Below are 115,343 nucleotides of genomic sequence, written 5' to 3'. Positions count from 1 at the left end.
ATACCTTCAAAGGAGCATCCGAAGTTACGAGAAAAGTTGCAGAAACATTGCTAACAAAACACGTACCCAAACAACTACACCATAGCAATAAAATTAGGACTCAACTAAGACAAAGCTTCAAGGGCTCGTTCATTCAAACATTCGCTCTGTCAATTGATGATCCAGTTCTCGAAGAAAACTACAAGAAAATAGGCAAAACCGCCTTCATCGAACTTCTAACATACTTTATGAGCGAAGCCTTATACCAAGAGAGTCCCGATTTATCAAAAAAGGCGACAAGTATACTAAAAAAGCTCGGCGATGAACTAACCGAGAAATTGGTCGAAGAGCTTCGAGTATCTGCATTAGGACATTTACATACTGTTTCTAATAACTTCAATCAAAAAGTACAACTTAGATACTATAAAAACAAAAGTAAAAAAGAAATGGTCGTTTTAGCCAAACTTGACCGTGCAACTGGTGAAGTATTAAAGCCTAAAACAGACAAATCGATCATAACGTTGGAAGCAAGTATTACGCGTCTCAACATCAACACTGGAAACGGCCGACTTCAAATTAAAGGCGAAATAGGGACTACCGCATTCGGTTTTTCCCAACCTGGACATTATCCACAGCGTGATAAGGTTCTTAAGCAAAAGTTATCTGATAACCTTCATGTAAACAACGTAATCGGCCCGGATAAAAAAAAGTGGAAAACCATTAAACTACAAGCGCACTCTCAGAGAGCTAAACATGGCCGAATAATCAAATACATAATCGAAGGGATAGCTGATGCTAAATAGGTATTCGATAGCAGCTGTAGCATTAATGCTAATTGTCATAGCATCATATGTTATTCAATTTTACTTTAATCTAGGATATGGGCTGTCAGAAAGCACAGCTGACTGGGTTAGGTTCAGTGATTTCGTAGGCGGGCTAATTGGTCCAATACTGAGTTTCATCTCTTTGATTCTATTAATACACTCATTAACTTTACAAAATGAAGCGAACATAGAGCTTCGTGCCGAGGTAAAAAGAAATCAACACAGTGAAAAGCTAAGATCCTTTGAGACATATTTTTTTAGTTTGATTGAAGCTCAGAAGTCATCATTTTCTAATTTCCATCTCAACTTCCCCCCCAATTTAGGAAACTGCTCATTACAAGGCATTAATGCTGTAAACAAGCTGGGAGAATTAATTACCGACGCAAGAAACAGTAATGGAAGCAAATCTGATATTAATGAGCTTATCGTACTAATAGATCAAGAAGAACGCATATATAACGCAGTAAGAATATTTTGCAATACTGTAAAAATGATAACAGAGAGGCTATCTGATTCAAATGGATTTAGTTTAAGCGCTAGAAAAACTCATTATCGAACGTTAGTAACGTTTACCGAATTCTACCAACTTCACCTAATCGTAATTAGCATGCAGTTTTTAGATTGCCCGCAAACTCAAGACCTAAAAAGTAATTGTGAGTTCATGAGTGTATTTGATGAAGTCGGCTTAAAAAGGGACCTGTACTAATTCGTACAACATAAACTGTGTGATTCATAGGTATCTTTTCAACTAGACTAGATCTCTATGACTCACACAGCTTAAAGCAGTATCCTACTCAAACACTACTTGCTTGGAAGCTTTTAGCTTAGAGTATGCGTTAACTTCATTATTGCCCCCGATTCCCGACGTTAGGAGTAGTTGAGCAGCAGATTCAACGTCACCCTGAGAAATTGTCACCGTTCCATCGCTAGAGTACTGAAAGCCATTTTTAACCAGAAAGTTACTAAGTTCTTGGTCACTTTCCTTGTGCTCAATATTAGCCACCTCTGTAGGGTTACTCTCTTCATCCATGATATTTACTTTAATAGAAGAATAGTCATAGTCAATGACGATACAAAAAGTATACTGTTTGAACTTGTTTCTTGTCTCAAAAGTGTATGGCATGCCGGCAAAATGATTTAACTATACATTTTGCTATACATCAAATGCGTGGATGTTATTGAAGATTCAGGACGTCGTTGGATGATAACCAACTGATTTGGATACAAAAAAAGACGTCCAAGGACGTCTTTCTTCAAGAATGTGGCGGTGAGTGAGAGATTCGAACTCTCGATACGTTGCCGTATACACACTTTCCAGGCGTGCTCCTTCAGCCACTCGGACAACTCACCGTATTTTGATTTGGTTAGCGCTGTTGGCTAACGGGGTGGTAATTTAATGATTCCGCCCCGCTTGGTCAACCCTAAAAGGGAAAAAAGGTGCGCTTTTTTAATTGTTTGCTTACTTTGTGATTAATTCGATCAAATGATCGGCAAATCATGCGCTTTGGTAGTAACCAGGTACGCGGAACCAGCGGCGACAAAGGTCTAGGAAGTAGCCGTATAATACGCCCATGCCACAAGACACGACTGCGTTACTCGACACTGCGGTAATGATTTGGTCTGTTGATGCGCCAACCGTAAACAAGATCGCTGCGTAGACGGGTGACTGGAATGCTACGTAAGCCACTAGGTCAGCGAACGCTTTCATAGGGCCAGACGTTGATACTTTCGCACCTTGGCGAAGCGCCCAGTCGCGGAATACTCCGTATGGCCATGCGATGGCGATGTTCACAGGGATAGACAACAAACGTGATGCCAATGACTGTTCGAAGGTCATGCCTGAGACAAGCACTTCAATCAACATACCAGACACAAAACAGAACACGACCATTGCAAAGGTGTCAGCAGCCGCGTTACGAATACAGAAAGGAGCTTTCGGTTTCACTTACAATCTCACAGGACAATAAACTAACATTAAATCGAATATCGACTCATATGACTGGATATATCTAACCATCCAGATTAGGGCGCTATTAGACCACCTTATTAGCAGTTTTACATTCCGTATTTTAAGCCAGGAAGTAAATTAATCACCAGTTTTGGGATTCAAAGTAGTGAAACTCGCTATTTGTTGTAGTTTTATTACAAACATAACCCTAAAACCCTTAAAGTCAGCGGGTTATCGGTTCAAAATTGTAGGTTTGCTACACGTAAATTGAAGTCGTCGGAAGAGAAGCTGGGTGAGAATAGAAGTTAGAGTGTTGATTAGCGCATAGTGCTCGCTTTGTAGCACTATGCTTCGGTGTAAGGGCGTTGATTTAGAGGCGCTAACGTAAGGTTAAAGCGTTAACTGCCAATTGAGGTGACGTTGCTGCGTTTGCCGTCAGTAAACTGGAACAGCTTATTGGCAAACTGGTAGAGGGCATCGTCCAAGATGCGTTCGTCGATAGGTTTACCGACGATGAAATCGGCACCCGCGCCCATCATGCGTTCGCGAGTCTCTTTAAAGACATCTGCGGTACAACCAAAGATGAGGGTGTCTTTTTCTCTGCCAGGCATGTTCCGGATACCGGCGATCGCCTCTACCCCATCCATCACTGGCATATGGTTATCCATGAGGATGAGATCATAGCTTTGCGTAGCTACCGCTTTGAGCGCCTCTTCACCATTAACCACCGAGTATGTGATAAAGCCTTTGCGCTTCATAAAGGTGTCGATGATGATGGTGTTGGTGCGGTTATCTTCAACAATAAGTGCTTTCAGACCTCGATAATCGAGCTTACGCTCAATATGAACATCAAGCTGTTTTGGTTCGCAGCTTTCGAGCTTCACGGTAACTTCGAACTCAGAACCAATGCCTTCTTGGCTGTTGAGTTTGATATCTCCGCCCATTACAGACGCGATCTCTTTAACGATAGCAAGGCCTAGCCCAGTTCCCCCAAAGCGACGTGTGGTGCTCGACTCGGCTTGCTCGAATGGCTTGAAGATACGTGCTTGTGCTTCTGGTGAGATGCCGATACCCGTGTCTCTCACACGGATAGTCAGTATATTAGAGCTATGTCTGACTTCTTCAGACAGGAATACCTCAATGGTGCCTTGCGAGGTAAACTTCACGGCGTTATTAAGAAGGTTAAAGAGAATCTGACGCAGACGCGCCTTATCACCCATATACCAGCGCTCATCGTCCACCTCTGAGTAGACGCTAAACTTAAGGCCTTTCTCGTTACATAGGGTGTGATACACACTGTGCATACTGCCTATGATGGAGTTTAGCGGGAATGGGTGGCTATCGAGCTCGATATGCCCTTGCTCAATCTTCGAGTAGTCGAGGATCTCATTAAGCAGCGACATCATGTGGTCGCCTGAATCGTAAAGGGTTTTTAGATGCTTTCTCTGTTCAACAGACAGATCGGTTTTTAATAAGATCTGAGCGGTACCCAGTACTCCATTCATTGGTGTTCGGATCTCGTGAGAGAGCGTTGCTAAGAACGCAGTTTTGGCCTTGGTTGACGCTTGCGCCTTCATCCGTTCTTGGTCGAGGTAGACGGTTTTCTGGTTGAAACTGTCTATGAGGTAGCGAATCTCATCGGGACTTTTGTAGTTAATATCGATGCTGCCGCTGTGACGCGAGTCATCCACTTCTTTGGCAATGACGGCGATAGGCTTAATCAGGTATTGGTTGATGAGGTAATAGCCAAACATCAAACACAGTATCATCACCGGGACGATGGCATATTCAACGCCCATTACGATATCAAATACCTCATCTGCCACAAGCCTTCTGGCATTAACCACCTCTAGACTCCAGTTGAAGTCACCGAAGTTTAGCTGACTGATATAGATATCGCGTTCGACGCGAAAGTTGTGCTCGGTAATGACTTGGTTGTTGGCATCACGAACAATCACACCAAGATCGTGCTCGCGCGCTTTGCCTTTTACGAAGCTGATCAGGTTCTCTAGGGACAAGTCGACAGTGGCAACACCGGCAAATTTGCTATCGAGATAATAAGGCGCTGAGGCTGTGATCATCTGAACATGGGTATAGGGATCCACATACACTTCTGACCATGTAATGGTATTGGTTGGCTTATCTTTTACCGAGGTATACCAAGGCTCAACGTGATAACCCGCAGCTTCTGGATTGTTCCAGAGATCGATCTTGTCGACCTCTCCATCCGCGGTTCGGTTATAAAACAGGCTCGAGAGCTTCTCGTTGGGATCGATGGAGTACGGCTCTGGCCAAATGCCGCCACTAACGGCAATGCCATCGTTGAGCTTAAATACCTGACGAAGTGCTTGGTCGAGGGCGTTGCGATCTTCGATAGACTCGCCCATAGCGACAATACTTTTTAGAACGCCTAAAGAGCTATGCAGAGGAGAAGAGATTTCAGCGGCGAGGAACTCACTTCGGATATCGAGGTTTTGCTCAAGCTTGGCGCGGACAGGCGATTCCACAACCCAATAGGTAATACTACCAAAGATGGCAATAAACAAGGCCAAGTAAACGGCCAGAGCGATGATGCTTTTCTTTTTCAGCGACTCTTTAATAACCATAGCGTGCGAAGTGTGTCCTTTTCTTCGTGTGGAACAAGACCATGCTAGGTAATTATGGTCTAGCTTGTTACTATACCCAAGTAATTCTCAATTCAGCCCTAACGGTAAAGCATTTTGGAACTAAAAGACATACTTTCCCTTCCTGAGCTAGAAGGAAAACTGCTAAATAACGCGCAGACTCAAGGCTTTGTGACTTCTATGGCATCTGCCCCGCACACTTTGCCACCTGAAGAATGGCTACCGTTTTTATGGGGTGGAGAAGTAGTTGCGCCGTTTACTTCAGGCGAGCAATTAGAGAGCTACGCTCAAGCGGTCATTACTCTTTGGAATGAATACCGTCCAGCTCTTCTTGATGGCGAATGGCAATGGCCTGAAGGCTGTGGTCTGGATGAAGAAGAGATCGTGACTCAAGAGACCAAAGATTTCTGTGAGGGTGTGCTTCAAGGCTGGCAACTTGCTCGTGATGACTGGGAAACTCTAATGCCGGAGAACAGCGAAGATAACGCGCTGCTTGGCGGTGTGCTTCTTTCTTTGAGCATGTTGTTCGATCCAGAAACATCTATCGCGACACTGCAAGCGCAAGGTATCGAAGGTCTAGAGCAGTTTAATGAGATTTTCGCCGCTGTCCCTATGATGCTTTGCGGTATCACTCAAAAAGGCGCGGTATTGGCGGAGCAGCAATAAGCTCATCGTTAGATACAGCCCCAAATAGTAAGGGCCCCTACCATGATTGGCAGGGGCCCTTTTTTCGCCAACGTTGTTGTTATTCTTTTAGAAGCGCTAAATCATTCGCTACTAGCAATAAAGTTAAAAACGATAAAGTTAGAAACGATAACCCATGGACACGATAAGCTGATTCCAGTTTAGGAAGCTATACTCCGCCATGAGGTTCCATTCTTTTTGGTAACCAAAGTCATACACTGCAGCAAGCGACATGTTGGAGGTGTGCTTACTTTTTAAATCTACATCAAACTGTAACTCATTTGCGAGCACACCGAGGTCTGACAAGCTACCCGTAATGTTCTGTTCAATACTCTGATACTGATAACCCACCAACAACGCAAGCTTGCCATATGGCACGTCATAACGTTGACCCACGCGCACCGCGGCAATCTTAGTTAAGATGGTGCTATCGGTTGTCGTTGTCCACGAGTTAGTTACGGCACCTGCAACGGTCAAGATGACTGGGTTAATGCCCTTTGCTACATCAAACTGGGTTGCCAATACTGAGCCCAAACCTAAGTTGTACGCTTCATACTCTAAGTTAAGCGGCAACGTCGCTGGGATAGGAAACGCAGTGTCACCCATTTTCGCGTTCGACAGATCCGCCAAAATCTCTTTACTGCCCTTAGTATAGCCAGCCAATCCATAAACGTTTAAGAAAGGGAACACCCATGCATCTAGGCGCAATTGGATACTTTTATCTTGACCAGTAATACGAACATCTTCTGCCGGAATACTGTATTGCTGACTGCAATCCATACCTGGAGTACGCTTGCACTGGCTTAACGGGCTATGCCCGAGTCCACCTAGCACACCACCCACGGCGTTCACATGAAAATCGTCGGTCGCGACGTATTCCACATCTTGGGTATTCATATAGATCCCAAAACCCACCGGAATAGGCAGCTCATAGCCCATCTCTCTAACTTGCTCCCCCCAAATTGGCAAGCCGCTCCAGTGCGCTTGATTCTTTTGGCGCTCTACTTGCTGGATTAATTCACTGTCCGTGCCGTAATCAGTTCCTGCTGCATAAACCGAACTCCATACCATTTGAAGCGGTAGTAATACCCAAAGACTAATAACCTTTCTCAAACCTAGTTACCTATTTGTTTGTGATGAGTGGTGGATGTGTGTAAGTGGTCTCCTTAGCGAGACCACTTAAAATGATTGGCGCGTTTACAAAGATTAAAACGCTTCAGTGAAGTTGAAATAGAACGCTGCGCCGTGCCTTCCCATACCTAGGTCAAGACGGATGTTCATTCTTGGTTGCAGCTCATACCGATAGCCGACACCATAAGAAAGAATCGCATGACCCGAGAGATCTTCAACCGAGTCACCAATCGAACCAACGCCTGCCCAAGCCGTCATACCATGGTTCGATAGAACACCTGAGTCTCGACGGAAAGTATGTCGGTACTCAGCGGTGACCTCAGCAGCAACCTTGTCTCGATACTGACCTTGGTAGTAGCCACGCATAGAGTTTGCGCCGCCTATCTCTGGCATATCGTAGTAAGGAATATCACCAAACGCTTGTTGGTAGTGCGCTAACACTGCAAGTACTCGACCTTCCACAAAGCTGTGAAATTTACGGTACTCCACATCCAGCTTCTGATATTCAGCCTGACTGCCGAGCGCCTCGCTAAACGCGAGTACTTCTGTACGAAACAGAGAACCACTCCAGGCGTTGACGGCAACATCGCGGCTATCGTATTGAATGCTACCACCAATACCCCACGTAAATGGTTTGTCTTTGAACTTATTGAAGTTCTCGTCTAGTAACGCTGAGTCTGGCTCGCTCGTTGGGCTAAAGTAATTCACCTTAAGCGCAGGTCCCGCAAACCAGTTACCAGCGATTCGATAGATCAAGTTACCCTGGTAATTGTTTACTGTTGCTTCGTACTGGGTGACATCGCCAAACTCAAAATCTTGAGCAGCGTCGTAGCCGATACCCCAATAGTGTTTACCTTGTGAGCCTGCAGTCCAGTTGCCCTTGAATTGGATATCGTTGTTGTTCCAATACAAGTCGTGATTTGCACGCACGCCATAGCCCACTTCGGAATCCACGTAGTTACCAATGACAAACGCAGAGACACTAGAGCGCTGCAACTCGGACTGTGAGCGATCGGTTTTAAAAGAATACAAACCACCAACCGCTACCAGTAAGCCTTGCTCTGGTGTGTATGCAGGTCCGCCCAAAAAGCTGAACATCGGTAGTCCATTGATCTCTTGGTAGTACTTTTTCGCATAGCGAAGATCGTCAATCGCTTTTTGATCACGGGTTTCTTGATCTTTGAGCGTATCAATGGCGACCTCGTATTCTTCGAGGCGAGCATTGGCTTGCTCTAGATCGCTCTCATACTGCATCGCTTCCTTAGTGATAGGAAGAGAAGAGTGTGAGGTTGACACTGATGTATTGGCAGCAAACACCACTGAACTTGAAAAGATCGCAGTGACAATGGAAACCGACAACAGACTAACGCGCATGGCATGATTACCTTAAAAAATGAATGAACGTTCATTCACAATTGCTATAAAACGCGCGCATAATATACAGGATGAGCATCCGTATCAATAAATATTTTTAAGTGTAACGATAATTTTCATTGATGAGGCGAATGATGCTCCAGTACAAAAAGCTCGAGCTCCCTACTTTATGCCTCTTTCCAACGAAACGTATCAATGCGCTCGTCTGCGATATAGAAAAGCTTAGCACCTGGTTTAAGCTCTAAATCAAGTTCTGGGTTGAGCACAATGCCCTCACCCACGTCGACAGCAATCAAGGTCGCTTGGTAATCAGCCTTCATCCACTGGAACAGAGCATTCACTGTTGTGGTTTTAGAACTGGTTGGATAGATAACGGAATACTGAGTCATTCCACGTGTGGAACTGAGTAGCTCTTGATGCAGCGCACTGGAGCCGGGATCGACCGCGGCTTTTGCGAGCATCTCAGCGCCTACCGCTGGAATACACTCAGAGTTAGGACAATGTTGATGCAGTAAATCGCTTAGCGCCTCGTCCTTAAAGTAAACCAGCAAATGGGCGTCTGGATTACGATTCGCGCAGTAGAGTGCTGCCGATAGGGTAATATCGTCTTCGGGGTTATCAATAAGGATGCAGCTAGCGGACTCGATGTTGGTCTTCTCCATCTCGCGACCATCGGTGTAGCTATTGACCTTCACGAACGAAATCTCTCCCGGCAGCGGGTTCTCAATGTCTGAGCGGCTGCAAAGAACGATGGGACGTCTGCCAGTCTCTTCGTGTTGAAGCATACGAATAAGGTGAATGGTTCGTTGTCCATTCCAACCCAACATCAAAATATGGTTTTCCACTCTTACTTTCCTTTTTCCGAGTTGACCGGCGCGCCAAGAATCTAGACCTAATGCGGCTACTCGCCCTAAAAGGGCAGCAAACAACATCAAACCACCAGGTATTACAAAGAGAATCGCGACCCATCGCCCTGCTTCTGTCGAGGGAGAAAGATCGCCGTAGCCGACCGTCGATGCGGTCACCACGATGAAGTAGATGAACTGTGAGATAGGCAAAGTGAGGTCTGCTTCACCACTTAACCAGAGCAGAGCCCAAGAGATCACGGCATAGAGCAGCAACGCTATCATCAGCGTTCGAAACTTGAGCTCAAACAAATGACTGTGAAGCCACTTTCGAAGTTGAATCCAGATAACCACGACTGTCCTTATGCCTGTTGTTTTCTGTATTAATCATATACGAAAAAACCAGCCCTAAGGCTGGTTTTGTGTGTTCTACGCTAGATTATTTATCAATCAATCAGCGATTTACGCGTTACCCTTTACTTTGATTTGCAGTTGCTCTGCAAAATCTAGCATGCGGTTGAGCGGAATCAGTGACTTCACGCGTAGCGCTTCGTCAACGAAGATCTCATGCTCTTCGCCGCCATCTTTCAGCGCTTTCTCAATCGCTTTAAGACCGTTCATTGCCATCCAAGGGCAGTGAGCACAGCTGCGGCACGTTGCGCCGTTACCCGCTGTTGGCGCTTCAATCAGCTCTTTCTCAGGAACCAACTGCTGCATCTTAAAGAAGATACCTTTGTCGGTTGCTACGATAAGCTGTTTGTTTGGTAGCTCTTTTGCTGCCTTGATAAGCTGGCTGGTAGAGCCTACGGCGTCTGCCAGTTCAACCACGCTAGCTGGTGATTCTGGGTGCACCAAAATCGCTGCATCTGGGTAAACAGACTTCATATCGCGCAATGCTTTCGAGGAGAACTCGTCGTGTACGATACACTCGCCTTGCCACAGCAACATGTCTGCGCCGGTTTGGTTAGCGATGTACGAACCTAGGTGACGATCCGGTCCCCAAATGATTGGTTTGTCTTCCGCGTCTAGGTGTTCAACGATCTCAAGGGCGATGCTTGACGTTACGACCCAATCTGCACGCGCTTTTACCGCAGCAGACGTATTAGCGTAAACCACCACAGTGTGATCTGGGTGTGCGTCGCAAAACTCAGAGAACTTGTCTGCTGGACAGCCAAGGTCAAGTGAACACTCAGCTTCTAACGTTGGCATTAGAATGCGCTTTTCAGGCGTTAGAATTTTTGCCGATTCGCCCATGAAGCGAACGCCAGCAATGATCAATGTTGATGCGTCGTGGCGATTACCAAATTTCGCCATCTCTAGCGAGTCACCCACAAATCCGCCCGTCTCTTCAGCAAGAGCTTGGATCTCTGGATCAGTGTAATAGTGCGCAATCAGAACCGCGTCTTTTTCTTCTAATAGCGATTTGATACTTGCAATGTATTGCTGCTTCTCGTCATTCGTTAACGGAACAGGCTTAGGGGGAAACGGATATACCGTATCAATTGAGTCTAAGATGTGGCTCATAGCGGTTGCTCTATGCTACTTCCAAATAGTCCGAGCATTGTACACTCATCTGACATTGAGAACAAAGGCACTGCCAACTTAATCGACCAAAGTTGAATAGAAAGTGGGCTAAAGGGGCGAAGGAGTTGATAGTTTGCCCCGCGGAGCGGAATTTTGGGGTTTTATAGGGTTAGTGTTGGTGCGCGTTGGGGGTAGATTCCTGCCTGCGCAGGAATGACGATCTTCTTGGGAGTTGTATGTGTTGATAGCGTGCTTTAAGCGATCATTGAATCTAAAAAGGATCGTCACCCCACTAGCCGCGCGCCTGCCCACGCAGGGGCTTCTCAAAGCGCGTTGGGAACTTAAGGACTCACCTACTCCCAACGCCACTTCCTTACAAATTAGACTGCGCAACCTTAGCAGAAGAGCTACCAGGATACTCGCTGATCACTTGCTCATAATACTGCTTCGCAACATCCGCTTTATTGCCGCGTTTCGCCAAGTCACCCAGCTTAACTAGCGCATCTGCTCGCTTGTTTGAATCTTTAAATTCTAGCACCGCTTTAAAGCTCTTCTCTGCTTCAGCGTCTTGACGCTTGGCGAAGTAAAGCTGACCTAGCCAGTAGTGGCTGTTCGGTGTGAAGGTAGACTCTGGGAAGTCGACTTGGAACTGTTTAAAGGCTGCGATGGCGCCTTGGTAGTCACGCTTTTTAAGGATAAGGTCAACGGCGTTTTGATACGCAGTTTGCTCATCGACGTTAGTGGTGAACTTACCGTCTGTTTTGCCGCCTTCTTTAGCGACAGGAACTGCAACGGCGGCAGCACCCGATTGAGAGCGAAGTTTATCGATCTCAATAAAGAGTTCGCGTTGACGCTGAAGCATTTGCTCCATGTCATAAGTATTGCGTTCTAGCTGACCACGTAATGTCGCGATTTCTTGCGTCATTTCATCGAGTTGTTGCTGCATTTGCAGTTGCACTCGGTTGCGGTTTTGCAATAGGCGCTCTAGGCGCTGAACGTCAGTTTCATTAGCAGCAGATGCCGCTGTAATGGAGGCAGCGGTTGCCGAAGAAGATGTTGCACTCAAGTCGGTAACCGGAGCTTGTGCAGCAAGTGCAGCACTTGCCGTTCCGGCTAGTAACGTAAGCGTAACAACGCGCTTAATGTTACTTTTCATAAAGGTAGGGTCCTTAACTGCCGAGCCCTAAAACGACAATGTTGCAGCGCGAACGCTGCAACATTTCAATCTTGGGCAGATTGGATTAGTAAACTAGTACTGCGCGACGGTTTTTCGCGTACGCGTCTTCAGATTGACCTAGTACTAGTGGCTTCTCTTCACCGTAGCTTACGATAGAGATTTGGTCTGCTTGTACACCAAGAGCTTGGATGTACTTAGCAACAGCGTTAGCACGACGCTCGCCTAGTGCGATGTTGTACTCAGGCGTACCGCGCTCATCAGCGTGACCTTCGATAGTTACTTTTAGAGACACGTCTTTGCTTAGGTAAGCTGCGTGTGCTGCAAGCATGTCTTCGTAGTCACCAGCGATAGTAGAGTTATCAAATGCAAAGTAAATCGTTTGGTTTTCACGAAGTGCTTTTTCTTTTAGCTCTTGCTCAGATAGCTGTGCATTCTCATCAATTGGTGTAGCAACTGTTGTTTCTTGTTGCGCTTGGTTGTTAGTCTCTGCACCTGTAGATGACGCAGCGTCGTCGCTTGAGCTACATGCCGTCATTGCAAGAACTGGCAGTGCGATTAGCAACCCCTTAAAAACTTTGTTTAATTGCATTGTTATTTCCTTAACCTAAAAAATTTAATTGCTATAAAAACGGTGACCAAGCCGGTGCTCTAACGCGACCGTTTGTTGCCGGTAATCTAGCTTTAAATCGCCCATCGATGGATACCATAGAAAGGACGTTAGTTTTGTTATAAATGGAACTGTATATCACCATGCCACCATTCGGTGCGATGCTTGGTGATTCATCGAGCAGCGTTTTCGTGAGGATCTGTACCGAGCCAGTTTCTAGATCTTGCTTAGCAAGATTAAAACCCGAGTTAGAACGATTAACCATCACTAGGTAGCGACCATCAGGGGTGATCTGCCCACCGAGGTTTTGGCTACCTTGCCACGTGATTCGTTTAGTTTTACCGTCAGACAAATTTACTTCATAAATCTGAGGGTTACCACCCCTATCCGACGTAAAAATAAGGGAATTGCCGTCTGGTTTCCAGTACGGTTCCGTATTATTTGATCGACCACTTGTAATTTGACGCAGTTTTCTGGTTTCCAGATTTAGCGTATATACATGCAGTTGCCCAGTCTTCGACAAAGTGATTGCGAGAGACTTCCCATCAGGAGAGAATCTTGGCGCACCATTGTGACGAGGGAATGACGTTACCTTTTCACGTTTACCTGTGTAGATATTCATGATGAAGATTTCAGCCTGGCCATTTTGGAAGCTTACATAAGCGAGCTTCTTACCATCTGGTGACCATGCTGGTGACATAAGCGGCTGTTTTGAACGAAGTACTAGCTTTTCGTTGTAGCCGTCATAGTCAGCGATACGCATCTGATACGGGAACTCATCGTTGTCTTTTACAACGACATAAGCGATACGCGTCAAGAACGCGCCACGCTCACCCGTTAGTTCTTCATAAACTAAGTCTGAAATACGGTGCGCGTATTCACGCATGCGTGGACCAGGGACGGTTGCTTTCTTCTTAAACAGAACATGGTCGTTCGATAGAACAAGTTGACCATCGTCGCTCAGTGCTTTTGATTTGCCGCCCGTCAACTGACCACGTACCACATCAACCAACTGGTAGCTGATTTCGTAGTTGCCTTCAGCGGTTTTAACGATGCTACCGGTGAGCAGTGAATCCACGCCTATTGATGTCCAAGCTTCGAAGTTAATCGCTGATGCATCATAAGGTGTTTGTGGCATTTTACTGGTCGCTACAGGGCTAAACTTACCGCTGCGCTGTAAGTCTGATGAGATCACTGCCGATACATCGTGTGGCAGTTTGCCCTCACCTTCCCATTTGAAAGGAACGATAGCGATTGGACGAGCCGAATCGATACCATCGGTAATCACAAGTTCTAATGCAGCGTTAGCCGTTTGAGCAAGCATGCTCATCACCAACGCCATTCCTAGGAATATTCGCTTAATCACAGGTGTTTCCTTATAACTGTGGCTTATACGTCAAGTTAATGTTCTTTAGCTGAGCATTAACTTCAGGAAATTCTGAAAGAGGAAATGAACGAACCTGTGATATCGCACTCTTGGTAGCGTTACACAGTCTCGAATCACCCTCGATTACTTTCACTGCCCCTGCAATGGCGCCATCGCCAGCAGGGATCAGCTGTAGATTGACTCGGCACTCTTTACCGCGAAAGCTCGAATCAGTGAGGATGTGCTGCTGAATCAGCTGCTTATATATCTCACCCATTTTCGCAAGCTCAATATCTACCTGGCTCGAACGCGCCGCAGAGTTGTTCTGCGCTTCGCTTTCTAGTCCTGAAAAGATATCGTTAAGTGCCGCCTCTTGTTCTTTACGTTCACGCTCAATACGTTCAAGACGCTCTTGCTCTTGGCGTGCTTTCTCTGCCGCTTCTGCCGCTGCTTTCTCTTTGGCGATGCGCTCTTGTTCTGCACGCTCAGCTGCTTCTCTTTCGCGCTGCGCTTTTTCTTGTGCTTCTTTAATTGCTCGCTCTTTCTCTAAGCGCTCTTGCTCTGCTTTGGCGATAGCCGCTTCCTGAGCAACACGTTTTTGCTCAGCAATACGGATGGCTTCTTCTTTCGCTTTACGCTCCGCTTCTGCCTTCTCTGCACGCTCTTTTTCAACCTTGCGGCGCTGCTCCGCTTCACGTGCGGCTTGAGCATCTTTCGCTTGCTGCTCTTTCAGCTTACGAATACGCTCTTCTTCTGCTTTGCGGTTTTTCTCAAGCTGCTCGCTTTCACGACGAAGCTTGTCGAGACGGTCTTGCTCTTTCTTAGCAGCGGTTTCTCGCTGCTTACGAATTTCCGCCGCTTGCTGACGGACCTTCGCAGGATCAATCACAACGGCTTGCACCATGCCAGTAGGCTCTGATTTCGTCATATTAAAATCAGTGCCCCACAGCAGAGCGACGATCAAGAGTGCGTGAGCAAACAAAGAGATCGCAATCGGCTTTCCGTAGCTGTTTCTGTTGTTCTTATTGCTTTTCATACGGCTGCGACGACTATTCCCTTATGTCCGTTAACAAGCCAACCTTTGGAATACCTGCACGGCTTAACTCATCCAGCAGCAATACCACCTCAGCATAAGGGGTCGCTGCATCACCACCCACCGCGACCGGTGAGTCAGGATTGATAGAAAGCTCAGCACGGACTCGTACGATAATATCTTGCAGACTAAGACCGCGTTGAACGTCTTCGTTATTCACGCTTAGTCCTAAATTTCCGTCACGGTCGACTTCAACGATGATGAAGCTTGCGTCTGTATCGCCGGCTAGCTCAGAGGCTGGCTTGGCGGTAGACGTTTTTGGCAGCTCAACATCGACACCTTGAGTAATAAAAGGCGACGTCACCATGAAGATAATAAGCAGCACAAGCATAACGTCGATGTAAGGTACGACGTTGATCTCACAGGTGAGCTTGCGTTTTTTGGGTTGGTAGCCCGCCATTACTGCTCCCTACCTGCCATCGCTTGTCGGTGCAGGATGCTGTGGAACTCTTCTGAGAAGGTTGCGTAGTTGTGCTCAAGCTTACTGACTTTGTTACTCAGGCGGTTGTAAGCCATTACTGCTGGAATTGCAGCAAATAGACCCATTGCCGTTGCGATCAGTGCTTCTGCGATGCCTGGTGCTACCATGGCAAGCGTTGCCTGTTTCACTTCGCCCAGAGCGATAAACGCATGCATGATACCCCACACGGTACCAAACAGACCGATATATGGACTGATTGAGCCAACGGTTGCCAAAAATGGCAGGTTAGTTTCTAGCTCTTCTACTTCGCGAGAAACCGCAACGCGCATCGAGCGTCCTGTCCCTTCCATGATAAAGGCTGGAGAATCCGCGTTAGATTTTCGAAGGCGTAGGAACTCAGTAAAGCCGCTGTAAAAAATCTCTTCTGTGCCAGACAGATCGTCTTTGCGCTTTTTCACATCTTGGTAGATCTGCGCAAGGTCAGCACCAGACCAGAATTTGTCTTCAAAGGTTTCTGACTCTTTGGTTGCTTCTTTCAGGACTTTGCTGCGTTTAATGATCATCGCCCAGGATACGACTGACATCCCCATTAGAATCAGCATTACTAATTGAACCAGTAGACTCGCCTCTAATATGAGGTCTACAAACGAAATATCAGCCGTCACTGTCTTTTAACTCCACTACGATAGACGAAGGAATGGCCTTCGGCTTCATTTTAACATTATCGATACATGCCACTTTAACCAGTGCTTTCGCAATTGTCACACCCTCTTGGTCAACAATTTCTTGAGCAAAAGTAAGCGATGCTTTTTTAAATTCAGAAATATAGGTTTTTATCGTGAGATGATCATCAAGGCGGGCACCACGGATAAAATCAATATCCATATGGCGAACCACAAAGCCGGTGTGCTCTTCGAGTAACACGCGCTGATTCACACCTTTGCTTCTAAGCAGCTCGGTACGGGCGCGTTCAAAGAAATTGAGATAGTTCGAATGGTAGACGACACCACCTGCATCCGTGTCTTCGTAATAAACGGTCACAGGGAATTCGAAATACGATGATAACTGAGACAAACTGATAACTTCCTAATTAAATCTACGCCCTAATATAACGCAAGTGATTGTGATTGTTATAAGTGCTGACAAGAATTTTTGATTAAAGTGCCAAAATTTACACTTAACTGATGAAGATATTAGCGATTACGGGGATTTCATTGTTTCAAAAAGTAAAAAGCCCGAGCAATGGCTCGGGCTTTTCCTAGAAAACGTACATTAACGTTAAGTAACTCAACACAGTTAGCGATAAATATGGACTAAACACCACCTGCCACAACCAAAACCTTGGTTTGAAGCCAATGCCATAAACCATACTCGAACAGAGCGATAGCACGAACACTAAGCCTAACCATGGGGCAAAGCCGCCAATGGCCGCGTCATAGTCCTCAGGACTCCACATAAATAGACCCGCGTTGGCAAAGCCAAGCACCAGAGATAAGGCGCGTAACAGCACCTTATCCATCGGCTTGTGAATCTGCTCTAACTGTTGGTTAAGCTTACTCACTGTCTTTGTCCATCATCTCACTGTGTTCAAGCCAAAGTGCATTGATGATGCCGAATGCACATGCCAGAAGAACACCTAAAATCCAAGCGAAATACCACATGTTAAATGCTCCTTAGTATAGTGAATTCTTGTTTTCTTCGATGAACTTGTCATCAAGACGACCAAACATTTTGTAGTAAGTCCACGCTGTGTAGCTAAGAATTACTGGAACCATAACAAACGCTACCGCTGTCATTAGGTTCAGAGTCAACTCACTTGACGTCGCATCCCACATGGTCAAGCTGTGGTTTGGATTCATGCTGCTAGGCATTACGAATGGGAACATTGCAAAACCAGCAGTAAAGATGATGCCACCGTTCGCTAGAGAAGACGCAATGAACGACACTGCACATTTCTCAAGACGAGAAGCAAGAACCGCTAGAAGAGGCATTACCACGCCAAGTGCTGGTGCAATCCAAAGCAGTGGGTACTTCTCAAAGTTTGTCATCCAAGCGCCCGCTTCGCGAACCACTTCTTTAACTAGAGGATTTGACGCTGCGTTGCCATCAAGGCTGCTTACCACTAAGTAGCCATCGATGCCTTGGATCCAGAAACCTGCACCAACGAAAGCAACAACAGTTAGTAGACCCATTAGCTGCGCTGTATTACGAGCACGCGTATGGATATCGCCTGTGGTCTTCATTTGTAGCCATGTGGAACCTTGAAGCAGGATCATGAACAAGCTCACTAGACCACACAATAGTGCGAACGGGTTTAGCAGACCGAAGAATGAACCGTGGTAAGTCGGCATCATAAAGTCGCTTAGCTGGAATGGAACACCTTGTAGCAGGTTACCAAACGCCACACCAAAGATAAGCGGTGGAACGAAACCACTGATTGAGATACCGATATCCCAAGCGTTACGCCATTTTTTGTCTTCTAGTTTAGAGCGATAATCTAGGCCGATTGGACGTAGCCAAAGCGCTGCTAGAGTTAGGATCATGGCTAGGTAGAAACCAGAGAACGACGTTGCGTAAACCAGTGGCCAAGCAGCAAATAGCGCACCACCAGCCGTGATTAGCCAAACTTGGTTACCGTCCCAGTGCGGTGCGATAGAGTTAATCATCACACGACGTTGAGTATCCGTTTTACCTAGGATAGGCACTAGTGCACCTACCCCCATGTCAAAACCATCGGTGATAGCGAAACCAGCAAACAATACGCCGATCAGAACCCACCAGATGAATCGTAAGACTTCGTAATCAAACATTCTTTTTCTCCTTGCTTACGCTTCTACTTGACGACTAACTTTGTTCTCTACCGTTTCGACGTTTTGTTCGAAGTGGTAGCGACCTGTCTTCAAGCTACTTGGGCCTTTACGCGCGAATTTCACCATTAGGTAAACTTCTGCAATTAGGAACACCGTGTATAGAGCGATGATTGCGAATAGTGACGTCCAGATCTGACTTGCTGTCAGTGCTGATGCCGCGACGTGTACAGGCAGGATTTCACCTACGGCCCATGGCTGACGACCAAATTCAGCGACGAACCAACCTGCTTCTACTGCAATCCATGGAAGTGGAATGCTGAATAGCGCAGCTTTAAGGATCCATTTTTTCTGTTCAATTTTCTGACGACATGTCTGAATGAATGCCGCACCAAATACGAATAGCATGATGAAGCCACACGCAACCATGATACGGAACGACCAGAATAGTGGCCAAACTGTCGGGATAGAGTCATCCGCAGCCGCTTGGATTTGGTCTTCAGTCGCATCGACTACTTTGTCTGTGTAACGCTTAAGCAGTAGACCGTAACCAAGGTCTTCTTTCACGTCATCAAACGCTGCAAGGTTTGCATCTGTGCGCTCACCTGCACGCAGTTTTTCTAGAAGCTCGTACGCATACATACCGTTACGGATACGATCAACGTGCTCTTCACGTAGGTCACGTAGACCCTGAACTGGAGTATCGATAGAACGTGTTGCGATGATACCCATTACGTATGGGATCTTAAGCGCGAAGTCGGTTTCCATCTTGTCTTGGTTTGGAAGACCAAACACGGTGAACGCTGCTGGAGCTGGCTCTGTGTGCCATTCCGCTTCGATCGCTGCAAGTTTCACTTTCTGTACATCACCAAGCTCGTAACCAGATTCGTCACCAAGAACGATAACAGAAAGGATAGAAGCCATACCGAAAGACGCCGCAATCGCGAAAGAACGACGAGCAAATGCTACATCACGACCTTTCAGTAGGTAGTAAGCACTGATACCCAGTACGAACATCGCACCTGTGGTATAGCCTGATGCTACTGTGTGAACAAACTTAACCTGAGCTACTGGGTTTAGTACCACTTCTGCGAAGCTGACCATTTCCATACGCATGGTTTCGAAGTTGAACTCAGCGCCCACTGGGTGCTGCATCCAACCGTTCGCCACAAGGATCCAAAGTGCAGAGAAGTTAGAACCTAGAGCAACCAACCACGTTACCGCTAAGTGTTGACGTTTTGAAAGCCTATCCCATCCGAAGAAGAAAAGTCCGACAAAGGTGGATTCGAGGAAGAAGGCAACAAGGGCTTCGATCGCCAGAGGCGCGCCGAAGATATCACCAACATAATGGGAATAGTACGACCAGTTTGTACCAAACTGGAATTCCATCGTAAGACCGGTGGCAACACCAAGTGCGAAGTTAATACCAAACAGCTTACCCCAGAACTTGGTCATGTCCTTGTAGATTTGCTTGTTGGTCATTACGTAGAGGGACTCCATGATGGCAAGTAGGAATGCCATACCGAGAGTCAATGGAACGAACAAGAAGTGATACATTGCCGTAATTGCGAACTGCAATCTCGACAGATCAACAACGTCTATCATGGTAACTCCTTTTGTGCCGACAAAACGACACTCTCTACATCAGTGCGCGAAGGAAACAATGTTTAAGCGGGGTTGAGCTTGTTGAGCGTCCGCTAAAATTGTTGAGCTTATTGTCATCCTTGTTGCAAAAATGTACCTCAATGGTTAGTTAATTGTTAAGCATGCGCTAATATAGCTAAGGCTAATATTACTGGTAAATTGATTCGGTTTCAAAAGGTTTATTTGAGGGTTTTGCCTTGATTTATATCAACAAACACGAAATGACGATTGTACAATCTTTAATCACATTGATGCAGATCAAGTTTGGTGGTTTTTTGTAACTAAATTGGGGAGTAAGTTTCGGGCGCTTTGGAGGGCAATACCCCTTTAGGGGCAATGGATTATAACGTTTTTCATCAGCGTTGTGAAAATGAATTCACCACTTGATAATAAATTGAAATAAAACTGGCGGGAATATGACACTGCATAGTTGAAATATTACTTTACAAATATGCAGCTCATTAATCGTTCAAAAATAAGGAGAATTACTGCTTATCGATACCGAAATGAAGATAAGCGCGGTCGGATGCTATACGACCACGAGGTGTACGCTGCAGGTAGCCCTGTTGAATGAGGTAAGGCTCGATGACATCCTCAATGGTGTCTTTCTCTTCACCAATCGCGGCGGCGAGGTTATCAAGTCCTACAGGACCACCAGAAAACTTCTCCATAATCGCCAATAGAAGCTTTCTATCCATGTAGTCGAAGCCTTGGTTATCGACATCGAGCATGTTTAGAGCTTTGTCCGCGATCTCGGCACAGATATGACCGTTGCCTTTCACTTCGGCATAGTCACGAACTCGGCGCAGAAGACGGTTTGCAATACGAGGTGTACCGCGAGCACGTCGAGCGATTTCTAGCGCACCTTCTGGGTCCATAGACAGTCCCAAACAGCGAGCACTACGTTGAACGATGTTTTGAAGGTCGCCAATCTTGTAGTACTCAAGACGCTGGACAATACCAAATCGGTCACGAAGTGGTGAGGTCAGTGAACCTGCACGTGTCGTAGCACCAATCAAGGTGAAAGGAGGCAGATCGATTTTGATCGAGCGAGCGGCGGGACCCTCACCAATCATGATATCCAACTGATAATCTTCCATCGCTGGATACAGCACCTCTTCAACCATTGGGCTTAAGCGATGGATCTCGTCGATAAATAAGACATCGTTCTCTTCGAGATTGGTCAACAGCGCGGCAAGGTCACCCGCTTTTTCGAGTACTGGACCCGACGTGGTACGGATATTTACTTCCATCTCGTTAGCAACGATATTCGCCAACGTGGTTTTACCTAATCCTGGAGGTCCGAATATCAACAGGTGGTCGAGCGCTTCATTACGTAGCTGTGCGGCTTTGATGAAAATTTCCATCTGGTCGCTAACGTGCTCCTGACCTTCATAGTCAGCCAACTTCTTAGGACGAATAGCTCTATCGATGACGTCTTCATCACGGAAAACTGGGTTTTCTGGGGCGATTAAGCGATCGGCTTCAATCATCTAACTGTCTCTCTACACTCACTGTCTATCTAAAAATAGCGCTTGGTCATTAAACCATAGCACGCAGTGCTTCACGGATCAGCGCTTCGCTGGTCATATCTGGTTTCGCGACTTGAGAAACCACTTTCGATGCTTGAGTAGGCTTATAGCCAAGTGCTAATAGTGCACTCACCGCCTCTTCTTCGGCATTGTCTGCTGCCATCGCACCAACACTGTCGACTGGCGCTGCATCGGTTGCAGGAGTGAACAGATCGCCTGCACCCCAGCCTTTAAGGCGGTCTTTCATCTCAACGACAAGACGTTCAGCCGTTTTCTTACCAACGCCTGGTAGTTTGACCAAAGTAGAGATATCTTCGCGCTCAACACAAGAGACAAATTGGCTTGCTGACATGCCCGATAGGATACCTAGACCAAGCTTAGGACCAACGCCGTTGGCTTTAATCACTTCGCGGAACAATGCACGTTCGCGAACAGTATTAAATCCATAAAGTAGTTGGGCATCTTCGCGCACTACAAAGTGGGTATAGATAATGGCTTCTTGACCAATTTCTGGCAGCTCGTAAAAACAGCTCATCGGCATTTGCACTTCATATCCTACTCCACCAACTTCTATCAGTAGTTCAGGGGGTTGCTTTTCGATTAGCGTGCCACGTAGTCGTCCTATCACAGTCTATGTCTCGTTGTTCGTTGCAATAGGGCTTAGGATATAGAATAACTGGATGGGTATCCAGTTATTCTCTGCAAAAATTAGCTCATTGCCGCGCGCAGTCGCTCCGATAGCTCAGTGCCCTCGGAGATCTGTTGATTGAGCTGCTCACTGATGGTTTGAATATCTTCGGCGATGGCTTTACTGCCAGTAACAGAACGCGCTACATCGCTACTTGCTTGGTCAAGTTCGCCGATAGCTTGGTTCTGCTGGGTGACTAGATGGCTAAGATCGGTGATTTCCGTTGAGATGGTTTGCACCTGCTCGATCATTTGGCTGAGCTCTTTTACCGTGGTTTGAATCGTCTGTTGACCAGAGTCGATCTCTTGTTGGCTATTACTAATCAGCGTGCGGATCTCTTCCACGGAATTACTGGTCTTCGAAGAGAGTTCCCTAACTTGCTCAGCCACCACTGCAAAACCACGACCGTGATCACCTGCTCGCGCTGCCTCAATCGCCGCATTCAACGCAAGCAGGTTAGTCTGCTCAGCAACCGATGTGATCAACTCAATCACAGACACCACTTTTTGGTTACTGTTGTCGATATTCGCGATGGCTTCGGTGGAAGCATTCAACATCTCCGAGCTACTCTCGGCTTGCTGTTTGATAGCGTCGGTTTGTCCGATAACCTGCTCCATAAAGTTGACCGACTCTTGTGTGAACGAAGAAAGCTGCTCTAATTGTTGGCTCATCTCTTCGGCGGCACTTGCTTGCGAGGCGCTGTTCATGCCCAGCGATTGAACATTGGAGTTGAGCTGTGACGACTGGGTGTTCACTTGGTGTATCACTTCATCAAGCTCTTGAACGCTCTCATTCACCGCCACCAGCATGCCGTCCATGCGCTTCTCGCCTTGTGACGCTTTTTCGGCTTGCAGCGCACTTTCTTTCATCGCTTTTTCAGCGCGATTAATGGCGCTCTCTTTTTGTTTGGCCGTAAAGCTTTGGGCAAAGCAGATCACGCACAGCGGCAAAAGCATCCCAGACCAAATCTCAATGTTTTGTTTTGATTCAGACAGCGAGATAGTAGGAAACGAATAGCCGCTCGTATGAAGATAAGTCATTACACCTGACACCACTAAAATACCAAGGCTCCAAGTCAGAGCCATAGCTCGAGAGGCAGAGAGATAAAAGGCAACGATGAGCAAAGGCGCCCAAAACGATTGAGTCGAGTCTACGATGCCACCACTTTGGTAAATAATGTTCACTGCGTGGAGCACCATACCGAGAAAGCCAATGTTTAGCGCGAGCGTAATCTGCTTGGTGAAGCGCAGTACAACTAAACCCACTATCTCGATAGCAACCAGTAGTACTGAAGTAAGAAACAGCAGCGCATGTCCATTTGATTGCCATTTAACGGCACTGTATAAGCCTACGATTAACGCAACCACGGTGAAGACAGCTGTAATTTCCGCTTTGCGTAATGTGTTTCGGGAAAGATCTTGAGGGTTATTTATTAAGTTATGCCACATGCCCTTGTTATTCCTTATTATTGGTCCTTTGACGCACTCATCGGACCAATATTAGAAAGTTAACAAATAATTAACAAGACAGAATAGAGAAAAGGCTCTAAAACTGTGGACTGGTTATCGTTAAAACTATCGGTATCTAAGACGGTAAGCACTTGAAACCAAGATCCGCGCGCTTAGCGATAGCGCCCTTTCTTCGCACCCGTCGCCTTACCCGCTAGAGCAACGAGCGTTTTATTAGTGTTTGCGTGACAAATTGCCACACCTAGAGCATCGGCAGCATCGGCTTGTGGTTTGGAGGGAAGCTTAAGCATGGCCATCACCATGTGTTGGACCTGAGCTTTATCCGCGCCACCTGTCCCCACTACCGCTTGCTTGATAAGCCTTGCCGCGTACTCATAGACAGGTAGATCGTTATTCACTGCCGCGACGATTGCGCTTCCTCGAGCCTGCCCAAGTTTAAGCGCAGAGTCGGCGTTTTTCGCCATAAAGACCTGTTCAATGGCAAACACATCTGGTTGAAACTGGGTGATGATTTCGCTCACCCCCGCATAGATCTGTTTTAATCGACCCGGTAACTCGGATTCTGAGGTGCGGATACAACCACTCCCTAGATACTGCAAATGTCGACCTTGCTGTCGAATGACGCCGTAACCTGTGATTCGTGAACCTGGGTCAATTCCTAAAATAATAGACATGGTTTCTCGCTAATTACTCTAACGTCGCTGCAACTTCATCAGAGATATCACCATTGTGATAGACCTCTTGGACGTCATCGAGATCTTCTAATGCATCGATAAGACGCAGTAACTTAGGTGCGGTGGATTCATCTAGATCGGCTTTCGTTGAAGGAACAAGCGTCACTTCAGCGTTTGATGCATCAAAGCCCGCCTCATCGAGTGCGTCTTTTACCGAACCAAACTCTGCAGGCGTGGTGTAAATGTCAATCGCACCGTCATCGCCTGTTTCGATATCGTCTGCGCCGCCTTCTAGAGCCACTTCCATGACTTCGTCCTCATCAAGACCTGGAGCGTAAGAAATGACGCCTTTTTTATCGAATAGGTAATTCACGCTACCGTCAGTGCCAAGGTTACCGCCCGCTTTTGAGAAAGCGTGACGCACACCAGAAACTGTACGATTTCGATTGTCTGTCATGCATTCAACCATCACCGCTGTACCACCCGGTCCGTAGCCTTCGTAGATGACGGTCTCCATGTTGTCATCACCCTCACCACCAGCACCGCGCGAGACTGCTCGATTGACGGTGTCACGAGTCATGTTGTTTGAAAGTGCTTTATCAATAGCCGCGCGAAGTCTTGGATTGTTATCAACCTCACCCCCACCCTCTTTCGCCGCGACGACGATTTCGCGAATCAGTTTGGTGAAGATTTTGCCGCGCTTTGCATCTTGCGCTGCTTTACGATGGCGAATGTTCGCCCATTTACTGTGACCTGCCATGGTTAATCCTTTGAGTTCTATGAAGTTGGACTATTTATAGAGTGGTATAACTATACAGAATTTAGAAACAAAAACTCCCGCGGGTGCGGGAGTTTTTGCTGTGTGTTGTGATTTGCGATGTTACGCAGTAACTAGCCTTAGTTCTCCCCCTTGATAAGGGGGAGTTAGAAGGGGTAAAACGCTTTGCGTTTAAAGAGCTTTCACCCCTCCCAGCCTCCCCTTCGTAAGGGGAGGAGCAGAGCGTTCGCTGCGCATCGCACAACACACTTAGAGAGATTAAGCGTCTTTCTTCTCTTTCGCCGCCGTCACAGCAATCGCTAGCTCTTCAAGTGCAGCTGGGTTTGCTGCACTTGGTGCGTCTGTTAGTAGACACGCTGCTGTGGTTGTTTTCGGGAATGCGATAACGTCACGGATGTTCTCTGTACCACATAGAAGCATCACTAGACGGTCAAGACCAAATGCTAGACCTGCGTGCGGTGGCGTACCGAACTTCAGTGCGTCTAGTAGGAAGCCGAACTTCTCGCGTTGCTCTTCTGCATCGATACCAAGGATCTCGAATACCGCTGCTTGCATTTCTGCGTTGTGGATACGAACAGAGCCGCCACCTACTTCATAGCCGTTTAGAACCATGTCGTATGCGTTAGAGTTTGCTGCCGCTGGGTTCGCTTTTAGCTCTTCCGCAGTCATGCCAAGAGGAGACGTGAATGGGTGGTGCATTGCGTGCAGGTTACCCTCGTCATCTTCTTCAAACATTGGGAAGTCAACAACCCATAGTGGCGCCCACATAGACTCATCAGTAAGCTCAAGATCTTTACCAAGCTTAAGACGTAGCGCGCCCATTGCTTCTGCTACTGTGTTTGCTTTGTCTGCGCCGAATAGGATGATGTCACCAGATTCTGCGTTGGTACGCTCAAGAATACCGTTGATCACGTCTTCATTTAGGAACTTAGCCACTGGAGATTGGATACCTTCCATGCCAGCAGCACGGTCGTTAACCTTCATCCATGCTAGGCCTTTCGCGCCGTAGATACCTACGTACTCAGCATAGCTGTCAATTTGCTTACGAGTCAGTTTAGCGCCGCCTGGTACACGGATAACCGCTACGCGACCTTTCTCGTCGTTTGCAGGACCAGAGAATACTTTGAACTCAACGTCTTTCACTAGATCAGCAACGTCCACTAGCTCTAGTGGGTTACGTAGATCTGGCTTGTCGCTACCGAAACGGCGAATCGCTTCAGAGAATGGCATTACAGGGAACTGACCTAGGTCTACGTTCAGTAGCTCTTGCCACATGTCGCGAACCATTTTTTCAGTCACTTCACGTACTTGATCAGCCGACATGAATGACGTTTCGATATCGATCTGAGTGAATTCTGGTTGACGGTCAGCACGCAAGTCTTCATCACGGAAACACTTAACGATTTGGTAGTAACGGTCGAAACCAGACATCATCAGCAGCTGTTTGAATAGCTGTGGAGACTGAGGAAGCGCGTAGAACGAACCTTTGTGAACACGGCTTGGTACTAGGTAGTCACGAGCACCTTCTGGCGTCGCTTTGGTTAGTACTGGCGTTTCGATGTCTAGGAAGCCGTTGTCATCTAGGAAACGACGAACAAAGCTAGATGCTTTTGCACGCAGTTTAATACGGTCGCTCATCTCTGGACGACGTAGGTCGATGTAACGGTACTTAAGACGTTGCTCTTCAGTATTCGTTTGGTTGAAGTCTAGAGGTAGCACGTCGCTACGGTTGATGATTTCAAGACCTTTTGCAAGGATCTCTACTTCACCTGTCGCCATGTCTTTGTTTACTTGGCTCTCTGGACGTACACGAACTTCACCAGTTAGCTTGATGCAGAATTCGTTACGAAGTTGGTTCGCTACTTCATAAGCATCAGCCATATCTGGATCAACAACAACCTGAACGATACCTTCACGATCTCGCATATCAATAAAGATAAGACCGCCTAAATCACGACGACGGTTTACCCAGCCGCACAGTTCTACAGTTTGTCCTGCAAGGGACTTGTTCAGGTGACCACAGTAATGGCTACGCATAATGAATTTCCCAATTTCCGATTGTTTATATGAAATCTATATTGTGGGTGATGGCATAAAAAGTCGCCAATTCTAAATCCACCCACAAAATCAAAGGTTCATTTATACTCGGAAAATCGTCTAAAATCGACCTAATTTGACAGAATTGTTGTGTTTAATTGCCCGTTGCTACGCTAGAACACTTGAAACGGATAAAATATCAACAAATCCTATTATTTACTGACTTCTGTTTATTGGCTTTAAAGGACTAGAAATGAGTAAACCGAAATTGCGACTTGGGCTAACCATGTGGTCACACAATGATTGGCAACACTCATTCTATGGCAAAGGTACTAAGCCCGCTGAGCGTCTCGAGCGATACGCTTCTGTGTTTAACACGGTTGAAGGTAACACCACGTTTTACGCCACCCCGAGTACCAAAACAGTGAATAGTTGGAATCAAGCCACGTCGGATGATTTTCGTTTCACCTTTAAGCTGCCAAAAGCGATAACCCACGAGCGAATGCTGAACCAGTGCCAAGACGAGTTGATGGCCTTTTTGCAAGTCATGGCGCCACTGCATCACAAGATTGGTATGTGGACGATTCAGTTGCCTAGCAAGTTCTCTCCTGCCGATTTGCCTGCACTGCAAGCGTTTTGTGCCAAATTCCCTTCAGACATGAAGTTGGGCGTTGAGGTTCGTCACCTGGGTTTCTTTAACAAATCCGATGAAGAGCGCGCGTTTAATCAGTGGTTAATAGAAGAGCATATCGACAGAATCATTATGGATTCACGCCCAGTGTTTGCCGCTAAGCCAGATACCGCAGCGGTCATCGATGCCCATGAGAAAAAGCCGAAGGTGCCTGTCCATGCGATTTCTACAGCGGCGCATCCAATGATTCGATTTATTGGGCACCCAGACATGGACGCTAACCTAGCTTTCTTTAAGCCATGGGAAACAAAGCTCGCGCACTGGATAGCAGAAGGTAAACAGCCCTATTTAATGATCCACACCCCCGATAATGTCGAAGCGCCCGAATTGGCTGTAAAGCTCTATAATCAGCTAAAAGCGTCGCAACTGGGGAATTTGGAACTCGCTGAGATACCGACGTTTCCGAGTCTGAGAGATGATCATCAGATCTCTATGTTCTAGGCCCGAAAACAAGGTCATCTTGTATGGTTCAACACGGTAATGACATTTCTCCTCGAATGACGTAAAATGCGCGCCTTTTTTATCGCGTCCGTATGAACGGCAATGGGGAACCTTAACATGCAGAATAAAGACACTATATTCTCTGCTCCTATCGACAAGATTGGTGATTTCACCTTCGATGAGCGAGTAGCTGAAGTCTTCCCAGATATGATTCAGCGCAGTGTGCCTGGATACAGCAACATTATTTCTGCAATCGGCATGCTCGCAGAGCGTTTCGCCAAACCCCACTCAACCATCTATGATCTTGGCTGCTCACTCGGTGCGGCTACTTTATCGATGCGCCGCAATATCACCCAAGAAGGTTGTCAGATTATCGCTGTTGATAACTCTTCTGCCATGGTTGAGCGCTGCAAGCTACACGTGAACGCGTATCGCTCAGACACCCCTGTGAATGTGGTTGAAGCCGATATCCGTGATATCGAGATCAAAGACGCCTCTGTGGTTGTGCTTAACTTTACTCTGCAATTTCTATCGCCAGAGGATCGCCGCACGCTGCTAGAGAAAATCTATGCGGGTCTGCGCCCAGGTGGTATTTTAATTTTGTCTGAGAAGTACGTATTTGAAGATGAAGGCTCAAACGAGTTGCTTATCGACCTTCACCACGACTTCAAGCGTGCCAACGGTTATAGCGAGCTCGAGATCAGCCAAAAGCGCAGCGCGATTGAAAATGTTATGCGCCCAGACTCGATTAACGTGCATAAAGAGCGATTTAAAGAGATTGGATTTACTAGCTATGAAGTCTGGTTCCAATGCTTCAACTTTGGCTCTATGTTCGCCATTAAGTAATATGTCAGTGCTGCTGATAGTTAAGCAGCGCTAGACACCGTATTCCAAGTCGTCGACACCCAATATTAGTAGAGAGTTTCATGTTTAACTTTGCGAATTTCTATCAGCTTATCGCTCAAGATACCAAGCTTCAGCCTTGGCTTAATATCCTGCCACAGCAACTGACCGACTGGCAGAATGCCGAGCACGGTGATTTTGATCGTTGGCTGCGCGCGCTAGCAAAAATTCCGGCAGGTCAGCCAGACAACGTTGAGTTAAAAACTGAAGTTTCTCTAGCAAACAATGACGCATTGGCAACCGGTGAGATGAAGAAGCTTGAGAACTTGCTTCGTACCTTCCACCCTTGGCGCAAAGGCCCTTATCGTGTTCACGATATCCATATCGATACCGAGTGGCGCTCTGACTGGAAATGGGATCGCGTGCTTCCGCACATCTCTCCACTAAAAAACCGCTCTGTATTAGATGTTGGGTGTGGTAATGGCTATCACATGTGGCGCATGCTGGGTGAAGGCGCTCGTTTGTGTGTCGGCATTGACCCATCACATCTGTTCTTAGTGCAGTTTGAAGCGATTCGTAAGTTGATGGGCGGCGACCAGCGTGCTCACCTTCTCCCACTTGGTATCGAGCAGCTACCTGAGCTTCAAGCGTTTGACACAGTTTTCAGCATGGGTGTGCTCTACCACCGTCGTTCTCCTTTGGATCACCTGATTCAACTTAAGAACCAGCTCGTTGCTGGTGGTGAGTTGGTTTTAGAGACATTGGTTATCGAAGGTGACGAGAACGCAGTGCTAGTCCCAGTTGATCGCTACGCGCAAATGCGTAACGTTTACTTCTTCCCTTCAGCGCGTGCACTTAAGGTGTGGCTAGAGAAAGTTGGCTTTGTGAACGTACGTATTGTCGATGAAAATGTGACCTCAACAGACGAGCAGCGTACCACAGGTTGGATGACACATAACTCCCTTCCTGAGTACCTAGATCAGAACGATCCTAGCAAAACTGTCGAAGGTTACCCTGCTCCACGCCGCGCAATCTTAGTAGCTGAAAATCCAAGCAAATAATCCTAACGTCAAAAAAAGTGATGTTTAATGCATCAGCTTTTACATCACTTTTATAAGTCTGACGTAGCTCTGACAATAGGGAGTATCGCACTCCCTATTGGTTACGATAAAATCAACGCTTCCAAGTTCCACTTTATTGTTTTTTAGGGTTTAAGATGTACAAACGTTTGGCACCTCTTGTCGCCATCGGCCTACTTTCAGGTTGTTCTACCGTCAATCACCAAGAACTTCATCAAAACACCATCAGCGCAATTCAGGAATCCGAGCAGCGCCTCGACAATAGACTGACCAATCTAACGCTTCAAATCAGCAACAACGCTGACTATATCGATAGCTTAGAGTCTGAAATTATCGCTCTTACCAAAGAAGTCGAGATGCTACGCAAAGCAGACGGCAGTGAAGAAGAACAAGAAGAAGAGCAAGCGAAGCCACTCCCTGTAATTGCACCGACTACATTCTCCTCTACTCCCGTTGTCCTTGGGTCTGTTGAACGCGTACGTTTAGATGCGCTCGATAAGACGTTTGACGCTCGAGTTGATACCGGCGCAGTCACCTCCTCATTAAATGCGAGCGATATTCAAGCATTCGAAAGAGATGGCAAGCAATGGGTGAAATTTAAACTTGTTGATGAAAAGGCCGAGAAAGAAAGTAACCGTTGGATTGAAGCACCTGTTATTCGATATGTTAAAATTCGTCAATCCACCAGCGACAAAATGGAACGCAGAGCTGTGGTTGAATTATGGATCCGTGTTGGAAAAATCCATGAAAAAGCACAATTTACACTGGCAGATCGCTCACAAATGACCCACCCTATACTACTAGGAAGAGAATTTATCAAAGATATTGCTTTAGTTGATGTAAGTCAGCAATATATACTTTCATCTAACAAGTAATTTTCTTTAAAATAACACCTCCTTCAGGGAAGCAATTACAATAATAAGGTTGTTTATGACTTCACGTATTCCATTTTTCCTATCTGTAGGATTACTTATTGCGGCGGGTATCGCGTTAAGTGTCATAAGGCACGATACCTATGGCGTACCATGGACTCCAGGCGAAACTCGTCAGGTTTGGGACATTGAAGCTAGAGTTGAGTTTAATGCGATTGGCCAGCCAGCCAAGGTGTCATTAGCAGCACCATATACTCAAGAAGGCTTCACTCTCATTGGCGAATCTGCATCATCACCTGGCTACGGTGTTTCTTATGTCGATTCTGACGCAGGTCGCCGCGCAGAGTGGTCTATCCGCCAAGCGCAAGGTCCACAGACCATCTACTACAAAACCCAATTTCTTGTGGATGACCAAGCTCTCGCTAATTCAACACCTCCTTCAGAAGATGTCGTTAAGCCAACCTTTGATGGCCCTGAAGAAGCTGCTGCGATTGCACTAGTGGAACGAGCAGAGTCTCGCTCTTCTGACAACGTTACTTTTACACGAGAGCTAATCAAGGCGCTAAACGATGGTGATAGCCAGAACTCGGCGCTTATCCTAAACAACATGACCAAACTGCAAGCGGCGGCGAAGTTGCTCGCGTTTGCTGAAGTCCCTAGTAAGGTAGTCGGTGTAATCGAACTTGAAGACGGTCGCCGTCGTCAGTCGATTCAACAGATGCTGCAAGTTTGGGATGGTGCCAAATGGAAGATCTTCTCTCCTGAAACGACTGAAGGTCAAAAGAAACAAAACCTAATGGTTTGGGATGAATCCAATGTTTCTTTGCTAGACGTCGTTGGCGGCAAAGACAGTAAAGTGCACTTTACAATGATCGCTCAAGAGGTATCACCTCAAGAAGCGACTAACAGCAAAGTTGATGCAGACGGTCTACTAAACTTCTCTATCCACAGCCTACCGCTGGAAGAGCAAGCCATGTTTAAGACCATTATGCTGATCCCTATCGGCGCTTTGATAGTTGTATTCTTGCGTATCCTCATCGGTCTTAAAACCTCTGGTACCTTCATGCCAGTTCTGATTGCGGTTGCGTTTGTACAGACCCAATTAGTAACGGGTATTGTAGGCTTCCTACTGATTGTCGGTACGGGTCTGGTAATACGTAGTTATCTATCCAAGCTCAACCTGCTGCTGGTGGCACGGATCTCCGCGGTTATCATCACGGTTATTCTGATTATTTCTGTCTTTACCGTAGTGGCGTTCAAGATTGGTCTGACTGAAGGTCTTTCTATTACCTTCTTCCCTATGATCATCCTATCTTGGACTATTGAACGTATGTCTATCCTTTGGGAAGAGGAAGGTGCGAAAGAAGTGGTTTTGCAGGGTGGCGGTTCGCTATTAACAGCGGTGCTGGTTTACCTAGCCATGACCAACCCTTACGTTCAACATCTAACGTTTAACTTTATTGGTCTGCAGCTGGTTATCCTTGGTGGTATCTTGCTTCTTGGTACGTACACAGGTTACCGACTCACTGAACTGCGTCGCTTTAAGCCATTGACGGAGGACTAATCTATGCTTGGAAAGCTAACCAGTCCTTTTAAACTTCGTGAGCGCGGTATTATGGGTATGAACCAACGTAACCATGGTTACATTGGTAAGTACAACGACCGCTCAAAGTATCCACTTGTGGATGACAAACTAAAGACCAAGATCATTGCTGAGAAAGCTGGCGCAACCACGCCAGCCCTTATCGGCGTCGTCAGTAATCAGGCGGAAGCGAAGCGTATCCATAACATGGTCAAAGACTGGCCAGGATTTGTGATTAAGCCTGCTCAAGGCAGTGGCGGTAAAGGCATCCTTGTTGTGGTTAGCCACAAAGATGGCGTGTACACCAAACCATCTGGGGCAACCATCAATAAAGAAGACGTTGAGCGCCACATCAGTAACACGCTGGCAGGTCTGTTTTCTCTTGGTGGTAAGAACGATGTTGCCGTCGTAGAAAACTTGATTAAGTTCGACGACTGTTTTGACGGCTTTAGTTTCGAAGGTGTGCCAGATGTTCGTATTATCGTATTCCAAGGCTACCCTGTCATGGCGATGATGCGTCTATCGACCTCTGCATCTGATGGTAAAGCAAACCTTCACCAAGGTGCAGTCGGTGTCGGGATCGATATTGCAACCGGCAAAGCGGTTCGAGCGGTCCAATTTGACCGTCCGGTCACGCTTCACCCAGATACAGGCAAAGAGCTCGCTACTCTGGCTGTACCGCACTGGAAACGACTACTCACTCTTGCTTCAAGCGCCTATGAAATGACAGGTCTTGGCTACATGGGGACCGACATGGTTCTCGATAGAGAGGAAGGTCCGATGGTACTTGAGTTGAATGCTCGTCCTGGCCTAGCGATTCAAATCGCAAATGGCTGTGGCCTGCTACCAAGGCTTCAACACATCGAATCACTGGGTGAACCAAACCCGTTCGAGTATCCAAGCCCAGAAGAACGCGTAGAGTACGCGGCTAAGATGTTTGGTCACGCCTCTGGCGATAGCGAATAACGTCGATACATAGCTGATAAAAACAACGAACTGAGTGCCTTCAACCGAATGCGCTCAGTTCTTTTTTTGGGCTATCAAACCGTCTCACGCTTTACCTAACCTGCTCAGCAATAAGCGATACTGCTATTACCGAAGTACATAATTACCAAAGAAAAACGCGCTCCAAATTGAAGCGCGTTTTTATATTCAACCTAGGCTTTAACCAGCGTTAGACTTTGAATTGATTCATCAGTGTTTGCTGCGTATTAGATAGCGCATTGATCTCCTGCCCTACTTTCTCTGCGTCACCGGCATTTTCGAGGATCTTCGCACTCAAATCTCGAATATTGCTGACATTTTGATTCACTTCCGAAGACACTGATTGCTGCTCTTCTGCTGCCTTAACAATCTGAGAGTTCATATCATTAATGGCTGAGATGGACTCGAAAATTCGGCTCAGCGCAGCGACGGCTTGTTGAACATGGTCTGCTGTCGAATCCGCTAGGTTAGAGCTTTCTTGCATGGCGGCGACAACATCTGCGGTGCCTTTTTGCACTCGCTCAATTACCTGCTGGATCTCTCCTACAGAATCTTGGGTGCGACTTGCTAGACTTCGAACCTCATCAGCAACCACGGCAAAACCTCGACCTTGCTCACCCGCTCGAGCCGCTTCAATCGCCGCATTAAGAGCGAGTAAGTTAGTTTGCTCGGAGATCCCTTCAATTACCGACAAGATCTCTGTGATGTTTGCGTTGTTCTGTGCCAGTTCTTCAACGACAGGTACCGTCATCTTCATCTGTTCAACCAAGCGAACCATCTCGTGAGCTGACAGCTCCGCAACCTCTTGACCGTGGCTCGCGGATTCGTTCGCAGAAGAGGCAGCCTCTACCGCAACCTCCGCGTTTTGCACAACGAGAGATGCTGTTTGCGTCATCTCTTCAGAGGCTGTTGCGACTAAGTCCACTTCTCTAAACTGTGCTTCGCTGCTTTCGCGAGTCGCCATTGCAGTGCGGCTAGCAGATTCTGCAGTGCCACTAATTTGTTCTGTGGTCTTAGCAACTTGCTGAATGGTGGTCTGCAACTTACTCAAGAAGGCGTTAAACTGCTCAGCAAGCTGTCCGATTTCATCTTTCGACTTCACATCTAGACGCTGGGTAAGGTCACCTTCACCGCTAGCAATATCTTCAAGTCGGGTTACCACTTCTCGAATTGGCTTCACTAGGCGTGATGACATCACACTAATAATGATAAGACCGACCACAACAAAGCCGGAGCCAACGATAATCTCGAATACAATACCGTCGCTTAACTGTTGTGAAATGATTCGATCTAAAGTGATCGCATCACTCAACACGCTTTCGCGCGGCATATCAAAGAACACACCCCAGGTCTGGTTGGCGATCTTAACGGGGTTAAACACGGTTAACCACTGATTGTCCGCACTCCAAAGCGTTGCTGCTTCTTCTCCGAACATGAGATCGGTAATTTGGTCTTGAGAGAGAACTTTGCTTTGGTAACGAGAGCCAGCAAGAACGCTGGTATCGTCACTGGCGATAACGCTCTCATCCAAACTGATGATGTTCACATGACCGTCACCACTGAATAGGCTTGAGTCAGAGTCCATTACCGTTTTGGCAAGTCCAGTAAGCTGTAGGTCAATCCCCAAGAAACCAATAATGATGCTGTCGACTTCGATAGGAATAGAGAGTGAAGACGTGAGATGCTGAACTTCACCGACCTGACTGAGGCGTGGTGTGCTCACACAGGCTGATTCAGTCGCAAGTGGGCAATAGAAACGTTCGCCGTTTTCCATCGCATCTTGCATTGATTTAGATAACACAGTTCTCACTGCGTTCTCGCCTGTTGCAGACATTTGCCAGTAGGTCGCAAACTGCCCTTGCTCATTGGAGCCAACGTAATCAGCGCCTTGGTAGTTACCATCTTCGCCATCAAGCATGTTTGGCTTGAATACCAGATAGGCACCTTGAATCGAAGGAAACTGAATCACCGCTTGGCGCATCATTTCATCCAGCGCTAAACGCAAGTCTTCACTTGGCAGGAAGTTCTCTTCAGCGTTGTATTTCTGAAACTTAGCGTTGGCTATTAGCATCTCGGCACGGTACACCGCTTCATCAAAGTAGGCTTTGACTTCACGAGCGTTAATCTCAGCCTGAGCTTCTAAAAGCGACTGTGATTTTTCGGAAACCGATTGAGAGCTCATCGCTTGTATAGATTGCTGGCTATTGACGGCGTTATAAAGAGAAAAGCCTATTAAAGCGATAGAGGTAAACAGCAAGCAGCAGCCTGCCAGTACCGTGATTTTCCACTGCACGGAGAGAGTTCGCATAGTACATCCTTTTAGCAAACAGAGAGCACATATTGTTTTTGTATCGACCAGAAGTCGTAATTATTGAGCGTTTTATTACATCATTTTTACATCTTTCGCTCAACCCAGATCTGCCCTAACTTGGGGTTATAGATGGATGTAATTGAGACACAGTGCTAGTATTTTGCTTTCGATTTTAAAAATCACAGGATTAGTGAGAAATGAAAGTCATCAGCTTTAATATCAATGGTCTGCGTGCGCGTCTGCATCAACTACAAGCTCTTATCGACAAGCATCAACCGGATGTCATTGGTCTACAAGAAATCAAAGTTCACGATGAAGCCTTCCCGGTCGAAGCCGTCGAAGAGATGGGCTACAAAGTCTACTTCCATGGTCAAAAGGCGCACTACGGTGTAGCCATGCTTTGCAAGAAAGAACCTATCTCAGTTCAAAAAGGTTTTCCCACCGACAATGAAGACCATCAGAAGCGAATGATCATGGCGACGTTTGAAGATGACAACGGCGAAAAGGTGACGGTGCTTAACGGCTACTTCCCTCAAGGTGACAATATCGCCCACGAGACTAAGTACCCTTACAAGCGTGAGTTCTACCAAGACTTGATGACGTACCTTAACGAGCACCATACCAATGATGAGCAAGTCATTGTCATGGGTGACATCAACATCAGCCCTATCGACTTAGACATCGGTATCGGTGAGCCAAACCGTAAACGCTGGCTGAAAACAGGTAAATGTTCATTCCAACCTGAAGAACGCGAGTGGTTAAAAACGCTACTCGATTGGGGCTTCGTTGACACCTTCCGTCAACTTCACCCAGATGTCGACGACAAATTCTCGTGGTTTGATTATCGCTCTCGTGGCTTTGACGATAACCGCGGACTACGTATTGATGTTATTTTGGCGACGCCTAAGCTTGCGGAAAAATGCATTGAATCTGATGTTGATTATGAACTGCGCGGTATTGAAAAGCCTTCTGATCACGCTCCGATTTGGTCAACGTTCAATTAATAGCCAATTTATTCTTTCGAATTAATTGGTTTTCAATAAATAGAAAGAAGGCCGGACAGTGTCGGCCTTCTTATTAAATATGAGATTTAAAGACTTATTGCTGGTTTATTACCAGTATACGCGGAAACCAACCGCACCATTGAAGTCACCATCAACGATTTGTGCTTCAAATTCTTTGTCAGCGCCCTTAGAGTAACCACCTAGCGTTGTACCGTCAGCGTATTGACCTTCAATCCAGATACGAGACCAGCTGTTTAGGTGATATACGATACCAGCGTATAGGTTTTTACTGTTGTCAGATGCGTTCGTTACACCGATTGCAAGAAGCTCATCAAGTGCATCGTGCTTAACGTATTCAAAACCAGCATAAATAGTAGCATTGTCTTGGATATCGTAGTTAGCCGCTACGCTGAACGCGTCTTCTTTGATTTTTAGTACTTGGTTTTTGTACTCAGCGTTGTAGTAAGTTGCTTGAACATAAGATTTCTCAAACGTATAACCTACAGAACCAGTGTATGCTGTTGATTCTAGTTTACCAACGCCAGACTCTTCGTCTTTGTCCGTTGCACCACCTAGAATAAAGTCAAAGTCACCAAAGTTTGCGCTACCAAAAAGCTGGGCTGTGCTTGGCGCTGAGTTATTCTCATCTAGGCCGTAACCTGCGCCGATAGAGAAGTTTTCACCGTCAAACGCGTACTTAATGTAGTTGTCGTGTTTGAACGAAGCACTCGCTAGGTAACGAATACCTGAGCCGCCAAACCAGTAAGAGAAATCTGCACCGTAGAAATCATCCTGAGTGGTGTATTGACGACCTAGAGATACTTTACCCCAGTCACCGCCGAAACCTGCGTAGTGGAGACGACCTGCAACTTCACCGTTGCCTGGTAGACCAAATTCAACTAGACCGTGAACGTATAGATCATCGCTAACGTTGTATTTAGCGTTGATACCACCACGAGAACCAGATGTATTTAGGTTCGTAGTACGTGTGTCAGTTTCTGAATCATTAACACTTGTTAATTCAGTACGAATCTGACCATAGAATTCTGCAGAACCTTCTTCAGATTTGAATATTTCTGCTGCGTTTGCACCTGTAACAAATAGAGTCGGCAATACCACTGCCAATAATGTCTTTTTCATATAATTCACTTTATTAATTATCAATCCATTGTGGTCCAACCCTGGACCGCAATGAAATACTAATTTTTATGTTTTTTTAGGTCAATATGAAACTGGCTAGAACAATAGTCATACAAAACACAGCAAAAGTGAATAATTATACAAGACAGCAGACAATAAAAGCGACAGATGAATAACACTAGCCAAAAGTTAACATTTGGTATGAAAACGACGATTTTTACATCTATTTGGCGATAAATCCCACCAAAATCCCTACAATTGACATATAACATCATAGTAACATACCCGTTCATTATGTTATAAACAGACACATCTACAGAATTTTTTAACATAAGGTCAAATAATCAACAATAAATAAGCATGGTGATTTTTTGGAAATTCATCACTAGTTAAAATAGCGAATAATTATTGGATTAAAAAAATATAAACAATGTGATCTTTCGAACAAAATTTGGGCTGTTTATATTTTTTGATTCGCTTTTATATGGCCATTTTGACTTAATTCCATTGCGTTTTTATTTCCCAGCTTCATTTAATTCAGCTTTAAATGATCGGTTTCGAGCGGGATACTCGTATACAAGGCTGGCTAAAAGTTATGGAAATGGTCAAACTAGACGGCTCGGTTTTCGTGAGCTAGATTTTAAGTAGCCTTTTCGAGGCTTAATTGATTTGAGAGGATGTCGAATGAAAGTGAAATTATTTATAGGCGCGATGAGCCTTGTTTTCGCAATGGGTACTGCAAACGCTAGCAGCGATACCTTTGACAGTACTATCATCACACCACCGACGCTAAACAGTAACGCAGGCGAGCACAATGATAGGCGTAACTGCCAGCTAGCTAAGCGACGTGGCCAAGAGCTTCCAAATTACTGCTCTATTTATATGTGATTACACACTCTCAATGGAGCCATGATTGGCTCGTTTTCATTGCTACAACGAAAAACCCCCTCGCGTTGGAGGGGGTTTGTTTTATCCGTTTAATGGCCTTAGATAAGCAAGGAACCGCTTCTCGGCTTTCTTGAAGCACCACAGTATTATGAATGTCAGTGCCATGTAGAACAGACCTGCCGCTAGGAATGACTCGAAAGGTGCGTAATATCGCGAGTTCACGAGTCGCGCAGCACCGGTCAAATCCATAATGGTGACAATCCCCGCTACAGCAGAGCCATGAAGCATGAAAATTACTTCATTACTGTAAGCTGGTAGTGCTCTTCTAAGCGCAGAAGGAAGTATGATGCGACGATAGGTTTTCCATGTGCTCATGCCAAATGCTTTTGCCGCTTCAACTTCACCTTTTGGTAATCCGTTAATCGCGCCGCGTATGATCTCTGCGGTATACGCTGAGGTATTGAGAACAAACGCCACTAATGCACAGAACCAAGCGTTTTCCCACAATGTATCTTTAACTGGGAAAAACTGATCCATACCGTAGTAAATAAGGTACAGCTGTACCAGCAACGGTGTGCCGCGGAAAAAGTAGATAAAGCCCCACGACGGTAAACTAAACAGGTAATTGGTGCTATTACGAGCAACTGCTAGTGGTATCGCTACACACAGACCAATAATTAGAGCGGTCGCGACTAACCACATCGTCGTCCACAAGCCATCGAAGTAGATGGGTAAGCTATCTATAATTAACGAAAAATCCATAGCTTACCTCACATGAATACTGAATTTGCGTTCAACAAGCTTAAGTAAACCGGTTGAAACACTGGTGAAGATTAAGAAGATAATGGACACCGCCATGTAAAAGGTAAATGGCATCTTAGTCGTACCTGCGGCCAGAGAGCTCACACGTACCATATCTTCCAAGCCAATAATTGACACTAGTGCAGTTGTTTTAAGCAGTACCAACCAGTTGTTACCAAACCCTGGAAGAGCATGACGAATCATTTGCGGAAGCAAGATTCGACGAAACGCTAACGTTGAGCTCATACCATAAGCTTTTGCCGCTTCCATTTCACCCTTATCCACGGCCATGATCGCACCACGGAAAGTCTCTGCCATGTATGCACCGAAGATGAAACCAATTGTCAGTACACCAGCAATAAATGGCGATACATCAATGTAGTCTGGAAGGTAAGAAGTCCATTCGTGATTTGGGTTGCTCGAAGCAAACCACTCATTCAACCACTCGTTTGTCGCGTACAAACTGTTGTTGAGAAGAATCTGTCCGCCGAAAAAGATCAGCATCATGAGCACGAGGTCTGGAATGCCTCGAATGATAGTCGTATAGAGGGTCGCAATCGCGCGAGCCCATTTGTAGGGTGCTAATTTTGCAAGCGCACCTAACATACCAAGCACCATAGCGAGGATCAGTGATAACACCGCCACTTCTATAGTGAGTACGGCCCCTTTGAGAATTGAGGCTTCATATCCTTGTAAATCGAGCATAGTTCCTTCCAACAGCACAGCAAAATTGTTGGTCAGTCTTACCAAAAGACCTGTGACCCGCCTTTTAGTAAAAAGGGCTTGAGACTAGCTCAAGCCCTCGTGTTTTCATTCAGCGATCAGATTATTGACCGTAAACGTCGTAGTTGAAGTACTTAGACGCAATTTCGTCGTACTTGCCACTTGCACGCAGTGAAGTGATTGCAGCGTCAAGTTGCTTCGTTAGGTCTTTGTCTTGCTTGCGTACCGCAATACCCATACCTTCACCGAACCATTTCGCATCAGTTAGAGAAGGACCAACGAACTCGTATGCATCGCCACCGTCTTTGTTGATCACACCCTCTTCTAGAGCTGATGCATCACCAAGTACTGCTGCGATACGACCGTTTGCTAGGTCAAGGTAAGCTTCGTCGAAAGAACCGTAACGTACGATTTCTACTTGATCGCCGTAGTTATCAGTTAGGTATTTGTCGTGAGTAGTCGCACGTTGTACACCGATCTTCGCACCGCTTAGGTTGTCGAAGTCTAGACCTGCGCCTTTCTTAGCGATGAATTTGTTAGGGATTTGAGCGTACTTACCAGTGAAGTCAACTTTCTTCTTACGCTCTTCAGTGATAGACATCGCAGCGATGATTGCATCGTATTTACGCGCTAGAAGAGAAGGAATGATGCCATCCCAGTCTTGAGGAACGATCACACATTTCGCTTTTAGCTCTTCACAAAGAGCGTTCGCCATATCAACGTCGAAACCTTTTAGAGAACCGTCGGCCTCTGTCCAACTAAATGGAGGGTATGCACCTTCAATACCAAAGCGCACTGTCTTCCATTCCTTAGCTTGTGCTACTCCAGTTGCCGCTGTTGCAGCAAGTGCTGCTACCATTAACCACTTTTTCATTTCCATACTCCTGTGATTGAAATTTTTTGTTTTTTTGAATGTTGTGTTTTTAGATTTCTAAGGTCGAAACCCCAGATAGCCACCCACTATATTAGTAGATAGATGAGATAAATTGCTGTAAACGTTCTGATTCTGGGTTAGTGAACAGTTTTGCAGGATCGCCCTGCTCTTCTACTCGGCCTTGGTGCAAGAACATGACGTGGTTAGAAACATCACGAGCAAACGCCATTTCATGGGTTACCACCAGCATCGTTCTGCCCTCTTCGGCCAGATCTTGCATGACGCCGAGAACTTCACCCACCAACTCAGGGTCGAGTGCAGATGTTGGTTCATCGAATAGCATCACTTCAGGCTCAACCGCCAGCGCTCGCGCAATAGCAGCACGTTGCTGCTGACCACCGGACAAGTGTCCTGGGTAGTAATCACGACGCTCGTACAAGCCCACCTTCTTAAGTAGAAGCTCTGCATTTTCGATAGCCTGCGCCTTCGGCACGCCAAGAACGTGGATCGGTGCTTCAATGATGTTCTCTAGAACCGTCATGTGCGACCAAAGATTAAACCCTTGAAAAACCATTGCTAAACGAGAACGGATTCGTTGAACTTGCTTTTCATTGGCAGGAAGTGATTCACCCTGACGGTTTTTCTTCATTTCGATCAATTCACCATTGACCCAAATTTCACCCTCAGTAGGCGTTTCTAGTAGGTTGATACAACGTAGAAAGGTACTTTTACCAGAACCAGATGAGCCAATAATTGAGATGACATCACCTTTGTGTGCAGCGAGGGAAATTCCCTTCAAAACTTCATTTTGACCAAAGGTCTTGTGCAGCTCTTTTATGTCCAGCGCGGGTACATCATTCATGCGCTTGTGCTCCCTGTATATTATTGACTGCTAAGCCTATTTGATAGGCAAAAGGTACTCCGACCTTTTATTTGTTCGATACAAGCTAGCACTAGAATGTATAACTTGCAACAAACTATTAACCTGTTTTTGTTGACTACGCAGGCATTGTATCTGACAAATTATGCAATTTGAAGTTTTTATCGCTGTAAAATGTGAATAAACTTTACTGAATGCTGCACATTTAGTCATTGGTGATTTTTTGTTCTTTAGTGCTCTTTATTGCATCTTTGTTACGAGAGCAGGCTCTATTTTAGTTAGATCTTCTGGTTGAAGATGACTTATCAGTGAATAAGACCAACTTATAGGTCATTAGCAAATATAATGGGCTAGTTGAGTTTTTTGATAGTTAGATCAAAAAAGCCCCTCATGCAGAACATGAGAGGCTTTTCGATAACGATAAAGACTAGTTGTTTTTGTCAGTGACGAACGAATAGCGACTACTCATTAGAGAAATGTCTTCTTTTAAAGCAGCCGTAGGCAAGACAACTCTGCCGTTAAAATCTGAAAAGCTTTCATTTCCTACATTAACATTGTCCTGCATATCCAAAGAGTTTTTCATCAGATAAGCAGCATACTCAGCATCTGTATTTTTCTTAGTAGAAACTTGCATCAGGCCAATCTCAACGACATCTGTTGTATTAAGAGCTGGGCTGACAACTTCACTGGCGCTTTCCAAAATAACTTGGTTGTTGCTAGGCAGGCTATAAATTGATTGATAGAAGTTCTTGTTTTCGTCCGTCTTGGTTCTAATTGCTGTTCTCTGGTAAGAGAAGTCAGTAGCAACATAAGATGAGGAGTTAACACAATACCAACCGCTGCAGTTAGCGATCGAAGTACCTGTAAAGTCAGTGACGTTTGGAGTGGAGATAGTAATGCTTTCGGCGGAAACTGGGTACATACCCACGTAACTCCAATCGGAAGTCGTCTTACCGAAAATCTCAGCAGCCCAGTTGCTCAGGCGAGACTCTGTCGCCACATACGAAAAATCCGTAACTTGATCACTAATTGGTTGCCATGAGTAGATTTCGTTGTCGAGAACTACATTCACTCTACTCTCATCATTCAAAACGACATTGCTGTTAGTTAAAGAATATTTAACAACATCAGTACTTGTCAGTTCCCTGATAGGTTTCGGGCTTGGTGGCATTGTTTTATCGTATACGTCAGAGCTACTTAAAATGCCGTAATGTGTCAAATTGCTTAGCTTACTTCCTGTTGGTGAGTATGCCGTCACAAGCTTGCTCTCCAATGCAGGCAAGCCAGAAACTACCTGTAGATCAATCGCGTTGGTTCCTACGGCAGTTCTATTTGAAGATGCGCTAGTTTGATAGTGCGTTGCTCCTGATCCTGTCGCAGCTACCGCCACAACAGCATCTGTATTTGAGTTATCTTCTAGAGCCCACTCTCCGCGATAGCAACTGTTGCTACTAGGTTGCTCACTTCGAATCGCAACCGTTAAATTTTGCATAAGTGGTTTCTGAACCCCAAAAATGTATGACTCGCGTTCGCCTGACACTAGACCACTTAACTCTTCAAGAGCGACATACCCATTTTCCGTAATACTGTCTTTCTTTATAGATACGATGCCAGTACTTGGGATATCTTCAATCGTTTTCTCTGTCTCAACACGTCCATTCTCATCATGGAATAGAATTCTGAAGTTTCTATCCGCTACGCGGGCTGCAATAACATTGCCATCAATAGTCTCATCGTTTGCAAATATAGCGCAGCCACTTGAAACCTTGGATCTTTCAACGCTGTATAGATCTACAATTTGCCATTTGTAAACAGTAGATGCCGGAGGCGGAGTAGAACTACCGCCACCACCGCCGCCACCACAACCAATCATGGCACCTGAAATTGCTGCTACTAGTGGCAACATTACTGCTTTTTTCATTGTTACATTCCTAATTCATGTCCTGGCGGCAAAGTGTTGCCACTCTCTCTCAATTGATGAAGATGTTGCAAACTCTAAGCCAAGTTTTTTGACTCCCATTCAAAATGTGGATTCAACTTCTGAATGTAATTGGAATGTAGTTTTAATTACTGAAAGTCAGTTACGGCGATTGTTAATAAAGTGCGCTATTTCAAACAACTGTTGTAGTTTTCTTTCACAATTTTTCTTAAAGTGATCAAGATCAATCAAGGTCTTACTGTTGCTTGTTAGACTCGGCTGCATTGATATAGCACGAATTATTCACCCGATTTTTAGAATGTTGTCTATCCTTAGCACGTTAACCACGTGCACCTCCTAGCCGAGGCAATCGGTGACTTCAGTTCGTATATCAAGCCAAACGACTAACTTTTATATATATGAGGAATCTATGTCAGACGCAGTTAACAAAGCGCATTCTGATTCGGATATCGAGACTAAGAGCTATCAAGAGCTTCACCGTCCAGCATCTGAGTTTGCCAGCCGCTCTGAATACCTAGACCACGAACTTCAAATCATGAAACCGCGCCGCTATGGTTTAAACCTACCGGGTCGCGACTTCCGTTTTGAACTAGAAGATTTGGTACCTGCTCTTGCTGGTACTATCGGCATTATCGCAATGTACTCAGCGGTAATGATGTCATGGGCAGACGGTCTAACCGCTGCTTGGGATCACGTAAACCTTGGTAAAGAGTTTGCTATCGAGGTAGCGCGTGTAGAAATGCTTATCCCAGCGCTTCTATTCTGTGTTCTTGCATCTGGTTTCATCAACCCTAGAGCTAACCTTGCCGGTAACCACGGCCCGATGATCCCACTTATCGGTTCTATCGCGCTTGCAGGTGCTCACCCTCTTGCTCTTGCCATCCTTCTTGGTGTATTCGGTCTATTGCTAAGTTACTTTAAAGGTGGCTCTAAGCTGGTAAACCTCACCTCTCAAGGTACCGCGGGCGGTCTCTTAATATTCCTAGGCTTTACTGGCACCATGAGCCAAATTGGCTCGATTCAAGAGTGGGCAGTAGGTCTACAATCTGCAAACGTTGAAGCAGGCAGCATGGGCTACGTTGGTCTAGTTGTACTTGGTATCAACATCGCGGTTTATGCTTACCTAGCGAAGATCAACATGCGTTGGTTGGCTATCCCAGTGTGTGCGGTAACGGGTCTTCTTCTGGCTCTTGGTCTAGGCGCTGGTTTCGACTTAACGTTCGAAACTGAAATGGGTCTTCCAAACCTAAACCCAGTTTACTGGTGGGGCAGCACAGAGCAAGGTTGGATGCTTGGTCTTCCTAATCTTCAACACTTCATTGCTTCTCTACCGTTTGCAATCCTAGCGGTTGCGATGTGGTCTCCAGACTTCCTTGGTCACCGTATCTTCCAAGAGCTGAACTACCCACGTAAGACTGAAAAAGTTCTGATGGACGTAGATGACACTATGACTATGTGTTCTGTACGTCAGATGGTTGGTACTGCAGTTGGTGGTGGTAACATCACATCTTCTTGGGGTACGTACATGATCCCAGCTGCAATCGCTAAGCGTCCTATCCCAGCGGGTGCGATTCTACTTGGTTCTCTATGTATCATCGTTGCTATTCTTGGCTTCCCAATGGATGTTGCGGTATGGCCACCAGTAATGCGCGTTGCTCTTCTGGTAGGTGTATTCCTTCCTCTACTTGAAGCGGGTATGCAGATGGTTAAAGAGACAAAAGATTCACAAGCTGCAGGTATCTGTATCTTTGCATCAGTAGTAGCGAACCCAGTACTTGCTTGGGCTCTGACTATGTTCTTAGACAATAATGGTCTAATTGGTGACAAAGAGCGTGCTTCTCGTCTATCTTTTGTAGATAAGATTGTCATCCCAGTTGGCGTATTCGTAGTCTGCCTAGTAGCGATGCTCGCTGTAGGTATGCTTGAAGGACAGTATGGAATCCCAGCTTTCCTATAATACCTAGTTGATTATTTGGGCAGTGACATTCACTGCCCAAATTTTTATCACACTTTTTTAAGATTTATTGATTTAGTTTAAGTTTTACAATTTATTTTTAGTGTAGGCTTGATTTTAACGTCAGGAATGACAATATCTATAACCATACTAACCATAAGTGGTTATACGATATTTTTATTCAATGGTACTGGCTCTTCCTCCGAGGAGCATGCGTATAAGACGCACAGTACGTGTTTTTTCTACTAAAAAGGTAGGTATGTCATGGCAGAGCAATTTGCTAAAGCTTGGGAAGGTTTTGCTGCAGGTGACTGGCAAAACGAAGTAAACGTACGTGACTTCATTCAGAAGAACTACACTCCTTATGAAGGCGACGAGTCTTTCCTAGTTTCTGAAGGTACTGAAGCGACTAACACGCTTTGGGCTAAAGTAATGGAAGGTATCAAGCAGGAAAACAGCACTCACGCTCCTGTTGATTTCGATACTTCTGTTATCTCTACCATCACTTCACATGATGCGGGCTACATCAACAAAGACCTAGAAACAATCGTTGGTCTACAAACTGAAGCGCCTCTTAAGCGTGCAATCATGCCTAACGGCGGCGTGCGCATGATCGAAGGTTCTTGTAAAGCATACGGCCGTACGCTTGACCCACAAGTTTCTAAAATCTACTCAGAGTACCGTAAAACACACAACCAAGGTGTTTTCGATGTTTACTCTCCAGACATCCTAAAATGTCGTAAGTCTGGTGTTCTGACTGGTCTTCCAGATGCATACGGTCGTGGTCGTATCATCGGTGACTACCGTCGTGTAGCACTGTACGGTGTAGACTTCCTAATGAAGGACAAAGTTGCTCAGTTCCACTCTACTCAAGAGAAACTAGAAGCTGGCGACGATCTACAAATGACTATGCAGCTGCGCGAAGAGCTTCAAGAGCAACACCGCGCGCTAGGTCAACTAAAAGAAATGGCAGCTTCTTACGGCTTCGACATTTCTGGTCCTGCGACTACTGCACAAGAAGCAATCCAGTGGACTTACTTCGGTTACCTAGCTGCTGTTAAATCTCAAAACGGCGCGGCTATGTCTCTAGGTCGTACTTCTACTTTCCTAGACGTGTACGTTGAGCGTGATATCGCTGCTGGCATCATCACTGAAGAACAAGCTCAGGAAATGATCGACCACTTCGTAATGAAGCTACGTATGGTTCGCTTCCTACGTACTCCTGAGTACGATGAGCTATTCTCTGGCGACCCAATCTGGGCAACAGAATCTATGGGTGGTATGGGTGTTGACGGTCGTACGCTTGTTACGCGTACAAACTTCCGTTTCCTAAACACGCTATACACTATGGGTCCTTCTCCAGAGCCAAACATCACTGTACTTTGGTCTGAGCAGCTACCTGACGGCTTCAAGAAGTTCTGTGCGAAGGTATCTATCGATACTTCTTCTATCCAGTACGAGAACGATGACCTAATGCGTCCAGATTTCAACAACGATGACTACGCTATCGCTTGTTGTGTATCTCCAATGGTTATCGGTAAGCACATGCAGTTCTTCGGCGCTCGTGCAAACCTAGCTAAGACTCTACTTTACGTTATCAACGGCGGTGTAGATGAGAAGCTTAAGATCCAAGTTGGTCCTAAGACTGAAGCAATGACTGACGAAGTTCTAGACTTCGACAAAGTTTGGGCTGGTCTAGACAACTTCATGGATTGGCTAGCTAAACAGTACGTGACTGCGCTAAACGCAATCCACTACTCTCACGACAAGTACAGCTACGAAGCAGCGCTTATGGCTCTACATGACCGTGACGTACGTCGTACAATGGCTTGTGGTATCGCTGGTCTATCTGTTGCAGCTGACTCTCTATCTGCAATCAAATACGGTACAGTTAAGCCAATCCGTGACGAAGACGGCATCGCGATCGACTTCGACATCTCTGGCGACTACCCGAAATTTGGTAACAACGACGCTCGCGTTGATGATATGGCTTGTGAACTTGTTACTATCTTCATGAACAAGATCCGTAAGCTTAAGACTTACCGTGATGCAGTACCTACACAGTCTATCCTGACTATCACTTCAAACGTGGTATACGGTAAGAAGACTGGTACTACACCAGACGGTCGTAAAGCAGGTGCTCCATTCGCTCCAGGTGCAAACCCAATGCACGGTCGCGATGAGAAAGGTGCTGTAGCTTCTCTTACTTCTGTAGGTAAACTACCGTTTGCTGACGCTAAAGATGGTATCTCTTACACCTTCTCTATCGTACCAAACGCACTAGGTAAAGAAGAAGATTCACAACGTTCTAACCTTGCTGGCCTAATGGATGGTTACTTCCACCACGAAACTGGCATCGAAGGTGGTCAACACCTAAACGTGAACGTTCTTAACCGCGAAACTCTAGAAGACGCAGTTAAGCACCCTGAGAAATACCCTCAGCTAACAATCCGTGTATCTGGTTACGCTGTTCGCTTTAACTCTCTAACTGCAGAGCAACAAGCTGACGTAATCGCACGTACGTTCACTGAATCTCTATAATCTAGAATTATACTGATTTAGATAAAAACCTCGCTTCGGCGAGGTTTTTTTATGGCTGTACAAAATGCGAGCAGAAGATTCTCATTGGTTAAGGATTATTTACAATTTCCCTACATTGCAGATACTTTATCGCTCATTGATCACTGACTTGCCCTTCTCAAACGTGTCAAACTCGTCTTAACTGAAAACATCTCTACTAGCCGTATTTGAAGAGAGTTGATATAAAATGAAGATCCCATTTGTAATACCTCTGCTTATCGCCAGCAGTTGTGCCTTCGCTTCAGAGCGTTCCACCCTCTCCTTTTCACTGGATAATGACGGTATTTGGGGTACCGACGAAGACTACACGAACGGAATCTTCCTCTCCTACACGAGTGGTGCCATCACGCCTTGGACGATTTTCAGACCACTAAGTCTCTCTTATTGGGGAGCGTCTTCGCTCGACAAGGTTGAATTCCAACTCGGTCATAAGATGTGGACGCCCTCTGATATTGAAGCTGAAGTCCCAATCGCCAACGACCGCCCTTACGCCGGCTATTTTCACGGTGAGCTAAATTACATTAGCTTGCACCCACAGCAAGCACAGCGATTTAATGTGACGTTGGGGAGTACTGGCGAAGGGTCTTTTGCAGATAAAGCGCAGCAGTTGGTTCATTCAATTGTCGGGTCAGCCGACCCCAAAGGCTGGGCGTATCAAATAGAAGATAAAGTTGTTGGCAGTGTCGGTTACCTAACACATCTCAATTTGCAGCGAGAGCCTTTGTTTGGCAACACCGGTTGGGAGGTTTCTAATGTCACTGAGGCAAACTTAGGCAACTTTAGAAGTGATGTCTCTACCGGGATGATGTTTCGATTTGGCTCTGAGTTAGGCGGCAACTTCGGTTCAGCAAACATCGGCACAGAGAACCCGTTTAAAGCCGGTATGATTGGCGCGTCGAATCAAGGCTGGTTTACTTACTTTGGCGTTAAAGCACGCTATCGATTTAATGACATCACTATAGAGGGCGATCGCCCCGGCATACCAGAGCCAAGCGATGCTTATGATGTCACCCTTCAGCCGATTCAGGGTGAAGCGGTCTTAGGCGCGACATGGTACAACGCTTATGTGGGGATCAACCTCTTTGCTGGCACCAAGTCGGCCGAATATAAAGAAGCACCGAGAAACGTGTACGGAAACGGGGGCATTTCATTGTTTGCCTTCTTTTAAAAACGAAACAGGCACTCTAAAGTGCCTGTTTTGTTATCTACCGGTTTGTTCTTCCTAGCTATGCCGTTTTAAACCTTTCACATTCTTGATAAAGCTCAGTCGAACGCTTATCCACGCCATCACTGGTTTGTTTTAAGCTCTGGCTGCTTATCTCTAGCTCTCCCATAGACTCATTAATTTGCGCCATGTTGCTCGCCATTGATTGAGAGGTCGTGGCTAGCTCTTTCACTGAGGCAAAAATCACCTCTGTCTGTGAACTTGCCTCTTGCGCTTTGTTCATGATCTCTTCGAGCGCCGCTTTCGCTTGATTGCCCTGCTCTCGTCCGGATTGCATTGACGAATCAGACTGAGCAATAAACTGTATCACCTGCGTACTCTCTTGCTTCATGGTATCGATAGTGCCAGATATCTCTTCCACGGCCTGAACCGTTCTTACCGCAAGGCTTCGTACTTCATCCGCAACCACGGCAAAGCCTCGCCCTTGCTCTCCAGCTCGTGCCGCTTCGATAGCAGCATTTAATGCCAGCAAATTGGTCTGCTCTGCAATGCCATTGATGATTTCCATCACGGAGTCAATCTTTTGCGATGCTTGCTCTAGCTGCTCAATATGGGTTGCAGCATCTTCTAGAATCGCGCCCACTTTCTCAAAAGAGGCAATGGTATCTACGATAATCTCGCCGCCCGCTTGCGCTGAGTCTGCCGAGGTTTTACTAATGCTTGCCACATATTCCAGCGACCCTGAGATTTCTTGTGTCGTGACACTGACCTCTTCGGTGGCTGAGGCGAGCAGTTGAGTTTGCTCTATAACTTGGCTCTGATGCTGACGCAATTGATTGATGCCCGTATCTAACTCACCCGAGTTGTTTGATAATTGCTGGCTGTTCACCTTAACACCATCAACCAAGGTACCGAGGTTTTCGCAGCTGACATTAATCGCCTTCTTCAATTGATTAAATTCGTCGCGGGTATTGTTGCTAACAGGAAGTCGAGTCGATAAGTCACCCTTCTCAACTTGTTTTAGCGCATTCAATGTCTGCTTCAATGAACGAGCCAAAGAGACATTCATCGTCAGGAAAATCGCGGTAGTAAAGAGTGCCAAAAGCGCACAAGCAATACCCACTGAGATTTGGGTCATGCTTGAAACTTGGCTCGCGTCTTGATTTAAGGCCTGTGCTTGTTGATTGAGCGCTAGCGCTGCATTGTCGAATGCTGCAAGCGTTGTGGCTTGCGCCTGGTCCAGCTTGTTCTCAAGACCGACTAATGTCCCAGACAGCTCAACGACTCGCGCGAAACCAAGCTCTAATGCTTTCACTTCTTTCTCATACAGTTCAAGCATGGCATAGGAATTTGACGCATTAACAAACCCTGCCAAAGCTCGCTTAAAACCCTTCTCATTCTGTTCATTCGGGTCGATAAGATACTCTTGTAAGCTGGTCACAACTTTCTGAAAGTCCGACGTCAATGTCACCATACCCGTTTCTTTAATAGCGGCATCGATCTTAACGTTGTTTTCTTGAAGCTGCTCGAGCAGGCCATCGTTAACAGAAAAACCGAGTTCTGATTTTAAGGTTAACCAAGGACTCAAGTTAAAGATAAATGACTCAAGTGCTGCTGAGATTGAATCGCTCTCGATCATTAAACCCGCACTGTGCAGTACCGCCAGATCTTGCTCAGCACTGGTTTCTAGCTCATCCATACTGTTTTCAAACGCGTCCATTCCATCAGCGGAAAGTGTGGTACGACGATTGACCGTATCCATCAATAGAACTTGAGTAGATGCAAGGTGAGCACTGGCCTTGTTCATTCCGCTGCTACTGGTAAATTTCTCGTTCAGGCTAGCAAGTGAATTAAAGATAAACAGCACCAAAATGATGAACCCTGACCACAGAGTGAGCATCGAAAATAAGGTTTTTTGTTTTTGTGATAAAGCAACTTCCATGTTTTCCCCTTATAGCGACAAGCGTGTTGGTCTATCGACCAAACAAACTGCGACAATCACAACCAATAAATTTGGTCTAGACTAAGCAAACTAGCAATCTATGTACCACTTACTAATAATATAATTAACAACGCTATAACATTATTACCTCATGAGCAACAGAAGCCGTTTAGTGATCGATACAGACTATGAATGGGAGTCCACTTTTCCTGTCGTAGGGTGTGGTTTTGTAATAAAATGACGGGTAAAAATAAGTTAGTAGAGAAGAGCATATGTCAACAACAGGTCGCATTCACTCATTCGAATCTTGCGGTACCGTCGATGGACCGGGTATTCGTTTTATTGTCTTTATGCAAGGCTGTCTTATGCGCTGCCAGTATTGCCACAACCGCGATACTTGGGATACGCATGACGGCAAAGAAATCAATGTCGATGAGCTAATCAAAGAGGCGAAATCTTACCGCCACTTCATGAATGCGTCTGGCGGTGGTGTGACTTGCTCTGGTGGTGAAGCAATGCTTCAACCAGAATTTGTTCGTGACTTTTTTAGAGCAGCTCAGGCAGAAGGCATCCACACTTGTCTTGATACTAACGGCTACATTCGCAAGCATACTGACGTAGTAGACGAAGTGCTGGAAGCCACCGATCTGGTGATGCTTGATCTTAAACACATGAAAGATGAAATCCACCAAGACTTCATCGGCGTTTCTAACCGTCGCGTTCTCGACTTTGCACGTTACCTGCATAAAATCGGTCAAAAAACCTGGATTCGCTACGTCGTTGTCCCTGGTTATACTGACGATCCAGAAGCGGCTCACATGTTAGGTGAATTCATCAAAGATATGGATAACATCGAGAAAGTTGAACTGCTTCCGTACCACAAACTTGGTGCTCACAAATGGGAAGCACTAGGCTTTGATTATCCGCTTGAAGGCGTTGAGCCACCGAAGAAAGAAGTGATGGATGAAATCCAGAGCATCTTGCTTCAATACACGGATACGGTGAAATACTAGAGCTTGCAATCTGTAAAGCTTTGACACGAAAAAAACGCGCTAGAAGGCGCGTTTTTTGTCATAAATATGTGTTGAGATCATGTTATAAGTCATACATATACTGTTAATCTGTCGATAATTCGTATTCATACATAAACTTATTAGAAAGTATTTAGTGAGGCTCTCAACATGGAAATGACAAACGCTCAACGTCTAATCCTATCTAACCAGTACTACCTGATGGCGAAATTAACGCCAGAAAACGCGGCGAAATACCAGCGTCTTCAGACCATCGTAGAACGTGGCTACGAGCTACAAATGCGTGAGATGAACAAAGAGTTCGGTTGCCTTGTAGAAGATGAGTGTCGCGAAGTTATCGACATCATGGAAATGTATCACGCGATGCAAGAATCAAACAAAATGCTGTCTGAAGAAGACCGTAAAGACGTCGATCAGCGCCGTCTACAGTTCTTGGGCTTTGATATCGCAACTGAAGCACAGTTAGTGAACTATGTTCGCTTCCTAGTGGACTCAGAAGGTCTGTACCCTCAGTTCGACAAGGGTGACCACCACTTCAATAGCCATGTTCCAATGCTAGACAAATATCGTCGCATGCTGGTTACCTGGAGAAACTGCCCACGTCAATATCACCTATCAAGTGCAGAATTCCGCCAGATTTTTAACGCTTAAGACGTTTTTGAAACGGCTGTAGTCGTATTTTATGAAGAATGCCCGCCAATTTGAGCGGGTATTTTTTTGAGATTTTTTTTCTCATTGCACGGTCATCTCCCATAGTTAGGACTTACGTACTATTAGTGAGACTAGGGTGATTTTTCCTGCTATCACAAAGGGACTTTGTAAATAAATGCATAATTGTTAAGCATTAATCTGAAAACCCTACTAGTCTTTAAATTGACATGGAGTCGCATTGTATATGTGTTGACAGTCAGCTTTGCAGGTTAAGGGGAATCAGCTATGAGTATTTTCGATCATTATCAAACGCGTTATGAAGCCGCAAAAGATGAAGAGTTATCAATCCAGGAATTCTTAGCTCTATGTAAAGACGATAAAAGTGCCTATGCCAACGCCGCCGAGCGTCTTCTACTCGCTATTGGCGAGCCGGAAGTCATCGACACCGCACAGGATCCGCGCTTGAGTCGTATTTTCTCAAACCGTATTATCTCTCGCTACAAAACGTTCGAAGACTTCTACGGCATGGAAGATGCCATCGAACAAATCGTTTCTTACCTAAAACACGCCGCTCAAGGACTAGAAGAACGCAAACAGATCCTGTATCTACTTGGTCCTGTTGGTGGTGGTAAATCTTCTCTCGCTGAAAAGCTCAAAGCTTTGATGCAGAAGATGCCTATTTATGTGCTTTCCGCTAACGGTGAGCGCAGTCCAGTGAGCGATCACCCGTTCTGTCTGTTCGACGTAAACGAAGATGGCGATCTTCTTAAGAGCGAATATGGTATCGAAAAACGCTACCTACGCTCAATCATGTCGCCATGGGCAGCGAAACGCCTTCATGAGTTCGGTGGTGACATTACCAAATTTAAAGTCGTTAAAGTAAGACCATCGATTCTTGACCAAGTCGCTATCGCTAAGACTGAGCCAGGCGATGAAAACAACCAAGACATTTCTGCATTGGTAGGTAAAGTCGATATTCGTCAATTAGAACACTACTCTCAAGACGACCCAGATGCCTACAGCTACTCTGGTGCACTATGTCGAGCTAACCAAGGCTTGATGGAATTCGTTGAGATGTTTAAAGCGCCGATCAAGGTCCTTCACCCACTACTTACTGCGACCCAAGAAGGTAACTATAACGGTACTGAAGGTCTTTCTGCACTGCCGTTTGATGGCATGATCCTCGCGCACTCGAATGAATCAGAGTGGCAGACATTCCGAAACAACAAAAACAACGAAGCCTTCCTAGACCGTGTTTACATTGTGAAGGTGCCATATTGCTTGCGTGTTTCAGAAGAAGTGAAGATCTACCAGAAGCTCCTTGAAAACAGTGAGTTATCTAAAGCACCTTGCTCACCAAGTACGCTGGAATTACTCGGTCAATTTAGTGTTCTATCGCGCTTGAAAGAACCAGAAAACTCATCACTCTTCTCGAAGATGCGCGTTTATGATGGTGAAACACTGAAAGACACCGATCCTAAAGCGAAGAGCTATCAAGAATACCGTGACTACGCAGGTGTCGATGAGGGCATGTCAGGTCTATCTACCCGTTTCGCGTTCAAGATCCTATCTCGCGTGTTTAACTTCGACCAAACTGAAGTGGCAGCGAACCCGGTTCACCTGTTCTACGTCATCGAACAGCAGATTGAACGTGAGCAGTTCCCTCAAGAAGTTGGGGAGAAGTACCTTGAGTTCTTGAAGGGCTACCTAGTTCCTCGCTACGTTGAGTTCATTGGTAAAGAAATCCAGACTGCGTATTTAGAGTCTTACTCTGAGTACGGCCAGAACATCTTTGACCGCTATGTCACGTACGCCGATTTCTGGATCCAAGACCAAGAGTATCGTGATCCAGAGACTGGCCAGCTATTTGACCGTGCATCGCTCAATGAAGAACTGGAAAAAATTGAGAAGACCGCTGGTATCAGCAACCCGAAAGACTTCCGTAATGAGATTGTAAACTTCGTGCTGCGTGCACGCGCTAACAACAATGGCTCAAACCCTGTTTGGACCAGCTACGAGAAGCTTCGCACCGTTATCGAGAAGAAAATGTTCTCGAACACAGAAGAGCTTCTTCCTGTTATCTCGTTCAATGCGAAAACGTCGTCTGAAGACCAACGCAAACACGATGATTTCGTCAATCGCATGATGGAGAAAGGTTACACCGAGAAACAAGTCAGATTGCTGTCTGAGTGGTACTTGAGAGTTCGTAAATCCTCATAGTACACCTGACTGTTTAGTTGCAGCCCCGAGCGCTTGCTCGGGTGCTGTATGGTGAGGGGAATACAGGGAGTAACTCATGGCACAATTTATTGATAGACGCTTAAACGGTAAGAACAAAAGTGCCGTTAATAGGCAGCGTTTTCTGCGCAGACATAAGCAGAAAATCAAAGAGTCGGTGACCGATGCCGTTAACCGTCGCTCGATCACGAACACCGAGACCGGTGAAGACGTCTCGATTCCGAGCAAAGACCTCAATGAGCCTATCTTCCATCAAGGCCAAGGGGGCGTAAAAGAGCGTGTCCATCCTGGTAACGATCAGTTCATAACTGGCGACAAAATCGAGCGCCCACCAAAAGGTGGCGGCGGTGGCGGCGCTGGGCAAGGTGAAGCTAGCCCTGATGGAGAGGGTGAAGACGAATTTGTGTTCCAGATATCCAAAGATGAATACTTGGATATTTTGTTCGAAGATCTCGCACTTCCAAATCTGAAAAAGAACCAAATCAACAAGATAAAAGAGTGGAAAACCCATCGAGCTGGTTACCAGACCGCGGGCATGCCCTCAAACATTGCTATCGTGCGCTCACTTCAACAATCTTTAGCGCGCCGTACCGCCATGACGGCAGGCAAGCGCAAGATGCTTGATGAGCTCAATAAACAGCTTGATGCAATCAAAATCAGTGAGCCAGCACAGCCTCTTGAAGAGAACAGGCTCAAAGAGGAGATCGCTGAGCTTCGAAAGAAAATCGATAGCGTTCCTTTTATTGACACCTTTGATTTACGCTTCAAAAACTACGAAAAACGTCCAGTACCTTCCAGCCAAGCCGTTATGTTCTGCTTGATGGACGTATCTGGCTCCATGGACCAAGCAACCAAAGACATTGCTAAGCGCTTCTACGTCTTGTTGTACTTGTTCCTTACACGAACCTATGAAAACGTCGAAGTGGTGTTTATCAGACACCATACTCAAGCTAAAGAAGTGGATGAGCACGAGTTCTTCTACTCTCAAGAAACGGGCGGAACCATTGTCTCGAGTGCATTAAAACTCATGCAAGAGATAGTGGAAGACCGTTACCCTACCGGAGAGTGGAATATCTACGCTGCGCAGGCTTCTGACGGCGATAACTGGGCCGACGATTCACCGCGATGCCGTGACTTGCTAGTGAATAAACTACTACCAGCATGTCAGTACTACTCATATATCGAGATCACTCGCCGAACTCACCAGACTCTCTGGCATGAGTACGAGAAGCTCGAGAATGATTTTGACAACTTCGCGATGAAAAACATCCGATCGGTAGAAGACATATTCCCTGTGTTTAGGGAGTTGTTTCAAAAAGAGACAGCATAGGGAGACGTGCTATGACCACTGAGACCAAGACAGAATCTAAGGTGTTACCTGATGGTCCTGACTGGACCTTCGACATGCTCGAGCGCTATCACGTCGAAATAAAACGTGTTGCTCAGCATTACAAACTCGACACTTATCCAAACCAAATCGAGGTGATCACCTCAGAACAGATGATGGATGCCTACTCGAGTATCGGTATGCCCATCAACTATAACCACTGGTCGTTTGGTAAGAAGTTTATTCAAACCGAACAAGGCTACAAACATGGACAAATGGGTCTGGCGTACGAGATTGTGATCAACTCTGACCCATGTATCGCCTACCTAATGGAAGAGAACTCCGTCACCATGCAAGCGCTTGTTATGGCGCACGCTTGTTACGGTCATAACTCTTTCTTTAAGGGCAATTACTTGTTCCAAACATGGACGGATGCAAGCTCTATCATCGACTACCTCTTGTTTGCGAAAAACTACATTGCTGACTGCGAGCAGAAATATGGTGTCGAAGAAGTTGAGCAAATCCTAGACTCATGCCACGCACTGATGAACTATGGCGTGGATCGTTATAAGCGACCTGAGAAGATCTCTATCGCTGAAGAGAAAGCACGTCAAGAAGAGCGTGAATCCTACCTGCAATCTCAAGTCAACGAGCTTTGGAAAACCGTACCTAAGAACCGTGCAAAAGAGGAACAGCAAAAGGTACGTTTCCCGACAGAGCCTCAAGAGAACATTCTCTATTTCATTGAGAAAAATGCACCTCTGCTGGAGCCTTGGCAGCGTGAAATCGTGCGCATCGTGCGCAAGGTAAGCCAATACTTCTATCCGCAAAAACAGACTCAGGTGATGAATGAGGGATGGGCAACGTTCTGGCACTACACCATCTTGAATCATCTATATGATGAAGGTTTGGTAAGTGATAAGTTTATTCTCGAGTTCTTGCACAGTCACACTAGTGTAGTCGCTCAACCACCCTACAACAGCCCTTACTTTAGTGGGATAAACCCATATGCACTGGGATTTGCAATGTTCCAAGACATTAAGCGAATTTGCGAAGACCCGACCGATGAAGACAAGGAGTGGTTTCCTGAACTCGCTGGCAGCGATTGGCTCGAGGCGGTTCACTTCGCAATGCATAACTTCAAGGATGAGAGCTTTATCAGCCAGTACCTTTCTCCGCGCTTAATGCGTGAATTTAAGTTCTTCTCTATCCTCGATGATGACCGTAAAAACTTTGTAGAGGTCTCGGCTATTCACGACGAGTTGGGCTATCGCCAGATTCGAGAAAAGTTAGCCGCTCAATATAACCTCAGCAATTTAGAACCAAACATTCAGGTCTACAACGTAGACGTGAGAGGCGATCGTTCGCTTACCCTTCAGCATGTTCCACATAATCGTATACCTCTAGACGGTGGGCATGAAGAGGTCTTGAAGCACCTATATCGACTATGGGGCTTTGATGTCATCTTAGAAGAAGTGAAAGATTCTGGCCGACGAGAAATACTGGGTACATGCCCTAAACGGGAGCCATATAACTCCAGTATTTAACGAATCAGGTAACCCCTTATTCCCCTTAGGACGTCACCTGATCTTAAGCGGATTGCTGTTTAGGCAGTAATCCGCTTAATTTTATTCGCCACTATTATTTAACGACATTGATTGACAGCGCGAATCGAATAAAGGATAAGTGACACCAACGCTTAACTGATCAGCATTCCTATGAAAAAAATACTGCTAGCTCTCGCCACCACCCTACTCGCTATTGTCGCTCTTCTCGCTTGGGTGTTTATACCGACGCATGAACGAATTGGACCACAAACCAACGAAATCGAACTCAACGATGAGTTCTCAATATCCGCTCACCGCATCGTCTCTACCGATCCCGATGCTGGGGGTAAGTTCGCGTATTTTGTTGTTTCTGATGCTGTAAGCATCGAGGACCAAGAGCCGTTTCTAGTTACTTCCGATCAGTTTGCAAAGGTTTCGGTAACTGGAGAACAGACATTACAAGCCGTGGTTAATGGCAGAGTTTACCAGTTTCATAACGACCTTTGGGTTGAGCGAGAGAATGGTCAACTGTGGCGTTGGTATGTCAGTCTTGAAGCTAATTATGTTCGATAATTGAAACCAACGAGATACAACCATCATGTTGCTGACCGACTCATTAGGTAGCTAGGAATCTACTTAAGGATTGGTGCGCGTGTTGGGTAAACTCCTGTCTAGCTCAGGAGTGACGACGATTTGAATGTGAAGAACGATCAACTCTCGTCATTCCTGTGCAGACAGGAATCTTGTTAAGGCTTGGTGCGCGCGTTGAGTAGATCTCTGCCTGCGCAGAGATGACGGCTACTTTGAGTATAGTGGCTAACAACTCCCGTCATTCCTGTGCAAACAGGAATCTACTTGAGGCTAGGTGCGCACGTTTCAGAAAAAACTAATAGGCAAATAAAAATCCAGTTCAAACGCTTCTTCATCGTTTAAAAAGTGGTTCTGATGGTAATGCACATACGCTGGCGTCGAACGCAGTTTAAAGCCTGAAGCCGGCAGCCATTTTTCCAAAACGATACTGATTTGTGGCAACAATTCACCATAAACACCCGTCAATCGAAACACCGCATGCAAGCCACCAGGTATGGTCATTTGGTTCACAACACCACGGTATTTAAGTGGCTTATCAATGGCGATGCAGGCTACGTAACGGCACTTATCCAATTCGACCCAAGCGGGGTTCGAGTGATGCAAACCGTATTGGGTTGAGAAGTCACGGTTTTCAGAATTGGCCCAAGCCTTGAGCACCAGCCATGCATTACGGATAGAGCGGTTATAACCTTCATGACGCACGTAAGCAGCAAAGCGTTGTGGCACTTCAACGATTTTAGGCTTAGGTAATGTAAGCTCAGCAACTCGATGGTAACCCTCCGCCACCTCAGGATCTTTTAGGTAGGGCTTTTCCGCAACCTGCAAATCATGCTTACGCCAAGTACCAGGCGACATATCAAATGTGGCTTTAAAGGCGCGACTGAACGATGACACTGAGCTGAAACCACACTTATTGCCAATCTCCAAAACTGACGACTTAGTATCGAACATCAACTGGTTTGCTGCGTACTCCATTCGCGTGCGACGGATGTATTGATGAATCGACTCCCCCACTACATTCTTGAAGATTCGGTGGAAATGCTGCTCAGAATATGCCGCTACATTGGCCAGCTCTTTAGCGGTTAGTTCTCGACTAATATCTTGGTGTATATAGAACAATACGTCATTAATTCTAGAAACCTGTTGTTGGCTCATCATTCAACGTTCTATCGAAATAGCATAAATGGACATGTTTAACAGCATAAATGGACACACTTAGTTTGGCAATTCACATGTAATATCTTTCGAAGAAAACCAGAATTAATAAATAAGAGAAAAACAACAGATGGAAATCGCACAGTCATTGCAACAAGTAAAGTCATCATACATTCGAGAGATCCTCGCTGCGGCCAGCGATAAAAACGTCATCTCACTTGCAGGCGGTTTACCTGACGAAAAGACCTTCCCTATTGACTTAATGAAGCCAACGCTTGAGAACTTGGCGAACATGCCAGAAGTGTTCCAGTACGGTTCAACAGCAGGCTATACACCCCTGTTAGATTTTCTCAATGATTACTTCCAGCTTCCTGAAACACACACCGCAATGATCACTACCGGCTCTCAGCAAGGTTTAGATTTGATTGCGAGGGCTTACGTGAACCCAGGTGACAAGGTGGTGATGGAAGCGCCAAGCTACCTTGGCGCAATGCAGGTATTTGGCTTAGTCCAAGCCAATATCGTTACCGTTTCTCAATCCGAGTTTGGTCCAAACCTTGACGAGCTAGAGCGATGCTTCGAAACGGAAAAGCCGAAAATGTTCTACGCGGTGCCAGATTTCCATAACCCAACAGGGGTGTGCTGGTCGCTCGAAACACGTCAAAAAGTTGCTGAGCTTTGTATTCAATATAACGTGGCTTTCATTGAAGATGCGCCATACCGAGAACTGCGTTTCTCCGGTGAGGCTCTGCCTTTGGTTTCTGATTTCTGTCCACAGAACTCAATCCTACTGCGCTCATTCTCTAAGATCGCCTCACCAGGTCTTCGCATCGGTGTGGTTACAGGTAAAACAAGCTACCTAGAACCGCTAATTAAAATCAAACAAGGTGCAGATCTGCATTCAAGTGTACCGATGCAAGCACTCCTGCACGGTCTGCTTAGACACGACAACTTTGAAACCCACATCAACACCATTTGTGAGCTTTACAAATCTCGCTACGACGTTATGTATGCGGAACTAGAACAACGGCTTCCTACAAGCTGTGTATTGAAACCCGTTAATGGCGGGATGTTTGTATGGGTGGAAATCCCAGAATGCGATACTTTTGAGCTTGCAAAAACACTACTTACCAACGGTGTGGCCGTTGTACCAAGCCCAGTGTTCTACCCTGAAGGCTCTGAGGTAAAGGCCGCTCTGCGTCTTAACTTTACCAACGCGACACCAGACGAATTGAGAGTAGCGGTCAAGCGTTTAGCGGACGTATTACACATGTTGTAATTTGTGTTGAAGTCGAAGAGGCAGAGCGTAAGGTGGTTGCGTCTAGGCATCGATTCTAAGATGACTAGAGTTGTTTAACCTGGTACGTGCCTGCCTCACTTTTCTAAACTAAAACCCTATCGTCACATAAGACCCACCACGCAGATAATATAATAGTTTTCCAACCACGGAAGATTATCTGGAATAAACTAGGTTTCTCCCCCACGATCTCCTTCATTTAAAGCATCAAGTTGAAATGTGTTGAGTTTCAATTTAAACATCAGCAAGATGGGCGTCCTGCGAATATGGAAGAGTTCGTCTAAAGAGCGTTATGTTGACAGGAGGTTTCGTGACACCGTTTGTTTTGTCTCAGGTTTTGGTGGCTATAGCCATTGGTTTTGATTTGATGTCTTTTCAGTTCAAGGACAGACAAAAAATTGTAGCCTGCCTATTCTGCGCCGGAATCTTAATCTCTAGCCACTTTATCCTTCTAGAGCAGTGGACCGCTGCAAGCCTTATGATTATCGCAACCATAAGGTACTTAGTGAGTATCTTCTCTACTTCCAACAAACTGAAATACGTCTTTTGTACCGTTGCAATTATTTCAGCGTTAGTCACCTACTCAGGTTTAGTCAGTATCATTAGTTGTTCCGCATCCATTTTTCAAACGGTCGCTGCGTTTAATCGCGATGATCGCCGATTAAGGGAGTTAATGATAATAGGTACGGCCCTTTGGTTAGTGCATAACTACATCGTCGGCTCTCCGACAGCAGTCATAATGGAAGTGCTTTTTATTTCGAGTAATCTGGTAGGTTATTATCGCTACTATTACAAGAAGTCAGCGGCCGTATAAATCTAGGCTAACAGTAAGGTTTCGTCGTGCGAAAATCCGATAAAAAGATCGAGAATCTAATCCGAAGCGTGTTAACTGACGTTTGTGAAGAGACACTAAAAAGCTACGATGGTTTTCTTTGGGTGACTCATACCGTTAAACACACCTCCTTCCCACAAAGCCTAAAAATTATCTGCGTGTTTGAAACGAATCAGGATAGAGCTCACTTTTTAATGGGAGAGGGTCAGCAGCATGTCTCAACCGCTGTTCAAGTGGCGTTTAGTAAAGTTGGCGTGCAGCTAAAGAACGTAAGTAAGCAAATCAGTTACGAAACCAAATAAAAGCAAGATGTAAAAAAGGGATCTGCATAAATCAGATCCCTCATCGTTTTTCAGCCTAAGACCACAGCGGCACTTATTTTGTCAATTGGCTATATAAACAATCAAACAATTGGTCGTTGACCACGGCTTATCAGCTTCATAAACACATTGTCTGCCGCATCACCTGCTACACCAGAAAGTTTATCAGTGAGTTTTTTCTTCTGAACGTAACGAATCGACAATACTGTTTTGTCTTTGCACGCCTCAATGACGATGTCATCGGACGCTTTGATTTCATCGACCAAGCCCAGTTCTTTCGCTTGAGTACCAAACCAGTGTTCGCCCGTTGCGACTTTATCGAGGTCTAGTTCAGGGCGGTGATCGCGGATAAAGTCTTTGAACAGGCCGTGCGTCTCTTCTAGCTCTTGCTTGAACTTGTCACGAGCCTTGTCTGTGTTTTCACCAAACATGGTTAGGGTACGCTTGTACTCACCAGCGGTTAGCTGTTCAAATTCAATGTCATTTTTCTTTAGAAGCTTATTGAAGTTTGGAAGCTGAGCGATAACGCCGATTGAGCCAACAACCGCAAAGGGTGCTGATACAATCTTATCTGCGATACATGCCATCATATAGCCACCGCTTGCCGCCACTTTGTCGACTGCGATTGTCAAAGGCAGGTTAGCTGCTTTGATTCGATCAAGCTGCGATGACGCCAGGCCGTAGGCGTGAACCATACCACCGCCCGACTCTAGTCGAACTAGGACCTCATCACCCTCTTTCGCGACAGCAAGAATCGCGCTGACTTCTTCACGCAGAGACGCGACTTCTTTTGCGTCAATGCTACCAATAAAGTCCAGTACAAATAGGTGTGATTCACGTTTGCTCTCTAGCTCACCCTCTTTTGCGGCCTTCTTGATTTCTTTTTCGCGCTGCTTTGCTTTCTCTTTTTCAGCTTTCTTTTCAGCTTTGTCGCGCGCTTTGATAAAGGCTTCATCATGCAGATGATGCTCTAGTTGTTCTACTGTGTGTTTACGCTGCTCAGTCAAGTTGGTGATTTCCAACTCACCTTTCGCACCACCAGCACGACCACCTACTGATTTAGCAACAATCAGTAGCGCCACAATCGCAACGACCACTGTCACGATCTTGGCCAAAAATAATCCGTAGTCTAATAAAAATTCCAATGTCTTATCCCCTATACGACGAATTGGTGTATTGTAACTAACTTGTCACGATTACCAATAAGAATTATACCCAAGTGACCTTAAGATTCAGGATTCAGAACACTAGACAAGTCTTATATCAAGGAAAAGAGCCGCAAGAATGGCCGTCCATTGTAAGGATATTTGACGCTGAGATAAGACTTGTCTAGTGTTCCCTTCGGGCGAGTTTGCTAGGCTCGCAGTCTTTGTTGGCGGCTTTCAGTATAGAACCACTATACTTTCAATCCGCCGCCGCGCCTGCAACCCTAGCAAATCTCGCTGAACCTGTATCTTAAGGTTACTTGGGTATATTAATAACTAAGGAAGTGTTACGTGGAATATTCAACCGCTCCTGAAGCTTTGCAAGGTAAAGTTATTTTAGTTACAGGCGCTGGTGCCGGCATTGGTCGCCAAGCTGCGTTGAGTTATGCCGAGCATGGTGCGACGGTGATTTTGCTTGGTCGCAACGTCAACAACCTAGAGTTGGTGTACGACGAGATTGAGAAGCGAGGCTACCCGCAGCCAGCCATCATCCCTCTCGACTTGAAAGGTGCAACCAAACAAAACTACGTTGATATGGCCGAAACCATTGAAAACCAGTTTGGTCAACTCGATGGTGTTTTACACAATGCTGGTGTGCTCGGTACATTAAGTCCATTCGATCAAATCGATGAAGAAACGTTTGATGATGTTATGCAGATCAACGTAAAAGCGGAGTTCTTGATGACACAAGCGCTGCTGCCTATCTTGAAGAAAGCAGAAGCTGGCCGCATTGTCTTCACATCATCGACGGTGGGTCATTCAGGCCGTGCATTCTGGGGCACCTATGCGATTTCCAAGTTTGCGGTTGAAGGCATGATGCAAATTTTAGCCGACGAACTCAGCGACACGGCTATTCGTGTGAATGCGATTAACCCTGGCGCAACGCGCACTCGCATGCGTGAAAAAGCCTACCCGGGTGAAGATGCCAATACATTGAAGACGCCACAAGACATCATCCCGCTCTATCTGCATCTGATGGATCCGAGCGTGACAGAAGTAAATGGTCAATGTATTGATGCTCAACCTAAACGTTGATCCGTTGACTTAGCAGAATAGTCGACGTACTAACCAATAAAGCGGCGCAGATAATCGTATCTGCGCCGCTTTTTCGTTTACCGGACCTGTCGTTACTTACTGTTCAAAAACTCGACGGCTTTATCCGGAAAATCTGTAAACACACCATCGACCTTCACTTGGTGGTAGAAAATGTTCAACATGTCATCAAAGTCCTCGGCATACGCAGGAATACGCCCCTTATCCGCTCTGAACGTGTAAGGGTGTACCGCTAAACCCGCCGCTTTTGCAGACTCCATCAGTGGGGTCACCTTAATATTGCCCTTGGTGGAGGATGAATCCACAAGCATCGGCTTCCAAGGTCCAATTCCGTCGGCATAGCGAGCGACTTGCTCCATACCTTTGGGCTCAAACATCCATTCATAACGATAAGGCTGCTTCTTATCGCCTTGATAGACCATGGTTTCGTTCCAGTCCGTATACGCGATAAGCTGAACTAATTTCAGGTCCATCCCCATATCTGGCAGTAATTGGTCGTTGATACGCTGTAGCTCATTGGCATCGAAGCACTGCAGGTAGATATTGTCGTCTTTTGTGTCATAGCCGTATCGCTTAAGCACCGTGAGTACTGCTTTGGAGATATCTTTCCCTTCATGGCGATGAAACCAGGGTGCCTTGATTTCTGGGTAGATGCCAATGTCATAACCCAGGGTTTGATTTAACCCTTGAATCAGCTCAATCTCTTCTTCCAACGTTGGCACAGTAAAATCTGATTTCCACATTGGGAAGCGTTCTGGATACCCAGCCACCTTGTTACCCTGCTCATCGAGCTTAAAGCCTTCTGTCACGTGCAACGTCTTAATTTCAGCTAAGGTAAAATCAATCGCGTAAAAGCGGCCATCCTCCCTCGCTCTGTCCGGAAAACGGCTCGCGACGTCGGTGACGCGATCAAGATAGTGATCATGCAGCACCACTAGGCGATCGTCTTTCGTCATCACCACATCTTGCTCGATGTAGTCCGGCTTCATTGCATACGCGAGAGCTTTTGCCTCCAGCGTGTGTTCAGGCAAATAACCTGACGCTCCTCGGTGAGCAATCACCAAGGGTTTAGCCATAGCGTTCATCGATGCCGCTAACGCCATAGCTGAAAGAATAAGCGTTGAAGTTTTCATCGTGATTTCCTTATTGAGCTACGAAGATAGCGCTTCTTTATTCTTTAATTGCTCGTCTTGTAATTGTTTTTCCAGTTGCTTCGCCTCATGATGAGCACGCTCACCCAGCAATGCGTAGGTCAAACAAATTATAGAAACAATGCACGAACCCACCAGCAGGATAAAGCCACCATCCCAACCAAAGTGATCAACGGTATAGCCTAGCACTGCGTTTGCCGCTACTGCGCCGCCTAGATAACCAAATAATCCGGTTAACCCCGCAGCTGTTCCCGCTGCTTTTTTCGGTGCTAGTTCAAGCGCGTACAAGCCAATCAGCATTACCGGTCCATAAATTAAGAAGCCAATCGCCACCAGCGCCATCATATCGACTGCCGGGTTACCCGCTGGGTTAAACCAATAGACCATGACGGCTACTGTAACCAATGCCATAAATAGAATACCCGCTGGTGCACGACGTCCCTTAAAGAGCTTATCTGAGATCCAACCACACAATAGTGTCCCTGGGATCCCTGCCCATTCATATAGGAAGTATGCCCACGATGATTTGTCGACCGAGAAGTCTTTCGCCTCTTTCAAGTAAACTGGCGCCCAATCCAATACGCCGTAACGGATTAGATACACAAAGGCATTGGCAATAGCGATAGACCACAGAAGCTTGTTAGAGAATACATACTTAAAGAAGATCTCTTTCGCGGTCATTTCTTTTTCGTGTGAGGTGTCGTAATCGTCTGGGTAGTCTTGTTTGTACTCTTCAATTGGAGGCAAGCCACAAGACTGCGGCGTATCACGCAAAGTCACCCAAACAAAGAGTGCAACGAGAGTGGCAAAAAAGGCAGGAACATAAAAAGCGGTGCGCCAATCATCGTTGAAAGCCCAGAGGCCAAGGATAAACAGTGGACCAATTAAGCCACCACCCACGTTATGGGCCACATTCCATACTGATACGATTTCGCCGCGCTCTTTGCGAGACCACCAATGCACCATGGTACGCCCACAGGCAGGCCACCCCATACCTTGGAACCAGCCGTTAAGGAACAACAAGATAAACATAGCAGTGATGCTTCCGGTTGCCCAAGGCATAAAGCCGAAACAGAACATCACGATTGCCGACATTAGTAGACCGGCACTTAAGAAGTACCTTGGGTTTGAGCGATCCGAGACACTGCCCATAAGAAATTTAGACAAGCCGTAAGCGATAGACACCGCAGCCAATGCCACCCCAAGATCACCGCGGCTATAGCCTTGCTCTATTAAATACGGCATGGCGAGGCTGAAGTTTTTGCGCACTAAGTAGTAGCCCGCATATCCAACAAAAATACCGATAAACAGTTGCCATCTTAGGCGAGAGTAGGTGCGATCAACCTTGTCGAACGCCAAACGTTCGATATGTGCCTTAGGCTTAAATATTCCGAACATAGGAACCTCATTTTGAGCGAAATAGTACAAACATCGAACGATACAAATGCTCGTTCGAAACTAATCGCGAGTGTATGAGAACCTTTTGTAAATATCTGTGACTCATCCCTCAACGGAATAATATCCAACTAAAATCATATACATATAGTTTGTTATTTGGAGGAAGGTTCGGTTTTCACTATATTTAGTTACTATCCGCATGCTGCCACCTGACTGAATATTAAGCGTTTTTTGGGGAGAGCAACAGCGACTAAGGGCAAGCAGCCCTTAATCAAATGAGATGAGTGTGGTTTAAATGGGAAACTATTCCATGCGTTCAGCGATGGTGTTTTGCTAAAAACTCAGCGGCTGTTGCAATGCCGTGCTCATAGTCTTCCAAGATCTGATCTTTTTGGCTCAGCAGTCCCTTAGACGACAGTTCGCGTTCTGGCTGTATGTGCCATAGGTTGACATCATCCGGTGGCGATAGCAGAAACTGCTCCACTTCTGCATGATTAGCATAGTGAGAAACCAGCATATCCAGATGACTTGTGCTGCTTCGACTAAATGGCGTACGTTTGTTTTGAATATCAATCAAGCGAGCCAGTTTGTCTTTATCTTGAATCCATTGCTTTAAGTTGAGCTTATCTGCCGTCATCAGCTTATATTGGTCGCGATACGACTCCAGGCGCGGGCCCGTTAGTCGCTGATAATCGACCTTCATCTCAGCGACTTTCGCGGAAAACTGCTTTTGGAACTCAGCGAGTTTTTCTTTTGTCCCTGAGACTTTGAGATGACGAATGTGCATCTCTAACCCTTCTTCTAACTCTTTTTTCCATTTATCGAGTGACTCACGGACTGAAGTTGGCAACATTAGCGCTTCTTTCGGTTTTGGGATGGTACTTATCACGACCATATTATTGATACCGCGGCGATACGACTCTTCTACAGGAATGGTTGCCGATACCCCGCCATCGACCCACTTTTTCCCATCAAACTCAATATCATGATAGTAAAGCATTGGAATTGCACAGGTTGCTCTTAGCACATCAAACCAATTATCAGCGAAGATCGGATAGTAGTAATCCTTTAACTCTTCCACATCCGTAATACAGGCGAGTGCTACTTTATCATCGCCTAGGTTCTGCTTACCGAGAGATAAATCGAGGGGAAACTCGCCACTGTTGACGAAGTCAAACGCCCAATCGAGATCCATAGGTTGCTGCTTTTGCAGAAACTTATTCATATCGAAAAAACGCTCGCGCGTGGTGTAGTTAAGGATAAAGTCGAGGCCAATGCCACGCTGCTTGGTCACAAAGGAAGAGACATTCAGTGCACCTGCCGAGGTGCCTATGTACAACGAGAAGGGGTCAAAACCGGCATCAATAAACTTGTCCAACACACCCGAGGCAAACGCCCCCTTTTGACCGCCACCTTGTACAATTAGCGAGTATTTATCTTTCTGGTTAAACACGCTGAGCCCCTCAACCATCATGGAATCCTTAACATAGTTCAATGAGATTAAAATATTTACTCTAGTCTTTACACTCTTTTTCGCGGTTTTTTGTTACCACTCTTTCCCCAATCTAGACACTAACTCTTTGTTTCTAGTCCTTTGTCTTTGAACACTCTCTCACCATTCAAGAATTGATCCTGTTTTCAGGGCTTGCGAGCCGACCTTTTTATTATATACTGTATGTATATACAGGTATTTTATTATGCATGAACTCATTCAGAATTTACACAGTAAGCAATTGATATGGAAAGGAAACCGAGTTGAAGTTCCTCGCGAGTTTCATTGTACCGGTTTCTCCGAACTCGACCACAGGCTTGGTGGTGGGTTTCCTACATCTGGCGTGATTGATATCCAGTCTCCTCAAGGTATTGGGGAGCTGAGATTATTGATGCCTTTTGTACAAAAACAGGCCTCTGAAAGATTGTTTGTTTTGATCAATCCTCCCGGTTATCTGTGTGCCGAGTACCTATACGCTCAGGGCATTAGCCCCTCTCAGGTGCTACTGCTCTATCCTGATTCGCCGCAACACGCATTATGGGCTGCCGAGCAGTGCTTAAAAAGTGGCGCATGCTGTGGGGTTTGCCTTTGGCATAGTGGAATTGAAATTCATCAAGCAAAGCGTCTGCAAGTGGCGAGCGAGGTGGGTCATTGTCTCCAGTTCCTTTTTAAGCCAGCACCTGCGAATAACGATACTCAGGTATTTTCACTCCCAGTCTCTTTGAGCTTAACCCTTAGCCCACATGAGATGGGATTGTCTGTAGCAATTACCAAACGCAAAGGTGGTTTTGTTCGCGATCAGTTTGTGATCAACATGCATGACCGCTGGCCTGAGCTCACCACCAGCGAAAAACCAAGCACCTCTACTGTGGTTGCCTTCCCAATGCGTCAGCAAGGATAAGCATGTTACTGTGGTTATATTTGCACTTCCCGACCCTGCAGCTTGATACGCTGTTTGCTGGGCATCGAGAAGAGAACGACACATCGTCAGAACCAACGAGCGAAGAAGAAGCGCTCGCTGTAGCGATTGTTGATGGCCGTAAACATGAAGTGGTTCAAGCCAACGCTTGCGCCCTCGAACAAGGTGTAACCTTGGGTATGGGATTGGGTAGCGCTGCTGCGCTTTGCCAAGATCTTCAGGTGCACCCTTACGACAATGACGTCGAGACTCGGCGATTGCACGATATTGCTCAGTGGCTGTACATGATCACCTCCGACATCTGTCTGTGCCCACCCAATGGTCTTTTGATTAAGGTTACCAATATGCTGTCGTTATACGAGGGTATTGGTAACTATTGGGCTACGCTGCAAGCACATCTCAAACATCTGAACGTGCAAGCCTACTATTCAACGGGTGTGTCTCCATATTCAGCGATGCTAATGGCAAAGCAAGGGCGCAACTGGATTGAATCCGATCGAAAGGCGCTCAATGATGCTGTTGCTCGCTATTCATTAACGTGCTCTGAGCTACCAAACAAACAGGTCGAAAAGCTACAGCGGGTTGGCATTCAAACTATTGCCGACCTTTTAGCACTCCCCTTACCTGATATCGCCAAACGCTTTGATATCGACTTAGTGAACTATGTCGGCAGGCTCACCGGGCAATTCAAACACCCTGTTGATTTCTATCACCCACCTGAGCACTTTTGCCAGTATTTGGAGCTGTTATTTGATGTCGAGAATATCGACTGGTTACAAAAGCCTTTAAGGCGGCTCCTCAACCAGCTCGAGGTGTTTCTTAAGCTACGCGACAAAGTGGCGTTTGAGCTATCACTCATCCTCCACCAGCGTGATCATGGCGATAAGTCGGTAAGCTTCCATTCTGCACAAGGGGATTATCTTGCTGAGAAATGGCAAACCCTCTCTGCGCTCACGCTCGAAAGTATCAAGCTGGATGGTCCCGTGAATGGTTTAACGCTGGAAATCGTGCGCGCCGATGAGGTGCAAGTCAATGAGCATGATCTGTTTAGCGGCGTCAAAGGAAGCCAAACAGCCCTTGAGCTCATCTCAACATTGCAGGCAAAGCTTGGTCAAAACAATGTGACCTCGTTGACGCTCACCGATGACCCAAGACCTGAGTTCGCCACGCAGCCAAGAGTCCCTACCGCGAACGAAAAACCAGAGGTAAATGCCCACTTACCTCATAAACTCCGTCCAAGCTTACTGTACAGCCCCCCCTTTGCGCTCGAGCAAAAGGTAACCGTCGCTCTCGGCCCTGAACGCATCGTCAGCGGTTGGTGGGATGGTAACCCTGTAAAGCGTGACTACTATGTCGCACGTGGTGAACAGGGGCAGTGGTTATGGATTTATCGTACTGAAGACAAGCAGTGGTTTATCCACGGGCAATTTAGTTAACCATTTTTAAGTTAAGCACTATGAAGTACGCCGAGCTTTTTTGTCAGAGTAATTTTTCCTTCTTAACTGGCGCCTCACATGCTGAGGAGCTTATGCTGCAAGCCGACTTTTTGCAGTATTCCGCTTTAGCGATTACCGATGAATGTTCCGTTGCAGGTGTGGTTCGCGCTCATACTGCAATCAAACAACATGGCTTATCCATTAAGCAGATTGTCGGCAGTATGTTTTGGCTCAATAGTGAGTGTCAGTTCTTGTTGTTGTGCCCTAGCCGTGAGGCCTACGCTGAGCTGTGCCGTATCATTACCAACGCCAGACGCCGCTGTGGAAAAGGCGAGTATCAACTCTCAGAATGGGATGTGATGTCACTGCGTCACTGCCTTGTTATTTGGCTGCCTTGCGGTAACGAGCATGATTTGCGATGGGGGCGCTGGCTCGAGCAATACCATGGTCACCGACTCTGGATTGGTTTACAGCGTCACCTCACCTCACAGGAGCACAGATACATTAGTCACTGTGAATCACTCTCTGTCGAGCTTCAACGCCCGATTACCGCCTGTGGTGGGGTATTGATGCACACCGCGACTCGCCTGCCATTACAACACACGCTAACAGCAATAAAGCTCAATACCTCTATTGATAAAGTGTGTGGTCACTTACTGGCAAATACTGAGCGCAGCTTACGCCCAAAGACTAAGCTTGAAAAACTCTATCGTGAGGAGTGGCTGGCCGAAAGCGTCTACATTGCGGATTTGTGCGACTTTAAATTATCGACACTGCAGTATGAGTACCCTAGTGAGTTAATTCCCAACGGAAAAACACCCATGAGTTATTTAAGGGAGTTAGTCGAGTACGGCAAACAGCTACGCTTTCCTGAAGGGGTGCCTTTGCATGTTGAGCAAACCATTGAAAAAGAGCTCACTCTAATCGAAAAGCTACACTACCCATTTTTCTTTTTAACCATTCATGACATCGTCATGTTTGCCAAGCGACAAGGTATTCTTTACCAAGGACGCGGCTCAGCCGCCAACTCTGTTGTATGTTATTGCCTAGAAATTACTTCCGTCGACCCACGGCAGATATCGGTATTGTTTGAACGCTTTATTAGTGAAGAGCGTAATGAGCCGCCCGATATTGACGTCGACTTTGAGCACGAGCGACGTGAAGAGGTGATCCAATATATCTATCAAAAATACGGTCGTGAGCGTGCCGCGCTTGCGGCTACGGTCATTTCTTATCGATTCAAAAGTGCAGTACGCGATGTCGGCAAAGCACTTGGCGTGAGTGAAACGCAGCTTGATTACTTTATCAAGAACATTAACCGCCGCGATCGCTCGCAAGGCTGGCAGGCACAATTGGTTGAATTAGGGCTCAAGCCAGATTCACTCAAAGGGCAACAGTTTATTGAGCTTGTCAACGACATTACTGGCTTCCCAAGACACTTATCACAGCATGTCGGTGGCTTTGTCATTGCCTCAGGTCCTTTATATGAGCTTGTTCCCGTAGAGAATGCCGCGATGGCAGATCGCACCGTGATTCAATGGGACAAAGACGATTTAGAAAGCTTAGGTCTACTTAAAGTCGATGTGCTTGCTTTAGGTATGCTTACCGCGATTCGCAAGTGCTTTCAATTGGTTGAAAAGCATTATGGACGAAAACTCACTATCGCTGATATTACTCGACTTCAAGATGACCCAAACGTCTACGGCATGATTCAGCGTGCTGACACGGTGGGTGTATTCCAGATTGAGTCTCGAGCACAAATGAGTATGCTGCCACGCCTAAAGCCAACTACCTACTATGACCTAGTCATTCAGATTGCAATTGTTCGCCCCGGACCAATCCAGGGCGATATGGTGCATCCGTTTCTTAAACGCCGCAACGGCGAAGAAGCCATCTCCTACCCGTCTGAGGAGGTGAAATCGGTGCTGTCTCGTACTCTTGGCGTTCCTATTTTTCAGGAGCAAGTGATCAAACTTGCCATGGTCGCAGCGGGCTTTACTGGCGGTGAAGCCGATCAGCTCAGGCGAGCAATGGCAGCATGGAAGAAAAACGGCGATCTTGTTAAGTTTCGCTCTAAGCTTATCGATGGCATGCAGAAAAATGGCTACCAAGCGGACTTTGCAGAACGTCTATTTGAGCAAATCTGTGGATTTGGGGAGTATGGATTCCCAGAGAGTCATTCTGCGTCTTTCGCTGTGCTTGCCTATTGCAGCGCCTGGCTCAAACATTATTACCCTGAAGCGTTCTACGCTTCGCTGCTCAATAGCCTTCCTATGGGTTTTTATAGCGCCTCTCAGCTGATCCAAGATGCGAAAAGGCATCAGGTTGCTATTGCTCCGGTGTGCGTCAATCGCTCAACCTATCATCACTACCTAAGACCAAGCGACCAAGGGCTAACCTTGCAGCTTGGCTTTAGGCAGGTCAACGGACTCAGTGAGCAAAGCATACAGAAGCTGCTACAACATAGACCACCCCAAGGCTTTCGTACTCCGACCCAGATAAAGCAGCTAGGACTAAATCGTCGTGAGCTGGAAATACTGGCTTCTGCAAATGCACTAAAAGCCATTTCAGGCGATCGCTATGCGACGCGCTGGGCGATGATGGATAATCTGCAAGACCTGCCACTGTTCCAGAATGACGCAGAGTCTCATTCAATTGAAAACTATCAGTCAATTGAACACCACGCGCTTCCTTACAAGCCTTCAGCGATTGAAGACATGCTTGAGGACTTTTCATCAATGAATGTCTCCCTCGAACAGCACCCTATCACCCTACTCGACCGAGCGGGAAAACTGGGACGATTTACTCGAATGAAAGACCTTGTGACTAAAGAACATAAATCGCTGGTGACTGTGGTGGGTACAGTGACAGGCAAGCAGTCACCTGGCACTGCGGCTGGTGTCACCTTTTTTACTCTAGAGGACGACACGGGGAACATTAATGTGGTGGTGTGGCAAGCAACCGCAAGGGCTCAGAAGAAGGCCTATCTCACCTCAAAGATCCTTAAGGTCAAAGGCATACTAGAGCGTGAGGGAGAGGTCACTCATGTCATTGCCGGACGCCTAATTGACATGACCGAACACCTTGGCGAGCTCAAAGTCCAATCAAGGGAGTTTCATTAGCTCGGACTGTCAGCGATTTAGGGGACTCATAAACACAAAAACGGGAACCTAGGTCCCCGTTTTTTAATCCTATGAATCATAGATCCGCTTCTACTGCCGCTTCCGTACGTCTTTTCTTCCATTCCTTGTAGATGAGTAAACTTAAGGTCATCAATACCTTAGAAGTTAACCAAATCATTCTGATGGAACAACCTTTAGTCGGTAGTAAAATATTTTTATCTTCTATAGGGTCATGCCTATAGATACGCCCAAATTATAGCCTATTTTTTAACGTACGGTGTAATTTATTTAACAGCACAAATTAATTACAAATCACGTCGAATACGCTCTTGAACCACATCGACCAACAAATCTGGCTGGAACTTGGAGATAAAGCGGTCACAGCCCACTTTCTCAACCATAGCATCGTTGAAGCTACCACTTAATGAGGTGTTGAGCGTGATATACAGATCTTTCATGCGAGGGTCGCTGCGGACCTCGTGAGTCAGCTTATAGCCATCCATCTCTGGCATTTCAGCGTCAGTAATCATCATCAAGAGTTCGCTGCAAACATCAATGCCTTCGTCGCACCATTGCTTCAGAAGGTTGTAAGCCATCGCACCATCGAAACATTCAATGATTTCAACCCCTAGCTGAGCGAGCGTTGCTTTCACCTGATGACGAGCGGTAGACGAGTCGTCTACGATGAGGATCTTCTTACCTTGTAGGTGAGGAAGTAATGAACGGTCTAAGGTTTCTTCTGAGATAGCGATATCGTAATCGATGATCTCTGCTAGGACTTTTTCAACATCGATGATTTCAACTAGGCTGACGGCATCATTTTCTTCAACCTTAGTGATTGCCGTGAGATAGTTAGCTCGCCCAACAGTTCGAGGAGGAGGCTGAATTTCTGTCCAAGCAGTATTAACAATGTTCTTTACTTCACCAACCAAGAACCCTTGAACCGAGCGGTTGTATTCCGTAACGATAAGATTTTGATCGCCTTCTTCGTTCAATGTTGGAAATCCAATTGCACGTCGAAGGTCGATGACTGGTAGCGATTCGCCACGTAATGAGGCGACACCGCGAATGCTAGGATGTGAGCCAGGAAGTTGTGTCAAAGGTGGCAGCTTAAGTACCTCTTTGACCTTAAAGACATTAATAGCAAAGGTCTGTCGGCTGTTAAGGGTAAACATTAACAGCTCAAGTCTATTTTCACCCACAAGTTGGGTACGCTGGTCGACAGAACTCAATACGCTCGACATTAGGCTTCCTTGGCATAAACAATAACTGATTTCTTATCTCATGTTATCGGCAGGAAGCACAAGAAGTTTACTGACTTTCACAACAAAAGTATGACCGTCAGCAAAGAGTGTGAAAAGCGTTATCCTTCAATGACTTTCATTAACAGAAGTCCATCATAAAGCGCTTGTTTAACCAAAGCAGCACCGGGCATAGTCGCTTGTTTGTAGAAACGAGACTCGACCAACTGAAGATCTTCCGTGTAGACAGGAAGGCTTTGTTCAGAGATACAGCGCTCTATTGCCGGGTAGAGAATGTCTTTCGCTTGGTTTATCACACCACCAATTAACACCTTTTCTGGGTTAAATAAATTGATGACGATAGCGATCGCGCTACCAAGATGCTCACCTAGCTTTTCAATGACGTTGATAGCAAGCGCATCCCCTTTAACAGCGGCTTCGCAAATTGCTTCAACAGAGATGTCCTCATACTCTGACAGAATTGAGGCTTCTCCGCGAGCCAAGCGCTTTGTGACCTCATCACGAATAGCTTGCGAGCTTGCGACAGTCTCAAGACACCCCTTATTGCCACAGTGGCAATCTTCACCCTGACGGTTTATCTGAATATGACCCAACTCACCGATGTTGCCATGTCGGCCTTGCAAAACACGACCATCAAGAATGATGCCTGCACCTAGACCGTGGTGAATGGAAATAAGTACAGAGTTGTCACAGTCTTGAGAGTGACCGAAAAGGTTTTCTGCCAATGCCCAAGCACGAGTATCGTTGGCCACAAATACCGGTAACCCGGTCACCTTAAAGATTTCTTCAGCAACATTTAGATTCTTCACATTGTAATGCGGCATTTGCAACACAACACCTTGATCAGAATTCACCAACCCTGGCAGGGTTAGTGCGATGCTGGTGACACGGTCAAGCTGCTCGCTATAGCTTTCAAAAAACTCTTCAATCTCATAAAGCAATCGAGCCATCACGTCATCTTGGTCCACTTCGTGGACTTCGATTTTGGTGTCGATAAGAACATCACCACCCAGTTCGTGCAGTGCAATAGCTAGATAGCCTCTTCCGAGACGCATGGAGAGAAATTGCCAACCTTGGTTATTGGTTTGCAAGCCAACGGCAGGTCGACCACGACTAGTCGCCTCTTGAACCGTTGTTTCGTGGATCAAATGTGCTTCGATGAGTTCTCGCGTAATCTTGGTGATACTAGCCGGTGCTAGACTACTGAGTTTAGATAGGTCGATACGCGAAATAGGCCCAAATTGGTCTATCAGTTTATACACGCGACCAGCATTGATCTGCTTAATATGATCAATGTGCCCGGGTTGAGCCATGTACATTTTGAACTCCAAAAAACAACAACCTATTAATTTTTTTACTTTGCGAAGTAATTGTGAAGCAGTTTATAGGATTGCCGTGACAAATATCACGCATATAGATGGATCTTTGGGGGGCACGTCAAGTTACGCCTGTGGCTTACATCACAGACACAGTAAGGTTTTGCTCACAATTCAACCAACATTGTTTAACGCCTTGTTACCGAAATGGCGACTTATTTAGCTATTATTAATAAGTGAGGATGGTGAGGTTAACTCGCTTGATTAGGACGCCAGAGATCGTTATTGGCACAGTTTATCTTCTTATGTTGTTTGGCGAGATTATAGCTTTCAACGAATCGATATCCGGCATCCAGACCCACTTGATAGTCATGCAAAATATCATCGACATCACTCAATAAGGATGAGGTTTTGAGTGGTTCATCTGGTGCAATTTGCCATATAAAGCAGTCGTCAGGCGGGGTCTTGAGAAACTCGCTGGTCAGTGAGTAGGTCTGATAATGCACCATAAGCATGTCCGCCAAACCTGAATCAAAACGGTCTCCAAACAGGTGACTGAGTCGGTAAATGTCCCCGGCTCCAAATAACCAACGTCCACCATTAATGAGTTTAAGGTGATCGGCTTGTTTGATGGCATTTGCTTTGAGTCGCTGACCCTCAAAAAAAGCGCCCCAATCACTGGACCATTGCTCGACTTTTTCCTGCCATTGGAGTTGAAGGCTATTCAAAGACTCTCTAAACCAAGTGGGCGATTCGGTAACGATCGGCGCATCTTCTGCTGATAAAGGGTCTTCTGATACATATTGCTCGGTACGTATCACAATGATACTGCGACACTCCTGTCTCCATGCTTCTTGCACAGGAATGGACGCAGAAACGCCGCCATCAATAAACTCGCGCCCTAGGTGCGACACAGAGCCTTCAAATAAGGTAGGGATCGCACTGGTCGCCATCAAGACTTGATACCAGTCCTCTTGCAACATGGGTAAGTAGTGATCTTTAAGGGTCGCGATGTCGGTCGTAGCAGCAAATGCACGCCTATGGCCGATCACCCGTCTGCCCATATCTACGTCCAACTTATAGGGATAGTCGCAGATTTTATCAAGAGCCCACTTCAAATTGAGATACTGCTTGCGGCGAATAAAGCTGAAGAGGTGAAAAAACTCGGGATCAGTGGTTAAGTCGAGAATGAAAGATTTACCCAGCTCGGCTTGGCGAGATAGAAAAGCACAGATGTTTAGTGCACCTGCAGATGTGCCATAAAATTCATCAAAGGGATCAAAATTGGACATTAAGAAGGCATCCAATACACCGGATGTGAAGATACCTCTTTGTCCTCCACCTTGCGCGACGAGCGCGGTTTTGCCGTCAAGGTATTTACCAAACTGTTCGTAATCGAGCACAGTCTGGCGGTTAGTGACTATACCTGAGTTCGCCATAATATGCCGCGCTAGAGCCGCTCGTTAAGCGCCGATCGCGATAACGCCAAAAGCGATAATAGCGCTAAACGCAATAGTGACAATCGTCAATGCTACTTTTAGGTCGTATTCCATAACTCCTCCAGATGTAACTTTTCATTACCATTGTGACATGTACTGCTACTATACAAATAACCGCTTCAAAATTATGGTGTTAGTGTCACACTATAATTAATGCTAGTACAACTAATGTAATTTTCGAGCTTTGGCTTGGGGGAAATTAGGATGAAACTAACGCCAATCGTGATAGGTTCTTTTGCTGCAATGTTCTGTCTTTCGGCGCAAAGCAACGTCATTGTTACACCGTTTGTCGGTTATACGCTTGGCGGTGCAGCCAAGGACGGAGAAGGAAAAAGCTATGATATTTCTCCATCCGCTAATGCAGCACTTGCTGTCGAATTCCCATTTCGTAATGGTCGGATGGGGGTCTACTACTCCAAGCAAGACTCTTCACTCGATACCTTAAATCTTGATTCAAGTATTCAATACTTACAATTTCAAAGTAGCGCTGAATATGCTTGGACCGACAAAACCTCCGGCTATATTGGAGCAGGACTTGGGGCGTCACATACTTCCGGAGAGTGGACAAGCTCTCATACTGGGTTTGCTGCCAGTATCTTTGGTGGCATGGAGTATCACATAACGAAAAACTTCGCGCTCAACGGCCAAATTAGATGGCAAGGTACAGTGGTAAGCAGTGACTCCATATCGATCTGTAACTTACCCACTGACGATCAAAGCTGTTTTATCGGGTTTAAGACCAAATGGATGAATCAATTTCAAACACAGGTTGGTTTGACGATGAGGTTTTAGCTCACCCTTCAGAATCAAGCACAAAAAAAACGAGCCAATGGCTCGCTTTTTCAATAACATGTAATTACTTGTGGCGCTCTTTCAACTTATTGACCACATCATTCATTGATAGACCTTGATCTTGTAGCAGTACCATCAAGTGATAAATCAGGTCTGCTGATTCACACACTAGCTCCGCCTTGTCACCCGACGTTGCCGCAAGCGCGACTTCAACGCCTTCTTCGCCCACTTTTTGCGATATACGCTTGGTGCCACGGGCATAGAGACTCGCGGTATAAGAAGATTCCGGATCCGCATCTTTTCGAGCGGCAAGCAGTTGCTCAAGCTGATGAAGCCACACCATTTGCGACTCCTCTTGAGAGTCACCATCAAAACAAGTCGTTGTGCCTGTGTGACAAGTAGGACCGATTGGGTCTACCTTCACGAGCAAGGTGTCGTTGTCACAATCTAATGCGATGTTTTTAAGCTGCAGCACATTTCCTGATGTTTCGCCTTTCGTCCAAAGGCGGGATTTAGTGCGCGAGAAAAACGTGACTTGCTCAGTTTCAAGCGTCTTTTCAAGCGCTGCAGGGTTCATATAACCCATCATTAGTACTTGGCTAGATTGGAAGTCCTGAACAATTGCTGGTACCAAACCATCCACTTTATCCCAATCGATTCGTTGGTTTAGATCAACGGCTGTTTGACTCATAGTCTGATCTCCACACCTTCTTGTTTCAAATACTGCTTCAGCTCACCAATATTGATGATCTGTTTGTGGAATACCGATGCCGCGAGCGCGCCATCAACATTTGTCTTCTTGTATGCTTCAGCAAAGTGCTCCATGGCACCCGCTCCACCTGACGCAATCAATGGTACGTTACATACTTCACGAACCATGTTTAGCTGCTCAATATCATAGCCGTTACGCACGCCATCTTGGTTCATCATGTTAAGGACAATCTCGCCCGCTCCACGTTTTTGAACCTCTTGAACCCAGTCACGAGTTTCCCACTTCGTCGCTTTGGTGCGTGCTTCATCACCTGTAAACTGATAAACCTGATATTTGCCTGTTTCTTTATCAAAATACGAATCGATGCCTACTACGATGCACTGAACACCAAACTTGTCGGCAAGATCAGTAATCAGCTCTGGGTTCGCAAGTGCAGGAGAGTTGATCGACACTTTATCTGCGCCAAACTCGAGAATTCGAGCCGCATCCTCGGCCGATTTGATACCACCAGCCACGCAGAAAGGAATGTCAATCACCTCTGCAACACGGGCTACCCAACTTTTGTCAACAACACGACCATCACTCGATGCCGTGATATCGTAGAATACAAGCTCATCCGCACCCTCTTCTGCATAGCGCGCCGCAAGAGGAACGATATCACCGATGATTTCGTGGTTGCGGAACTGAACCCCTTTTACCACCTGTCCATCACGGACGTCTAAACATGGAATTATTCGCTTTGCCAGCATTGGAATGCCTCCTCTGCGGTAAACTTGCCGTCTAGCAATGCTCGACCAACAATAACACCTGACACCCCCGTACCCTTGAGCGCTTCAATATCAGCCAAGCTGCCGATACCACCAGATGACTGGAATTGCACCTGAGGATACTGCTTACACAGGTCCACATACAACTCAACGTTACTGCCTGCCAATGTGCCATCACGTGAGATGTCAGTACACAGCACATGCTTGAGACCCACTGTTAGGTAATCATCAATCAGCGCCTCGATCGTTACGCCTGAATCTTCTTGCCAGCCAGAGATCGCCACTTTGCGAGTCCCGCTTTCATCGATATTAATATCTAGCGCTAGCACAATGCGCTCAGCGCCGTATTTCTCCATCCAGCCTTTCACTAGTTCCGGCTGTTTAACCGCTGTAGAGCCCACAACAACGCGCTGAGCACCTGCTTCAAGTAGGTCAACCACATCTTGCTCGCTGCGCACGCCACCGCCGATCTGAATATTGGCAGGCGTACCAGCAAGCAGTGTAGCAATAAGATCTAACTGGCGTGCTGTGGTATCTTTTGCGCCAGTAAGGTCAACAAGATGCAGCCAGTTCGCGCCTGCTTGGTGGTAAAGGTTAAACTGCTCTACCGGGTCAACTTTGTATTCGGTAACTTGACCATAGTCACCTTGGTATAGACGAACAACTTGTCCTTCAATAAGGTCTAATGCAGGAATAATCACGTTTCAATCCTTTTGCCCCACTACCTTGTGAGGCGATAATCAATTTTTAGCAAAGCGGTGAGTTACACCAGCTCCAAAAAGTTCTGAATCAGCTTAGAGCCCGCTTTAGACGAGCGCTCTGGGTGGAACTGAACACCATAATAATTACCACTTTGAATGGCAGCGCTAAATGGGTTTCCGTAATCACACTCGGCAATGGTGTAGTCACCAACAGGCATCCCGAAGCTGTGCACGAAGTAGAAGTATTCACCCTCTTCAATACCCGCAAATAGCGGATTTCCAGCGACAGCTTTAACGGTATTCCAACCCATGTGCGGTAATGGAAGATCGCCAGTTTCCAATCGTCTTACTTCGCCTTCACACAGACCCAAACACTCAACAAGCTCATCAGCCTTCTGACCTTTCTCTTGAGAAAGTTTGCCTAGCAGTTGCATGCCAAGACAGATACCCAGAACTGGCTTTTCAACCTGCTTGACGAGGTCGATAAGGTTACGCTCTTCAAGATTTTTCATCGCTTCACTTGCGGTGCCAACACCTGGCAAAAATAGCTTGTCCGCAGCCAGTACAACTTCTGGCTCTTTTGAGATAACCACTTGATAGCCAAGGCGCTCAATTGCAAACTTCACCGATGAAACATTGGCACAGCCGGTATCAATAATGACAACATTTTGAGTAGAGGTAGCCATTACAGTACTCCTTTACTGCTCGGAAGCTCATTGCCTTCGACTTTAATTGCTTGGCGAAGCGTACGTCCAAATGCTTTAAATAGGCTCTCAATGATGTGGTGGTCATTATCGCCTGTTGAAGACAGGTGCAACGTACAAGCGAGTGTGTCTGTCAGTGAACGGAAGAAATGCACAACCATCTCAGTTGATAGGTCGCCAACTTGTTCACGAGAGAACTCCGCATCAAACTTAAGGTAAGGGCGGCCAGAGAGGTCAAGACCACACTGTGCAAGACATTCATCCATCGGAAGGCTGAAACCAAAACGACCAATACCGCGCTTATCTCCAAGCGCCTCTTTAAGCGCCTGACCTAACGCCAACGCCGTATCCTCGACCGTGTGGTGATCATCGATGTGAAGATCGCCTTTGACGAGACACTTCATCTGGAAACCGCCGTGAGTCGCGATTTGGTCCAGCATGTGGTCGAAGAAACCCATACCTGTAGAGATCTCGTTGCCGCCTGCTTCATCCAGGTTTACAAATACCTTGATGTCGGTTTCTTTGGTCGTGCGCACCACTTCTGCAGTACGAGCTTTGACTGTTAGATCTTTTAAGATCTGCTTCCAACCCATCGTTTCTGGGTTGTACTGAATACCACGGATAGCCATATTTTCAGCCAATTGGAGATCCGTTTGGCGATCACCGATCACTGCTGAGGTTTTGAAGTCCACCTTGCCGCTTTGTAGGTACTCTTTAACAAGACCCAGCTTAGGCTTACGGCATGAACAGTTGTCTTCATCAAAGTGAGGGCAAATAAGTACATCGTCAAACTTCACACCCTGAGATTCGAAGATCTCCATCATCATAGTGTGTGGGGCATCAAAATCCGCTTGAGGGTAGCTGTCTGTACCTAAACCATCTTGGTTGGTCACCATAACTAGGCGATAGCCTGCATCTTGCAGAGCAAGTAGGCTGGGAATGACATAAGGCTCAAGTTTTAGTTTATCAAGACGGTCAACTTGAAAGTCGACTGGTGGCTCAACGATTAACGTACCATCACGGTCTATGAATAAAATTTTCTGTTGGTTGCTCACTCTATAAATCCTTTTTGATGGTGTACTTAAGCTGCACTTTGTTCTAATAAGTTTCGGATAAATGACAAGGTCTTCTCACACTCATCACGATTACCCACACTAATTCGCACGCAATCTTCAATTGGCGAGTTACGTAAGATAATGCCTGTGTCCCAAGCGGCTTTAAATAGCTCGTCACCGTTTTGGAATTTCACCAAAAGATAGTTACCCCAACCTTCAAACACAGTCACGCCCGGTAGGGTTGATAAACCCGCTTGCAAGTAAGCGCGATTCGCATTCAGATCGAGCACTTGGAACTTCGCTCTTGCCAAACCTTGCTCAGACAACGCCTGTATTGCAATTTCTGCAACAGGGATAGGCACTGGGTAAGGGGCGATAACCTTAAGCAATACGTTGATTAACTCTTCATTTGCCAACGTGAAACCGCAGCGAAGACCTGCCAGTGCAAACGCTTTAGAAAGCGTACGTAAAATCGCAAGATTCGGGTATTGAGCTAAGAGATCGACCGTTGACGCTTCTGGACAGAAGTCAATATACGCTTCATCCATAACCACAATGGCTTTGTCTTTTGTCATTTCTAACAGAGAAACGATGTCATCACGGTTAACTAAGTTGCCTGTAGGGTTATTAGGACTACAAACAAAAACCAGTTTCACACTCTCTAAGTTCGCTTCAATCTCTGGTAGGTTAAGCTGCCAATCGGCTGTCAGCGGCACTGTTTTGCGCTCGACGCCAATTGTTTCGGCGCTAATTGCATACATACCATAGGTTGGTGGACAGTAAAGGATACTGTCTTGGCCTGGCTCGCAGAAAGCGCGAATCAACAGCTCAATACCTTCATCTGCACCGCGTGAAGTCAGTGTTTGCTCAGGCTTTACACCGGCATAATTGGCATAGGCTTCGATAAGCTGTTTTGGCTGACATTCGCTGTATCGGTTTAGACGAGCAAAGTCAGTTTTGTATTCATTGTTGAATGGTGACTCGTTAGCATTAAGCCAGATATCACCGCTGCCGCCAATGCGACGCGCAGACAGATACGGCGTCAATTCTTGAACCTGTTTACGAGCTAATTTTTCCATCAGTCACTCTCCTGTCTACGCCTTTTGAGCGTTGAGTTTCTCAACACGGATGGTTACCGCACGTTTGTGCGCATCAAGACCTTCAGCTTCCGCCATGGTCACTACCGTTGGTGCTAGACCTAGTAGACCGTCCGCACTTAGCTCTTGTACTGTCATACGCTTTGAGAAATCCGCTAAACCAAGGCTTGAATAGGTGCGCGTGTAACCGTAAGTCGGCAATACGTGGTTTGTACCTGACGCATAGTCGCCCGCTGATTCAGGAGACCAATCGCCCAAGAAGATAGAACCAGCATTGTCGAGTAACGGCAATAGTTCACGTGGACTCTTTGTCTGAACAATTAGGTGCTCTGGACCATAGTAGTTAGAGATAGACACGCATTGCGTGAGTGATTCAGCGATGATGATTAAGCTAGAGCCCAGTGCTTTTTCTGCGATATCAGCGCGTGAAAGCTGTTTTAGCTGTCTCTTAACGGCTTCCGTTACTTGGTCAGCAATCACTGGTGAAGGCGTTACGAGAACCACTTGAGAATCAGGACCGTGCTCAGCTTGGCTTAATAGATCAGACGCTACGAAGTCAGGGTCTGCGCTCTCATCAGCGATCACGAGCACTTCTGAAGGACCCGCTGGCATATCAATCGCAGCGCCGCGGAAGTCATTGCTCACTTGGCGCTTAGCTTCTGTGACATACGCATTACCAGGACCAAAGATTTTATCCACTTTCGAAACAGTCTCTGTTCCATACGCCATAGCCGCTACCGCTTGACCACCACCGACGTTGTACACCTCATCGATCTTACACAATTTAGCGACATACAAGATTTCGTCCGCAATTGGTGGAGGCGAGCACAACACGACTTTGCGGCAACCCGCTATTTGGGCTGGAACACCAAGCATTAATACGGTTGATGGCAGCGGAGCGCTGCCACCCGGGATATACAAACCAACTTTATTAATTGGTCGAGTGACCTGTTCACACACCACGCCAGGCTGCGTTTCTACGCGCAATGCTTCTGGGCGTTGCGCTTTGTGAAACTTAGCGATGTTTGAGTACGCTTGCTCGAGCGCTTGCTTCATGTTGTCAGAAAGGCGCGCTGATGCCGCTTCAATCTCATCGGCAGAAACTCGAATCGACTCAGGACGAACGCGATCAAACTTCTCGGTAAGATCCAGAAGGGCTTTATCACCTTCGCTACGAACTTGATTAATAACCTCAGTCACTGCCGCTGTAATATTTGCGCCTTCAGTAATTGCAGGGCGTTCAAGAACAGACTCTTGCTGAGATTGACTTAAGTGTTGCCAAACTACGGTTCTCATTGCTTACCCCATCATCTTCTCAATAGGTAGAACAAGAATCGAGCTTGCGCCAAGTTCTTTCAGTTGTTCCATGGTTTCCCAGAACAGATTCTCAGTACTTACTAAGTGAACAGCAACGCGCTCCGTATCCATAGACAGCGGTAATACTGTTGGGTCTTCTGCACCAGGAAGCAGTGATTTGATTTGCTCAAGCTTCTCAACTGGAGCGTGTAGCATGATGTATTTCGACTCTTTCGCCTGTTGAACACCTTGCATACGCGTTAGCAGTTTGTCGATTAGTGCTAGTTTGTCAGCATCAAACTCACCCATGCGCTGAATCAACGTCGCTTTAGAACGGAAAATGACTTCTGCTTCTTTTAGGCCGTTCGCCTCTAGCGTAGCACCGGTAGAAACCAAGTCAGCAATCGCATCAGCAAGACCAGCACGCGGCGCTACTTCTACCGAACCTGTTAGCATACAAGCGCTAAAATCTACACCTTGCTCGTCCATGTAGGCTTTGAGAAGTTGTGGGTAGGTAGTCGCAATACGCTTACCAGCCAGGTCTTGAGGACCCGTGTAAGTCTCATCTTTATTGATAGCGATAGATAGGCGACAACCACCGAAGTCTAGACGGCGAAGCGTCTTAAACTCGTTTGCCTCTCCCAGCGCTTTACGGTCAAGACGAACTTCTTCTAGTTCGTTTTCACCGATAAAGCCAAGGTCAACCACGCCATCCATAATTAGACCAGGGATGTCATCATCGCGGACGAGCAAAAGATCGATTGGCATATTTAGCGAATGAACAACAAGGCGCTCACCCATTACATTGAACTTAACACCACACTTTTTAAGTAGGTCTTGGCTCTCTTTACTTAAGCGACCCTTTTTTTGAATCGCAATTCTTAGGCGTTGTGTTTGCATTGCTGTATCCCTGTGCAAAATATTGATTTTTAAAATATAAAACGAAAAAACCCTCGGGAGCTTTGGTCTCCCGAGGGTTTAATTCTTGAAATCTTAAATCGAACCTCCGAGAGTTTTACCTATCTCTCGGGTATGCGTTCATCTCCCGAAAGATTAAGCTGGGTGATGGTGATGATGATGAATGTTCATATCAAAATTTAGCATACTTATGTTTAGGTTCCTTTGTGTCTGTACCTTCACACTAACTAAGGTTAAGACGATTTTCAACCACTAATTTCAATTGAAAACAATTTTTTTACTGAACGGTCAATTATCAGAAAGATACGCCCTACTTCTCGACTGAGAAAACCATAGAAAAGAGGGAGGCGCTTGCCCGAAAACCAAAAATTAGTGAAAAAAAAGAGCCCTCAAGGACTCTTTTCTCGATTATACGTTCGCTTCTTGCGACATTCTCGCTTTAGAGAGTGCTGACAGAACAAAACAAACAATTACAAATGTCATTGATGCAGCAGCGAATGAGATAAACACAGATGTTGTCATACCCAAGGTAATGAAGCCAACACAAGACACCAATGCTACAGACAGCGCGTACGGCAACTGAGTCGCAACGTGGTCAATGTGATTACAACGTGCACCCGTCGATGACAAGATCGTTGTATCAGAGATCGGTGAACAGTGGTCACCAAATACTGAACCAGCTAATACAGCGCCTAGCATTGGTAGCATCATCGCGATATCTGTTGCACCTGCCATATCACCAGCAATCGGTAGCATGATGCCAAACGTACCCCAAGAAGTACCTGTAGAGAACGCCATTAGACCAGACAATAGGAACAAAATAACTGGTAGCCAGTGAACGTTAATATTGCCTTGTACGGTTGAAGAGAGGTAAGCACCGGTTTTCATGTCACCAATTACAGAACCAATCGACCATGCGAAGAACAGAATAAGGATAGCGCCAAACATCGACTTAGCACCAATCCACATGGTCGTCGCAATATCAGAGATTGATAGCTTCTGTTTCACCACAGTAAACACTGCTGTTAGAAGACCAGCTGAGCCACCGTAGATAAGTGACGTGCCTACATCTGTGTTTTCAAATGCGCCAAGTACGTTGAATGCAACACCGTCAGCAGCTAATGCTTGGCCGCCAGTGTAAATCATCGCCACAACCATTGCGCCGATAAGCACTAGAATTGGAAGCACTAGATCAGAGACAGAACCAAAGTCGCTTTCTTTGATATCAAGCTCTTCGTTGAGTTCATGCGCTTCTTTCGCGTCATTCTCTTTGTCTTTATCAAAACCTAGACCTTGCTTCGCGTTTAGCTCGTGCTTGCGCATTGGGCCAACATCCAATTGGAACCATGCAACGGCAAACACCATAAGTAGCGCGAACACGGCATAGAAGTTCATTGGAATAAGACGAACGTATGCACCAATCGCAGAGTACTCAGTGATACCGTGGGCAACTAGGATACCGCTGACGATAGTCATGATGTACGCCCCCCAGCTTGACGCAGGCATAAGTACACACATTGGAGCCGCTGTAGAATCTAGAATATAAGCTAGCTTAGCGCGCGATACATAAAAGCGGTCAGTAACAGGACGAGAGATCGCACCTACAGCTAGGCTATTAAAATAGTCATCAACAAAAATGAATACACCTAAGAAAGCGGCTAGGAGCTTAGAGCCACGCTTGCTCTTAACGCGAGCTTGAGCCCACTCAGCAAACGCTTTAGTACCGCCTGACAGTGTTAACAAAGCAGTCATCATGCCAAGTAGCAATAGGAAGCCAACAATACTCATGTTCCAAGTATTAAGACCACCATCTTCAATAACAACACCAGAGACAGTATCAAAGACGTAACCGGCCGCACCTGCGACAGAATAGTCATTAAGAAGGAAAGCGCCCAGTACAATACCTACCCCGAGAGAGAGTAGTACACGACGAGTAATGATCGCCAAGCTCAGAGCTACGATCGGCGGTAGCAGTGAAAGTGGTGATGTAGCAAAATCGATTAAATTCATGATCTTCAAAAACCAGTTTTTTATTATGGTTAGAGATCTACTGCAGACATGCGCAAAAGGACGAGAAGTCCAAACGCAAACGTTGAACTAAGCGAAAGGGAAGCGAACACTTCACCCAACCCTACAGTAGCGCTCCATAGTTTAACAATATAATAGACTATGGCAGTGTTGTTCCTTTCGAAGACAACCCCAGCGAGAAAGATTGATGGTCTATTCTCACTTCGGCGACAGGGCCTTTCATCATCGCTCATTGGTATCACCCCAACGATGGTTACTTTTCGCTATCGCGCCTCTACATCAAGAGCAAAATCATTCACTGGCATTTCGAGCCAAGTTAAAAGAATGTTCTTTCTCTTGCATTAGGTGCGAGCCATTGTACTTATCAGGACGCCAAATGCAACACGAATGATGTTGCAAGTGAGTAAAGAATATGTCGACTTTGTTAGGGTAATTTCTTTCTCTATACCGTATTTGATATCATATATGCCACCAATGACATATCTTGTTGTCAGCATCCATCATTAATTGTTATTAATTTAAAGAACTATTTAGTTGCTTAGAAATTCGAAACAATTCGTGACAAGTAAACTCGATTTAGCCGAGCATTAGTACAATATGCAACAAAATCCACTTTTCATACATCAATAATGGAGAAAAGTTCATTATTGATTCAAAACAGATTTGAATTGGCGGGGCACTACTACTTTGAAGTTACTTTCAAGAGTTGAATTATCAGAGTTTTGTAAGTTTTCTTATTTTTACAGTTTTAATATCACGAAAATATTGTCAATTAGTTGTTTGGTGTTTATTATTAATCCGAAACTAATAAATAATCTCATGGGAATGTCATGTCTGAATTAACCAAAACTCTACTAAATATTCGTAGCCTACGTGCATTTGCTCGTGAACTTACTCTTGAGCAACTAGAAGAAGCACTAGAAAAGTTAACTACTGTTGTCGGTGAAAGACAAGAAGCTGAAGCTGAAGAGCGCGCAGCTAAAGAAGCTCGTGAAGCTAAACTAAGCGAATACGCTCAAATGATCGCACAAGACGGTATCGACGTTGAAGATCTTATTGCAGCATTGTCTGGTGAATCAAAAGGCAAAACTAAGGCTAAGCGCGCCCCACGCCCAGCTAAGTACAAATACGTAGACGCGACTGGCGCTGAAAAAACTTGGACAGGTCAAGGTCGTACACCTTCTGTAATCCAAGCAGCACTAGACGAAGGTAAATCACTAGAAGATTTTGAAATTTAATTTCAGTCTTAATGTGGATTTATAAAAAAAGCGCCAATAATTGGCGCTTTTTTTTTATCTTTCCCAATATGCCTCTTCTAGGCTGTCCTCTCTCTCTGGTAACCCTCGAGATAGGCGTGGGGAGTGTTGTACTAATACTTCGTAACTCGCTCTATTTGAGTACTTACATACTTGAGAAAACGACGAATAACTCAAGAAAGTATGTTGATGCTTGCTCGAGTTAGGCACATTTTCTTTATGGTATTTATTTGCTGCCATGTCATGCAATAGTGCCGACAATGCCGCATCCCCTGCACCATTGGTATTTTTAATCTTTTCTGGACCGCCCATATATGGCGCAATATGTGAATAAACTTTAATAGGGTTTTCACACGCCTCTTTAACAGCCGGGCGACTAAATTCAAAACGGTTAAACTCTGCAATACAACCCGGCAATAATGGCAGCGATGTCTCTCTTTTTGCCTCTTCTTCTGTATATCCCGCCATATATAGTCCAACCGGACCGGCAGTGCACAGTACTAAGTCAACCCATTCTAGTGCTTTATCTGCTGCAGCCAGTGGATCAGTTTCCCCAGTTAAGGCTTCCGCCTCGTCTTCGTTCATGGCTACAACGGATACGTGTTGTTTTAGGAAATCACGCCAATATTGCGGATCATCTTGAATAACAAAGCGTGTACCTAGAGTAAGTACAACAGGAACGTTATGCTTCTTTGCATACTCGATGGCACGCATCGTCGCTTCTGGCATTGGGTCGCCATCTTTACAACGAACTAGATAAGCAGTCAGTACTAAAGCTGATGCCTTTTTGAAAATCTTTTCAGGGATACTATCCGCTTCTAACTGATTCATTTGACCTTCGCTGATCGCGAAAGTACGTTCACCGTCTTCTGTAATTAAAGTAAAGCATCGACCGATCGCGCCATCGACACCTTGAAGATAGTTCAAATCCATACGGCTAGACGTGTTACATAGATATCGGTAACCGTAGCTGCCTATTTTAATGTCTTCACTCATTACACCAAGTAGTACCGATTTATCATCCGCGAGTACAGAGTAATTATGAAGCGTATTACCAATTGTTCCTCCTGCATACTCGTTGGTAATAAGTTCTTTCTCTTTAAGCTCTTTATATAGAGCTTCAGCCGCCACATCATCAATGACCAGAGAGTGACCTTTACTCAGACCAAATTTTTCGATCACACTACTGTCTACTTTTGCTTCGATATCAACCAAGGTTTGGTCAATACCAATAATGTGCGTTCTCGACATCTTTTTGCTGTCTTGAGATTGACTGACAAGCAAATCTCTTTCATGAACTGGGAAGTAATGCTTTGACTTTCTTTGGCCTGGGAATTTCATACGGTTGTCTTCGTAATAGATTAATTAAGGAGGATCAGGGCGGCGATTCTACCTCTGTATAGTTTACCTCGGCAACATAGGCAAACTTAGCAAACGTTTACGTAGCGTTTTTTTTCTTATGACCCTTGATTTTCTCCATTTCGGAACACACTTACCTCCTCTTAGAAAGTGTGATTTAGTTCGCGGAACTGTATTGCTGGTTTCGTTTCTGCTAGAATCTGCGTCCAATTAAATTAGGTGGTATTTATACATGTCTGATAACAGCCAAAAGAAAGTGATTGTCGGTATGTCCGGCGGTGTAGACTCCTCTGTTTCTGCCTATCTTCTGAAACAGCAAGGCTACCAAGTTGAAGGCCTGTTCATGAAGAACTGGGAAGAAGATGATAACGAAGAGTACTGCACAGCAGCAGAGGATCTCGCTGACGCACAAGCGGTGTGTGACAAGCTTGGTATCCACCTGCACACGATCAATTTTGCCGCTGAATATTGGGACAACGTGTTTGAATATTTCTTAGCAGAATACAAAGCGGGTCGTACCCCTAACCCAGACATTCTTTGTAACAAAGAAATCAAGTTTAAAGCCTTCTTAGAATTTGCAGACGAAGTGCTAGACGCGGATTATATTGCGATGGGTCACTACGTGAGCCGCACCTTCCCAGAGAACGGTGAAAAGCCACAAATGCTACGTGGTCTAGATAGCAATAAAGACCAAAGCTATTTCCTATACACTTTGAGTCACGAGCAAATCGCAAGAAGCTTGTTCCCTGTTGGCGAGCTTGAAAAACCCGAGGTTCGTCGCATTGCTGAAGAGCAAGGACTTATCACAGCGAAGAAAAAAGACTCGACTGGTATTTGTTTCATCGGTGAGCGCAAATTTACAGACTTCTTGTCTCGCTATTTACCGGCTCAACCAGGTAAAATTGAAACACCAGAAGGTAAAGAAATTGGCGAACACCAAGGTCTTATGTATCACACGTTAGGTCAACGTAAAGGTCTACACATTGGTGGCCAAAAAGGCGGCGGCGGTAACGAAGACCCATGGTACGTGGCTGAAAAAGATCTTAAGCGTAATGTACTGATTGCAGTACAAGGTGCAGACCACCCACTGCTTAAGTCAAACGGCCTTCGCGCAGCACAATTGCACTGGGTAGATCGTCAACCGATCACTGCGCCACTGCAATGCACAGTAAAAACTCGCTATCGTCAACAGGATATCCCTTGTACTATTATTCCTATCGACGATGACAACATTAAAGTGATCTTTGATGAGCCACAAGTGGCAGTCACCCCAGGCCAGTCTGCTGTATTCTACAGTGACAACGTATGTCTTGGTGGCGGTATTATTGAAGAGCGCATCTAAAAACAATTCGCAGATTATTTTTTAGGAGAACTACGTGGCTAATACACTTTATGACCGTACGATAGCGTTTGCAGGGATTTGCCAAGCCGTTGCCCTTGTACAACGAGTTGCTAAAGACGGTTACTGTGATTCAGACGCGTTTGAAACCTCTATCAAAGCAATCACCAACATGAACCCGTCAAGTACGCTTGACGTGTTCGGTATCGAGTCTGACTTAAAAGTCGGACTTGAGTGTTTGGTGAATGGGATCGATAGCACCCCAACAGGGAGCGAGATCACGCGCTACATCATTAGCCTTATGGCATTAGAGCGTAAGCTAAACAGTCGAAACGACGCAATGGCGCAACTTGGCGATCGCCTGCAAATGGTTGACCGTCAGCTAGAGCACTATGAGCTCCTCGATGAACAAATGATTAGCAACCTTGCAAGCGTCTATCTAGATGTTATCAGTCCTATTGGTCCTCGAATCCAAGTAACAGGCACACCCGCTGTGTTGCAGCAAACATCCACACAGCAAAAAGTGCGTGCGTTGCTTCTATCCGGTATTCGTAGTGCGGTACTTTGGCGTCAAGTTGGCGGCAAACGCAGACACTTGGTGTTCGGTCGTAAGAAGATGGTCGAGCAGGCTCAGATTCTTTTAGCTCGAATGTAACTCGGAAGTACTTTTTTACCGAGCTTTTACCGAGAAATTAGTATCAATTTAGAACTGGTACACGCTTTAAGTAGACCCCTGCCTGCGCAGGGGTGACGACTATTTAGGGTTTGTACAATACAAGACTATTGGCATTCCACTGGCCGTGCGCCTACGCAGGCAGGAATCTTCTCTAGGCTTGGTGCGTGCTTTAAGAATGCTCTATTAGAGGCATCAACGACAAACTCATACAAACTCGCACGGTGTGCGAGTTTACTTTTTGTACCAAAATAAAATTAACGCAAACGTTTGCGCAATCTTCGTGACAAACGGCGCAGTTATTGGTATAAAGCTCACGAAATTTAGAAACTCAATTCAGGAGAACATCATGGAACTGTCAGCATTGACTGCTGTTTCACCAGTAGACGGCCGTTACGGTAGTAAGACAACTGCACTTCGCAGCATCTTTAGTGAGTTTGGCCTACTAAAGTACCGCTCTATCGTTGAAATTCGTTGGTTGCAAAAACTAGCAGCAACGGATGCAATCAAAGAAGTTCCAGCATTCAGTGCAGAAGCTAACCAGTTTCTTGATGAGCTAGCAGCTAACTTCAGTGAAGAAGACGCAGCACGCATTAAAGAGATTGAGCGTACGACTAACCACGATGTTAAAGCGGTTGAGTACTTCCTAAAAGAGAAAGTAGCGGGTGTACCTGAGCTTCACGCGGTAAACGAGTTCATTCACTTCGCATGTACTTCTGAAGACATCAACAACACGTCTCACGCCCTAATGCTTAAAGAAGCTCGTGACACTGTCGTTCTTCCTGAAATTCGCAACATCATCGATGCTATCAGCAAGCTTGCTGAAGAGTACCGTGATATTCCTCTGCTTTCTCGTACACACGGCCAGCCTGCATCTCCTTCTACTATGGGTAAAGAGATGGCAAACGTTGCTTACCGTATGGAGCGTCAATACAAGCAAATCGAAGCTGTAGAGATCCTAGGTAAAATTAATGGTGCGGTTGGTAACTACAACGCTCACCTATCTGCTTACCCAGAGCTAGACTGGCACAAGTTCAGCGAAGAGTTCATCACTGAGTCTCTTGGCGTAACTTGGAACCCATATACAACTCAGATCGAACCGCACGACTACATCGCCGAGCTATTCGATGCGATTGCACGTTTCAACACGATTCTAATCGACTTCGACCGTGACGTTTGGGGCTACATCGCTCTAGGTCACTTCAAGCAAAAAACTATCGCTGGTGAAATCGGTTCTTCAACGATGCCGCACAAAGTTAACCCAATCGACTTTGAAAACTCAGAAGGTAACCTAGGTCTAGCAAATGCTGTATTTGCTCACCTAGCGCAAAAACTACCTATCTCTCGCTGGCAGCGTGACCTGACAGATTCAACGGTTCTTCGTAACCTAGGTGTTGGCTGTGGCTACGCTATCATTGCTTACACTTCAACACTTAAGGGTATCAGCAAACTAGAAGTGAACCGTGAAGCGCTTCTAGCTGAACTTGATCAAAACTGGGAAGTACTCGCAGAGCCTGTACAAACAGTCATGCGTCGTTACGGTATCGAGAAGCCATACGAGAAGCTAAAAGAGTTGACTCGTGGTAAGCGTGTTGACGGCGAAGCAATGCGTAACTTCATCGACGGTCTAGAGCTTCCTGAAGCCGAAAAAGCACGTCTAAAAGAGATGACACCGGCGAACTATATCGGTCAAGCGATTGAGCTAACTGACAAGCTGTAAATCTCGATAGCTCTCCTTGGAGTTTAGCTAGATTGAGTACAAAGTAAAGCGGCGGCGATAGTAATATCGCCGCCGCTTTTGTATCTGTTACATTCGACCCACTTTGGACTAGCTACTGCTTTTGGAAGAAAAGAGTAATCGTTCCGACTTCCATACCAAACTTGCGAATGCTGGTTAGGTTAAAAAGATGCTTGTCGTCCTGACGATACATCCAATCATCAAACGCTACGGTGTAAGTTGAGCCGTCAACTTCCAATTCAAAGTCGTACTGCCAACGAAGCGCATTGCCGACGACCTCTCCTTTGGCCTCTCCAATGATATCGTCCGCTCGACCTTTGTATGTTCCATCGGCTAACCTTTCTATCGTCCAAATACGCTGATCGAGTTCTCCGTCGTCAAACACAAAGTCTTCCACTAACGTAATCTGGTCGCCTTGCACAGTTCCGACAATCACCACCTCAAAGCGACGAGTTTGTTTGTCACTGTAGTCTTGTACCATGCCCCAAGCCTTAGTTTCCCCCTCAAAGTACTCGAACAAGTTAAACTCAGGTGTAGACCCTTGGTAATCCTTTAAATCAGCACTGCAAGCGCTCAGTAATAGGACGAGAGGGAATATCAAGCATCTTGCCAGCCACTGCACACGTTTCATTATTGTTCCTTATTATCGGTTCATACCTATAAGCTGTGCTCGCAGCTTAGGGTACTGAGTATTATTGCCCAACCAAATTGACAGAAACCCATCATTAAGCGACTCATCTTCAATACGCCCAACTTTCTGCATAGGTTTGTCACTGTTTAGATAGTAGAAACTGCCCGATGAACCGTCAGTCACATAAATAAGCTGATGGCCGTCTGCGACGCTCGGAAAAATGTCATACAGTTTGGCTATCCAGCGGCTGCGAGTTTCCTTGTCGATGCCCATTTTCTCCCATTGATCGAGCGTGGCTTCGAGTAGTTGCTCACGGCTAATGTCACGCTGGTATTCAATGCGCAACGCGACTGGATGAGGTGACACGTCGCTACTCAATGCATACGTGCCTTGCGGCGCGAGCAGCTGCGAGCGATATATATCAAAAAAGAGCCAAGAGAGCTGAGCCTCTCCAACGACCTTCCACTGCCCCCAACCTTCATAACTCACGGGTCTATCGCTGGTTGCAGAGGCGCTGCCCACAGCCAACGCTAAACATAATCCAAGTAACCCTTTAGCTTTCATGACTCACCTTCCGCTCTGAGTATGTGCTCAATCGTAGAACAACAAACACGATGGCAACCCATTGCAGAAACAGTAGCGCCATCATTGTAAAAATAGAAAAGTGTGTATCCACAGCGCCGAGCTTAAACCCTGCAAAGTAGCTGAGCGCTCCTGCCACACCACCTATCATTACTACGATAGAAATCGGATAAGAAGTCAGAAAGCTAGCAAGAAAGTACGCATACCAAGCGAAAATAAGCCATAGTGCCACGAGCCAAATAGGTAACAGCGCCGCATCAAATACCAAAACGCCCGTGAGTGCATTCGCACTATCAACAACTAAACCAAGCCCAACAATGGCGCCCCAGATGGGTAGAGACAGATTGAGCTTGTTGAAGGTGGTCGCAACGGTAACCACGGCGAGAGCAAGTGCGAGCCATTGAAATCGCTCTTGACCAAAAACGGACAGCGCCCACATCAACTCGAACCAGGTACTCACTATCAATAACTTCCATCCACGAGTCATGACCGCCCTACTCCACTTAGTTTTCGTTATTGGCCACGCTGAAACGTGATGTGCACTGTACTAATGCTCTTGGCTCTAAACCCGCCCTCGCAGTAGCAGAAATAATAGCGCCACATTCTAATAAAACGCTCATCGTAGCCGAGCTCACGCACTCGAGTGAGAGCGTTCTCAAAACGATGTCTCCAATCGACAAGCGTTTTGGCATAGTCTTGCCCGATATCAAATAGATCTCGAACAATAAGGTCAGTGTGCTTTGTACTATTAGCAGTGAGTGCCGTTATCGATGGTAAAAAGCCGCCAGGGAAGATGTACTTTTGGATGAAATCCACATTATCGGAGTAATAGTCGTAGCGTTGATCTGCGATGGTTATGGCTTGAATCGCCATCAACCCCTTGGGTTTTAGCAGCGACTGGCATTTTTTAAGATACGACACGAGAAATTGCTTACCAACGGCTTCGATCATTTCAATTGAAACAAGTTTGTCGTATTGCCCCTCAAGCAAGCGGTAGTCTTGCTTGAGCAAGGTAATCTTATCTCCGAGCCCCTCTTTCTCAACTTGCTGCTGAGCGTACGCGTATTGCTCTTCCGAGATTGTCGTTGTCGTCACGTGACAGCCGTAATGCTTCGCCATATAAATCGCCATGCCGCCCCAGCCTGTTCCGATTTCCATCACTTGATCGCTCGGCTTGAGTTTTAGCTGCTGGCACAGACGCTCCATTTTGTTGAGCTGTGCTTGTTCTAATGTATCAGTGTCTGCTTGGTAGATGCCTGACGAATATAACATTCTGCTATCCAAGAATGTTTCGTAGAGACTGTTGCCTAAATCGTAGTGGGCCTCGATGTTCTCTTTAGACTTAGTAACGGTATTTCTGTTTACCCAGTGACCAAGTTTGTACATGATTTTAGTGAGCATGCTCGATTTGTCTTCGATGGAATCAAGAGCAGCGAGGTTAAGGGCCATCAGCTCCATCAGGGCGGATAGATCGGGGCTGTCCCACCAGTCATCCATATACGCTTCGCCAGCCGCTATACTCCCACCTTGGAGCAAACGTCGGTAGAAATCAGGGTGTTTGACTTCGATAACCGCAGCAGGTTCATTCGACCGAGGGGCTCCGAAGCGTTCTTCAACTTTTCGACAGCTGTCGCCACTGGTGGAGAAGCTTTCAATGATAGTAAGCGTACCGATTTCTAGTTTTTGTAAACAACCAAACGCGACACCCTTGGCTGTTTTTTGGATGCCGGTTAACGTTTTCGGTACGTCTAGTGACGTTGTTTGTAACATTGGAATTCTCCCTAATTCTTAGAATTCGATTGCTGCGAAAATTCTTTATTTCTATCACCTGGGTGGTCGTATATTGGTACGCCTTTGCGCCATAGCTTAAACGCGTGCCAATAAATGCCTACCACTATTTTTACGGTAAGAATCGGAGTTTTGACCAGTTGCTTCATCAGCGAAGACGAATTAAACGGATGCGCCTTCATCTGCAACGTTGCGTCAAATACCTTGTTACCTTTGTGACAAGCCAAATGAACAAAAAGATTATCTTTCAGTGGCTTGAGCTTCCATTGGTATGTCTGCTCTATTGGGTTAAAAGGAGAAACATGAAAGGCTTTCTCATGCTGCCAGTTCTCACTATTCAGCCCTTGCTCGGCATTAACTGCGTAATAGTGCCTCTCATTCCACGGTGTATTACTCACTTCAGCCAATAAATAGCGCCACTGCCCATGCTCGTCATATAAATAGTAGAAATTAACCGGACTAAAATACAACCCGAGGTACCGAAGGTGGCACACAGCGATAACCTTGCCGTTAATTTTATCCCCTGTGAGTTCATGAACTTTCTCTTGTACCGCTGTTTTTAAGTCGCCTTCACCGAGGTAGTCCTCACGCTTGAACCTAGCCCAATGCCACCAGCGCACACCAAAACCCCACACGTTTTTGCTCAGCATATCCAATTCATCAAGATCGATCGCAGGCATAAACAGCGGATAAGAGAGGCTGTGTTTTGTCGGCACAAAGCGACGATGCCCAACCTCTCCAATCATTAGGCGACTAGCAAGCTCCATTAGGCAGCTCCTCTTGACAGCGCACCTTGTTCATTTTGAAGTGAAGCCTCTTCTTGAATACCACGTATAACGTCCAGTGCGCTTCTTACGCCGTCTTCATGGAATCCGTTATACCAATAGGCACCACAGAACCATGTATTTCGACGTCCCCACAGCTCCTCGCGACGCTGCTGGGCGGCAATGCTCTCGGTTGTAAATACCGGATGGCTGTAGTTAAAAGTCCTGAGGATTTTTGAAGGCTCGATCTTGGCTGCCGAGTTCAGCGATACACAGAAGGTAGACTCTGACTCAATATGCTGCAGAATGTTCATGTTGTAAGTGAGTGTCGGTAATCGCTGCTGCTCATCATCGCCGCCATCCAAGGCGTAATTCCAAGATGCCCACGCTGCTTTGCGTTTTGGTAACAAGCTAATATCGCGATGCAAGACGACTTCGTTTTGCTGATATTCCATCGCCCCTAAAATCTCTTTCTCGTCGTCTGAGTGCTCTTCAAGCATATTGAGCGCTTGGTCGCTATGACAAGCGAAGATAACTCTATCGAACTGTTCCGTGCCGCCATTAGATGTCACTTTCACTCCCAACGAATCACGTTCCACTTTACTCACCGGAGAGTTCAAACGGATTCGATCCGCGAATCCTTTGGTGAGCGGGTCGATATAAGCTCTTGAGCCACCTTCTATGACATACCACTGAGGGCGGTCTACGACGTCAAGTAGTCCGTGGTTTAAGAAAAATCGCAAGAAGAAACGAAGCGGAAATGAGCGCATGTCGGCCAGCGTCGATGACCAAATTGCAGCGCCCATTGGTAGGATATAGTTTTGGGTGAAATAATCTGAGAACTCGTTGGTCGCTAAAAACTCACCGAGAGTTTGCTCACTCATGTTTGTATTGTCTGCGGAGGCTTTGGCGAGCTTATTAAAACGCAGTATCTCGAAGATAAACCGATAAAAGGTTGGACTGAGTAAGTTTCTCTTCTGAGCGAACAAAGTAGGTATGGTGTGCCCGTTGTACTCCAATCCATTCGATGCGTTTTTAACGCTGAAGCTCATTTGGGTCGGCACGCCTCTCACTCCAATCTCATTCATCATCTTAATGAAATTGGGATAGGTTCTGTCGTTGTACACAATGAAACCTGTGTCTACCGCATAGCCTTTGCCATCGACTTCCACATCAACAGTGGCCGTATGTCCACCAATGTAATCATTGGCTTCGTACAGGGTAATGTCATGGTCTTTATGTAGATAGTAACCACACGTTAAGCCTGAAATTCCAGTTCCTACTATTGCTATTTTCATTGTTATTATCCTTGACCGTCTTAAAGAAGTTTACCTACCAACCTTGTTTGCCAACTGTAAGGTAATGCTGCAATTACCCTAAGTATTGAGGTAAACCGTTTTGGGAAATAGATAGTTTTTTGGCGCTTTTCGATGCCTTTTCGTATTGCCGATGATGCCTCTTCGGGCGTCACTATCATCGGCATATCAAAATCGTTTTTGTCTGTGAGCGGCGTTTTCACAAAGCCCGGGAATACGCAACTCAGCATGACTCCCTTTGATTTCCAATCTAACTGGAGTGTGCGGGTGATATAAGTGATTGCCGCTTTAGAAGCACCATAGGCCTCTGCTCTAGGGAGTGCGAGTTCACCCGCTATCGAACTCACCACGACGACATGGTGCTGCGCATCGAGTCGCTCCTGGATCGCTTCCAAAACGTTCACGCTGCCTATCACGTTTATATTCATCACACGAGCGACAAGCTGTGCATCCAAAACGCCATCATCAATATATTCGCAGTCTCCTGCGTTGATAATCCACAGTGTTGGCGGCACTGCGAGTGAGCTCACAGCTTGTTTAACCTGAACTGAGTCTGTGACATCAAAGCTAAGCGTCGATACGTTCTCTCGCCCTGCTTTGACCTCTTCTAGCTTGGTTTGTGAACGACCGCATGCGTAGACGTGGTGACCTTGGGCAGCAAAGTCTTCAGCCAACTGCCGCCCAATGCCGGATGATGCGCCCGTGATAAACACTGCTTGGTGTGTCATAGAATCACTTCCCTAGCCTTTGCTTGATGTTTTTTATCACCGCGCCAAGAAGAGGAATGTTCTCGTACAGCATCTCTCCTAGGTCAAAGTAGTCGCGGTGATAAATAACGCGATCACCTTTAAAACGGATATGGCTGACACCGTTAACCTCAACAGGTTGCCCCCCGTTTAACTTTGGGTGCTTGAGTTTCATAGTCCAGGTCAGGAAGCCAGTGTCGTCTACCTGTTGGTGATGCTGAATGGAGAAGTCACATTGAATGACGTTAGTGTAGAGAGAATCAAAATATGCGGACAGTTGATCCCAGCCTTCGAAACGATGCGCTGAATCTTCAAATACCACATCCTTGTGATAGAGGTCTTCGAGCAAATACAGGTTGTCTTTGCTTAGTTTTTCATAAACCTCACTGACGGCTTCGATATTCATAACAACCCTTTGTTAGTTATACATTTGTTCTCAATGTACAAGTTAGTACACCTTAAAAGTTATACAAGTTTTTGCATTTTCAATTTTTGTATAACTATTACGGCGGGCTGTTTTGAAAAGATCAAAAAAAAGCTTGGAAAATTTTCCAAGCTTTTTAATGGGTTCGGTTTAATTAACGTCGTATCAGTACTGTTGGCTACGCAACGCGTCAATACGCTTTTCTAGTGGCGGGTGGCTCATAAGAAGCTCAGTCATAGAGCGCTTACCATTGATACCAAATGCCATCATTGAGCCTTCCAGTTGCGACTCTTGGCTCATCTTCAAACGCTCAAGCGCTGCAATCATCTTATGTTTACCAACAAGCTGCGCTGCACCAGCGTCCGCATGGAATTCTCTGTGTCGGCTGTACCACATAGTGATAAAGCTCGCTAAGAAGCCAAATACCAGCTCTAGTACCATAGATACGCCGAAGTAAACCATCATACTAGTGCCACCTTCTCCCTCTTCATTAGAGTTGTTTGAAGCAACGATGTTGGCAATAAAGCGCGATAGGAAGATAACGAAAGTGTTCACTACACCTTGCATTAGCGTCATAGTGACCATGTCACCATTAGCGATGTGGCTAACTTCGTGAGCAAGCACCGCCTCTGCTTCGTCTCTCGTCATGCTGTGCAACAGCCCTGATGAAACTGCAACCAATGAATCATCGCGTTTTGCACCTGTTGCAAACGCATTGATGTCAGGTGAGTCATAGATAGCGACCGTTGGCATACCAATGCCAGCTTGCTGAGCCTGACGCCCAACCGTTTCTAGCAACCAGTGTTCAGTTTCATTACGTGGGCTTTCGATAACCATGCCGCCTACAGAGCGCAAAGCCATGCTCTTTGACATCATCAAAGAGATAAATGAACCACCGAAGCCAAACACGGCGGCCATTATGAGTAACCCTGACAGGCTGCCTGGCTGCAAGCCCGTTGTCGCGTAGACGATATTGAGCACTATGCTCAACACCAGTACCACGGCAAGGTTAGTCGCTAAAAAGAGTGCTATACGCTTCATTTACATTTCTCCAGATCAAGAAGCTCTATATTGTACAAATGCCTTTGTCGTTGTTTTCGGGTTCATCACTCTACAAAGAGTTTGAGATCCAAGTGGCATTTTTCGAATCTAATATATACATAGTGTCGTAGTTTTGAAATTCAAGTTTAAGCTTTAAATTGCAACAAAGCATTAATCTTTTGACTACTTTATAGAGAATAACATCTTGATATCGCGAAGCTATTACAAAGACGCGACCAACGTGCTTCATAGTGTACGTCAATTGAGCATTTTGATAGCTAATGTGAGACAGTGAAGTCTTAGACTTTAGTCTTATTGTGAGTATGACTACGACAAGATAAAGTCCACATAGTCCAAAGCCCATGTTGAAAAGGAAAATACCATGGTAGAAAACAACAACTTTCAGATGGCCATCGATCTACTGTGCTGCCACTTGGGAATCAGTGAAGATGAGGCTCGTGAGCAACTTGGTATCAGCGACATCAGTGACGTAGATACGCACATCATGGAAACCCAGTCAGCTTTAGTGGGTCTGTCTGAAGACAAGTAAGTACAGCATCTATTGAGTCGGGGCTGCGATTGTATCGTAGCCCCGATTTTTTATGTCTCACAGGTACAAAAAAGCCTGACTTGAGCAACAAGTCAGGCTTAATGAGTTTAGTGCTTAAGACTCTTTCTTAGGCTTTTTGCGTTTGTCGGTAATTTCCCACTTACCGTCAACATAAAGGCCTGTCCATCCTGAAGGCTTACCTTCGATCTCTGAGCGAATGTAGTTCTCTTTCGTCTTTCGGCTAAAACGAACGACCGTAGGACGACCATCAGGGTCCTCTGTAGGTGCTTCTGCTAGATAGACAAACTTCGGTGAAAGACGCTCTTTAAAGCGTGCCAGCTCACTTACTAACGGAGCACGAGTCTCGCGAGATTTAGGGAAGTTACTCGCCGCCATGAACAGACCAGAAGCACCATCACGCAATACAAAGTACGCATCTGAGTTTTCACATGGCAACTCAGGGAAGTGCACAGGATCTTCTTTCGGAGGCGCGATCTCACCATTTTTTAGGATCTTACGAGTGTTCTTACAGTTTTCGTTTGTGCAATCCATGTACTTACCAAAACGGCCATTTTTAAGAACCATTTCAGAACCACATTTATCACACTCAACCGTCGGACCATCATAGCCTTTAACCTTAAATTCGCCGTGCTCAACAACATAGCCTTCACAGTTCGGGTTATTACCACATACGTGAAGTTTGCGCTTGTCATCAATAAGGTACGCGTCCATCGCAGTTTCACAGATAGGACAGCGCTTCTTAGCGCGAAGTGCCGCAGTCTCAACGTCTTCTTCTAGAACATTGATGATGCCTTCTTCATCGCCAAGGTTGATCGTTGTTTTACAGCGCTCTTTTGGCGGCAGTGCGTAACCAGAACAACCAAGGAATACACCAGTAGATGCCGTGCGAATACCCATAGGGCGACCACATGTTGGACACTCAATATCAGTCTCAACAATATGGTTTGGCTTCATACCACCGTGGTCTTCATCCAGTTCAGCTTTACCAAGGTCGGTTGTGAACTCTTCGAAGAACTCATTTAGAACCTGCTTCCAGTTGGTCTCACCTTCAGCGATTTGGTCGAGCCTCTGCTCCATACGAGCGGTGAAGTCGTAGTTCATCAAATCTGTAAAGCTGTCATCCAAACGGTCGGTAACAATCTCACCCATTTTCTCGGCGTAGAAACGGCGCTGCTCCACTTTCACATAGCCACGGTCTTGAATCGTCGAGATGATAGAAGCATAAGTAGAAGGACGACCAATACCGCGCTTCTCTAGCTCTTTAACCAAAGCAGCTTCCGTGAAGCGCGCTGGCGGCTTAGTAAAGTGCTGTTTTGGATCCAGTGCAACAAGGTCAAGCTTATCGCCTAGTTGTACTGCAGGAAGAATCGCGTCTTCATTCTTGCCCATTGGACGTTGAACACGAGTCCAACCATCAAACTTAAGAATACGGCCTTTCGCTTTAAGCGTGTAATCATCTGCCTTAACGCTGATTGTCGTTGAATCGTATTTTGCTGGTGTCATTTGACACGCAACAAACTGATTCCAAATCAACGCATACAGCTTATGAGCGTCCGCTTCCACGCCATTTAAGTCGTCAACTTTTACATTCACGTCAGATGGACGAATCGCTTCGTGCGCTTCTTGTGCACCTTCTTTACTACCGTAAAAGTTTGGTTTCGCCGGTAGGTATTCGCCGCCAAACTCACTATCGATAAAGCCGCGTACAGCGTCTACCGCTTCCGCACTCAAGTTTGTTGAGTCAGTACGCATGTAGGTGATGTAACCCGCTTCATAGAGTCGTTGAGCAAGCATCATGGTCTTTTTAACACCATAACCTAAGCGTGTACTTGCCGCTTGCTGGAGTGTCGACGTGATGTACGGTGCCGAAGGCTTGCTTTGCGTCGGACGATCTTCGCGTTTACAAACTTCATAAACCGCTTTATCTAACGTCGCGACAGCGGCTTGCGCCTCGGTTTCGTTGGCAGGCTTAAACGCTTTACCTTGCTTTTGAGCAACAAGTAAACGGAAGTCTGTTTTATCTGTTGTTTTGGTGTCGGCATGAATATCCCAGAACTCTTCAGGAATAAACGCATTGATTTCACGCTCACGTTCAACCAATAGTTTTACTGCCACAGACTGTACTCGACCTGCAGACAAGCCTCTCGCTACTTTTTTCCATAGCAGAGGAGACACCATAAAGCCCACTACTCGGTCGAGGAAACGACGAGCTTGCTGAGCATTAACACCATCCATATTCAGCTCGCCAGGATCCTGGAACGCTTGCTGGATAGCATTTTTAGTAATTTCGTTAAAGACCACACGCTTGTATCGCTCTTCATCGCCACCGATGATCTCACGAAGGTGCCATGCGATAGCTTCTCCTTCGCGGTCCAAATCGGTTGCGAGATAAACGTGGTCAGCGTCTTTTGCAAGCTTTTGTAGCTCAGCCACTACCTTTTCTTTGCCAGGTAGTACTTGATAATTTGCCGCCCAATCGTCGTATGGGTTGATACCCATCTTTTTAATGAGTGCCTTACGGTCTTTTTCTTTTTTAATGCGTGCTTTTTCTTCAGCACTTAAGCCTTTGGTAGACACCGCTGCTGCTTTTTTACCTGTACTCTGACCGGCTGTCGGCAAATCACGTACGTGACCCACACTCGACTTAACAATAAAGTCTTTACCGAGGTACTTATTAATGGTTTTAGCTTTAGCAGGTGACTCCACTATAACTAGTGACTTTCCCATAATGACACTAACGTCCTATATCACATTGCGACATTTAATCGCACGATGTTCGAAATGTATGCTTCTTTTTTACTATTGAGCGAGAACAAAAGAAGGTCAACCTGTTTTTTTACAATCAGACGCTAATTGGTCGACAAATGTCCGATTGAAACGGGCTCGCCATTTAAAAAATGGCGCAATATTAAACGTCATTTACCCAAGTTGACTAGCAACAATAATCAAAATTTGTGGCAAATCACAAATTGCTGCTAACTATAGCTGAGATATTTGTCCTTGCAAAATGTGTTGTCACTCATAAACTACCGCAAAAGCCATATATATAGAGGACATCAATATGTCACAAAGAAAGCCAATCTCTCAATTCGACCTTTTGTTGATTGCGAATCAGGTCATTCAAGAGCACGAAGACTTCATCGAAGGTATGCGTGCTGACAGCGTTGAAGAAAAAGACGGTGTATTAGTATTTAAGGGCAATTATTTCTTGGATGACAATGGTCTTCCAACTGAAAAAACAACGGCTGTATTCAACATGTTCAAATACTTAGCCCACCACCTTTCAAAAGAATTTACTGTCGAATAACGACTCAATAGATTAAAAAAGCGCCCTATCTTACGAGAGGGCGCTTTTTATTATGACTGGCTTAGACCTTCTAGCTTGTCAAAGTAATCTGGGAATGTCTTTGACGTACACTTAGGGTCATTGATAGTCACTGGAGTGTCACTTAGCGCAACCAGTGAAAAACACATCGCCATACGGTGGTCATCGTATGTATCAATCGCAGCGTGCTTCAGATCTTTCGTTGGCTCAACAATGATATAGTCTTCACCTTCTTCTACGGTAGCACCGACTTTACGCAGTTCAGTAGCCATCGCAGCCAAGCGATCCGTCTCTTTTACACGCCAGTTGTAAACATTACGGATAGCCGTCGTCCCTTTGGCAAAAAGTGCTGTGGTCGCAATTGTCATCGCCGCATCCGGAATATGGTTGTAATCCATATCGATACCGACAAGTTCACCCTTGCGACATAGGATATAGTCATCACCCCATTCAATATCAGCGCCCATCTTCTCAAGCGCGTCTGCGAAATGGATATCGCCTTGAATGCTGTTTTTCCCGATACCCGTCACTTTAATCTCGCCGCCCTTGATGGCTGCTGCCGCTAGGAAATATGAGGCAGAGGATGCATCGCCTTCAACGAGGAATTGACCTGGTGATTGGTACTGTTGACCACTTTTGACAACAAAGTTCTGATAATCTTGGTTTTCAACTTCCACACCAAACTGCTTCATGATGTGTAAGGTGATATCAATATATGGCTTAGAAACCAACTCGCCAACAATCTCAATGGTAACGTCTGATTCAGCAAGTGGCGCTGACATCAAAAACGCAGTTAAAAACTGACTCGAAATTGAGCCATCTATTTTAACGTGACCGCCTTTCAGGCCCGTACCCTTAATATTGAGTGGTGGGTAGTTTTCGTTCTCTAGATAAGTGATGTCCGCCCCTGCCTCTACAAGCGCATCAACCAAGTGACCGATTGGACGCTCTTTCATGCGAGGCTCGCCAGTCAAGACGAACTCACCTTTGCCTAAACAAAGTGCCGCGGCGAGTGGACGCATTGCTGTCCCCGCGTTACCCAGAAATAGCTCGGTTGAAGAGTCTACAAAAAAAGCCTTACCTAAACCTTTGACAACACATTGAGTTTTATCCGCAGATAACTGATACTCGACGCCCAGTTTAGTAAGGGCATTCAGCATGTGTCGAATGTCATCACTATCGAGCAAATTAGTTAGGGTAGTTGTACCCTCGGCTAGCGCAGCCAGCAGTAATGCACGATTGGAAACGCTTTTAGAACCAGGAAGATTCACCGTTCCTGATACTTTCTGAATTGGTTGTAATGTTAAGCTTTCCATTGGGGTGTTTAATCCTTTGCTGATACTTCGGTCCTAACGTGAAGTATCCTCTATAATTCTTCGTACTGGCAGACTATCGAAAATAAAGAATGAGCGCCACCCCTAAAACTGCTAACGGCGGTTAAAAATCAGGCAAACAGGTACTAGCCAACTAGTACGCCGAAAAATAAAGGAAATCAGAGCCTATTCCGTATGACCATATATCTTCCAGAACTAGACAGTCATGACCTAAGCTTCCCTTCGCCATTTGAGGCTTTAGATGAACCTAACGGTTTACTCGCTTTTGGTGGTGACCTGAGTCCGCAACGACTCATTAGTGCCTATAAGAGCGGCGTTTTTCCTTGGTTTGGACCCAATGAACCTCTTTTGTGGTGGAGTCCTTCTCCGCGAGCCGTTTTCTTCCCAGAATCTTTCCAACCCTCGAAAAGCTTACGAAAATTCCAACGTAAGCACGGTTATCAGGTCACCATAAATAAAGATACGGCTTCGGTAATTGGGTTTTGCTCCAGTACTCGGCCACTGGAAGAAACCTGGCTAAATGACGATATGCAAGCTGCATACATTGAGCTCGCTAACCAAGGTCATTGTCACTCTGTCGAAGTATGGCAAAACCAGAAGTTAGTGGGCGGTCTCTATGGTCTTTCTATCGGAAAGGTATTTTGCGGCGAGTCCATGTTTTCTCTAGCAACCAATGCGTCCAAAATCGCCCTTTGGTATTTCTGCGAACACTTTACTTTGAACGGAGGAAAGCTGATCGACTGCCAAGTCATGAACTCTCACCTGCAATCCCTCGGCGCGACAGAATTGGATCGAGTCTCATTCTTGGAAAAGCTGTATCAATATCAACAATCCGCTGTAGAACGTTCCTGTTTTGAGCACCAGACGCTATCATTGCCTATAGAGAGGAGTGAGAGTAGATGAACATGGCCTTGCAACAAATTCGTATTGGACTGAGTCGACAGCAGCCTTGCAGTTATATTCCATCAAAGGAAGAACGTGTCGCGATCGTCCTTGAAAAGGAGATGCACAGCGGGGAAAACTTCGAAATGCTGCTCGCCAATGGCTTTCGCCGCAGTGGCAATACACTCTACAAGCCACAATGTGATACGTGCCAGGCCTGTCAAGCTCTAAGGGTAGCAGTGCAAGACTTCAGCCCTTCAAAAAGTCAAAAACGACTATGGTCAAAAGGCAAACATCTGCGTTGGGAAATCCGTAGCCAACTCGACGAAAAGTGGTTTGAACTCTATGCCAAATATATCGAAGGAAGGCACGCTTCTGGAAGCATGTATCCCCCTCGTGAAAAAGAGTTTTTTGAATTCGCCGATTGCACTTGGTTAACCATGCATTACCTTCACATCTATGACGGAGAAGATCTGGTTGCCATCGCTATTACGGATATACTTGAAAACAGCGCTAGTGCTTTCTACACCTTTTTTGATCCAGACTATGAGCTGTCATTAGGGACTTACGCGGTGTTGTGCCAGTTAGAATACTGTCGCCAGTACAACAAGCAGTGGCTCTACTTGGGCTATCAAATCGATGATTGCTCCGCTATGAACTACAAAACCCGCTTCCAACGTCATCAAAGGCTAGTAAATCAGCGTTGGCAAGGGTAGAATACACCGCAACTTTACATATTGAGATTTTAGCGGCACAATGCTCGCCGTTAAAAACGCCACATTTCGAAAGAGGATTAAATGGCTAAAGAAGACGTAATTGAGATGCAAGGCACTGTTCTTGATACTCTACCAAACACAATGTTCCGTGTTGAACTAGAAAACGGTCACGTAGTTACTGCACACATCTCTGGTAAGATGCGTAAGAACTACATCCGTATCCTTACTGGTGACAAAGTAACTGTAGAGATGACTCCATACGACCTATCTAAAGGCCGCATCGTCTTCCGCGCTCGTTAATCTACGATTGTCGAATGCAATAAAAAACGGAGCTCTCGGCTCCGTTTTTTATTGTGATCTCTACATCAGATACTAAAAAGCGTACCCGAATGGGTACGCTTTTTTATTACTCTTCGCGACTATTAGTGATGCGCCTCAGCCGCTTCCTTTGAACCGATATATTCGAATGCTAGATCATCCTCTTCCAAAGAAACACGCACCGTACCGCCATCAACTAAGCTACCAAACAACAGCTCGTTGGCCAGAGGCTTTTTAAGCTTGTCTTGGATGACACGACCCATTGGACGTGCCCCCATGGTCTTGTCGTAACCTTTGACAGCTAACCAGTCACGTGCTTCATCAGACACCTCTAGAGACACTCCGCGTGAATCTAGTTGCGCTTGCAGCTCAACAATAAACTTGTCGACCACTTGGTGAATGACAACATCATCTAAGCTGTTGAACCAGATGATACCGTCAAGGCGGTTACGGAACTCTGGCGTGAACACACGCTTAATCGCACCCATCGCGTCAGGTTTGTGGTCTTGCTGGATAAGACCAATCGATTTCTTCTCTGTCTCGGTTACACCGGCATTACTGGTCATGACCAAAATGACATTTCGGAAATCGGCTTTGCGGCCATTGTTGTCCGTCAGCGTACCATTATCCATCACTTGCAACAGCAGGTTGAAGATATCTGGGTGAGCCTTCTCAATCTCATCGAGAAGAACGACAGAGTGCGGATGCTTAATAACAGCGTCAGTCAATAGACCGCCTTGGTCATAACCTACATAGCCCGGAGGTGCACCGATCAAACGGCTGACAGAATGTCTTTCGCCGTATTCAGACATATCAAAGCGAAGCAATTCGATGCCCAGCAGTTTCGACAGCTGAACGGTCACTTCAGTTTTACCTACCCCAGTAGGACCTGCGAACAAGAACGAACCTACAGGTTTATCCTCATTGCCAAGACCTGCGCGAGTCATCTTGATCGCTTCACTAAGCACATCGATCGCTTGGTCCTGTCCGAATACCAACATCTTCATCTTCTCATCAAGATTCTGAAGAATGTCTTTGTCAGAAGAAGACACTGATTTCTCTGGGATCCTAGCCATCTTAGCCACCATAGCTTCGATGTCCGCCACACCAACAGTTTTCTTGCGACGGCTGGCAGGAACCAAGCGGCTACGAGCACCAGCTTCATCGATTACATCAATGGCTTTGTCTGGAAGGTGACGCTCATTAATGTATTTAGCAGACAGCTCTACCGCAGCACGCAGTGCTTTGTTGGTATAACGTACTTCGTGGTGCTCTTCGTACTTAGGCTTCAAGCCCATTAAAATCTTAGTGGTGTCATCCAAAGATGGTTCCACCACGTCAATTTTCTGGAATCGACGAGACAGCGCACGCTCTTTGTCAAAGATGTTGCTGTATTCTTGGTAGGTCGTCGAACCGATACAGCGCAATTTACCACTACTCAATAGAGGTTTAATCAAGTTAGCGGCGTCAACTTGACCACCAGACGCAGCACCTGCTCCTATGATGGTGTGAATTTCATCAATGAATAGGATGGCATCGTCTTCTTTCTCAAGCTGTTTCAGGATTGCCTTGAAGCGTTTCTCGAAGTCACCGCGATATTTGGTGCCCGCAAGAAGCGAACCGATATCCAGAGAATAGATAACGCTGTCTTTGATGACTTCAGGCACTTGACCTTCGACGATTCTCCACGCAAGGCCTTCTGCAATAGCCGTCTTACCAACACCCGCTTCACCCACTAATAACGGGTTGTTTTTACGACGTCGGCAAAGGACTTGAATTGTACGCTCTAGCTCTTTGTCACGGCCAATGAGAGGATCGATATTCCCCGCTTTTGCAACTTGGTTTAGATTGGTTGCAAAACTCTCTAAACGGTCTTCGCTGTTGGCATCTTCAATGCTTTCGCTGCTACCGCCCAACGAGCCACTAGAAGGCTCATCACCTGAAGGGCCGGCATTCTTGGTGATCCCGTGTGAGATAAAGTTAACAATGTCTAGTCGGCTAATGTCATTCTTCTTTAAAAGATAAGCCGCATGAGATTCCTGCTCGCTGAAAATGGCGACCAGAACGTTGGCTCCAGTCACTTCACTGCGACCAGATGATTGAACATGGAAGACGGCACGCTGAAGTACTCGTTGGAAACTAAGCGTAGGCTGGGTTTCTCTTGTATCGTCAGAGTCTGGAATGAGTGGAGTAGTTTGATCGATGAAGATATCCAACTCATTACGCAACGTTTCTAGGTTAGCGTTGCATGCTGTTAGGGCCTCTTTAGCCGAGTCATTTTCCAACAAAGCTAAAAGGAGATGCTCTACGGTCATGAATTCATGTCTTTTGTCGCGGGCACGAGCGAATGCACCGTTCAGACTCGATTCTAGTTCTTTATTCAGCATAAGTACCTCCTAAGGAATGGCAAGCGCCATTCAAGCGAAAATTAGGCTTTTTCCATGGTACACAAAAGTGGGTGTTCATGTTCCCTTGAATACATGGTCACTTGAGCAACTTTCGTTTCAGCAACTTCAGCAGTGTAGGTGCCACAGACGGCTTTACCTTCATAGTGTACAGCTAGCATCACCTGTGTTGCTTTATCCTCGTTGAGTGAAAAAAAGCGTTCCAAGATTTCTACAACAAAGTCCATCGGGGTGTAATCATCGTTATTGAGGATAACGTTATACAGCGCCGGTGGCTCAACCTTAGTTTTTTCTTTCTCCAATAAATCTGAGTCTGGAGTCACCCATTCAAAATTTTTACTCATGGCCAGATGTTCGAGAGTTTTCTTAAAAATTCATCACAATGTGACAGTATCTAGTCTGAGCTTCTCAGCTAAGTTGCTTTCAATCTGCCACTCGAAAAACATCTCTTATTAAGAGACTAATGCACCAATTGTATCGCTGCAAACAAAACAATGCTATTAGTGTGTGTCACATATGAGCCACGTTGAAAAAAGTTATCCTCCCTCCCCTCTAGCATACAGTAAGCCTATGTAAACAGAAGCGTTTCATTGCACATTTGTTAAAACCAAAGCGCATATGTATAGAATATGTAGTTATTTATACTAGTTTCCTATTGACTACGCTCAATGTTTGACTAGAGTGGTTAACTAGTGACTAAAATTTAACAAGTTTTGAATCAGTATGCCCCAGCGTATGGGAAATTTCTCACAGTGAACTCGCTGATTTTGGCTAGCCACTGGTGCTAAATACGATGATTTGGAGCTAATAGTCTCATGGAGTCAGTAGATTTACCGAAGGTCAGTATCTTCTACCACAACTTCAGTTACAAAATGCATGAGGGATGTATAGCATGGCGACAGGTACAGTAAAATGGTTTAACAATGCCAAGGGATTTGGCTTTATTTGTCCAGAGGGTGAAGACGGCGATATTTTCGCGCACTACTCAACAATCAAAATGGATGGCTACCGCACTCTAAAAGCAGGGCAGCAAGTCAACTACGAAGTAGAAGAAGGGCCAAAGGGCTACCACGCAAGCTCGGTCACTCCGGTAGAAGGTGATTTAGCGAAGTAGTAAAGCACAACAAATCCAATCCAACGTTACAACAGAAGTACTGACCACAGGATCAAAAAAAACCACCCGAAGGTGGTTTTTTTATATCTAATCACTATTAGCCGATAATACTATTCAGCGTCGCGCTTGGGCGCATTAGTGAAGACGCTTTCGCGTCATTCGGTTGATAGTAGCCGCCAAGATCACCTACAACGCCTTGAGCGTTATTCAATTCAGAAACGATGATGCTTTCGTTAGACGCCAGTTGCTCGGCAATCGGTGCAAATTCTTCTGCTAATGCTGCATCTTCAGTTTGAACCGCGAGAGCTTGAGCCCAGTAGAGTGCCAGGTAGTAGTGAGAACCACGGTTGTCTAGCTCACCCACTTTACGTGAAGGTGACTTGTTTTCGTCTAGGAACTTACCCGTCGCTGAGTCTAGAGCTTTCGCGAGTACATTTGCTTTCTCTTTGCCAGAAACCACCGCTAGGTGCTCTAGAGAAGCAGCTAAGGCTAAGAACTCACCCAAAGAATCCCAACGTAGGTGGTTTTCTTTTTGTACTTGCTGAACGTGCTTAGGCGCAGAACCACCAGCACCGGTCTCAAACAGACCACCACCATTCATCAGTGGAACGATAGACAGCATTTTTGCTGACGTACCCAGTTCTAGAATTGGGAACAAATCGGTTAGGTAGTCACGAAGTACGTTACCTGTTACCGAGATAGTGTCTAGACCTTCTTTAATACGCTCAAGCGAGAATAGTGTTGCTTCTAGCGGCGCCTTGATATGGATCTCTAGACCTGCTGTGTCGTGCTGAGGAAGGTACTGATTCACTTTCTTAATCAGCTCTGCATCGTGTGCACGATTTTCGTCTAGCCAGAACACGGCTGGTGTGCTTGAAGCGCGTGCACGTGTTACCGCCAACTTGACCCAGTCTTGAATCGGCGCGTCTTTCACCTGACACATACGGAAGATATCGCCTTCCTCAACGGATTGTTCAATAAGAACATTGCCCTCTGTATCAACGACAGAAACCGTACCCGCATCACTCATAATAAAGGTTTTATCGTGAGAGCCGTACTCTTCTGCTTTTTGCGCCATCAAGCCCACGTTAGGTACGCTACCCATCGTCGTTGGATCGAACGCACCGTGCTGCTTACAGAAGTCGATAACCGCTTGATAGATGCTTGCGTAGCTGCGATCTGGGATCATCGCTTTCGTGTCTTTTTGCTTACCATCTGGACCCCACATCTGGCCAGAAGAGCGCAGCATTGCCGGCATCGATGCATCAACAATGATGTCACTAGGTACGTGCAGGTTAGTAATACCACGATCCGAATCAACCATAGCCAGTGGAGGCTGTGTCTCGTATACCGCTGCTAGATCAGCTTCAATTTCCGATTTCTGCGCTGCTGGCAATGATGCAATCTTCGCATACACATCACCGATACCGTTATTGACATCAACGCCCAGCTCATTGAAAAGCTCGCCATGCTTGTCAAATACCGCTTTGTAGTAAACCTTAACGGCGTGACCAAAGATGACCGGGTCAGATACCTTCATCATGGTCGCTTTCATATGCAGAGAAAGTAGCACATCTTGTTTCTTAGCGTCTTCAATTTGCTCTTCGAAGAACGCAACAAGCGCGTTTTTATTCATTACAGAAGCGTCAATGATTTCGCCTGCTTGCAATGCAACTTTTTCTTTAAGTACTTTTGTCTCACCTGCCGATGAAGTGAACTGAATCTTCACATCGGTTGCGCCTGTCGTCGTTACTGACTTTTCACTACCGAAGAAATCGCTATCAGACATGCTTGAAACATGAGACTTAGAATCTGATGCCCACGCGCCCATTGAGTGAGGATTTTTCTTTGCGTAATTTTTCACAGACAGTGGCGCGCGACGGTCTGAGTTACCTTCACGCAGTACTGGGTTTACAGCACTGCCTTTAATTTTGTCATAAACCGCTTTAACGGCTTCTTGCTCTGCATTTGCAGGCTCTTCCGGGTAATCTGGAAGATCGTAGCCATTCGCTTGAAGTTCTTTGATAGCAGCTTGTAGCTGAGGAATCGATGCAGAGATGTTTGGTAGTTTAATGATGTTTGCTTCTGGTGTTTTGGCTAGTTCGCCAAGCTCTGCTAACGCATCACCAATGCGTTGTTCTTCTTTGAGATAGTCAGGGAAGTTGGCAATGATACGCCCTGCTAGTGAAA

General features: G+C 45.9%; 103 protein-coding genes, 1 tRNA gene, 1 riboswitch and 1 other annotated feature (2 of these 106 only partly in view). Of the genes, 38 read left to right on the top strand and 66 right to left on the bottom strand.

What is annotated here, in order from left to right; genetic code table 11:
* A protein-coding gene (locus tag J4N45_RS13245; protein ID WP_252011766.1) for a hypothetical protein crosses the window boundary here: on the top strand, positions 1-782 show its 3' portion. It extends 70 nt beyond the left edge of the window; 782 of the gene's 852 nt are visible here — the last part of the coding sequence; its start codon lies beyond the left edge, outside the window; the stop codon is at positions 780-782.
* Positions 772-1,509, top strand: coding sequence for a hypothetical protein (locus J4N45_RS13240; RefSeq protein WP_252011764.1), 738 nt, complete (start codon positions 772-774; stop codon positions 1,507-1,509). Before J4N45_RS13245 ends, J4N45_RS13240 begins: the two co-directional genes overlap by 11 nt.
* Positions 1,510-1,593: 84 nt before the next feature.
* On the opposite strand, the gene J4N45_RS13235 is transcribed toward J4N45_RS13240, so the two are convergent.
* The 4 genes from J4N45_RS13235 to J4N45_RS13220 form a co-directional block, all read right to left on the bottom strand.
* The gene (locus J4N45_RS13235; protein ID WP_252011762.1) at positions 1,594-1,833 is read right to left on the bottom strand and encodes a hypothetical protein; all 240 of its coding nucleotides are present in this window, start codon (positions 1,831-1,833) and stop codon (positions 1,594-1,596) included.
* A gap of 232 nt (positions 1,834-2,065) precedes the next feature.
* Positions 2,066-2,153: transfer RNA gene (locus tag J4N45_RS13230), tRNA-Ser, on the bottom strand.
* 145 nt (positions 2,154-2,298) lie between these two features.
* Positions 2,299-2,748, bottom strand: coding sequence for an L-alanine exporter AlaE (locus J4N45_RS13225; RefSeq protein ID WP_128650480.1), 450 nt, complete (start codon positions 2,746-2,748; stop codon positions 2,299-2,301).
* Between the two features lie 401 nt (positions 2,749-3,149).
* On the bottom strand, positions 3,150-5,357 hold the full coding sequence (locus J4N45_RS13220; protein ID WP_252011760.1) for a hybrid sensor histidine kinase/response regulator: 2,208 nt from the start codon (positions 5,355-5,357) through the stop codon (positions 3,150-3,152).
* Between the two features lie 114 nt (positions 5,358-5,471).
* Here J4N45_RS13220 and J4N45_RS13215 point away from each other — a divergent pair, with 114 nt between their 5' ends.
* Complete coding sequence (locus J4N45_RS13215; protein ID WP_252011758.1) at positions 5,472-6,041, top strand: UPF0149 family protein; 570 nt, start codon at positions 5,472-5,474, stop codon at positions 6,039-6,041.
* A 138-nt stretch (positions 6,042-6,179) separates the two neighbouring features.
* Here J4N45_RS13215 and J4N45_RS13210 read toward each other — a convergent pair whose 3' ends face one another.
* The 21 genes from J4N45_RS13210 to aspS all read right to left on the bottom strand — a co-directional run bounded on the left by J4N45_RS13210 (position 6,180) and on the right by aspS (position 27,226).
* Positions 6,180-7,172: a hypothetical protein gene (locus tag J4N45_RS13210; protein WP_252011756.1), complete on the bottom strand. Its 993-nt coding sequence runs from the start codon at positions 7,170-7,172 to the stop codon at positions 6,180-6,182.
* Between the two features lie 93 nt (positions 7,173-7,265).
* Complete coding sequence (locus J4N45_RS13205) at positions 7,266-8,564, bottom strand: BamA/TamA family outer membrane protein (protein ID WP_252011754.1); 1,299 nt, start codon at positions 8,562-8,564, stop codon at positions 7,266-7,268.
* Positions 8,565-8,731: 167 nt separating this feature from the next.
* The gene (locus tag J4N45_RS13200; RefSeq protein ID WP_503056902.1) at positions 8,732-9,721 is read right to left on the bottom strand and encodes a potassium channel family protein; all 990 of its coding nucleotides are present in this window, start codon (positions 9,719-9,721) and stop codon (positions 8,732-8,734) included.
* Between the two features lie 150 nt (positions 9,722-9,871).
* A complete protein-coding gene (gene nadA / locus J4N45_RS13195; RefSeq protein ID WP_252011750.1) occupies positions 9,872-10,933 on the bottom strand; it encodes a quinolinate synthase NadA in 1,062 nt (353 codons plus the stop codon).
* 373 nt (positions 10,934-11,306) lie between these two features.
* A complete protein-coding gene (gene ybgF, locus J4N45_RS13190) occupies positions 11,307-12,089 on the bottom strand; it encodes a tol-pal system protein YbgF (protein WP_234495598.1) in 783 nt (260 codons plus the stop codon).
* Between the two features lie 85 nt (positions 12,090-12,174).
* A complete protein-coding gene (gene pal / locus J4N45_RS13185) occupies positions 12,175-12,699 on the bottom strand; it encodes a peptidoglycan-associated lipoprotein Pal (protein WP_042472015.1) in 525 nt (174 codons plus the stop codon).
* Positions 12,700-12,730: 31 nt separating this feature from the next.
* On the bottom strand, positions 12,731-14,059 hold the full coding sequence (gene tolB, locus J4N45_RS13180) for a Tol-Pal system beta propeller repeat protein TolB (RefSeq protein ID WP_394151779.1): 1,329 nt from the start codon (positions 14,057-14,059) through the stop codon (positions 12,731-12,733).
* A 34-nt stretch (positions 14,060-14,093) separates the two neighbouring features.
* On the bottom strand, positions 14,094-15,119 hold the full coding sequence (gene tolA / locus J4N45_RS13175; protein ID WP_252011745.1) for a cell envelope integrity protein TolA: 1,026 nt from the start codon (positions 15,117-15,119) through the stop codon (positions 14,094-14,096).
* A gap of 13 nt (positions 15,120-15,132) precedes the next feature.
* Positions 15,133-15,576: an ExbD/TolR family protein gene (locus J4N45_RS13170; RefSeq protein ID WP_042472013.1), complete on the bottom strand. Its 444-nt coding sequence runs from the start codon at positions 15,574-15,576 to the stop codon at positions 15,133-15,135.
* Positions 15,576-16,262: a protein TolQ gene (gene tolQ / locus J4N45_RS13165; protein ID WP_252011743.1), complete on the bottom strand. Its 687-nt coding sequence runs from the start codon at positions 16,260-16,262 to the stop codon at positions 15,576-15,578. Before tolQ ends, J4N45_RS13170 begins: the two co-directional genes overlap by 1 nt.
* On the bottom strand, positions 16,252-16,671 hold the full coding sequence (gene ybgC / locus J4N45_RS13160; RefSeq protein ID WP_042472009.1) for a tol-pal system-associated acyl-CoA thioesterase: 420 nt from the start codon (positions 16,669-16,671) through the stop codon (positions 16,252-16,254). The genes tolQ and ybgC overlap by 11 nt, the downstream gene beginning before the upstream one ends.
* A 184-nt stretch (positions 16,672-16,855) precedes the next feature.
* Positions 16,856-17,158, bottom strand: a complete 303-nt coding sequence (gene ybgE, locus J4N45_RS13155) for a cyd operon protein YbgE (RefSeq protein ID WP_112481006.1) — start codon at positions 17,156-17,158, stop codon at positions 16,856-16,858.
* The gene (cydX, locus tag J4N45_RS13150; protein ID WP_000270284.1) at positions 17,151-17,258 is read right to left on the bottom strand and encodes a cytochrome bd-I oxidase subunit CydX; all 108 of its coding nucleotides are present in this window, start codon (positions 17,256-17,258) and stop codon (positions 17,151-17,153) included. The genes ybgE and cydX overlap by 8 nt, the downstream gene beginning before the upstream one ends.
* 12 nt (positions 17,259-17,270) lie before the next feature.
* Entirely contained in the window at positions 17,271-18,407 is a 1,137-nt protein-coding gene (cydB, locus tag J4N45_RS13145; protein WP_252011741.1) for a cytochrome d ubiquinol oxidase subunit II, read from the bottom strand.
* A 15-nt stretch (positions 18,408-18,422) separates the two neighbouring features.
* Positions 18,423-20,009 (bottom strand): cytochrome ubiquinol oxidase subunit I, encoded by a 1,587-nt coding sequence (cydA, locus tag J4N45_RS13140; protein ID WP_252011739.1) that lies wholly within the window; start codon positions 20,007-20,009, stop codon positions 18,423-18,425.
* Positions 20,010-20,533: 524 nt separating this feature from the next.
* Entirely contained in the window at positions 20,534-21,541 is a 1,008-nt protein-coding gene (ruvB, locus tag J4N45_RS13135; RefSeq protein ID WP_252011737.1) for a Holliday junction branch migration DNA helicase RuvB, read from the bottom strand.
* A gap of 49 nt (positions 21,542-21,590) precedes the next feature.
* Positions 21,591-22,208 (bottom strand): Holliday junction branch migration protein RuvA, encoded by a 618-nt coding sequence (gene ruvA, locus J4N45_RS13130; protein WP_252011736.1) that lies wholly within the window; start codon positions 22,206-22,208, stop codon positions 21,591-21,593.
* An 80-nt stretch (positions 22,209-22,288) separates the two neighbouring features.
* Complete coding sequence (locus J4N45_RS13125) at positions 22,289-23,716, bottom strand: methyl-accepting chemotaxis protein (RefSeq protein ID WP_252011733.1); 1,428 nt, start codon at positions 23,714-23,716, stop codon at positions 22,289-22,291.
* A 173-nt stretch (positions 23,717-23,889) separates the two neighbouring features.
* On the bottom strand, positions 23,890-24,411 hold the full coding sequence (ruvC, locus tag J4N45_RS13120) for a crossover junction endodeoxyribonuclease RuvC (protein ID WP_042472000.1): 522 nt from the start codon (positions 24,409-24,411) through the stop codon (positions 23,890-23,892).
* Positions 24,412-24,424: 13 nt separating this feature from the next.
* The gene (locus tag J4N45_RS13115) at positions 24,425-25,171 is read right to left on the bottom strand and encodes a YebC/PmpR family DNA-binding transcriptional regulator (RefSeq protein WP_252011731.1); all 747 of its coding nucleotides are present in this window, start codon (positions 25,169-25,171) and stop codon (positions 24,425-24,427) included.
* Between the two features lie 276 nt (positions 25,172-25,447).
* The gene (gene aspS, locus J4N45_RS13110; protein ID WP_252011729.1) at positions 25,448-27,226 is read right to left on the bottom strand and encodes an aspartate--tRNA ligase; all 1,779 of its coding nucleotides are present in this window, start codon (positions 27,224-27,226) and stop codon (positions 25,448-25,450) included.
* 253 nt (positions 27,227-27,479) lie between these two features.
* Between aspS and J4N45_RS13105 the strand changes: the two genes are divergently transcribed.
* From J4N45_RS13105 to J4N45_RS13080, 6 genes are all read left to right on the top strand, one after another.
* Positions 27,480-28,358, top strand: a complete 879-nt coding sequence (locus J4N45_RS13105) for a DUF72 domain-containing protein (RefSeq protein ID WP_252011727.1) — start codon at positions 27,480-27,482, stop codon at positions 28,356-28,358.
* 117 nt (positions 28,359-28,475) lie between these two features.
* The gene (gene cmoA / locus J4N45_RS13100) at positions 28,476-29,204 is read left to right on the top strand and encodes a carboxy-S-adenosyl-L-methionine synthase CmoA (protein WP_042471992.1); all 729 of its coding nucleotides are present in this window, start codon (positions 28,476-28,478) and stop codon (positions 29,202-29,204) included.
* 80 nt (positions 29,205-29,284) lie between these two features.
* A complete protein-coding gene (gene cmoB, locus J4N45_RS13095) occupies positions 29,285-30,262 on the top strand; it encodes a tRNA 5-methoxyuridine(34)/uridine 5-oxyacetic acid(34) synthase CmoB (protein ID WP_252011724.1) in 978 nt (325 codons plus the stop codon).
* A gap of 155 nt (positions 30,263-30,417) precedes the next feature.
* On the top strand, positions 30,418-31,155 hold the full coding sequence (locus J4N45_RS13090) for an ATP-dependent zinc protease family protein (RefSeq protein ID WP_252011722.1): 738 nt from the start codon (positions 30,418-30,420) through the stop codon (positions 31,153-31,155).
* Positions 31,156-31,210: 55 nt separating this feature from the next.
* Positions 31,211-32,716, top strand: coding sequence for an inactive transglutaminase family protein (locus tag J4N45_RS13085; protein WP_252011720.1), 1,506 nt, complete (start codon positions 31,211-31,213; stop codon positions 32,714-32,716).
* A gap of 3 nt (positions 32,717-32,719) precedes the next feature.
* A complete protein-coding gene (locus tag J4N45_RS13080) occupies positions 32,720-33,700 on the top strand; it encodes an alpha-L-glutamate ligase-like protein (protein ID WP_252011719.1) in 981 nt (326 codons plus the stop codon).
* 208 nt (positions 33,701-33,908) lie between these two features.
* Here J4N45_RS13080 and J4N45_RS13075 read toward each other — a convergent pair whose 3' ends face one another.
* The gene (locus J4N45_RS13075) at positions 33,909-36,026 is read right to left on the bottom strand and encodes a methyl-accepting chemotaxis protein (protein ID WP_252011717.1); all 2,118 of its coding nucleotides are present in this window, start codon (positions 36,024-36,026) and stop codon (positions 33,909-33,911) included.
* A 200-nt stretch (positions 36,027-36,226) separates the two neighbouring features.
* On the opposite strand from J4N45_RS13075, the gene xthA reads away from it, so the two are divergent.
* A complete protein-coding gene (gene xthA / locus J4N45_RS13070; protein WP_252011715.1) occupies positions 36,227-37,033 on the top strand; it encodes an exodeoxyribonuclease III in 807 nt (268 codons plus the stop codon).
* Between the two features lie 108 nt (positions 37,034-37,141).
* Here the strand turns inward: xthA and J4N45_RS13065 are convergent, their stop codons facing one another.
* Positions 37,142-38,173 carry a porin gene (locus J4N45_RS13065; RefSeq protein ID WP_252011713.1) on the bottom strand — a complete coding sequence of 344 codons (1,032 nt, stop codon included), beginning with the start codon at positions 38,171-38,173 and terminating at the stop codon, positions 37,142-37,144.
* 684 nt (positions 38,174-38,857) lie between these two features.
* Between J4N45_RS13065 and J4N45_RS13060 the strand changes: the two genes are divergently transcribed.
* Positions 38,858-39,061 carry a hypothetical protein gene (locus J4N45_RS13060; RefSeq protein WP_042471982.1) on the top strand — a complete coding sequence of 68 codons (204 nt, stop codon included), beginning with the start codon at positions 38,858-38,860 and terminating at the stop codon, positions 39,059-39,061.
* An 81-nt stretch (positions 39,062-39,142) separates the two neighbouring features.
* On the opposite strand, the gene J4N45_RS13055 is transcribed toward J4N45_RS13060, so the two are convergent.
* From J4N45_RS13055 to J4N45_RS13035, 5 genes are all read right to left on the bottom strand, one after another.
* The gene (locus tag J4N45_RS13055) at positions 39,143-39,823 is read right to left on the bottom strand and encodes an ABC transporter permease (RefSeq protein ID WP_042471980.1); all 681 of its coding nucleotides are present in this window, start codon (positions 39,821-39,823) and stop codon (positions 39,143-39,145) included.
* Positions 39,824-39,826: 3 nt separating this feature from the next.
* On the bottom strand, positions 39,827-40,567 hold the full coding sequence (locus tag J4N45_RS13050; protein ID WP_042471976.1) for an ABC transporter permease: 741 nt from the start codon (positions 40,565-40,567) through the stop codon (positions 39,827-39,829).
* 121 nt (positions 40,568-40,688) lie between these two features.
* Complete coding sequence (aotJ, locus tag J4N45_RS13045) at positions 40,689-41,459, bottom strand: L-arginine-binding protein AotJ (RefSeq protein ID WP_252011711.1); 771 nt, start codon at positions 41,457-41,459, stop codon at positions 40,689-40,691.
* Positions 41,460-41,550: 91 nt separating this feature from the next.
* Entirely contained in the window at positions 41,551-42,321 is a 771-nt protein-coding gene (locus tag J4N45_RS13040) for an ABC transporter ATP-binding protein (RefSeq protein WP_234495581.1), read from the bottom strand.
* Between the two features lie 445 nt (positions 42,322-42,766).
* Positions 42,767-44,260, bottom strand: coding sequence for a hypothetical protein (locus J4N45_RS13035; RefSeq protein ID WP_252011708.1), 1,494 nt, complete (start codon positions 44,258-44,260; stop codon positions 42,767-42,769).
* Positions 44,261-44,687: 427 nt separating this feature from the next.
* Between J4N45_RS13035 and J4N45_RS13030 the strand changes: the two genes are divergently transcribed.
* The 3 genes from J4N45_RS13030 (at position 44,688) to J4N45_RS13020 (ending at position 49,980) form a co-directional block, all read left to right on the top strand.
* A complete protein-coding gene (locus tag J4N45_RS13030) occupies positions 44,688-46,235 on the top strand; it encodes a DUF3360 family protein (protein ID WP_252011706.1) in 1,548 nt (515 codons plus the stop codon).
* A gap of 261 nt (positions 46,236-46,496) precedes the next feature.
* A complete protein-coding gene (gene pflB, locus J4N45_RS13025) occupies positions 46,497-48,773 on the top strand; it encodes a formate C-acetyltransferase (protein ID WP_252011704.1) in 2,277 nt (758 codons plus the stop codon).
* A 226-nt stretch (positions 48,774-48,999) separates the two neighbouring features.
* Positions 49,000-49,980 (top strand): lipid A deacylase LpxR family protein, encoded by a 981-nt coding sequence (locus tag J4N45_RS13020; RefSeq protein WP_252011702.1) that lies wholly within the window; start codon positions 49,000-49,002, stop codon positions 49,978-49,980.
* A gap of 58 nt (positions 49,981-50,038) precedes the next feature.
* Here J4N45_RS13020 and J4N45_RS13015 read toward each other — a convergent pair whose 3' ends face one another.
* Positions 50,039-51,919, bottom strand: coding sequence for a methyl-accepting chemotaxis protein (locus J4N45_RS13015; protein WP_252011700.1), 1,881 nt, complete (start codon positions 51,917-51,919; stop codon positions 50,039-50,041).
* A 272-nt stretch (positions 51,920-52,191) separates the two neighbouring features.
* Here J4N45_RS13015 and pflA point away from each other — a divergent pair, with 272 nt between their 5' ends.
* The 6 genes from pflA to J4N45_RS12985 all read left to right on the top strand — a co-directional run bounded on the left by pflA (position 52,192) and on the right by J4N45_RS12985 (position 59,286).
* On the top strand, positions 52,192-52,932 hold the full coding sequence (gene pflA / locus J4N45_RS13010; protein ID WP_042471961.1) for a pyruvate formate lyase 1-activating protein: 741 nt from the start codon (positions 52,192-52,194) through the stop codon (positions 52,930-52,932).
* Between the two features lie 168 nt (positions 52,933-53,100).
* Positions 53,101-53,601, top strand: coding sequence for a YfbU family protein (locus tag J4N45_RS13005; RefSeq protein WP_042471957.1), 501 nt, complete (start codon positions 53,101-53,103; stop codon positions 53,599-53,601).
* A gap of 285 nt (positions 53,602-53,886) precedes the next feature.
* Positions 53,887-55,821: a PrkA family serine protein kinase gene (locus J4N45_RS13000; protein WP_042501888.1), complete on the top strand. Its 1,935-nt coding sequence runs from the start codon at positions 53,887-53,889 to the stop codon at positions 55,819-55,821.
* A gap of 76 nt (positions 55,822-55,897) precedes the next feature.
* Positions 55,898-57,169, top strand: coding sequence for a YeaH/YhbH family protein (locus J4N45_RS12995; protein ID WP_234495575.1), 1,272 nt, complete (start codon positions 55,898-55,900; stop codon positions 57,167-57,169).
* An 11-nt stretch (positions 57,170-57,180) separates the two neighbouring features.
* Positions 57,181-58,713 (top strand): SpoVR family protein, encoded by a 1,533-nt coding sequence (locus J4N45_RS12990; protein ID WP_252011698.1) that lies wholly within the window; start codon positions 57,181-57,183, stop codon positions 58,711-58,713.
* A 171-nt stretch (positions 58,714-58,884) separates the two neighbouring features.
* A complete protein-coding gene (locus J4N45_RS12985) occupies positions 58,885-59,286 on the top strand; it encodes a hypothetical protein (protein ID WP_252011697.1) in 402 nt (133 codons plus the stop codon).
* 303 nt (positions 59,287-59,589) lie between these two features.
* Here the strand turns inward: J4N45_RS12985 and J4N45_RS12980 are convergent, their stop codons facing one another.
* The gene (locus J4N45_RS12980; protein WP_252014692.1) at positions 59,590-60,459 is read right to left on the bottom strand and encodes an AraC family transcriptional regulator; all 870 of its coding nucleotides are present in this window, start codon (positions 60,457-60,459) and stop codon (positions 59,590-59,592) included.
* Positions 60,460-60,589: 130 nt separating this feature from the next.
* Between J4N45_RS12980 and J4N45_RS12975 the strand changes: the two genes are divergently transcribed.
* The 3 genes from J4N45_RS12975 (at position 60,590) to J4N45_RS12965 (ending at position 62,890) form a co-directional block, all read left to right on the top strand.
* On the top strand, positions 60,590-61,738 hold the full coding sequence (locus J4N45_RS12975; RefSeq protein ID WP_252011695.1) for an aminotransferase-like domain-containing protein: 1,149 nt from the start codon (positions 60,590-60,592) through the stop codon (positions 61,736-61,738).
* A gap of 328 nt (positions 61,739-62,066) precedes the next feature.
* Positions 62,067-62,570 (top strand): YgjV family protein, encoded by a 504-nt coding sequence (locus J4N45_RS12970; RefSeq protein ID WP_252011694.1) that lies wholly within the window; start codon positions 62,067-62,069, stop codon positions 62,568-62,570.
* Between the two features lie 26 nt (positions 62,571-62,596).
* Complete coding sequence (locus tag J4N45_RS12965; RefSeq protein WP_252011693.1) at positions 62,597-62,890, top strand: Fis family transcriptional regulator; 294 nt, start codon at positions 62,597-62,599, stop codon at positions 62,888-62,890.
* A 101-nt stretch (positions 62,891-62,991) separates the two neighbouring features.
* Here the strand turns inward: J4N45_RS12965 and sohB are convergent, their stop codons facing one another.
* Positions 62,992-64,053, bottom strand: coding sequence for a protease SohB (gene sohB, locus J4N45_RS12960; protein WP_252011692.1), 1,062 nt, complete (start codon positions 64,051-64,053; stop codon positions 62,992-62,994).
* Between the two features lie 351 nt (positions 64,054-64,404).
* On the opposite strand from sohB, the gene J4N45_RS12955 reads away from it, so the two are divergent.
* Positions 64,405-65,148 (top strand): YciK family oxidoreductase, encoded by a 744-nt coding sequence (locus J4N45_RS12955; RefSeq protein ID WP_234495570.1) that lies wholly within the window; start codon positions 64,405-64,407, stop codon positions 65,146-65,148.
* 92 nt (positions 65,149-65,240) lie between these two features.
* On the opposite strand, the gene glpQ is transcribed toward J4N45_RS12955, so the two are convergent.
* From glpQ to J4N45_RS12940, 3 genes are all read right to left on the bottom strand, one after another.
* Positions 65,241-66,299, bottom strand: a complete 1,059-nt coding sequence (glpQ, locus tag J4N45_RS12950; protein WP_252011691.1) for a glycerophosphodiester phosphodiesterase — start codon at positions 66,297-66,299, stop codon at positions 65,241-65,243.
* A gap of 18 nt (positions 66,300-66,317) precedes the next feature.
* Positions 66,318-67,715 carry a glycerol-3-phosphate transporter gene (gene glpT, locus J4N45_RS12945; RefSeq protein ID WP_252011690.1) on the bottom strand — a complete coding sequence of 466 codons (1,398 nt, stop codon included), beginning with the start codon at positions 67,713-67,715 and terminating at the stop codon, positions 66,318-66,320.
* 316 nt (positions 67,716-68,031) lie between these two features.
* A complete protein-coding gene (locus tag J4N45_RS12940; RefSeq protein WP_252011689.1) occupies positions 68,032-69,168 on the bottom strand; it encodes a patatin-like phospholipase family protein in 1,137 nt (378 codons plus the stop codon).
* 244 nt (positions 69,169-69,412) lie between these two features.
* Between J4N45_RS12940 and imuA the strand changes: the two genes are divergently transcribed.
* The 3 genes from imuA to J4N45_RS12925 are packed head-to-tail and all read left to right on the top strand — an operon-like array spanning position 69,413 to position 74,684.
* The gene (gene imuA / locus J4N45_RS12935) at positions 69,413-70,108 is read left to right on the top strand and encodes a translesion DNA synthesis-associated protein ImuA (RefSeq protein WP_252011688.1); all 696 of its coding nucleotides are present in this window, start codon (positions 69,413-69,415) and stop codon (positions 70,106-70,108) included.
* A 2-nt stretch (positions 70,109-70,110) separates the two neighbouring features.
* A complete protein-coding gene (locus J4N45_RS12930; RefSeq protein ID WP_252011687.1) occupies positions 70,111-71,562 on the top strand; it encodes a Y-family DNA polymerase in 1,452 nt (483 codons plus the stop codon).
* A gap of 20 nt (positions 71,563-71,582) precedes the next feature.
* Positions 71,583-74,684 carry an error-prone DNA polymerase gene (locus J4N45_RS12925; RefSeq protein ID WP_252011686.1) on the top strand — a complete coding sequence of 1,034 codons (3,102 nt, stop codon included), beginning with the start codon at positions 71,583-71,585 and terminating at the stop codon, positions 74,682-74,684.
* A 305-nt stretch (positions 74,685-74,989) separates the two neighbouring features.
* Here the strand turns inward: J4N45_RS12925 and J4N45_RS12920 are convergent, their stop codons facing one another.
* The 4 genes from J4N45_RS12920 to cydH form a co-directional block, all read right to left on the bottom strand.
* Complete coding sequence (locus J4N45_RS12920; protein WP_042476880.1) at positions 74,990-75,928, bottom strand: chemotaxis protein CheV; 939 nt, start codon at positions 75,926-75,928, stop codon at positions 74,990-74,992.
* Positions 75,929-76,047: 119 nt separating this feature from the next.
* On the bottom strand, positions 76,048-77,265 hold the full coding sequence (mlc, locus tag J4N45_RS12915) for a sugar metabolism global transcriptional regulator Mlc (RefSeq protein WP_234495563.1): 1,218 nt from the start codon (positions 77,263-77,265) through the stop codon (positions 76,048-76,050).
* A 248-nt stretch (positions 77,266-77,513) separates the two neighbouring features.
* Positions 77,514-78,701 carry a patatin-like phospholipase family protein gene (locus tag J4N45_RS12910; RefSeq protein WP_252011685.1) on the bottom strand — a complete coding sequence of 396 codons (1,188 nt, stop codon included), beginning with the start codon at positions 78,699-78,701 and terminating at the stop codon, positions 77,514-77,516.
* 24 nt (positions 78,702-78,725) lie between these two features.
* On the bottom strand, positions 78,726-78,815 hold the full coding sequence (cydH, locus tag J4N45_RS12905) for a cytochrome bd-I oxidase subunit CydH (RefSeq protein ID WP_128648458.1): 90 nt from the start codon (positions 78,813-78,815) through the stop codon (positions 78,726-78,728).
* Positions 78,816-78,965: 150 nt separating this feature from the next.
* Between cydH and J4N45_RS12900 the strand changes: the two genes are divergently transcribed.
* Positions 78,966-79,553, top strand: coding sequence for an outer membrane protein (locus J4N45_RS12900; protein WP_252011684.1), 588 nt, complete (start codon positions 78,966-78,968; stop codon positions 79,551-79,553).
* Positions 79,554-79,617: 64 nt separating this feature from the next.
* Here J4N45_RS12900 and hisIE read toward each other — a convergent pair whose 3' ends face one another.
* The 9 genes from hisIE to J4N45_RS12855 all read right to left on the bottom strand — a co-directional run bounded on the left by hisIE (position 79,618) and on the right by J4N45_RS12855 (position 88,813).
* Entirely contained in the window at positions 79,618-80,244 is a 627-nt protein-coding gene (gene hisIE / locus J4N45_RS12895; RefSeq protein ID WP_252011683.1) for a bifunctional phosphoribosyl-AMP cyclohydrolase/phosphoribosyl-ATP diphosphatase HisIE, read from the bottom strand.
* On the bottom strand, positions 80,241-81,014 hold the full coding sequence (hisF, locus tag J4N45_RS12890; protein ID WP_234495558.1) for an imidazole glycerol phosphate synthase subunit HisF: 774 nt from the start codon (positions 81,012-81,014) through the stop codon (positions 80,241-80,243). Before hisF ends, hisIE begins: the two co-directional genes overlap by 4 nt.
* Complete coding sequence (gene hisA, locus J4N45_RS12885; RefSeq protein ID WP_252011682.1) at positions 80,996-81,733, bottom strand: 1-(5-phosphoribosyl)-5-[(5-phosphoribosylamino)methylideneamino]imidazole-4-carboxamide isomerase; 738 nt, start codon at positions 81,731-81,733, stop codon at positions 80,996-80,998. Before hisA ends, hisF begins: the two co-directional genes overlap by 19 nt.
* A gap of 62 nt (positions 81,734-81,795) precedes the next feature.
* The gene (gene hisH, locus J4N45_RS12880) at positions 81,796-82,419 is read right to left on the bottom strand and encodes an imidazole glycerol phosphate synthase subunit HisH (RefSeq protein WP_128648454.1); all 624 of its coding nucleotides are present in this window, start codon (positions 82,417-82,419) and stop codon (positions 81,796-81,798) included.
* Positions 82,419-83,492 carry a bifunctional histidinol-phosphatase/imidazoleglycerol-phosphate dehydratase HisB gene (gene hisB / locus J4N45_RS12875; protein WP_252011681.1) on the bottom strand — a complete coding sequence of 358 codons (1,074 nt, stop codon included), beginning with the start codon at positions 83,490-83,492 and terminating at the stop codon, positions 82,419-82,421. The genes hisH and hisB overlap by 1 nt, the downstream gene beginning before the upstream one ends.
* A 26-nt stretch (positions 83,493-83,518) precedes the next feature.
* Complete coding sequence (gene hisC, locus J4N45_RS12870; RefSeq protein WP_252011680.1) at positions 83,519-84,571, bottom strand: histidinol-phosphate transaminase; 1,053 nt, start codon at positions 84,569-84,571, stop codon at positions 83,519-83,521.
* A 15-nt stretch (positions 84,572-84,586) separates the two neighbouring features.
* Positions 84,587-85,885, bottom strand: coding sequence for a histidinol dehydrogenase (hisD, locus tag J4N45_RS12865; protein WP_252011679.1), 1,299 nt, complete (start codon positions 85,883-85,885; stop codon positions 84,587-84,589).
* Positions 85,886-85,888: 3 nt separating this feature from the next.
* The gene (gene hisG, locus J4N45_RS12860; RefSeq protein WP_252011678.1) at positions 85,889-86,785 is read right to left on the bottom strand and encodes an ATP phosphoribosyltransferase; all 897 of its coding nucleotides are present in this window, start codon (positions 86,783-86,785) and stop codon (positions 85,889-85,891) included.
* Between the two features lie 41 nt (positions 86,786-86,826).
* Positions 86,827-86,963, bottom strand: a sequence feature (His leader region).
* Between the two features lie 248 nt (positions 86,964-87,211).
* Positions 87,212-88,813: a Na+/H+ antiporter NhaC family protein gene (locus tag J4N45_RS12855; RefSeq protein WP_234495552.1), complete on the bottom strand. Its 1,602-nt coding sequence runs from the start codon at positions 88,811-88,813 to the stop codon at positions 87,212-87,214.
* A gap of 119 nt (positions 88,814-88,932) precedes the next feature.
* Positions 88,933-89,116: riboswitch (Lysine riboswitch) on the bottom strand.
* A 545-nt stretch (positions 89,117-89,661) separates the two neighbouring features.
* Between J4N45_RS12855 and J4N45_RS12850 the strand changes: the two genes are divergently transcribed.
* On the top strand, positions 89,662-90,069 hold the full coding sequence (locus J4N45_RS12850) for an H-NS family histone-like protein (RefSeq protein ID WP_042476854.1): 408 nt from the start codon (positions 89,662-89,664) through the stop codon (positions 90,067-90,069).
* A gap of 54 nt (positions 90,070-90,123) precedes the next feature.
* Here the strand turns inward: J4N45_RS12850 and J4N45_RS12845 are convergent, their stop codons facing one another.
* On the bottom strand, positions 90,124-91,428 hold the full coding sequence (locus J4N45_RS12845; protein ID WP_128648453.1) for an inosine/guanosine kinase: 1,305 nt from the start codon (positions 91,426-91,428) through the stop codon (positions 90,124-90,126).
* Positions 91,429-91,678: 250 nt separating this feature from the next.
* Between J4N45_RS12845 and mnmA the strand changes: the two genes are divergently transcribed.
* From mnmA to purB, 3 genes are all read left to right on the top strand, one after another.
* On the top strand, positions 91,679-92,788 hold the full coding sequence (gene mnmA, locus J4N45_RS12840) for a tRNA 2-thiouridine(34) synthase MnmA (RefSeq protein WP_042476848.1): 1,110 nt from the start codon (positions 91,679-91,681) through the stop codon (positions 92,786-92,788).
* A gap of 34 nt (positions 92,789-92,822) precedes the next feature.
* Complete coding sequence (hflD, locus tag J4N45_RS12835) at positions 92,823-93,440, top strand: high frequency lysogenization protein HflD (protein WP_042476845.1); 618 nt, start codon at positions 92,823-92,825, stop codon at positions 93,438-93,440.
* A 367-nt stretch (positions 93,441-93,807) separates the two neighbouring features.
* Positions 93,808-95,178 (top strand): adenylosuccinate lyase, encoded by a 1,371-nt coding sequence (gene purB / locus J4N45_RS12830; protein WP_128648469.1) that lies wholly within the window; start codon positions 93,808-93,810, stop codon positions 95,176-95,178.
* Positions 95,179-95,290: 112 nt separating this feature from the next.
* On the opposite strand, the gene J4N45_RS12825 is transcribed toward purB, so the two are convergent.
* The 9 genes from J4N45_RS12825 to htpX all read right to left on the bottom strand — a co-directional run bounded on the left by J4N45_RS12825 (position 95,291) and on the right by htpX (position 102,488).
* The gene (locus J4N45_RS12825) at positions 95,291-95,827 is read right to left on the bottom strand and encodes a DUF3833 domain-containing protein (protein WP_252011677.1); all 537 of its coding nucleotides are present in this window, start codon (positions 95,825-95,827) and stop codon (positions 95,291-95,293) included.
* Between the two features lie 12 nt (positions 95,828-95,839).
* Complete coding sequence (locus tag J4N45_RS12820) at positions 95,840-96,391, bottom strand: chalcone isomerase family protein (RefSeq protein ID WP_042476838.1); 552 nt, start codon at positions 96,389-96,391, stop codon at positions 95,840-95,842.
* Positions 96,381-96,869 carry a DUF2878 domain-containing protein gene (locus J4N45_RS12815; protein ID WP_252011676.1) on the bottom strand — a complete coding sequence of 163 codons (489 nt, stop codon included), beginning with the start codon at positions 96,867-96,869 and terminating at the stop codon, positions 96,381-96,383. Before J4N45_RS12815 ends, J4N45_RS12820 begins: the two co-directional genes overlap by 11 nt.
* A gap of 53 nt (positions 96,870-96,922) precedes the next feature.
* Positions 96,923-98,179, bottom strand: coding sequence for an SAM-dependent methyltransferase (locus J4N45_RS12810; RefSeq protein WP_252011675.1), 1,257 nt, complete (start codon positions 98,177-98,179; stop codon positions 96,923-96,925).
* An 11-nt stretch (positions 98,180-98,190) separates the two neighbouring features.
* Positions 98,191-98,964, bottom strand: a complete 774-nt coding sequence (locus J4N45_RS12805) for a DUF1365 domain-containing protein (RefSeq protein WP_252011674.1) — start codon at positions 98,962-98,964, stop codon at positions 98,191-98,193.
* On the bottom strand, positions 98,964-100,259 hold the full coding sequence (locus tag J4N45_RS12800; protein ID WP_252011673.1) for an NAD(P)/FAD-dependent oxidoreductase: 1,296 nt from the start codon (positions 100,257-100,259) through the stop codon (positions 98,964-98,966). Before J4N45_RS12800 ends, J4N45_RS12805 begins: the two co-directional genes overlap by 1 nt.
* Before the next feature lie 20 nt (positions 100,260-100,279).
* Positions 100,280-101,005: an SDR family NAD(P)-dependent oxidoreductase gene (locus tag J4N45_RS12795; protein WP_252011672.1), complete on the bottom strand. Its 726-nt coding sequence runs from the start codon at positions 101,003-101,005 to the stop codon at positions 100,280-100,282.
* 4 nt (positions 101,006-101,009) lie between these two features.
* On the bottom strand, positions 101,010-101,429 hold the full coding sequence (locus tag J4N45_RS12790; protein WP_234495543.1) for a nuclear transport factor 2 family protein: 420 nt from the start codon (positions 101,427-101,429) through the stop codon (positions 101,010-101,012).
* Between the two features lie 183 nt (positions 101,430-101,612).
* Positions 101,613-102,488: a protease HtpX gene (gene htpX / locus J4N45_RS12785; RefSeq protein ID WP_234495542.1), complete on the bottom strand. Its 876-nt coding sequence runs from the start codon at positions 102,486-102,488 to the stop codon at positions 101,613-101,615.
* Between the two features lie 382 nt (positions 102,489-102,870).
* Here htpX and J4N45_RS12780 point away from each other — a divergent pair, with 382 nt between their 5' ends.
* The gene (locus tag J4N45_RS12780; protein ID WP_128648446.1) at positions 102,871-103,038 is read left to right on the top strand and encodes a hypothetical protein; all 168 of its coding nucleotides are present in this window, start codon (positions 102,871-102,873) and stop codon (positions 103,036-103,038) included.
* A gap of 114 nt (positions 103,039-103,152) precedes the next feature.
* Here the strand turns inward: J4N45_RS12780 and topA are convergent, their stop codons facing one another.
* Positions 103,153-105,786, bottom strand: coding sequence for a type I DNA topoisomerase (gene topA / locus J4N45_RS12775; protein ID WP_234495541.1), 2,634 nt, complete (start codon positions 105,784-105,786; stop codon positions 103,153-103,155).
* 334 nt (positions 105,787-106,120) lie between these two features.
* Here topA and J4N45_RS12770 point away from each other — a divergent pair, with 334 nt between their 5' ends.
* On the top strand, positions 106,121-106,366 hold the full coding sequence (locus J4N45_RS12770; RefSeq protein ID WP_234495540.1) for a YciN family protein: 246 nt from the start codon (positions 106,121-106,123) through the stop codon (positions 106,364-106,366).
* 50 nt (positions 106,367-106,416) lie between these two features.
* Here J4N45_RS12770 and aroA read toward each other — a convergent pair whose 3' ends face one another.
* Positions 106,417-107,700, bottom strand: a complete 1,284-nt coding sequence (gene aroA, locus J4N45_RS12765) for a 3-phosphoshikimate 1-carboxyvinyltransferase (protein WP_252011671.1) — start codon at positions 107,698-107,700, stop codon at positions 106,417-106,419.
* Between the two features lie 192 nt (positions 107,701-107,892).
* On the opposite strand from aroA, the gene aat reads away from it, so the two are divergent.
* The 3 genes from aat to infA all read left to right on the top strand — a co-directional run bounded on the left by aat (position 107,893) and on the right by infA (position 109,616).
* A complete protein-coding gene (gene aat / locus J4N45_RS12760) occupies positions 107,893-108,621 on the top strand; it encodes a leucyl/phenylalanyl-tRNA--protein transferase (protein ID WP_252011670.1) in 729 nt (242 codons plus the stop codon).
* On the top strand, positions 108,618-109,316 hold the full coding sequence (locus J4N45_RS12755) for an arginyltransferase (protein ID WP_252011669.1): 699 nt from the start codon (positions 108,618-108,620) through the stop codon (positions 109,314-109,316). Before aat ends, J4N45_RS12755 begins: the two co-directional genes overlap by 4 nt.
* Before the next feature lie 81 nt (positions 109,317-109,397).
* Positions 109,398-109,616 carry a translation initiation factor IF-1 gene (gene infA, locus J4N45_RS12750; RefSeq protein WP_001040192.1) on the top strand — a complete coding sequence of 73 codons (219 nt, stop codon included), beginning with the start codon at positions 109,398-109,400 and terminating at the stop codon, positions 109,614-109,616.
* Between the two features lie 122 nt (positions 109,617-109,738).
* Here infA and clpA read toward each other — a convergent pair whose 3' ends face one another.
* Entirely contained in the window at positions 109,739-112,021 is a 2,283-nt protein-coding gene (clpA, locus tag J4N45_RS12745; protein ID WP_042476817.1) for an ATP-dependent Clp protease ATP-binding subunit ClpA, read from the bottom strand.
* 41 nt (positions 112,022-112,062) lie between these two features.
* Positions 112,063-112,383, bottom strand: coding sequence for an ATP-dependent Clp protease adapter ClpS (clpS, locus tag J4N45_RS12740; protein ID WP_042476814.1), 321 nt, complete (start codon positions 112,381-112,383; stop codon positions 112,063-112,065).
* Positions 112,384-112,931: 548 nt separating this feature from the next.
* Here clpS and cspD point away from each other — a divergent pair.
* Complete coding sequence (gene cspD / locus J4N45_RS12735; RefSeq protein ID WP_042476908.1) at positions 112,932-113,153, top strand: cold shock domain-containing protein CspD; 222 nt, start codon at positions 112,932-112,934, stop codon at positions 113,151-113,153.
* Between the two features lie 97 nt (positions 113,154-113,250).
* Here the strand turns inward: cspD and J4N45_RS12730 are convergent, their stop codons facing one another.
* Positions 113,251-115,343, bottom strand: the 3' portion of a protein-coding gene (locus J4N45_RS12730) for an NADP-dependent isocitrate dehydrogenase (protein WP_252011668.1). Its footprint extends 130 nt past the window's final position; 2,093 of the gene's 2,223 nt are visible here — the last part of the coding sequence; its start codon lies off the right edge, out of view; the stop codon is at positions 113,251-113,253.

The sequence above is a fragment of the Vibrio sp. SCSIO 43140 genome (assembly GCF_023716585.1).
In the GTDB taxonomy this organism is placed as follows: Bacteria; Pseudomonadota; Gammaproteobacteria; order Enterobacterales; family Vibrionaceae; genus Vibrio; species Vibrio maritimus_B.
The sequence above is the reverse complement of the archived record's forward strand: the minus strand, read 5'-3'. Positions and strand labels throughout refer to the sequence as shown.

Bases quoted from the DNA above. Each gene is read 5' to 3' on its own strand.
- J4N45_RS12825 (WP_252011677.1), bottom strand. From the start codon at position 95,827: ATGAAACGTGTGCAGTGGCTGGCAAGATGCTTGATATTCCCTCTCGTC.
- mnmA (WP_042476848.1), top strand. From the start codon at position 91,679: ATGTCTGATAACAGCCAAAAGAAAGTGATTGTCGGTATGTCCGGCGGT.
- pflB (WP_252011704.1), top strand. From the start codon at position 46,497: ATGGCAGAGCAATTTGCTAAAGCTTGGGAAGGTTTTGCTGCAGGTGAC.
- J4N45_RS12855 (WP_234495552.1), bottom strand. From the start codon at position 88,813: ATGAATTTAATCGATTTTGCTACATCACCACTTTCACTGCTACCGCCG.
- ybgF (WP_234495598.1), bottom strand. From the start codon at position 12,089: ATGAAAAGTAACATTAAGCGCGTTGTTACGCTTACGTTACTAGCCGGA.
- J4N45_RS13080 (WP_252011719.1), top strand. From the start codon at position 32,720: ATGCTTGGAAAGCTAACCAGTCCTTTTAAACTTCGTGAGCGCGGTATT.
- xthA (WP_252011715.1), top strand. From the start codon at position 36,227: ATGAAAGTCATCAGCTTTAATATCAATGGTCTGCGTGCGCGTCTGCAT.
- glpQ (WP_252011691.1), bottom strand. From the start codon at position 66,299: ATGAAAACTTCAACGCTTATTCTTTCAGCTATGGCGTTAGCGGCATCG.
- hisIE (WP_252011683.1), bottom strand. From the start codon at position 80,244: ATGAGTCAAACAGCCGTTGATCTAAACCAACGAATCGATTGGGATAAA.
- ruvB (WP_252011737.1), bottom strand. From the start codon at position 21,541: ATGATTGAAGCCGATCGCTTAATCGCCCCAGAAAACCCAGTTTTCCGT.
- J4N45_RS12925 (WP_252011686.1), top strand. From the start codon at position 71,583: ATGAAGTACGCCGAGCTTTTTTGTCAGAGTAATTTTTCCTTCTTAACT.
- J4N45_RS13040 (WP_234495581.1), bottom strand. From the start codon at position 42,321: ATGAATGATGTACCCGCGCTGGACATAAAAGAGCTGCACAAGACCTTT.
- imuA (WP_252011688.1), top strand. From the start codon at position 69,413: ATGCATGAACTCATTCAGAATTTACACAGTAAGCAATTGATATGGAAA.
- J4N45_RS12920 (WP_042476880.1), bottom strand. From the start codon at position 75,928: ATGTCGAGCGTATTGAGTTCTGTCGACCAGCGTACCCAACTTGTGGGT.
- cmoB (WP_252011724.1), top strand. From the start codon at position 29,285: ATGTTTAACTTTGCGAATTTCTATCAGCTTATCGCTCAAGATACCAAG.
- J4N45_RS12795 (WP_252011672.1), bottom strand. From the start codon at position 101,005: ATGACACACCAAGCAGTGTTTATCACGGGCGCATCATCCGGCATTGGG.
- J4N45_RS13105 (WP_252011727.1), top strand. From the start codon at position 27,480: ATGAGTAAACCGAAATTGCGACTTGGGCTAACCATGTGGTCACACAAT.
- J4N45_RS13060 (WP_042471982.1), top strand. From the start codon at position 38,858: ATGAAAGTGAAATTATTTATAGGCGCGATGAGCCTTGTTTTCGCAATG.
- aat (WP_252011670.1), top strand. From the start codon at position 107,893: ATGACCATATATCTTCCAGAACTAGACAGTCATGACCTAAGCTTCCCT.
- pflA (WP_042471961.1), top strand. From the start codon at position 52,192: ATGTCAACAACAGGTCGCATTCACTCATTCGAATCTTGCGGTACCGTC.
- J4N45_RS13030 (WP_252011706.1), top strand. From the start codon at position 44,688: ATGTCAGACGCAGTTAACAAAGCGCATTCTGATTCGGATATCGAGACT.
- J4N45_RS13205 (WP_252011754.1), bottom strand. From the start codon at position 8,564: ATGCGCGTTAGTCTGTTGTCGGTTTCCATTGTCACTGCGATCTTTTCA.
- J4N45_RS13085 (WP_252011720.1), top strand. From the start codon at position 31,211: ATGACTTCACGTATTCCATTTTTCCTATCTGTAGGATTACTTATTGCG.
- J4N45_RS12820 (WP_042476838.1), bottom strand. From the start codon at position 96,391: ATGAAAGCTAAAGGGTTACTTGGATTATGTTTAGCGTTGGCTGTGGGC.
- aroA (WP_252011671.1), bottom strand. From the start codon at position 107,700: ATGGAAAGCTTAACATTACAACCAATTCAGAAAGTATCAGGAACGGTG.
- J4N45_RS12900 (WP_252011684.1), top strand. From the start codon at position 78,966: ATGAAACTAACGCCAATCGTGATAGGTTCTTTTGCTGCAATGTTCTGT.
- J4N45_RS13035 (WP_252011708.1), bottom strand. From the start codon at position 44,260: ATGAAAAAAGCAGTAATGTTGCCACTAGTAGCAGCAATTTCAGGTGCC.
- cydX (WP_000270284.1), bottom strand. From the start codon at position 17,258: ATGTGGTATTTCGCTTGGATTTTAGGTGTTCTTCTGGCATGTGCATTC.
- J4N45_RS12850 (WP_042476854.1), top strand. From the start codon at position 89,662: ATGTCTGAATTAACCAAAACTCTACTAAATATTCGTAGCCTACGTGCA.
- hisG (WP_252011678.1), bottom strand. From the start codon at position 86,785: ATGCAAACACAACGCCTAAGAATTGCGATTCAAAAAAAGGGTCGCTTA.
- topA (WP_234495541.1), bottom strand. From the start codon at position 105,786: ATGGGAAAGTCACTAGTTATAGTGGAGTCACCTGCTAAAGCTAAAACC.
- J4N45_RS13090 (WP_252011722.1), top strand. From the start codon at position 30,418: ATGTACAAACGTTTGGCACCTCTTGTCGCCATCGGCCTACTTTCAGGT.
- glpT (WP_252011690.1), bottom strand. From the start codon at position 67,715: ATGTTCGGAATATTTAAGCCTAAGGCACATATCGAACGTTTGGCGTTC.
- aotJ (WP_252011711.1), bottom strand. From the start codon at position 41,459: ATGAAAAAGTGGTTAATGGTAGCAGCACTTGCTGCAACAGCGGCAACT.
- J4N45_RS12780 (WP_128648446.1), top strand. From the start codon at position 102,871: ATGGTAGAAAACAACAACTTTCAGATGGCCATCGATCTACTGTGCTGC.
- J4N45_RS12990 (WP_252011698.1), top strand. From the start codon at position 57,181: ATGACCACTGAGACCAAGACAGAATCTAAGGTGTTACCTGATGGTCCT.
- hisD (WP_252011679.1), bottom strand. From the start codon at position 85,885: ATGAGAACCGTAGTTTGGCAACACTTAAGTCAATCTCAGCAAGAGTCT.
- hisF (WP_234495558.1), bottom strand. From the start codon at position 81,014: ATGCTGGCAAAGCGAATAATTCCATGTTTAGACGTCCGTGATGGACAG.
- J4N45_RS13170 (WP_042472013.1), bottom strand. From the start codon at position 15,576: ATGGCGGGCTACCAACCCAAAAAACGCAAGCTCACCTGTGAGATCAAC.
- J4N45_RS12995 (WP_234495575.1), top strand. From the start codon at position 55,898: ATGGCACAATTTATTGATAGACGCTTAAACGGTAAGAACAAAAGTGCC.
- cspD (WP_042476908.1), top strand. From the start codon at position 112,932: ATGGCGACAGGTACAGTAAAATGGTTTAACAATGCCAAGGGATTTGGC.
- J4N45_RS13220 (WP_252011760.1), bottom strand. From the start codon at position 5,357: ATGGTTATTAAAGAGTCGCTGAAAAAGAAAAGCATCATCGCTCTGGCC.
- J4N45_RS13015 (WP_252011700.1), bottom strand. From the start codon at position 51,919: ATGGAAGTTGCTTTATCACAAAAACAAAAAACCTTATTTTCGATGCTC.
- cydH (WP_128648458.1), bottom strand. From the start codon at position 78,815: ATGGAATACGACCTAAAAGTAGCATTGACGATTGTCACTATTGCGTTT.
- J4N45_RS13235 (WP_252011762.1), bottom strand. From the start codon at position 1,833: ATGGATGAAGAGAGTAACCCTACAGAGGTGGCTAATATTGAGCACAAG.
- purB (WP_128648469.1), top strand. From the start codon at position 93,808: ATGGAACTGTCAGCATTGACTGCTGTTTCACCAGTAGACGGCCGTTAC.
- J4N45_RS13075 (WP_252011717.1), bottom strand. From the start codon at position 36,026: ATGCGAACTCTCTCCGTGCAGTGGAAAATCACGGTACTGGCAGGCTGC.
- J4N45_RS12975 (WP_252011695.1), top strand. From the start codon at position 60,590: ATGGAAATCGCACAGTCATTGCAACAAGTAAAGTCATCATACATTCGA.
- hisH (WP_128648454.1), bottom strand. From the start codon at position 82,419: ATGGCTACCTCTACTCAAAATGTTGTCATTATTGATACCGGCTGTGCC.
- clpS (WP_042476814.1), bottom strand. From the start codon at position 112,383: ATGAGTAAAAATTTTGAATGGGTGACTCCAGACTCAGATTTATTGGAG.
- J4N45_RS13240 (WP_252011764.1), top strand. From the start codon at position 772: ATGCTAAATAGGTATTCGATAGCAGCTGTAGCATTAATGCTAATTGTC.
- J4N45_RS12805 (WP_252011674.1), bottom strand. From the start codon at position 98,964: ATGGAGCTTGCTAGTCGCCTAATGATTGGAGAGGTTGGGCATCGTCGC.
- J4N45_RS12770 (WP_234495540.1), top strand. From the start codon at position 106,121: ATGTCACAAAGAAAGCCAATCTCTCAATTCGACCTTTTGTTGATTGCG.
- J4N45_RS12790 (WP_234495543.1), bottom strand. From the start codon at position 101,429: ATGAATATCGAAGCCGTCAGTGAGGTTTATGAAAAACTAAGCAAAGAC.
- tolA (WP_252011745.1), bottom strand. From the start codon at position 15,119: ATGAAAAGCAATAAGAACAACAGAAACAGCTACGGAAAGCCGATTGCG.
- J4N45_RS12910 (WP_252011685.1), bottom strand. From the start codon at position 78,701: ATGGCGAACTCAGGTATAGTCACTAACCGCCAGACTGTGCTCGATTAC.
- tolB (WP_394151779.1), bottom strand. From the start codon at position 14,059: ATGGCGTTGGTGATGAGCATGCTTGCTCAAACGGCTAACGCTGCATTA.
- J4N45_RS12985 (WP_252011697.1), top strand. From the start codon at position 58,885: ATGAAAAAAATACTGCTAGCTCTCGCCACCACCCTACTCGCTATTGTC.
- J4N45_RS12800 (WP_252011673.1), bottom strand. From the start codon at position 100,259: ATGAAAATAGCAATAGTAGGAACTGGAATTTCAGGCTTAACGTGTGGT.
- pal (WP_042472015.1), bottom strand. From the start codon at position 12,699: ATGCAATTAAACAAAGTTTTTAAGGGGTTGCTAATCGCACTGCCAGTT.
- J4N45_RS12755 (WP_252011669.1), top strand. From the start codon at position 108,618: ATGAACATGGCCTTGCAACAAATTCGTATTGGACTGAGTCGACAGCAG.
- clpA (WP_042476817.1), bottom strand. From the start codon at position 112,021: ATGCTGAATAAAGAACTAGAATCGAGTCTGAACGGTGCATTCGCTCGT.
- htpX (WP_234495542.1), bottom strand. From the start codon at position 102,488: ATGAAGCGTATAGCACTCTTTTTAGCGACTAACCTTGCCGTGGTACTG.
- infA (WP_001040192.1), top strand. From the start codon at position 109,398: ATGGCTAAAGAAGACGTAATTGAGATGCAAGGCACTGTTCTTGATACT.
- J4N45_RS13005 (WP_042471957.1), top strand. From the start codon at position 53,101: ATGGAAATGACAAACGCTCAACGTCTAATCCTATCTAACCAGTACTAC.
- J4N45_RS13000 (WP_042501888.1), top strand. From the start codon at position 53,887: ATGAGTATTTTCGATCATTATCAAACGCGTTATGAAGCCGCAAAAGAT.
- J4N45_RS13125 (WP_252011733.1), bottom strand. From the start codon at position 23,716: ATGTGGCATAACTTAATAAATAACCCTCAAGATCTTTCCCGAAACACA.
- J4N45_RS12930 (WP_252011687.1), top strand. From the start codon at position 70,111: ATGTTACTGTGGTTATATTTGCACTTCCCGACCCTGCAGCTTGATACG.
- J4N45_RS12810 (WP_252011675.1), bottom strand. From the start codon at position 98,179: ATGTTACAAACAACGTCACTAGACGTACCGAAAACGTTAACCGGCATC.
- J4N45_RS13115 (WP_252011731.1), bottom strand. From the start codon at position 25,171: ATGGCAGGTCACAGTAAATGGGCGAACATTCGCCATCGTAAAGCAGCG.
- hisC (WP_252011680.1), bottom strand. From the start codon at position 84,571: ATGGAAAAATTAGCTCGTAAACAGGTTCAAGAATTGACGCCGTATCTG.
- J4N45_RS12845 (WP_128648453.1), bottom strand. From the start codon at position 91,428: ATGAAATTCCCAGGCCAAAGAAAGTCAAAGCATTACTTCCCAGTTCAT.
- J4N45_RS12980 (WP_252014692.1), bottom strand. From the start codon at position 60,459: ATGAGCCAACAACAGGTTTCTAGAATTAATGACGTATTGTTCTATATA.
- cydA (WP_252011739.1), bottom strand. From the start codon at position 20,009: ATGATAGACGTTGTTGATCTGTCGAGATTGCAGTTCGCAATTACGGCA.
- J4N45_RS13055 (WP_042471980.1), bottom strand. From the start codon at position 39,823: ATGGATTTTTCGTTAATTATAGATAGCTTACCCATCTACTTCGATGGC.
- nadA (WP_252011750.1), bottom strand. From the start codon at position 10,933: ATGAGCCACATCTTAGACTCAATTGATACGGTATATCCGTTTCCCCCT.
- J4N45_RS13020 (WP_252011702.1), top strand. From the start codon at position 49,000: ATGAAGATCCCATTTGTAATACCTCTGCTTATCGCCAGCAGTTGTGCC.
- J4N45_RS13065 (WP_252011713.1), bottom strand. From the start codon at position 38,173: ATGAAAAAGACATTATTGGCAGTGGTATTGCCGACTCTATTTGTTACA.
- ruvC (WP_042472000.1), bottom strand. From the start codon at position 24,411: ATGTCTATTATTTTAGGAATTGACCCAGGTTCACGAATCACAGGTTAC.
- cydB (WP_252011741.1), bottom strand. From the start codon at position 18,407: ATGTTTGATTACGAAGTCTTACGATTCATCTGGTGGGTTCTGATCGGC.
- J4N45_RS13050 (WP_042471976.1), bottom strand. From the start codon at position 40,567: ATGCTCGATTTACAAGGATATGAAGCCTCAATTCTCAAAGGGGCCGTA.
- mlc (WP_234495563.1), bottom strand. From the start codon at position 77,265: ATGTACATGGCTCAACCCGGGCACATTGATCATATTAAGCAGATCAAT.
- cmoA (WP_042471992.1), top strand. From the start codon at position 28,476: ATGCAGAATAAAGACACTATATTCTCTGCTCCTATCGACAAGATTGGT.
- aspS (WP_252011729.1), bottom strand. From the start codon at position 27,226: ATGCGTAGCCATTACTGTGGTCACCTGAACAAGTCCCTTGCAGGACAA.